Genomic DNA, 115,343 nt, shown 5'->3' with positions numbered 1-115,343 from the left:
TGATGGGGCTTAAATCCAAGTACGAAGAATACCATGGTGTGCGTTATACCCAAGCTGCTATCAGCAGTGCGGCTATTTTGTCGGCGAAACACATCAACGATCGTCATTTACCTGACAAAGCGATTGATGTGATTGATGAAGCCGGTGCTCGTATGGTGATGATGCCGCAAAGCAAACGTAAAAAGACCATTGGCCAAGCTGAAATTGAAGCCATCATTGCTAAGTTAGCCCGTATTCCTGAGAAGTCGGTATCGTCGACTGACAAGGATATGCTGCGCAACCTTGAACGTAACCTTAAGATGGTTGTATTTGGTCAAGACAAAGCGATTGAGAGCCTCAGCGCTGCCATACGCTTATCGCGCAGTGGTTTAGGTTCAGAGAAAAAGCCAGTAGGAAGCTTTATGTTTGCAGGCCCAACAGGGGTAGGTAAAACAGAAGTGACCAATCAATTGGCCAATTGTCTTAACCTTAAACTGATCCGCTTTGATATGTCTGAGTACATGGAACGTCATACCGTGTCACGCTTAATCGGTGCGCCTCCTGGCTACGTTGGTTATGATCAAGGTGGCATGCTCACCGACGCTGTGATTAAAAATCCGCATTGTGTGGTGTTGCTTGATGAGATTGAAAAGGCACACCCTGATGTATTCAATTTACTATTGCAAGTCATGGATCACGGGACATTGACCGACAACAACGGTCGCAAAGCTGATTTTAGAAATGTCACCTTAGTGATGACCACCAATGCTGGCGTACAAGAAACTATTCGTAAATCGATTGGTTTTAGACAGCAAGATCATACCCAAGATGCGTTAGCTGAAATCAATAAGATGTTTTCACCTGAGTTCCGTAACCGTTTAGATTCAATCGTCTGGTTTAACCATTTAGACATGACAGTTATTGCCAAAGTGGTGGATAAGTTCTTAGTGGAATTGCAGGCTCAGCTAGATGATAAACGTGTCACCCTGGATGTCAGTGATGAAGCGCGAACCTTGCTGGCTGAGAAGGGCTATGATAAATCAATGGGTGCGCGCCCAATGTCACGTGTGGTGACAGAATTGATTAAACGTCCGTTAGCCGATGAAATCTTGTTCGGTGTGCTTGAACGAGGTGGTATTGCGCATATTGACGTCAAAGATGGTGAGATCAACATCGATTGCGAGTCATTGGAAAAAGTCTCGTAATAATCAATTTGATTTACAATATGCTATTAAAAAAGATGACCCATGGGTCATCTTTTTTTATGCGTGTTAATTGCGCCTATTACCGTTGCTTCAATAATCAGTCATCAAGGTAAAGCATTTCTTACTGTTCAATTCAATGGGTATTGATAACAAAATGGGTATCCCCTTTTAAATCAATAAACATAGCAGTGGATCGTATAAGGTGCTTCTGCAAAACGGATTACAACCATCGCGATGCTTGGTTGAATGTCTGATAAAAGGGTTACCCATTACGTTGAACATTCGTCTTGTTTGATGCGTGTTGCGTTACGTTGAATACACTGTATTTATGCAGTTTGGTATAACAACAAAAAAACCGACAGGCAGTCGGTTTTTACATTGTTGAGGCTAGCGATTAACGTGCGCGGAAGACGATACGACCTTTAGATAAGTCATAAGGTGTCAACTGTACAGTGACTTTGTCACCCGTTAAAATACGGATGTAGTTTTTGCGCATTTTGCCAGAGATGTGGGCTATCACCACATGTCCATTTTCAAGCTCTACGCGGAACATTGTATTTGGCAAGGTCTCAAGGATAGTGCCCTGCATTTCAATGTTGTCTTCTTTCGCCATTAATTAGTTATCCCATTAGCCTTCAAATATGAAAAAATCGGGCGTATCATGCCCCAAAAACGCCGAACTGTAAAGGCCGTTAACAAGAAAGAGGCGTAAGATTTTCGCCAACTTGCCAACCAAGAGCCGTTAAAATTTGATATGGGCGATATTGGCGTTTGTAACTCATTTTTCTATTTTGATCAATTTGATAGCCCAAATACAAATATCGTTTACCTAATGACTTAGCCAATTGGCATTGAATTAAAATCATCAACGAACCCAGTGATCGTTCTGCGTAGTCTGGGTCGAAATAGCTGTATATGGCCGAGAAACTTTGCGCCATCTCATCGGTCACTGCCACGCCAATTAATTGGTCTTTATCAAACAGTTCAATAAACATTGGCGGTAACCAATCTGATAGTAAAAAATCATCATATTGAGCTTGTGATGCCGGGTACATAGGGCCATCGCTATGGCGTTCATTGATATAGCGTTGGTATAAGTCATAGTGCTCTGGCCGTGATGTATGACTGATCTTCCAATGCAAGTCTCGGTTGTTTTTTAAGGTTCTTTTTTGGCGTTTGGACAACACAAAATCATTCACATTCAGTCGAATAGATTGGCAAGATTGGCAACTCGGGCAGCGTGGTTTATAAATTGCGTTACCGTTGCGACGAAACCCCATCGCAAGAAGTTGTTCAAACAGTGATGGGTCTATTTGTGGTTCTTGGATCACCAATAATTGCTCTTTATTGCCTTCAATATAGTTGCAATCAAAAGGTTGGCTTATGCCGACACTAACCGATTTAGAATTCAATAAACACCTCTTGTTTGATCCATATGGATGCTGACTTTGTTTGATCTCGGCCGCAGTGAAGTATGGATAAAAACTCACTTCTTGGTATCGCCTTAGCCCCAAGACTTAATAAATGTGGATTCATTACTTGCGCGTCAATTAGTTGAAAATCATGTTTCACCAAGTGTTGATTTAGTATAGCAAATGCAGCTTTTGATGCATTAGTTTGCCGATGAAACATCGATTCACCGCAAAAAACATTGCCCACTGGAATACCGTAAAGCCCGCCCACTAAATCGTCGCCATCCCAGACTTCAACAGAATGCGCAAGACCTTGCAGATGAAGTTCATAATAAGCCATTTGGATTTCGGCAGAAATCCACGTGCCATCCTGTGAACTTCGTGGCTGAGCGCAACCGGCTAAGACATCTAAAAAGGCATGATTGATAGTGTATCGCCAGGTGGATTTTTTAAGAAACTTAATCAAGCTTTTGCTGCCAAATGGATGACGAGGTTCAAATACCGCTCGAGGATCTGGTGACCACCATAAAATGGGATCACTGACATTAAACCAAGGGAAAATACCTTGATAATAGGCTTCTGCTAAGCGCTCTGGACGTAAATCTCCCCCAATGGCTAATAAGCCATTGGGATCGATAAGCGCCAGCTCTGGTGGCGGGAAGTCGATGGATTGATTTAAATAAGACAGTGAGTTCAAAATGAGTATATTATTTGCCATACCTTATCGTTAACTTAGCGGATATTGATCATGTTTAAAATCATAACTGTCAATGTGAAGAGTATTTTTGCAGTTTTACTGACTATGTGCTTGTTTTGTGGTCAAAGCCAAGCTGCTTATGAGCGAAATCAAGCCGTACCCGTGGAAAAAGTCATCTATGGTCAGATTGAATCGGTCAAAAACATCACTGAAAAACAGCTCGTTGAAGACAGCCATAGCGGCTGGAAAACTTTTGGTGGCGCCTTAGTCGGTGGAGTTATAGGGCATCAGTTCGGTGGCGGTTCAGGCCAAGATGTTGCTACCGTTTTAGGGGCATTAATTGGTGGCGGCATAGGCAGTCAGCATGGAAACCAACAGTATTATCTTGAAACTAAATTAGTTGAACTCATGATAAAACAAGAAGACGGAAGCCAAGTTATGGTGATCCAAGATGCAGATCCGGGGATGCGTTTTGCTGCCGGTGATGAAGTGAGAGTGGTTTATTTAAGCGGTTATGTCAGGGTTGATTTGGCGATGTGATGACATACGCAATAAAACAAAAAGGAGCCTAGGCTCCTTTTGTGTATTACAAGGGCAAAATCCATTTGCAACAGTACATTGGCTACTTTGCTAAAGGTGATTAAAACCCACGAGGTAATGTTTGCTTACCTGAAGTGTGCTCGAGCTTTTGACGCCATAACTGCTTAGGCGTTAAACCGCCTGAAGTTATTTGAGCTTGGCGATTGGGTGATTTTTTTGCTGCCGCATTGTTGATTGGCTTGGCTGCAGGTTTAGCGATAGGTTTGTGCATCTCTGCCGCAGGCTGTTTATTTGTCGTCGAGGCAGTAAGTTGTGCAAGCATTGTTTCAAGTTCGCTAAAGCGCACAGATTTCTGGCCGTCAATTTTGTACCAACTGCCAGCTTGCTCAATTGATACTGTGTTACCAGATTGTCGTTCTAGTGCCGTTTGTAGTTGGCTGATGACCTCTTCTTTAGTCAATGTTGTCATAGTAAATAACCTATTGGTTGTCATGTTAAATTAAGGTTGTCACTAATTTTAAAGTGTTAATGCATCAAAAGTCCAATTGAGCTATAAATTGGCGGATTTTCCATCTGAAAGTTGATTTTATCAGCGAGTAGAGTGATATTTTCTGCATCATTAGGTTTCGATTTAATCTGGATTTAATATTGATTGAATTTGACAATCGACTGTACTTATTGGCGGCTCAAGCCTAATTTATTTGGTGGTTATTTTTGTTTTTTAAATTAATTTTTAGCTTGGATATTCTTCGCGAGAGCGACAGTATTCGGTTAAACTGATGATATCGCCATGGTGTACAGTATGGATCGCTATCGTCTGAGTGAATATCGGTTAAGTCCGCATGGTTTATACGAATAAGTTTATATCTTTGTTGCTTAAGATTAGTTAATTTCTAGGGGTTTTATGTCCACACATCATCAGACATCAGTTGTTTCTCGCCAAGCATTAGCGTCTTATCTTGATAGTTTTTTAAATGTTTCTGCCTTTAAAGACTATGCACCAAATGGGTTACAGGTCGAAGGCAAATCGGATATTCGCACCATTGTCACCGGTGTCACTGCATGCCAAGCATTAATTGATGCGGCGATAAAGGTCAACGCTGATGCTATTTTGGTTCATCATGGTTTTTTTTGGAAAAATGAGCCCGAAGTTATCACCGGCATGAAATATCGACGGATCAAGGCCTTAATAGAAAATGATATCAGTTTATTTGGTTATCACTTACCGTTAGATGCTCATCATGGTGTTGGTAACAATGCTCAGTTAGCCCAACAGTTAGGCATTATTAGCCCAAGAGTTTATGAGCAGGTAGCTCAAGATTTATTATGGCATGGTCATTTGGAACACCCAATGACGGTTGCAGAGTTTAGCGAGTTACTTAATACAGTATTAAACCGTAAACCTTTGCACATAGGGGATGAAACGAAAATGATTTCGACCTTGGCTTGGTGTACTGGCGGCGCGCAAGACTATATTGATCAAGCTGCACAAATGGGCGTTGATGCGTTTATTAGCGGCGAAGTATCAGAGCGCACATTTCACACCGCAATCGAGCAAGGTTTACATTATTTTGCTGCTGGTCACCATGCGACTGAGTTATTTGGCATTCAAGCGTTAGGCAATCACTTAGCGGAAAAATACAATATAGAGCATCATTTTATTGATATTGTAAATCCGGTATAGCTGGATTAATAACTTGGCGCTTAGCGGTGTTGACTGTGCTCTGCATGGTTTTAAAGACTTTGCTATCGTGTAGATAACAAATGGTTGTAGCGACGCTCTGGCAAGGTTACTGGGTCATTGATGTTGAATGTGGCCGGTATCATTGATGATAGAGCGTGTGCGGGTGATATTGCTTTCTTTGAGATTGAGTAAATGACCGAGTATTTTTTACAAGCCTTTATTTATTTAACCGCTGCCGTTATCGCCGTCCCTTTAGCAAATAAATTGGGATTGGGTTCGGTACTCGGATACCTCATTGCTGGGGTTGTTATTGGACCTATTATTGGTTTAGTGGGCAGTGAAACCAACACTATCCAACATTTTGCTGAATTTGGTGTTGTGATGATGCTATTTTTGGTTGGCTTAGAACTTGAACCAAAAATGTTGTGGGCGATGCGAAATCGTTTACTCGGACTGGGTGGTCTGCAAGTTGTGGGTTCGGTTGTGGCGGTTATGGCCTGTGCTATTTATGCTGGCTATCAATTGAGTATTGCATTAACTATCGGGTTAATTTTTTCTCTGTCTTCTACCGCAATTGTATTACAAACGTTATCTGAAAAACGTCTCAATAAGACTCATGCAGGTAAAAATGCCTTTTCGGTATTGTTGTTTCAAGATATTGCCGTTATTCCCATGTTGGCCTTTATTCCGTTATTGGCTTTACCTGAATTAGTTGAGCAAGCCCAAGCTGCTGTAAGCAGTATGAGTGAACAACACGAGCAGCTAAGTTTAGTGGCATCTCTACCTGGGTGGGCGTATGCGATTGTATTGTTGTTAGCCATTAGTGTCGTGGTGTTGGGCGGCCATTATTTAAGCCGACCTTTATTTAAAATCGTTGCTGAGTCTGGTGCGCGTGAAATATCAACCGCTGCAGCACTTATGTTAGTGATAGGCATTGCCGCATTAATGAGTTTGGTGGGGATCTCGCCTGCATTAGGTACCTTTTTAGCGGGCGTGGTGCTGGCAAACAGTGAGTTTAAGCATGAGCTTGAAGCAAATATAGGTCCGTTTAAAGGCTTGTTGTTAGGCTTGTTTTTTATCACCGTGGGTGCCGGGATAGATTTTTCGGTGTTGTTTGCTGATTTTGCTGAAATCATTGCCATCACCTTAAGTGTGATGTTGATAAAAGCGATGGTGTTGTACGTGCTAGCGTTGATTTTCAGGATTAAAGGCAGCGATCGTTGGTTATTTACCTTATGTCTAGCTCAAGCGGGTGAGTTTGGCTTTGTATTGCTAAATTTTAGTGTGCAACAACATGTTATTCCAACTGACTTAGCTCAGACCTTGTCTATCGTAGTAGCACTATCGATGTTTTTAACCCCTGGACTATTCATTTTATTTGATAAAGTCATTTACCCGCGCTTTCAAGTGAAAACTAATCAACGTGAGCAAGATAATATCGATGATGAGGGCACTGTGATTATTGCGGGTATTGGCCGTTTTGGCCAAGTGGTCAATCGCTTTTTAATATCAAATAATATTAAAACTGTCGTGCTCGATTATCAGGTATCGCAAGTGGACACTATTAGGCGTATTAATACCAAAGCCTATTATGGTGACGCCACTCGACCTGACTTATTAAAAACAGCAGGTATAGAACAAGCATCGCTTTTTGTGGTGGCTATCGATAATCGCGAAAGCAGCGTCGAATTAGTCAAATATTTGCATCAAACTTACCCAAAACTGAAAATTGTCGCCAGAGCCTTCGATCGAGGCCATGGTCATTTGTTAAAAGATGCCGGGGCTGACATCGTCGAATCAGAAACTCATCATTCAGCACTTGAACTGAGCGTGTCCTCGTTACAGTTACTTGGTAACAGTGAAGAATATGTTTTAAGACGAAAGGCAACCTATAAGCGGGTTGAAAAAGAAGCCTCAAAACGTTTGTATGATTTTTGGTTGAAAGAATCAGCAGGTGAACGCTATAGTAATGATTTTATTAAACTTTTTATGTTGTATGAAGAGCGATTGAAACAAGCGATGGATGAAGATAATGCCGCTCATCATGCTGATGTTGATCTTCAGCATGCTATTAAGCTAACTCAAAAATCTGACGGTGATGTTAGCGTTAATGATTAATGGATGATTTTATTATTGTCGATGAACCTGCTAACTAGCTGCAATGGCTTTGATAATTAATAATTGCTTATTGATTTGATGAACGTGCAAACTAAAAAAAAGACCGCCGCAGCGGTCTTTTTTATGAAGTTAAGTGTTATTTAACTCGCATACCTGGCTGCGCACCTTCATGAGGTTCAAGTATAAATAAATCTTTACCACCTGGGCCAGCCGCTAATACCATACCTTCTGAATCACCAAACTTCATCGTGCGCGGGGCAAGGTTTGCCACCATTACGGTGAGTTTACCCACTAAGTCTTCAGGCGCATAAGCCGATTTTATACCCGCAAATACTTGCTTAGTTTCGCCGCCTAAATCTAATTCTAGACGCAGTAGTTTATTGGCTTTCTCGATATGTTCCGCTTTGCTGATACGAGCAATTCGTAAGTCAATTTTTGCAAAATCTTCAAAGCTTATTTCTGGGCTGATAGGATCTTGCTCTAATTGATTAACGGCTTGTGTCGGCGCATCGGTGTTAGGTGCGTCCGTATTAGTGGCTTGCAAGTTTTCTTTAGAGGCATCGATGATAGCCTCAATGCTCTTAGGTTCGATACGTTGCATTAAGGCTTTAAATGGTGCAATTTCATGGCCTGATAAATCTTGGGCCAAATTATCCCATGTTAAGGTTAACTGTAAAAATCCTTCAACATTTTCGGCAAGCTTAGGTAATACAGGCTTAAGATAAGTTACCAAAATTCTGAACAGATTTAATGCATTACTGCAAACCTGATGTGCTTCTTGTTGTTTATCTTCATGCTTAACTAATTGCCAAGGTGCGGCGTCAGCAACATAAGCATTAGCAATATCCGCTAGCGCCATGATTTCACGCATCGCTTTACCAAATTCGCGGGTTTCATATAATTCAGCAATAATTTCGCTTTTGGCTAAAAATATATCGCTTAGGCTGCTGTCAGTAACCTTGGCTAATTTACCGTCAAAACGTTTACTGATAAAACCCGCGGTACGAGAGGCAAGGTTAACTAATTTTCCGACCAAGTCAGAGTTCACGCGTTGGGCAAAATCTTCTAAGTTTAAATCCAAATCATCAATACGGCTGTTTAATTTAGCGGCGTAATAATAACGTAGGTATTCAGGATCCAAATTGTCTAGATAAGTGCGCGCTTTGATAAACGTGCCTTTTGATTTCGACATTTTTGAACCATTAACCGTGACATAGCCGTGAGCATACACGCTAGTTGGTTTACGAATACCAGCGCCTTCAAGCATTGCAGGCCAGAATAAACTGTGGAAATAGACAATGTCTTTACCGATGAAATGATACACCTCTGCGGTTGAGTCTAGGCCCCAAAAATCGTCAAAGTTTAAGTCATCACGCTTATTACATAAGTTTTTAAATGAACCCATATAACCAATAGGTGCATCTAACCAGACATAGAAAAACTTACCTGGAGCGTCAGGAATTTCAAATCCAAAGTAAGGTGCATCACGGGAGATATCCCATTGCTTTAGGCCTTGATCAAACCATTCATTAAGCTTGTTGGCCATTTCTTGTTGCAAGGAACCTGATTGGATCCACTCTTTTAACATGCCTTCAAATGCAGGCAGGTCAAAAAAGAAATGTTCGGTGTCTTTCATTATCGGTGTTGCGCCAGATACGGCTGACTTAGGATTGATTAAATCCGTAGTGCTGTAGGTTGCGCCACAATTATCACAGTTATCGCCGTATTGATCTTCAGACTTACATTTTGGGCAGGTGCCTTTAACAAAACGGTCTGGTAAGAACATTAATTTTTCAGGGTCATATAATTGTGAAATGGTTTTGGTTTTGATGTAACCACCATCACGCAGTTTTAGGTAAATATCACAGGCTAAGGCGCGATTTTCTTCGCTATGAGTGCTGTGGAAATTATCAAACTGGATATTGAAGTCGGCGAAATCTTGCTGATGTTCCTTTTGAACCTGAGCAATCATTTCTTCTGGTGTAATACCCATTTGTTGCGCTTTGAGCATGATCGGTGTGCCGTGAGCATCGTCGGCGCAAATGTAGTGGCATTCATGACCACGTAATTTTTGAAAACGTGACCAGATATCCGTTTGGATGTACTCAAGCATGTGGCCTAGGTGGATCGGGCCATTGGCATAAGGTAGGGCACTTGTGACCAGTATTTTACGCTGTGATTTTGTCATTTTGTCTCGATATCAAATTACACCAAAAATATTGCCTGATACTAACTGATTTGCAGACTTTTTTCACCAAAACATGACTTAAAAAAGCTTAATAGTCGCTATTTTTTTACCAAGTTCTGATACACTTGAGCAAATTTCTACTTCGGAGTTGCCGTTTTGGTCAATACACATACAAATTATCAATTAAGTGATGAATTATTGTCACCAGTGTTAGATATTTTAGAAGCATTTGAAGACCCTTATTTGCGTAAAGGCTTAGTGAGTGCAGGATGTGTAACCGCACTGTCGATAGAAGGAAAACGCCTACAATTAGGCTTAGTTTATCCTTATCCGTGTATGACACAATATCGCGATACTGTGATGGCAGTGACCAATAAATTGGCTGTACTTGACGCGATTGATGAAGTGGAGTGTGAAATTGATTTTCAGCCTCGAGTTTATTCAGCACTGCCTGCTATTGCACCTATTCCAAACGTAAAGCAAGTTATTGCCGTGGCATCAGGTAAAGGTGGTGTGGGTAAATCAACTACCGCAGTGAATCTTGCATTAGCCTTAAAAGCTGAAGGCGCTGAAGTGGGTATTTTGGATGCCGACATTTATGGCCCGTCTATTCCATTGATGTTAGGTATTCCTAATTTTCGTCCACAATCGCCAGATGGCAAGCACATGACGCCAGCGCTAGTTCATGGTATTTCTGCGCAATCAATTGGTTTTATGTTAAGTGGTGATGAAGCCGCGGTATGGCGTGGTCCTATGGCGGCTGGTGCATTAGCGCAGTTACTCAATGAAACCCAATGGCCTGAATTAGACTATTTGATTATCGATATGCCACCTGGAACCGGTGACATTCAATTAACCTTGTCGCAAAAAGTGCCAGTAAGCGGTGCCGTCATTGTTACCACGCCACAAGACATTGCCTTAGCGGATGCTAAAAAAGGCATTACTATGTTTAACAAGGTCAATATCCCGGTACTTGGGATTATCGAGAACATGAGTTTCCATCTTTGTCCTGAATGTGGTCATAAAGAACACCCATTTGGTACTCATGGTGGTAGTGAAATAGCTAAACGCTATAACTTGCCGTTGTTAGGCGCACTGCCACTGCATATCAATATTCGTGAATCAATGGACAATGGTACGCCGAGCGTAATGAGCGAACCAGAAAGTGAAGTGTCAGGGATATATCGCGAAATTGCCCGCAAGCTTGGGGCTGAGTTATCACTTCAACAAGTACAATCAACCGTAAAAATTAGCATATCAGAAGACGAGTAAGGTTAAGAGATGAATTCTCAGCAGTGTGTCATTATTGGGATTGCCGGTGCGTCGGCTTCAGGTAAAAGTTTAATTGCTAAAACAATTTTTGAAGAATTGTGTCGTGATTTAGGAACCAATCAGATTGGTGTGATCAATGAGGATGCCTATTATCGGGATCAAAGTCATTTGACCATGGAAGATCGAGTCAAAACCAATTACGATCATCCAAAAGCATTGGATCATCAATTATTAGCGACTCATTTAACACAGCTAAAACGAGGTGAAGCCGTTAGTATTCCTTGTTATAGCTATACTGAGCATACACGTACCAGTGAAACGCTTAACATGCAGCCTAAAAAAGTCATTATCCTTGAAGGTATTTTGTTATTAACCGACCCTAAGCTTCGTGAGTTAATGGATGCCAGTGTGTTTATGGACACGCCATTAGACATTTGTTTTTTACGTCGGTTAACTCGCGATGTTGCTGAGCGCGGCCGCACAATGGAAACCGTTATTGCGCAATATAAACGAACAGTACGTCCAATGTTTTTACAGTTTATCGAACCGTCAAAGCAATATGCCGATATTATCGTTCCTCGTGGTGGTAAAAACCGCATCGCAACGGATATTTTAAAAACTAGAATTCAGCATTTATTGGCTAGATAGCCTTATTTAAGAGAGTGCCGCATGCGTTTAACCGATATAGAAATTGAGCAATGTTTAGATAATGGTAGCATTATCATCGATCCTCGCCCTGGTATAGAAGCCATTTCTGGTGTCAGTGTCGATGTCCGTTTAGGCAGCCAATTTCGGGTATTTAAAGACCATACGGCACCTTTTATTGATTTAAGTGGCCCCAGTGCAGAAATGCAAATAGCCCTTGATCGAATTATGAGCGATAAAATTGAAATCGCTGACGACCAAGCTTTTTTCCTCCATCCTGGCGAGTTAGCTTTGGCTGTGACCTATGAAAGTGTCACTTTACCTGCCGATGTTGTCGGCTGGTTAGATGGTCGCTCATCGCTTGCACGCTTAGGTTTAATGGTGCATGTGACTGCGCATCGTATTGATCCTGGTTGGCAAGGGAAAATCGTGCTTGAGTTCTTTAATAGTGGCAAGTTGCCATTAGCATTACGCCCAGGCATGACCATCGGCGCGCTTAATTTTGAGCGTTTAAGTTCAGCGGTCGCTCGCCCTTATAACACTCGTAAAAGTTCGAAATATAAAGATCAACAAGAGGCTGTCGCAAGCCGGATCAGCCAGGATAAATAATGGCGCCAGTTTGGGTTAATCATCACGAAAACGGCACGATAAATCCATTTGATCGTGCTGTTGCTTATGGTGATGGTGTGTTTGCAACTATGCGCACCGCATCAGCTGATATGCCGGCAGGGATTTTATTCCTTGATGGTCATATTTGTCGTTTGCAGCAGGGCTGTGAACGCTTGGGTATTGAGTGGCATGCCAGTGATTTATTAATAGAGCAACTGCAGCAACTCGCGAGGCAATACCCACAACATTGTATTAAGCTTTTGCTCACGCGCGGAGTCGGCGGCCGTGGTTATCAAGCACCGTCAAGCTCAAACGTGACTGAAGTCGTGTCAGTTAATGCCATTCCAGATCATTATCTTGATTGGCAGCAAAGTGGCATTTCGTTAGCATCATCATCGATATGTCTAGGCAGACAACCACTTTTAGCGGGCATAAAACATCTTAATCGGTTGGAACAGGTGCTAATTAAGTCTCAACCTCTAGTTGACACTTATCAAGATTGGTTGGTGTTTGATTGTGATGGTTATGTGATTGAGTCATCAATGGCTAATCTTTTTATCGTCAAAAATAATCAAGTACTTACCCCTGCAATAACGCATGCGGGTGTCAGCGGCGTGATGCGCGAAATCATCATTGATACGCTGCTTTGTCATGGTATTGCTGTGATGGCAACACGACTTACGTTAAGCGATGTTCAAGCTGCTGAGCATATATTTATAACCAACAGTTTATTTGGCATGATTGATGTTACCGCCATTGACGATTTTCAATTTAGCCGTTGGACGCAAACACCGCGACTCAGGCAAATTCTAAGTGTGAATTTATAATATGATTAAAAAAATAAAAACATTTATATTAGCTAGTTTAATTCCTTTATTCACCTTGACTTGTATTGGTGGCTATTGGCTAGTATCTGGCCTAATTAGTTATCAAAAACAGCCATTGCAGTTAACTGAAAGCCAGACGCTGACAGTAGAGCCTGGCACATCGGTGATTAAGCTTGCGCAACAGCTTGAGCAACAATCATTGATTACTGATAGTTGGAAAGTTAAATACCTGGTTAAACTTGAACCTAAGTTTGCCAATATTAAGACGGGCTTATACCAGTTGATCCCAGGCGATACATTAGAAGCATTATTAAAACGTTTGTATTTAGGCCAACAAGTGGTTTTTAGTGTGACCCTAATCGAAGGCAAAACCATTGCTGAGTGGCAACAAACTCTGGCAACGACTGAAAATTTAGCAAAAAACGCTGATGATTTTAACCAAGTGTTATTACAACATGGTGATACATCTGGCTTGCCTGAAGGTAAGTTTTATCCGGAAACATTCCATTATCATGCGGATGATAATTTACAGACCATATTAAATCGTAGTTACAACATGATGCAGGAGAGCTTAGCCCAAGCATGGGAAGGACGTGATCCTGATTTAGCTTTATCGTCACCCTATGAGCTATTGATTATTGCTTCTATTATTGAAAAAGAAACTGGCAAACCTGAAGAACGTGATTGGGTTTCAGCAGTGTTTAATAATCGACTCAAAAAAGGCATGCGCTTGCAAACCGACCCGACAGTTATTTATGGTATGGGTGAGCGTTATAAAGGCAATATTACCCGTAAAGATTTACGCCAAGCGACTGCATTTAATACTTATACTATTGATGGTTTACCACCAACGCCAATTGCTGCCCCTAGCCGAGCATCACTCTTTGCAGCGGCCAATCCTGCTAACGTAAATTATTTATATTTTGTGTCACGTAATGATGGTAGCCATGTGTTTTCATCCACGTTAAAAGCACATAACAATGCCGTAAATGAATTTCAGAGAAAAAGAAAATGAGTCAACAGCAAGGCAAGTTTATTGTCATTGAAGGATTAGAAGGTGCCGGTAAATCAAGCGCGATAGCCCTGGTTAATGATATTATTCAGCGCCATATTGGTCAGGCTCCTGTGTGTACCCGTGAACCAGGCGGTACGCCATTAGCAGAAAAAATGCGCGATTTAGTTAAAATTGCTGATGATACTGACCCCTTATGTGACGAAGCAGAGTGTTTGCTTATTTATGCTGCCCGATCACAGTTAATCGCTAATGTTATCAAACCGGCATTAGCTACAGGTAGGTGGGTGCTGGGTGATAGGCATAACTTATCTTCACTGGCTTACCAAGGTGGTGGCCGAGGATTAATGCCCTTAGTCAAAGCGGTCAGTGATGCTTGTTTGAGAGGCTTTAAACCTGATCTCACCTTGTATTTAGATATCGATCCAACACTCGGCTTAAGTCGTGCGGCAAGTCGTGGCAAACTTGATAGAATTGAGCAGCAAGCGATTGATTTTTTCGAACGAGCCAGGCGTACCTACTTACAATTAGCCCATGAGGATGACAGCATAGTGGTTATCGATGCAAGTCAATCTATGGCGCAGGTTCATCATGATATACAGATGCAATTGCAACATCATTTGCCCGTTCTTATGGCAGAGCTGTGATTGTTATAAAAAAGGATAATGTGGCGATATGAGTGATTATCAGATTGACCAATTACCTTGGTTAGCCGAGCCGCATCAGCGCTTTGTTGATCAACATTATCGCGGTAAAACTAGCCATGCCCACTTGTTCAATATTGATAAAGCGCTTGGGGGGGATAAGCTCGCTAAAGCTGCGGCACAAACAATACTTTGCCAACAACTGACTCCAGTTGGTGCTTGTGGTCAATGTAAAAGCTGTTTGCTATTGGCTGCTGGTAATCATCCAGATCTGTATATTATTGAGCCAGATGGCAACCAAATTAAAGTTGATCAAATTCGTCAGCTATGTCAAAAATTAACGCAAACGGCTCAACAAGGTGGGGCGCGCGTGGCGATAATCGTTGATGCTGAGCGCTTAAATTTAGCCGCAGCAAACGCATTACTCAAAACACTTGAAGAACCTGGTGATGATGTTGTGCTCATTTTGCAAACCAATACATCAGCTCAGTTACTCGCGACTATTACTAGCCGTTGCCAAACTCTTAAATTTATTGGACCGACTAAGTTAGATATCCAACACTGGCTAGCTGCGCAGCAGCTGTTACCTGCAGCAAATGCCGAGGGTAAAACTCACGATGTGACTTGGTGTCTTAGTGTTGTTGGTGGTCCTTTGGCGTTAGCAAACAGTTTAAGCAGTCAGCATTATCAACAATTGCTAACATTTCGCCAAGATTGGGCTCACAGTTTAAAAACGGGTCATTTAAGTGCTAGTTTACTCAAGGTGTCTGAACAACAAATTGTTGATGCACTTAATGTTTTGTATTTGTACTTACGTCAATATGTGTTAAAAAGTAGTAAAGTAAAAGCGGATCGTCAGCCATTAAATCCGTTAGTTCAAGCTAAAGTGATTGATCTTGGCGGGCAAGTGATGAAGATGTGTCATAAGCTTGAAACTATGCCCAGCGTGAATACTCAAGCATTGTGTCAACAATATGTTCTCGCATTTAGGAAGCTAACCAATTAACGCTATTTGGTTATACTAACATCTAACCTATTTATGGAATGAAAATAATTACTTATGGTCGATCTTGTTGTTCACTACGATACATTACATAAACTCTATCGTGCTTATATGCCGTTTATTAAGCCTGCTGGTTTATTTATTGCGACTACAGAAAGTCATTTTTTAGGCCAAGAGCTTACGATTGCTTATCGATTACCTGATGCAACCCAGGCCACAGAATTTAAAGGCACTGTGGTATGGATTAATCCATTAGGGGCATCCGGTGGGCGTCCTGCTGGTATTGGGGTTAAAATTAAAACGGATGTTGAAAGCCATAAACACCATATCGAAAAGTTATTATCGAGCGAACTTTCCTCTAGCGATTTGACCTGCACTATGTAGCTAGGTATTCTTGCGCATCTGTTTTATTTTTAATGTAGTTGCGAAAGAATTCCCATGCTAATTGATTCACATTGCCACCTTGACCGTTTAAAAGCGGCCCCAGACTCAGCCAGTTTACAATCCATTATGGACAATGCCAAAACTCAAGGTGTTGACTATTTATTGTGCGTCAATGTCCGCCAACAAGGCTTTGAAGCCATGCGCGACAAGGTGTCAGCCTTTGATAATGTTTTTTTGTCTTCTGGTGTACATCCTCTCGATGTGCAAGAAGGCTTGAATATTGAAGACATTAAACGTTTTGCTGACGATCCTCGCGTAGTGGCTATTGGCGAAACGGGTTTGGATTACTTCTATTCAAATGATACTAAAACCTTGCAACAACAGTGTTTTGAACAACAAATTGCTTTAGCTGTAGAGGTAAATAAACCATTAATTGTTCATACTCGTGATGCCCGAGAAGATACCATTAATATGCTTAAAGCTGGAGGCGCTGACAAAGTCGGCGGCGTATTGCATTGCTTTACTGAAAACTGGGAAATGGCTAAAGCGGCCATCGATTTAGGTTTTTATATTTCTGTTTCAGGTATTGTGACCTTCAAAAACGCGGGTGAGCTTCGCAGTGTTATTCGTCAAGTGCCCAAAGACAGATTACTGGTAGAAACTGATTCTCCTTATTTAGCGCCGGTGCCACATCGTGGTCAAGAGAATCAGCCAGCCTATGTTAGAGATGTTGCTGAGTTTGTTGCAGAATTACGCGGTGAAAAATTTGAAGCGTTAGCGCAGTACACCACCGATAACTTTTTTAATTTATTCAAAGATGCTGCTAAGTTGATCGGTCGCTAACTAGATTCTGGCAATAATAATCCATTTCCCACATTAAATGACTTTTAAATCAATATAATGGGGTAATGGATTGCTGCTTGTTGATTGGAAAATAAGATAAAAAAAGACCCAAAACTATCCAATTGTTCTGGGTCTAGGGAAAGGGCTCGATTAAGAGCCTTGCGCTACTGTCGTGGCTGCTTAAGATTGCTTAAGCAGCCAAATAGTGAATCAAACATTGATTAACTATAGTCAGGCCGATTGGTTTTTGCATGAAATTTAATCAAATAAATCACTATTAATTTGATATTCAATTCATCTTTACATCAAGCCACTGATTATAGGGTTTATAGTCATGATTAAAAATGACTTGGTTACAAGTCGTTATAGGCTTAGATTGACGTTATCGCGGACTAACTCTCGCGGTAAATTGTTTTTCAGTCTATGGCCTAAATGCTTTACTACGCCTAATACTGCGTGATGATAACTGACTAACATTTCGCCTTGTGTCGTGATAGCCAAACGTTGTTGTATGGCATCATCAAAGCTGTTACTGGCAATATCGCGTCCCATCAAAAAGTCTTTAGCTTGTGATGCTGTCAACTCAATGGTTCTTGGGGCATCGTATGTTGATGCTGATAAGGCAATGATGGCTTCATGTTTCGCTTTGTAGCCCTTCTTCATTGCGTCTGCGAGTTTCAGTCCAATACGCTGAAAACGCATTTTACCAATAAAAGGCATAAACTGAGCTGGGAATAACCAGTACTCGTCATCCCGTAACATAATGATGTCGTCGGCGGGGATATTGATAGAAAAGCTTTCTTTAAAATAATGCCTTAACTCTGTTTGTTGTTTATCGTTTGCGACCGTAAAAGGGAAGTTTTTTTGCGACTTAGGCTGTTTTTTTCGTCGTTCAACCGAGGCTGTTTTGCGGATTTTGGCGACAAAGAATCCTTCACTGTCGTAAATTTGCGGCCAAACATGTAGAAAACCTTCTTCGGTACATGCTTTGTCTGCGCCATCAAATAACTGCGCCAATGAGATAAACTCAACTGCATCAGGAAAGGTTTGTTGTAAATGTTGGCAAATATGCTGGTTTTCTAACTGGCTCAGAGTACAGGTTGAATACACTAAGGTCCCGCCGGGTTTTAGCGCTAAAAATGCCGATTCAATCAAATCTTTTTGAGTTTCGCCTATGGCGGTAACATCCTCAATATCCCAATGTTTTAAGGCCAATGGATCTTTACGAACCGTACCTTCACCGCCGCAAGGTGCATCAAGTAAAATGGCGTCAAATGCTTCAAATAAATACTCGCCAAAGACTCTGCCATCAAAATGGGTTAGAGCCGTGTGGCTAGCGCCCATACGCAGCACGTTGGCGTGTAATACCTTTACTCGGCTGGCAGAATATTCATTGGCCACTAACAAGCCACTGTTATTCATTAAGGCTGCGATTTGAGTGGTTTTAGAACCGGGGGCAGAAGCCACATCTAAAACAATTTCAGGGTTGGCTTTACTTGAAAACAATGCCGTCGGTGGCAACATAGAACTGGCTTCTTGAATATAAAACAAGCCTTGGATATGTTCTATGGCATTACCTAGTTGAACATCGTCTTTACCTTCAATCCAAAATCCATCTTCACACCAAGGGATCGGCGATAGCAGCCAACCTGCTTGGCTCATGATATTGAGGAACTGTGCGGTGCTAATTTTTAGTGTATTCACCCGAATAGATTTACGAAGCGGTTTGTCGCAATAGGCGATAAACTCTTCTAAAGATAAGTGAGTTGGTAACTCTTTCTCAATATGATTGATAAAGTTTGTATTTAATTGGGCCATAATAATAAACGATAAATTATTTTTGCAGTCATTGCAGCGATCATATCACGGAATTGTGCGCCCTGATCGGCAATGATTACTGTATATTGACGTTAGTAAAACTGACTAGATGATGGAGATATGCGTGTTAAATAGAGTGTGGTTATTATTTTTTATCATTGCAGCCTTGTCTATCGTAATCCAATTAGTGAATGGCAACGTCAATATATTAAGTGAGTCGGTTACGGCATTGTTTGCCAGTGCTAAATTAGCCGCTGACATTTCAATCGGGTTAATTGGCGTATTAGCCTTGTGGATGGGCTTGATGCAAGTAGGCGAAAAGGCCGGTGTTGTCGGTTTGTTTGCGCGGATATTCGAGCCATTGCTGTCTAAGTTGATGCCAGAGGTGCCTCGTGGTCATGTCGCTTATGGCAGTATTAGCATGAATTTGACTGCCAATATGCTGGGGCTAGATAATGCCGCTACGCCTCTTGGCTTAAAAGCTATGCACGATCTACAAACCCTTAACCCTGTCAAATCAGTTGCAACCAACGCCCAAATTTTATTTTTAGTGTTAAACACCTCGTCAGTCACCTTAGTACCCGTCACCGTATTTCTATATCGTGCCCAACAAGGGGCGGCCAATCCTGCAGATATCTTTCTACCAATCTTATTGGCCACGAGTGTCTCTACTGTAGTGGGGCTATTGGTTGTTGCCTTAGTGCAACGGATTTCGTTATTTAACAGTGTTATTTTAGCGTATGCAGCTGTCATTATGAGTGTATTCATGGCAGCAATAGCTTATTTGGTAACATTGTCGGCAGATGCAATAGGGCAAGTGTCTATGGTGTTAGGCAATGGCATATTGTTGTTACTGATTTTAAGTTTTATTTTGGTTGCAGGCTATCGCAAAATTGCTGTTTATGATGAGTTTGTCGACGGCGCTAAGCAAGGCTTTGGCCAAGCCATTCAGCTGATTCCGTATTTGTTGGCAATGTTATTAGCCATTGGCTTTCTTAGAGCCTCTGGCGCACTAGATTATGCGTTACACTTGTTGGCAAGTGGCGTTAGTGCATTGGGCGCAGATACGCGCTTTATTGATGCAATGCCAACTGCATTGATGAAACCCTTTAGCGGCTCTGGCGCGCGTGCCATGATGTTAGAAACCATGAGTCATCATGGGGTTGATTCGTTTGCGGGTCGTCTAGCGGCTATTTTACAAGGCAGCACTGAAACAACGTTTTATGTCCTTGCTGTGTACTTTGGTTCTGTTGGTATTCGTAATGGTCGCCATGCGCTAGGTTGTGGATTAGCAGCCGACTTTGCCGGTATTACTGCGGCAATTGCTGTGTGTTATTGGTTTTATGGTTAATGATTAACATTACCTCCTGATACTTAAGAGTGTTAAACATCAAAAGGCCGATACATATATCGGCCTTTTGATCTTGCTATATCGCGAGTATTTCGAGATAAGACTACTTAGTTTGTAAAGGTTGCCATTGTATCCATTCATCTTGCATATTTTTATGCAATGGAAAACGGCTCGTTGCATCAATACCATTGCTGTCAGAGGTTGTATCACGCGTTGCAAATGCAATGCCGCCAGCCAGTATGGTTTCTAGTGAGCCCGTTTCTAACTGTGCGCCAGAAAATAAACCGATATCTAACTTGATCCCAGAAGCATCCCAAAATTGGCTGCTTTGGTTTATTAAGTGGCTGTATTCAGCATTGACATGAGCAAACAGGGTAATTTCAATGCCTGATTTATCTAGTTGATAACCATCAATTTGACCAACCTTAATACCGCGGAAAAATAGCGGAGTGCCAACCTTAATAGAGCCTAACTGATCATCAACCAATTGGAATGATAAAGCATCTTTAGGCACCGAAGCCTCAAAGTTGGCGTGAGGTTGAGCAACAAAGTTATCGACCAATTCCAAACTATTACCAGGGATAACCCCAATGTAAGGCCCAGTGAGTAGCGTTTCTGGAGCATTAATACCGGCTAAAGAAATTTGCGCATCAACAATAAAATATTCACTGTCACTGGCACTAAAATGGTTTGCATATTGGCCATAAATATACGCTTGCGCATTAATTGTGGTTAAATCTTGGTTTAGCTTCACATGTGATATTTCACCAATTTTATGACCTTGATAGCGAATAGCGGCTTTCTCAGCAACTTTAGTACTCACAGGCAAGATAAGGTTAATCACCTTAGCCTGCATCAGGGCGAGTGACTTGGTATCATATAAACGCAGATTAGGTTGTGTGATCTGCGGATTCGCGGTCTCATCAATGTGTCCAAGGGCAATACTGCCATTGATTGCACCTTTTAGAGGCGCCACATTAATATCGACACCGGCTAAACTGGCATTGATGGCGACAGCATCATTGCGCCAAAAAACAGTATTGGCTTTGACCAGAGCAACAAATTTATTGTCGATACTAATATCAATATTAAATTTATCTGTCTTAGCAAACCAATTGATTTTATTGACCGAACCTATTTGCATTTTCTTATAATAAATCGGTGACCCTTCAGTTAAATCGGCGCCATCAATACTGGTCAAGGTAAAGTGTGTCATCTGTTGCTGGGCGTAAAGCACCTGTGCCGACTCGATTGATTCATGTAAGGGTAAGGTGCTGTTAGGTGCAATCAAGGTAGCGCTGTTACTTGGAATTAAGCTAATCGCACCTTCAAGCATAGTGGTCACGTCGCGAGTCTTAACCTTAATTCCGGCTAATGAAGCGTCAACGGCTAAGGCGCTTTCTGGAATAAAGAAACTCCCCTTTGTAAGTAAGTTTTTAAATTCCGGGAGAATTTCAATTTGATACTCAACGGTTGAAAAGTCTTTGCTTAAATTAATGCTGGTAATTTGCCCAATAGGGAGTTGCTTATATCTAACTTGCGCGCCATTACTGACTCCCGTATGCGTATTGGCCACTACGGTGAGCTTAAGTTTAGCTTGAGTGAGTAAATCTGGGGCCTCAGAGGCTAACTCAAATTGCATTGCTTTATCAGATGCTTGAGTACCAGGTAACACATTAATTACACTACCAGTGACCAGTCGACTGAGGTTTTTAATGCCTTTTAATGATAAGTCAGCTCCACTTAACCAAAATTGACTATCGCTGGTGATCAGCCCTTGGTATTGATGTTCAACTCGAGCGCTAAACTGCACTCCAGTGTCGGTCAAACTCACTTTTTCTATTTCACCAATAGCAATACCGCGGTAGATGATAGACGTGCCTTCATTTACACCATCGTTGTCTGTCGCGGTTAAACTAAAATGTACCCCACCGATAGCAGAAAGCTCATCCTGGTAAAGAATATAAGCATCACCATTTTGCGCTTTTTCAGTATAGCTTCCGGTATCAAAGCTGATCCCGCCAGCCAAAATAGATGCAATACTCTCAGTACTGACTTTAATACCCGCTAAAGAGGCATCAATCTTCAGCCCAGATACATTCCAAAAGTGTGAGTCTTTGTTAACTAAATGGGCATATTGTTCTTGAACAAAAGCGCTGATAATAATTTGCTTATTACCATCTAAGCGATAGCTGACAACGCTGCCAACGGGTGCTTGACGGAAAAAGACTGGTGAACCTACATCAATAGAACCCAGTTTAGGCGATTTAAGCTCGATCATTATGCCTTCACTGCCGGGGAGAATTGCGGGTGCTTCGCGCTGTGCTTCAAATTCAGTTGCCGAGCGGCCATCTCCGGGCTGGATGGCAATATAATTACCCGAAAATAGCGTATCTAAGCCTTCGACTCCGGTAATACTGGCTTTGGGTTTGACCAACCAAAACAAGGTGTTTTTATTCAAAAATGGGTCGGCGCGATAATCCATTACCACTTTGACATTAACACCTTTAAGGTCATCATCAATACCAATATCGGTGACTTTACCGACCGATAAACCTTGGTATTTTACTAATGTTTTACCAATATCAATGCCTGCGGCGCTGGGAAAGTGGATTAAAATTTCAATGCCCGACTCTTTAATGCTTTTTACCCCTAACCAAGCACCCAATATTAAGGCGACAATAGGCAATAACCATATTGGCGAGAATAATTTTTTCTTAACAATTTTCGGTGATTCAATTTGTGTCATCGGTGTTTTCCAAGCGGTCCCAGAGTAAACGAGTATCTAACACTTTTGCCGCAAGTTGTGTCAGTAAGATCACTAACGCAAATGCAGTTGCAGCAGGTGCAGGTTTAGCATCTAACAGTTGTCCCATATTCACTAAAGCAACGGTTAATGAGATAACGAATAAGTCGAGCATCGACCAACGGCCAATCCATTCAATAATGTGAAAACCAACCATTAATTTTCTTTTTGATACCGGCAAGTTAAAACTGATGGCGGTTAAATAAGTGGCTAAGCCAAAAATCTTAAGCCAAGGTACTAAAATACTGGCAGTAAAAACAATTACCGCTATCGGCAACATGCCTGTTTGCACTAAATGGCTAATACCACTAAAAATAGTATCCTTAGTGACCACCCCGCGGTTTGTCAGGAGGGTGATAGGGTAGATGTTAGCGACGATAAGTAAAATAGTGGCTGTAATCAATAAAGCCCAACTCTGCTGGATACTGGCATAATTACGATTGCTCAATTGGCTAAAACAGCGCTGGCAATGATTTTTGCTGGTTAAATTCAGCTTGCGACAGACAGGGCATAAACATAAGCCTAACTTTTGCCCCTGCAAAGAGGCTTGAGCTTTTTTTGGGGCTTCCTGGTTAATATTTACATGAGGATCTTCACTTGCTGAGGATAGCTCATTAGCGGGATTCATTGGAGTTTCAGGCATCAACATAACTCCACATGTGCTCAAGTTTATATTCACGTTGTAAAAAAAGAATGATGACAAACAGCATGGTAAAACTGAATGTCCCCATACCAAAATACACATCAGAAAAATCAGATAGTTGGAATGCAGATACCAAGAAGCTGATGACATAAATTTCTAGCATGGTCATTTGTGATATCAAACCATGATTTTTTAGCAATGTCGTATAAGTTCTTTGCCAAAATGAGCTGTGCAATTCTAATTTGACAATAACAACTTGCGCCAGTATCGACAATATTAATAATCCAGGGGCGATAACAGCCGCAACCATTACCGCTAAGCCTACGACCCAATATCCTTCGGCCCAAACCGTCATAGCCGCTTGCATTACGGTCGTGGTTCTGACACTGCCAAGAAAGTGAATTTCGAGTACTGGTAACAAATTAGCGGGAATGAATATAATTAACGCGGCAACGCATAGCGCCAACATACCATTGATAGAGCAGTACGGAGAATCATAGAGTACAGTATGACAACGCGGACAAATAGCGCGAGAACTAGAGGGTAACGCTCGTTTTCTCACTGCCAAATCACATGATCGGCATAATATTATAGAATCATGATCATCAAATTCATTCATGAAAAATTAATCTAATCCATAGTGAAAATCATTATCGGGTAGCTAAGAGGTAAACCTCTCAACTTTGCCTCATATTGGCAAATAAATGTGTCATTTGTTAAAAGAAACTCATTAATGTGTATTTGATAATATCAGAATAATCAGAACACTTGCATCATAAGTTAACTATGTGAGATTCTATGCACTGTATATAAAAACAGTGAGGATTACATCATGGCAGTGATAACCCAATTTGTCGTGGTCAGAGAAGGGGTGGAAAAGATGACATTTATATCGAAAAAAGAGGCTGATGCCTACGATAAGATGCTCGACATTTCCGATAACCTAGTGCCTTTTCTTATAAAGGCAGATCTTGGACTCGATGAAAATAAGTGCGAACAGTTGGCATTTTATCTCGCAAACAACAAAGATGAGCTTTCTAACTTGCTAAAAGGCGTAGTACAGGTTAAAAACGCTCCTGCAGTTAAAACCAAAAAGACTACGGCTAAAAATATCGCTGCAGAATAGCCGTATTTCAAACTTTTGAAGTAGATACCAGCTTAAGGAATGGAAATGAAAACCGAATTTTACCAAACATTAAATCGTCAAGCTCAAGCGTTACTTGAAGGCGAAGATGATTTGATTGCGGCAATGGCAAATTTTTCAGCGTTGTTAAATGACAACCTTGAGGATCTCAACTGGGCTGGTTTTTACATCAAGCGTGGTGAACAGCTCGTCCTTGGTCCTTTCCAAGGTAAAGTTGCGTGCACTCGAATTGATATGGGCAAAGGTGTTTGTGGCACCGCTGCTGCAGAAAATATCACCCAACGCATCGCCGACGTGCATCAATTTGATGGTCATATAGCATGCGATTCTGCGAGTAATTCCGAAATAGTCATTCCTGTAAGGCAGGGCAATGAAGTGGTGGCAGTGTTAGATATTGACAGTCCATTACTCAATCGTTTCGATCAAGATGATCAAATTGGCTTAGAAAACATGGTAAAAAGTTTCGAAACTTGCCTATTTGGTTAAATAGCGAACAAAATAGATTAAATCATGGTCGCATTCGCTGTCGCGGGCTTTATAATATGCCGCTAAACGCATTTGTGCTGGATTTACTGATGAGCGATGATTAAGCTGAGAGTAAGTTTGGTTAAATTGTTAAGGTTTGTTTCAATGACTTTAGCAAACTGGCGGATAGTGATATTTTGTACGTTGAGCCTTAACGGTAAGGTTTAACGAAAGATGAACGACTGCATGGCAAATTTCTGCCGCATAATCAGTCCCTTTATTAACGTGGAAGTAAAAATGGAATCAACAGACAAGTTGACCGACACCAACGCAATTTTAGCGTATTTATATGAAACCTTTCCTTTATGCTTTATTGCAGAAGGTGAAACTAAGCCATTAAAAATTGGTCTGTTTCAAGATTTGGCTGAACGGTTAGCTGATGATTCTAAAGTCAGTAAAACACAACTACGTGTAGCGCTTCGTCGTTACACCAGCAGCTGGCGCTATTTGAAAGGCGTTAAAGCGGGCGCTAAACGTATTGATCTTGACGGTAATGAATGTGCTGAATTAGAGCAAGAGCATATTGACCATGCTATTTTGACGCTCAAAGAGAGCCAAGATAAAGCCAAAGCAAAACGTCAAGCTTTAGCACCCAAAAAACCGGCAAAGAAAGTAGCACCTAAACGCGCTCCAGCTGTTAAAAAAGAACGTCCAGCGCCAGTCGTTGCTCCTGTGATTCAACTTGTGCCAGCTAAGCTTGAAGATTTAAAACAAAAACAACGCGTTAATGTTAAGTTAGGTGCTACCCCAGTACCAGGTGTTGTGACTGATATTAATAAAGAAGATGTGCATGTTCAGTTAGATTCTGGCTTGTCCATCAAAGTACGTGCAGAGCACATACTATTATAGAAATTTAAGGAGTACTTGTTGATGCGAAAACTTACCTTGGCCGCGTCAATTGCCAGTTTATTTGTCGGCTTTTCGGCATGGGCAATTTCACCAACGATTCAAATCAGCGAGTTACCTAAACTAGCACAAGAGCCACAACATAAAGTGGCTAGCAAGCGAGTGACAACATTGTTCACTCGCTCGCATTATCATCGCTTTAATCTTGATAATGCATTTTCTGAACAAATATATTCCCGCTTTCTTGAGCAGCTTGATTATCGTCGAAATGTACTAACTGCGGCAGATATTGCGAGCTTTAGTCAGTATAAAGAACAGTTTGATAATATGGTCGAGTCTGGCGATATTAGCCCCGCCTTTGCTATGTATGAAGTTGTGCAACAACGTCGCTACGAACGTTTTGCTTATGCTTTATCTTTGCTCGATAAAGAGTTTGATTTTACCCAAGCAGGCGATGCTTATGAATTTGATCGCAAAGATGCACAATGGCCAAAAGATGAAGTTGAAGTTAATGAGCTTTGGCGTCAGCGGGTTAAGTATGATGCATTAAATCTCAAGTTGACTGGTAAAAAATGGCCTGAAATTGTTGAAGTGCTCGAGAAACGTTACAACAATGCCATTAAACGTTTAAGCCAAACCCAAAGCGAAGACGTATTTCAAACCGTAATGAATGCGTTTGCTCGCAGCGTTGAACCTCACACCAGTTACTTATCCCCACGTAATGCTGAACGTTTCCAAATGGAAATGAACCTAAGCTTAGAGGGCATTGGTGCTGTGTTGCAAATGGATGATGATTACACTGTTATCAAAAGTTTAGTGGCAGGAGGCCCTGCTGCCAACAGTGATAAATTATCGCCAGAAGATAAAATTGTTGGTGTTGGTCAAAAAGACGGTGGCATTGTTGATGTTATTGGCTGGCGTTTAGATGATGTGGTTGATTTGATCAAAGGTCCAAAGGGTAGCGAAGTTGTATTACAAATTTTACCCAAAAAAGGTGGCGCAAATGCTAAACCTTTTGAAGTGGTCATTACCCGTGACAAAATTCGTTTAGAAGATCGCGCAGCTACCTCAAAAGTAATTGAACCTAAAGAAGGTCAGTACGCCAATCGTAAAGTCGGTGTGATTCAAATCCCTGGATTTTACATGAATCTGTCGCAAGACGTGGCTAAAGAAATCGCTAAACTTGAAAAAGACAATGTTGAAGGCATTATTATTGACCTTCGTGGTAATGGTGGTGGGGCGTTAACTGAAGCCACATTATTGACCGGATTGTTTATTGATCAAGGGCCTGTTGTGCAAATTCGTGACGCCAATGGTGGCATCAATCAAAATCGTGATAATGATGGTATTAGTGCATACAGCGGTCCACTGACTGTGATGGTAGATCGTTACAGTGCATCTGCATCAGAGATTTTTGCTGCGGCTTTACAAGACTATGATCGCGCTTTGATTGTGGGTGAATCGACTTATGGGAAAGGCACGGTTCAGCAGCATAAAAGTTTAGGTCGAATTTATGACATGTATGAAAAACCAATTGGTCATGTTCAGTATACCATTGCTAAGTTTTATCGTATCAATGGTGGCAGCACACAACGTAAGGGTGTTACCCCAGATGTGCGCTTGCCTACTGCTTTAGAAGCGGGTGAATATGGTGAATCGGAAGAGAAAAATGCGCTTCCGTGGGATAAAGTTCCTGCTGCTCAATACACTACATTGGGCAATATTACGCCTATGTTGATAAGTTCTCTTGATGTTAAACATCAAGCGCGGATCAGCAATGACGAAGAGTTTAGTTATATTTATCAAGATATAGCTGAATTTAAAAAGCATCACAATGACAAAACCATCTCGCTTGTTGAAAGTGAACGTCTTGCTTCTCGTGAAGATGATGACAAGCGTGCACTCGATCGAGAAAATGCCCGAAGAGAGCACGATGGTTTAGCAATTGTTAAGTCACTAGATGATATAGAAAAGACCGATGACAGTAAGTTACCGGATGCCTTTTTAGATGAAACGGCTTATATCACACTTGATATGGCGGATGCAGAGAAATTGGCAAAAACAAACTCAAAGTGATTTTGTGTGACAGTTAACAAACGCGCTTAGGCGCGTTTTTTCTTAATAATAACAACCTCAGCTCTGGATATAAACGGTTGCAAACAGTCCTTCGCATCTCTAACTGCGTTGTATCGACTTGCAGTAGGTTAACGGCGGTCGATTCGGCTTGTTAGTAAAATGACCTTTTTGAGGTGGAATAGGCAGCATATTGATATTTTATCCCATTTATCCAATCACTTAACCACGGCTGAAGTGAAATAAAAACAATACCAATTCGATAACGTTCCCACACAAGTTTAATCATATTGGCATGAGTACCATTGAAAAGGATCCTGTATGAACCAAGCGCAAGAGAAACACCTCAAAGATTATACTAAGCCTGCATTTACCATTTCTCATGTAGATTTAAACGTTATTCTTGATGGCAAGAATACCAAAGTAACGGCTGTTAGTAAGGTGATCCGTAATGGCCAACATCAGCATGATTTAGTGCTTGATGGTGAACAACTCTCTCTGAGCTCAGTCAAGCTTAATGGTACAACGGCAAACTATCGTCAACACGAAAGCCAATTAACGATCACCACTGAGCTAAATGAGTTTGAATTAGAGGTGGTTACTTTACTTGACCCTGAGGCAAATTCGAGTCTTGAAGGTCTTTACATGTCTGATGGTGCTTATTGCACGCAATGTGAAGCCGAAGGATTTCGTCGCATTACTTACTTTTTAGACAGACCCGATGTTTTGGCTATTTATACCGTACGTATTGAAGCCGATAAACATGCTTTTCCTTTTTTGTTAAGTAACGGTAATTTAATTGATAAAGGCGAGATGCCACGTTCTGGACGTCACTTTGTTAAGTGGCATGATCCATTTCCAAAACCAAGTTACTTATTTGCAGTTGTCGCTGGTGACTTTGATTTGCTTAATGACAGCTATACCACTCAGTCTGGTCGAGAGGTGACGCTGCAAGTTTTTGTTGATAAAGGTAATTTACATAAAGCCGATCACGCGATGGCGTCATTGAAAAAATCGATGAAGTGGGATGAAACCCGTTTTGGTCTTGAGTACGATCTCGACATCTATATGATTGTGGCAGTTGATTTTTTCAATATGGGAGCGATGGAAAACAAAGGTTTGAATGTGTTTAATACTAAATACGTTCTTGCTGATAAAGCCAGTGCTACTGACGAAGATTATCACGGCATTGAGTCAGTTGTTGGTCATGAGTACTTTCACAACTGGACGGGTAACCGAGTAACCTGTCGTGATTGGTTTCAACTGAGTTTAAAAGAAGGCTTAACCGTTTTCCGCGATCAAGAATTTAGCTCTGATGTGGGGTCTCGCGCTGTTAATCGTATCCAAGCCATTCGCGTGATGAAAAATCAACAGTTTGCTGAAGATACCGGTCCTATGTCTCATCCTATTCGTCCTGAAAGTGTGATTGAAATGAACAATTTCTACACAGTGACGGTTTATAACAAGGGTGCTGAAGTGATCCGCATGATGCACACTATTCTAGGTGAGGCCGGTTTTCAAGCGGGTATGAAGTGCTATTTTGAACGTCATGATGGTCAAGCTGTAACTTGCGATGATTTTGTTAATGCCATGCAAGATGCCAGCGGTAAAGACTTAACCTTATTCCGTCGTTGGTACAGCCAAGCGGGTACACCAGTCGTCACGGTCAAAGATCATTTCGATGCAGACAAGGGCGAATATCATTTAACTGTTACTCAGCAGGTGGTATCACAAGGTGTAAAGGGCCAAACACTGCATATACCTTTTAGTGTGGAGTTATTGGACCGAGCGGGACAGTCCATTGTCAATAAAGTACTTGATGTGACACAAGCCAGCCAAACATTTGTGTTTGATGGACTGGACAGTGCGCCTACAGCCTCCTTGCTTCAAGATTTTTCTGCACCGGTGAAACTCGTTTACGATTTTAGCATTGACCAGCTTGTTCATCTTATGCGCCATGCATCGAGTGAAGTTGCACGCTGGGAAGCATCGGTGCAATTAATCAGTCAAACCATCTGGGATAACGTTGCACAGTTACAACAGCAACAAGTGATGATGATTGACACCAGAGTGATAGAAGCCTTTAGAGGTGTTATTTTAGATGCTAATCTTGATCAAGCTTTAGTCGCTGAAATTCTGTCTATCCCGAGTGCTTCAGCAATTATTGAGCAGGTAGATCATGTTGATTTAGATGCATTGGCAAAAGCCAGAGAATTTGTTGTTGAAGAACTCGCCTCTGCTTGCGAAGATGAGCTGTTAGTGTGTTACCGAGCACTGATATTAATCGATAATCCAGCTGCCAGAGCATTTAAAAATATTGCCTTATCATTATTATGCCAAGTCTCTGATACCCATGAATCGTTAGTTGAAAAACAATACTATTCAGCCAGAAATATGACCGACAGTTTAGGTGCTTTGAAAGCGGCCGCGATGGCAAAGTTAGCGTGTTTACCTATGCTATTAAGTGACTTTGAGTCCACATGGAAATCAACCCCATTAGTGATGGATAAATGGCTTACTTTACAAGCTTTAGTTAATAGTGACGATGTGATTGATCAGATTAAGACACTCACTAAACATAGCAGCTTTAGTTTCTCTAATCCTAATCGCATTCGGTCATTGATTGGAGCTTTTGCTGCGGCAAACACTTATCAATTTCATCGTGCTGATGGAGAAGGTTACCGTTATTTAACTAAAATTTTAGTTAAATTGAATAAATCTAATCCACAAGTTGCTTCGCGAATGATTACCCCATTAATTCAGTTTGCTAAATTTGACCAAGAACGTCAGCAATTAATGAAACAGTGTTTGGTCGAGTTAAAATCATTACCAGATTTGTCGAACGATTTATATGAGAAAGTGACTAAATCATTAGCTGAATAAAGTCTTAAATTACTATTTATCCAGTAGGATTAATCAGTCTGTTTAGTGTGTTAAAAAGGAGAGCTTGCTCTCCTTTTTATGGAGTGATTTATGGAGTTATTTTTTTCTCTTAACGTAAGTTATGAAGCTTTTTTGCCATATTACCAAGGGGTTGCAGAAAAAGTGCAAGTAAGGGACCACAAAGGTCGTGTATTGCACATCAATGGTAAGTATTTTAGACCTTATTTAACCCCTAATGGCATCCATGGCGAGTTTAAATTAGTCCTTTGCCCTGACGGGAATTTCAAATCCCTTAATAAATTATAGAGCATTTACTTCAAACGTTTGATTGATTAATCGTGTGTGAAGTAGCAAGCTGTTAACATTTATAAGTACATGAAAATAAACTTTTTTCGTTAGTGGTTAAATGATTGTATTTTTATCGCCTGTGTTAATTCAAATATAGGCAGGTTTTATTTAGCCATTTTTACCCCGACATCGTTAATTTTCTTAAACATTTTCTTTTTTTTGACCTTGCTCAATATAGTTAAATGCTGTAACAATGGTGTTGCCTGTGGGCTAACAAGATGTTGGTTAAATTCCTATAACAACTAATCCAACAGGTTACGGAGATGAACTAAAATGAATATTGTTAAAAAAAGATTTAACAAGTCGGCTCTCGCTTTGGGGGTGGTGTCGGCATTATGTTTGGGAATGAGCACTTCAGCCTCAGCTGCTTCTTTTCAATGGGGCGATGTACGAGGTACGTTTGACTCTACTTGGACCGCAGGTGCCAGTTGGCGTGTGTCAGATAGAGACTGGAGTGGTCAAATTGGTAAGGTGAATCAGCCACAATTTGATTGGTCAGGTTACTCAGCATTTGGTGGCGCATTTGGTTCAACCAAATATACGTCAGCCGAAATTTGGGCTCAGCCTGGCTCATATTCAAGCAACAATGACTTAAGTAACTTATTGTATGCAAAAGGTGATACGACTTCAGAGATCGTTAAAGGTCTTCATGAGTTATCACTTAAGTATGAAAACTACGGTTTGTTTTTACGTGGTATGTATTTTTATGATCGCAAACTCAATGATGGTGACTATGGATTTAATGACCCATTAACCGGTAAAGAGTTCGATCCTTGTGCAGACAGCAAAGCATCAGAAGTGCAATGTAAAGACATTCGCTTATTGGATGCATTTGTCTATGCCAACTGGGATTTAAACGACGGCGCGAATCCATTAAGCGTTCGTGTCGGTAATCAAGTGGTTTCTTGGGGGGAAAGTACCCTAATTTCTCATGGTATTGCTGAAATCAATGCTGTTGACTTAAACATTCTCAATGCGCCAGGTGCTGAACTTAAAGAAGCATTCCGTCCACAAGGGATGGTTTGGGCATCGTTAGGGTTATCTGAAAACTTAAACCTAGAAGCTTTTTATCAATATGATTGGCAGCCTATTTGGGTACCAACGCCCGGTTCAAACTTTGCGACCAATGATTTTGCGGGTTTTGGCGGATACAACCAGAATGCGCAGTTAGGTTTCAACTCTAATCCAGATATGAACCAAGATTTCCTTATTTCTGAATACACACGTCTATACGAAGCTGCCGCAGCCAGTGGATTTAATTCTGCTTATGCCGCTTATATGACAGCGTATTCAACTAAAGCTGCCTTAGTTCAGGATGCTGCAGACCCAAGTAATGATGGCCAATTTGGTGTTAAGTTAGGATATTACTCTCCAGAACTTGGCGAAACTGAGTTTGGTTTTTATTACATGAATTACCATAGTCGTCGCCCACTTATCAGTGGAACAGCGTCTAATTTCACCACAGAGGCCATTGGTCGTGATTATGGTCGTTTAGCACAAAGCGGTGGCGTGATTGACCGTGATTTATTGCTGAGCATGGAAACCTTTACCAAGTCGCAAATTGTTTATCCTGAAGACATTCAGTTATATGGCTTCAGTTTTAACACTTTAGTGGGTGATACATCTGTTGCCGGTGAAATTTCTCACCGTGTAGATGAGCCATTACAAATTGATGATGTTGAATTACTTTTCTTAGCTATGCCTCAACAGCTAGCAAATGCAGGCATTCGTCCTGACTTAGATGGTATTTCACAAATGGATAATGTGGCGCCTGGCGAAACAGTTGATGGGTATATACTTACCGATACGACTCAAGCACAGATGACATTTACTCACCTATTTGGTCCCACACTTGGTTTAGACAACTTAACTATGCTTGCTGAAGTGGGTGGTGTTTGGATCCATGACATGCCTGGTTTTGACGAATTACGCTTAAATGGTCCAGGTACTGCGCGTTCTGGTGGCAATCCAGATATGCCTGGCATTATTGAAGCATTACATAATGGTCCAGAAACCAATCCATTCCCGACTGATTTTGCTTGGGGTTATCGTTTAGTGGCCAAAGCTGACTTTAACAACGTGTTTGCTGGTGTGAACATGTATCCAAGAGTAATTTTCTCTCATGACGTTGATGGCATTACGCCTGATCCAATGTTCCTGTTCACTGAAGGCAGAAAGTCTGTTGCTTTGGGTGTCAATTTTGATTATCAAAGTCGCTGGGGCGCAGATATTTCTTACAACAGCTTCTTTGGTGGTGTAGGAACAACAAATGCGATGACAGACAGAGATTATATTTCTTTCAACGTCAAGTATTCGATCTAAAAGGATAATTATAATGAAGAAACTGACGATATTATCGGCAGCAGTGATGATCGCACTAAGTGCACCTGCTGCGCTGGCGAAAGTATCACAAGCTGATGCAGATAAATTGGGTACAACATTAACCCCTCAAGGTGCAGAAAAAGCGGCAAATGCAGATGGTTCAATTCCTGCTTGGACTGGTGGTATCACTAAGCCTATTGCTGGTTACACCAAGGGTATGCATCATCCAGATCCGTTCCCAGATGACAAAAGCTTATTTACCATAACCAATGCAAATAAAGCCCAATATGCTGAGTTTTTAACTCCGGGTCAAAACAAACTATTTGAAGTCTACCCAGATACTTACAAAATGAATGTTTATCAGACTCGTCGTACAGCGGCTGTGCCTCAATATGTTTATGATGCAACTAAAGTCAATGCTGTTGGTGCTGAGTTAATTTCTGATGGTAATGGTATTAAAGGGGCCACAATTGGCGTTCCGTTTCCTATTCCTGCTAATGGCCTAGAAGTCATTTGGAATCATATCCTGCGTTTTCGCGGTGTAGATGTCGAAACGTATCGTAGCCAAGCTGCACCTATGGCGAATGGTTCTTATACTCTAGTTGAAAACTCTGAGGAAATTCGTTTCGAATATTCGCGTCCTGAAGTGACTTTAGAGAAACTTAAAGAAACCAACACCTTGTTTTACTTTAAGCAAGTTGTGACTCAACCAGCACGATTAGCCGGTACTGCATTGCTGGTTAAAGAAACCATGGACCAAGAGGCGCTTCCACGTCAAGCTTGGACCTATAACACAGGGCAACGTCGCGTTCGTAAAGCACCTAACGTCGCGTTTGATACTCCAGGTACTGTTTCTGATGGTCTAAGAACAACCGATGATTTTGATATGTTTAACGGTTCTCCAATGCATTATAACTGGGAACTCGTAGGCAAAAAAGAAATTTATATTCCGTACAACGACTATCGATTACATTCAGACAAACTAAAGTATGACCAAATTTTAAAACCGGGTCATATCAATCCTGAATTTGTTCGTTATGAAAAACATCGTGTATGGGAAGTGAAGGCAACTTTAAAAGAGGGTATGCGTCATACCTATAAAACTCGCGTGTTTTATATTGATGAAGATTCATGGCAAGTGGCAGTAACGGATATATATGACAACCGCGACGAGCTTTATCGTGTTGGTGTTGCTCATCTTATCAATTACTACGAAGTGCCTACGTTGTGGAGTACCTTAGAAGTATTCCATGACCTTCAATCACGCCGTTATTTAGCGATGGGTTTAGATAACGAAGGTCGTATGTATAATTTTGATGCATCACTTTCTGAAGCTAACTTCACACCAGACGCATTAAGACGTGCCGGTATTCGTTAATAGCCATAATAAAATGGGGCGCCTAGCGCCCCTATAAATTTTAAAGGAAGTTTGTATGACGTTTAGCATGCTTCGCAGTATTGTGGCGATTGGGATTAGTGCATGTTTATATACTGCTTCAGTAGATGCCCAACTCGATCCGCTTTCAGTTCAAATTCAACCCTTAGCTCAATCCTCTTTATTACTTGATATTGCCAATGCGGGCGACAAACTTGTTGCCGTCGGTCAACGTGGCAATGTGTTGATATTAGAAAATAATCAATGGCATCAAGTCGCCACTCCCGTTTTGTCCCAGTTAACCAAAGTGTTTTTTTTCGATGACAAACAAGGTTGGGCTGTCGGTCATGATGCAACGATTATTCACACCCAAGATGGTGGTGAGACCTGGTCAGTGCAGATGCAATCAGCTGAAATTGAGAAGCCATTTTTAGATGTACGCTTCTACACTCCTGAAGATGGTATTGCAGTTGGGGCGTATGGATTATTTTATCGCACCGCTGATGGCGGTAAAACTTGGCAAGATGAGTTTCACCAAGAATTGCTCTTTGAAGATGATGTTGCTTATTTAAATGACCTTAAAGCAGAAGATGAAGCCTTGTATTTATCGGAGCGTGCGTCTTTATTACCTCACTTTAACCGTTTGATTCGTCTTGAAGATAAACGCTTATTATTGGTCGGTGAGCTTGGTATGGTGGCGGTATCTGATGATAATGGCCATACATTTACTAAAACCAATTTTGACTATGATGGCTCGATGTTCAATGCCATTTCGGTTGGTGATGATGTTTATGTAATGGGACTTCGTGGTCATGTATTTAAGTCAGATTTAAGTTTATCTGCATGGGAAGAAGTAGAACTACCGGTCCAATCATCAATCAATGGTGCACTTGTTACATCTAATAATGACCTATACCTAGTCGGTAATGCTGGAATTGTATTATCAGTTGATGATGGTAGAGCAACTATTGTTGCTAGGCGTCAAGGTGAAAATATTGTGGCTATTGCTAAAGACAGTAAAGGCCAATTATGGTTTGCCGGTTCTAAGGGACTGTTTCAGCTTGATTAACCTTTTGGTTAAATTGGACAATTAAAACAACAATAATAAGGCCGAAAAGATGTTAGAAAAACTGGTCAATGGATTTGAATCTCATTTATTTCGTAATCGAAAATGGGTCATAATTTCATTTATTTTTATTACTATTTTTTTAGGTTACCAAGCCAGCCAACTAAAAATGGATGCGGCTTTCAGTAAAAATATTCCTCTTAATCACTCTTATATGCAAACCTATACCAAGCATCAGAAAGACTTTGGTGGTGCCAACAGCATTATGGTTGCAGTTGAAGATACGAGCGGCAATATATTTAATCCGGAATTTTTTGATGCACTGAAAAATGTCCACGATCAATTATTCTTTATTCCTGGGGTAGAGCGTTCACAGGTTAAGTCACTTTTTTCGCCTTCAACGCGTTTTACCGAAGTCGTTGAAGATGGTTTTGCTGGCGGCCCAGTTATCCCTGCCGATTTCAGTAACGATGAGTATGGCCTTAAAGTGGTACGAGACAATATCGAAAAGGCTGGCATTGTAGGTCGTCTTATCGGTAATGATTATACTTCTGCCATGGTATCGGCCCAATTGATGGAGTTTGATCCGCAAACGGGTGAAGCCATTGATACAATTGCATTTGCCAATCAACTTGAGCAAGAGCTTCGCGGTAAGTTTGAAACCGATAAGATTAAAATTCATATCATTGGCTTTGCTAAAATGGCTGGTGATGTAGCAGAAGGCGCCAAAGGCGTACTGTTGTTTTTCTTAATCGCCATAGCCATTACTGCAGTGATGGTGTATTTATTTTCAAAATCGATAGTGCTGACTATTTTACCATTGATGTGTAGTTTGGTTGCGGTATTTTGGCAATTAGGCTTATTGACGGTTATCGGATTTGGCTTAGACCCAATGTCGATTTTGGTGCCATTTTTGGTATTTGCCATTGGTGTCAGTCATGGGGTACAGATGATCAATGCTGTGCGTCGTCGCGTGCTAGATGGCCAGACGACGAAAGCGGCATCTGCATCGGCTTTTCGCAGCTTGTTAGTGCCGGGCGGCGTTGCGTTACTATCTGATACAGTGGGTTTTTTAACCTTACTTTCGATTGATATTGGTATTATTCGAGAGCTGGCAATTTCTGCATCATTAGGTGTTGCAGTGATTATTCTCACTAATCTTATTTTGCTTCCTTTAGTGATTTCATATTTCGAATTGCCGACTAAGCAAGATAACCTACAGAAACGTCAACAAATAGAAAATATTTGGCGTTGGCTGTCTAAGTTTGCCACTCCGAAATATGCTGTAGTGGTATTGATTTCAACAGCAATCCTTTATGCCGTTGGTTTTCAGCAAGCGTCAAAAATGCAAATTGGTGATTTACAGGGTGGGGCGCCAGCGCTGCATCAAGACTCTCGCTATAACCAAGATACTTTCTTCATTACCAAACATTTCTCTATAACAACCGACGTTATGTCTGTGATTGTAGAAGCCACTCCTGAAGCTTGTACATATCATTCTGTGTTATCGCAGATAGATCAGTTTGAGTGGATGATGGCTAATACACCTGGGGTTGAGTCAACCGCGAGTTTGGCATCGATTGCCAAAAAAGTGAATGCCGGCTTTAACGAAGGTAACCCTAAGTGGGAGATTTTACCGCGCACCACAGCCAGTCTAGTTCAAGCCGTGGGTCAAGTTCCAACCACATCGGGTTTGTTAAATAGCAACTGTTCTGTTATGCCGGTTTACTTGTTCTTAAAAGACCATAAAGCAGAAACCATTGAGGTGGTTGTTGATAAAGTTAAAGCTGTTGCTGCTGAGCTTAACTCCGACACGTTACAATTTAAGCTAGCTTCGGGTCCGGTTGGCGTTATGGCTGCAACCAATGAAGCAGTAAGTGAAGCTCAGCTGCCAATGATGTTGTACGTTTACGGTGCAGTGTTTGTCTTATGTTTAATTAGCTTTAAGTCACTCAAGGCAACGATAGCAGTGATTATCCCACTTTATGTGGTATCGACGTTAGCACAAGCCTTAATGACTTTGCTCGATATTGGTCTAGCAGTCAGTACCTTACCTGTTATCGCCTTAGGGGTGGGTATTGGTGTTGATTACGGGATTTATATCTTATCGACCATGTCCAACAAGCTCAGTAATGGCATGCCTGTGCAACAAGCGTATTTCGAAGCATTGGTTGAGCGTGGCAGTGCGGTGATATTTACCGGGCTAACTTTAGCGATTGGAGTGAGTACTTGGTTCTTCTCCGACCTGAAATTCCAAATGGATATGGGAATTTTGCTGACTTTCATGTTTTTAGTGAATATGTTGGGGGCAATTATTATTCTTCCCGCACTTTCAGCTATGTTTTGGAGAAAAAAGTAACTAAAACATGCAATTAAACAAAAAAGGGAGCTTAGCTCCCTTTTTTGTTTTGCATAGTTACTCTATGCAAACGACTTAAATGTCATTTTAAGTACCAATCTATGCTGTCGAGTGGATTTATAGAGGATGTACCACTAAAATTTTCCTCGATATAGCAGCAATTTAGTAATAAACTTTGCATCAGATCTCAATTATGAGTTTCTTTTGTTAAACTAAAAACAGTTATTTACGTGATACACACAAAATGACTCGGACCTACAGAATCAACAAGCCGAAGCATCCATATAATGATAAGAGCGCTGCCATAGACGCTTAAGGAATCTGCAACATGGCCTTGAAAGATGCAATGCCTTCAGTACTACTGGAAAATGTAGTCAATTTAATTCACACAAAAATCCCTCATTCTCAAGCCAAACAAGTTGAGCAATTTGCTAATTGCCTCTACGCCCATATGTCAAAAGACGATCTCAATGCTCGTAATGACAGTGATTTATATGGTGCCGTATTGAGCCTTTGGAATGCGCTGAATAAAACCGCGCAGGACGAAACTCACATCCGAGTGTTTAATCCTAGCCAAGCAAAACATGGCTGGCAGTCAACTCACAGCATTATTGAGATTATTCAACTTGATATGCCTTTTTTGGTTGACTCGCTCTCAATGGCGTTAAATCGAATGGGCATTACCGCTCATGTGATGTTGCATACGCCATTAGCGGTCGTGCGTGCTGCTAACAACAATGTCACTGATGTGTCATTTGTTAATGAAGCTACAGAAGGCAGCAATAACGTTGCGGTTTTCTTAGTCGAAATTGACAAGCAAAATAGTGATGCCGACATCAAGGCGATTGAGAAAGAGATTCAATCTGTCTTAGCGGATGTATCAGCATCGGTCAATGATTGGCAATTAATGTCAGACACATTAACCGATACCATTAAACAATTACCTTCACGGCCATTTCCTGGTGAAAAAGCGGAACTTCAAGAGTCTGTTGATTTCTTAAACTACTTGAACAACCACCATTTCACTTTACTCGGTTATCGCTATTATGATTTAAAACGCGTTGAAGGTGATGTTGAGCTTGTCCCTAATATTGAATCTAGCTTAGGACTAATGAACCGTTCAAAAACCTCACACAGTGAGCGCGGTTTGTTACTTTCAAGTTTATCTGATTCTGCCCGCAAAGAGGCATTAGATGAAAGCTTACTTGTTCTGACCAAAAGCTCTGCCAAAAGCCGTGTGCATCGTCCAGCTTACGTAGATTATATTGGCGTTAAACGCTTCGACAAAAAAGGCAACGTAATTGGTGAAGATCGCTTCATCGGTTTATATGCTTCTAATCTTTATAACCGTAGTCCACGCGAGATCCCATTGCTGGGTGAAAAAGTTCAGCGCATTCTTGATAACTCAGGTCTAGCGCCGCGCTCTCATGACTATAAAGCGTTAATGAACATCCTTGAAAACTTACCTCGTGATGAGCTAATCCAAGCTAAAGATCATGAGCTGTCTAATATCGCTTATGGCATATTGGAAATGCAAGATCGCGATAAGTTAAAGTTGTTTGTTCGTAAAGATGGCTATGGCCGCTTCTTGTCGTGTTTAGTGTATGTGTCTAAAGACCGTTATAACACTAAGTTACGTCAAGATACTCAACGCATTCTAGCGCAACATTTCAAGAGCAATGAAGATGTTGAGTTCACAACGTATTTTTCTGAGTCTACTCTGGCTCGAACTCATTATATTATCAAAGTTGATAATAACAATATGGATGTTGATGTGGCCGCTATTGAAAAAAATCTTATCGAAGCCGCTCGCTCGTGGGATGATAAATTGCACACAGCGTTAAATAATACTGTCGGTGAACAAGCTGGTACAGGGCTGACAAAACGTTATTTAAATGCTTTCCCACCTAGCTATAAAGATGATGTTCTTCCAAGCTCAGCTGTAGTTGATATGCAGCATCTAGAAGCATTGGATGATGAACATAAGTTAGGCATGTTATTTTATCAGCCACAAGAAACAGCATTAAACGACAATAAAGTGCGTTTAAAATTGTTCCATAAAGACGAGCCAATTCACTTGTCTGACGTATTACCAATGCTAGAAAACTTTGGTTTACGTGTGATCAACGAACGCCCATATGAAGTGAAAACTAATGATGGTGCTACGTTCTGGATCTTAGACTTCTTAATGACAGTGCAAGGCGCAGCGACAGAAAACCTTGCTGATAGTCAAGATCGTTTCCAAACAGCCTTATTACAAGTGTGGCAAAAGAAGTTAGAAGACGATGGCTTCAATCGCATGGTACTTTCAACGGGCTTAAGTGGTCGTGAAGTGTCTATTTTACGTGCATATGCTAAGTACATGCGCCAAATTGACGCTACATTCAGTCAGTCTTACATTGAAGAAACTTTTAGCCGCTATCCAAAACTTGCGGATTTATTGGTTAAGATGTTCATTCGTAAGTTCAATCCTAAGCTAAAGACACGCACCTTGAGTAAATTCCTCGAGCAAGTGAATATTCAGCTTGATGACGTTTCAAGTTTAGATGATGACCGAATTATTCGACGTTATTTAGATTTAATTAATGCCACATTGCGTACTAACTTCTATCAAACTGCGATTGGCGGCAAATCAAAGGATTATATCTCATTTAAATTCGCACCGAGCTTAATTCCAGAAATGCCTAAGCCGATGCCTAAGTTTGAGATCTTTGTGTATTCGCCTCGTGTTGAAGGTGTCCATCTACGTGGCGGTAAAGTGGCTCGTGGTGGTTTACGCTGGTCAGATCGTCGTGAAGATTTCCGTACTGAAGTGTTAGGCTTAGTAAAAGCACAACAAGTGAAAAACACCGTGATTGTGCCTGTAGGCGCAAAAGGTGGATTTGTGTGTAAGCAACTGCCAACAGAGGGTGGCCGTGAGGCTTTATTCACCGAAGGGCAAGAGTGTTACCGTATCTTTATTCGCGCATTATTAGACATTTCTGACAACATAATTAACGGTGAAGTTGTTCCGCCTGCAGATGTTGTCCGTCATGATGAAGACGATCCTTATTTAGTGGTTGCAGCCGACAAAGGCACCGCGACTTTCTCAGATATCGCTAACGCGATTGCGATCGAATACAACTTCTGGTTAGGCGATGCGTTTGCCTCTGGTGGTAGTAATGGTTATGACCACAAGAAAATGGGGATTACCGCACGTGGAGCTTGGGAATCGGTTAAACGCCATTTCCGTGAAATTGGTGTAGATTGCCAAACCACTCCATTTAGCTGTGTGGCGATTGGTGATATGGCGGGTGATGTATTTGGTAACGGTATGTTGTTATCTGAGCAAACTCAATTGGTTGCTGCATTTAACCATATGCATATCTTTATCGACCCAACGCCAAAAATTGCCGAAAGCTATGCTGAACGTCAGCGTTTGTTTGTCTTGCCACGCTCAAGCTGGGAAGATTATAACGCGAAACTGATTTCTAAAGGCGGCGGGATCTTCTTACGCTCTGCCAAGTCAATTAAATTGACCCCAGAAATTAAGCAGATGTTAGCGACTGATAAAGACACCATGAACCCAACCGAACTGATGAAAGAACTACTGAAAATGCCAGTAGACTTGATTTGGAATGGTGGTATCGGGACTTATGTTAAGTCGAGCAAAGAATCTCATGCTGAAGTTGGCGATCGTGCTAATGACACTTTACGCGTTAACGGTAAAGAAATTCGCGCCAAAATTATTGGTGAAGGCGGTAACTTAGGTTGTACCCAATTAGGCCGTATTGAATACTGCGCTAATGGTGGCCGTATGAACACCGACTTTGTTGATAACGTTGGTGGTGTTGATTGCTCAGACAACGAAGTTAACATCAAAATTTTCTTGAATACCTTGGTAGCAGAAGGCGAGTTAACGGTTAAACAACGTAATCGTCTACTTGAAGACATGACAGATCAAGTTAGCGAGATTGTCATTCAAGACTGTAAAGATCAGACTCGTACTATCTCTGTGACTCAAGTCGATGGCGTGTCGCAGTTGAAAGAGCAAATTCGTTTTATTCAATATCTTGAAAAAGACGGCAAGCTTGATCGCGCGCTTGAGTTTTTACCTACTGATGACGATTTAGCTGAACGTTTAGCCAATGGACGCGCGTTAACTCGCCCTGAAATATCGGTATTAGTTGCGTACGCTAAAATGGTATTGAAAGAGCAATTAGTGACCCCTGAAATCACTGAAGATGCATTTTTAAGTAAATTGCTAGTGGCTTATTTCCCTAAAAAGCTTCAAGCAAAATATGCTAATAAAATGACCGCTCATCCTCTTCGCGGTGAAATTATTGCTACATCATTGGCCAATGAATTAGTTAATGATATGGGCTTTAATTTTGTACAACGTATGCAAGATGAGACCGGTGCAACAGTTGCTGAAGCCGCCATTTGTTACACTATGGCCCGAGAAATCTTTGGCCTTGATGACTTAACCACTTCAATTACTGATTTAAGTGGCGTCATCCCTGCAGTGGTGCAGGGTGAAATGTTGCATCAATTACGTCGCAGTATGCGTCGCGCGTGTCGTTGGTTTATCCGCCATCGTAATCGTGCTCATGATATTGACCAAACTATTGCGTTCTTTAAGCCAGTATTTGAACAGCTTAAAGCCAATGTTGACCAATATATGATAGATGCTGAAGTGAAAGTAATTTCTGCTGAGATTGCTGCGCTAACCACCGAAAATGTTCCTCAAGCTGTTGCACAAGTTGTGGCTAAAATGAGTACATTATTCTCAGCGTTAGACATTGCACAAATTGCTCAAATCGAGAACAAGTCAGTTGAACTGGTATCTGAAACTTACTTTAAACTCGGTGCAAAAGTTGAGTTACATTGGTTCTTAGAACAAATCAGTGCTCAACCTGTTGCTAACCATTGGCAAGCACTTGCCCGTGCAGCATTCAGAGAAGAACTTGATTGGCAGCAACGTGCATTAAGTTCTGCTGTATTACGTACTTGTACCGAGACTTGTGATGCAGATAGTGTGATTAATCAGTGGATTGAACAAAATAAGCCTTTACTCGAAAGATGGTATCACATGCTAGCGGATTTCAAGGTTTCTCAAACCCATGAATTTGCGAAGTTCTCAGTCGCCTTACGGGAACTGAACTTACTGATTTTACATTGCGTAGGTCAGAAGTAGTTTTTATAATGTGAATAAGCCCTGGCGATTGCCGGGGCTTTTTTTAGGTCTAGGAGAAAACATGTTTTACAAACTTGCACAGAAAGTAATGTTTCAGATGGACCCTGAGTTAGCTCATAATCTAGCGATTGGTAGCTTGAAAATTACCGGAAACAACCCATTAAACTGTTTCTATCGTCAACAGGTTAAATCCGCTCCTGTAACCTGTATGGGCCTGACGTTTCCTAATCCTGTTGGCTTAGCTGCGGGATTAGATAAAGACGGCGAGTCAATTGATGCTTTTCATGCGATGGGGTTTGGCCATGTTGAAGTCGGAACCGTAACACCACGTCCGCAACCGGGTAACGATCAACCAAGATTGTTTCGATTAAAACCTGCTAAAGGGATTATTAATCGGATGGGTTTTAACAATAAAGGTGTGGATAATCTGGTTCGTAATTTAATGGCCAAAAAGTCTGACATTATGGTTGGTGTGAATATAGGTAAAAACAAAGATACTCCAGTAGAGCAGGGTAAGGATGACTACTTGATCTGCATGGATAAAGTGTACCCATACGCCAGTTATATTGCGGTGAATATCTCTTCACCAAACACCCCAGGTTTACGTTCAATGCAATACGGTGAGTTACTTGACGACTTACTCAGTTCAATTAAAGCTAAACAAACAGAATTAACCGCTAAACATGGCAAATATGTCCCGGTTGCGCTCAAGATTGCGCCTGATTTAAGCTCAGACGAGATTAAAGCGATTGCGGATTCGTTACTGAGTAATCAGTTTGATGGTGTGATTGCGACTAATACAACATTAAGCCGAGATACTGTAACTGGTTTAAAACATGCCGAAGAAATGGGCGGTTTGAGCGGTAAGCCTTTGACTGATTTATCGACTCAAGTGATCAAACAATTAGCGATCTGTTTGCAAGGTAAGATCCCGATCATTGGTGTTGGTGGGATCAATAGTGCCGCAGATGCGATAGCTAAGTTTGATGCAGGCTCAACTATGGTGCAGATATACTCAGGTTTTATTTATCGAGGACCTAAATTAGTTGATCAGATCGCAAAGGCATATTGTTCAAAATAGCGCCTAAAACAGCTTTGCATTGATCAAAAATCATGCCGCGATCGAAATTTTGATCGTTCGATCGCGCTAACACTCTGAAATTTATGTTATAATTTATAATTAAATTTTGATATTGAGTGAAAAATCATCTAATATATAAGCGTGTTCAATATTTAGGTGTAAATAGTCATGTTATTAATGCCAAATAAGGACTGGCATTGGGAATACAATGAAAGCTTGAAGCAATTAAGTATTTCGTTGGGTTCTGAGATGGAGTTCTTAACGCCATATAAGACAAAATTGTTAATTCCAGATGCTCTTAAGGCAGCTGAATTTAACCTTGAACACGCCAAATTTTACATTAAAATGCTCGAAACCCTTCCTAAAGTGTTGCATATCTCTGATGCAGGTATTGTACAAACTGCACTGAACGCAACTGCCGCGCATTTTTTATTACAATCACAAATGCCTAAATCTTGGTTTTTTGACGTCAGTGATGAGTGTGTTTATTGTGATGTGGGTAAGTTGTTTCAGCTCAACTGCGGCTACTCTAAAGTATTGGCGTTAGTTATTGCAAATGGCTTACAAGCAGCAACTGTGATGATTTTGTCACAATACTGTCAGCTATCTGAAAATAAATCATTAGCACAATTTGATATCATAAAAGTGATGCATAATCGTTTACATCCACTGCGTAAAGCTAAGCAAGTTGTCGCGGCATAAAAGAGTTGAATAGATAAGACACTCGACTCAATTTGTTCACTAGCTAGCATGTGCGGTTAGCGTATAAAAATAGTGCGAGTCTACTTCTATTGATAAACTTGCTAAAGTTTAATCCGCATGTATTATTCAAATCGCTATTTTATCAGGCGCGTCCGCCTCAATATTAAGCATTCATCGCTTATTTAGCCCTTTATTTGGCCTGTTATTCGAGCCGATTTTTAATCAACAATACTTAATCTAGTGCAATGGAATGACTCTAAGGCATCAATTACTGACTCTTATTAGTCGGTTTAAGTGCCGGTAACAAGACGATTAACCAAATCAAACCGTAAACAGCAAATCCAACCATCATCCACTGCGCCATACTGACAGACAACCATGACCAAGGTGAGTCGCTACACATGCCTGTCGGTGAAAAGACGGAAGGTAACCAAGTGTCTAACGGCATAAAGCTTGGGAACTCAGGATAAAAGGAACACGTTTCAAATGGTGATGGATTAACTTGCATCTGGTTTAGCTCATAGGCTAATTTAAATCCCCAAATAGCTGATACTCCCCAGCTAACGATTCCGACCAAGCGTAAAAACCACACTTTGGGTTGTAGTATACCCACAAGCCCAGTCAATATAAGACCCAATACCGCTACACGAATGTAAATACACATCACACACGGAGCGAGATCCATTCCATATTGAAAAAAGAGTGCCGCCAACTCTAGTCCTATGGCGGAGAATAACAATAAACCCCAAGAAAGACGGCTATGACTAAACTGCTGTAATGGTGACAATGTCGGATTCCTAAGTGTGTGAATAGATAAAAAAACACCCTCAAATGAGGGTGTTTAAACAAACTATAGTGACTTTAAAATAATTTATCAGCTAAGTCCATTAAGCTGATGTAATTAATGTCCCATTGCCGCGCCACTTAAGTCTTTAGCTGAGTGGTGAATAATTAATTGGCTCTCATATAATGTGTTAGTCATGTCGGTTAAGAAACCTGTCTCAATCGCCATTACCCCCACAATCGATAGCACGATAGTATAGGGTAGTGCCATCCACACCATGCGGCCATAAGACAAGCGAATAAGTGGCGCAATAGCAGATGTTAACAAGAATAAGAATGCCGCTTGACCGTTTGGTGTCGCAACCGAAGGTAGGTTAGTACCGGTATTAATTGCTACAGCTAGTAAGTCAAATTGGTCTCGAGTAATTTGGCCACTCATTAACGCAGATTTTACTTCATTAATGTAGACTGTACCCACAAACACGTTATCACTCACCATAGACAGTAAGCCGTTAGCAATGTAGAAAATAACTAGCTGCATATTGCCTTCATAACTCAATGCCCATTGGATCACTGGAGCGAATAAATCTTGATCAATGATGACACCTACGATGGCAAAAAATACAGCAAGTAACGCAGTGAAAGGCAAAGCTTCTTCGAATGCTTTACCTAATGAATGTTCGTCTGTAATGCCATTAAATGCTGTAGCTAAGATGATGACAGATAACCCAATCAAGCCAACAGAAGCTAAATGAAGTGCTAAACCAGCAATTAACCACACACCAATAAGAGCCTGAACGACGAGTTTCATTTTATCTTGGTTGGTTCTGTGTGAGTCTTCATGAGCAGCGTAATCAGATAAGATCCTATGTACCGCATCAGGTAATTGGGCTCCATAACCAAATACTTTGAATTTCTCGACAAGAAAACACGTTAATATACCGGCAATCAATACCGGCATAGTCACAGGTGCCATACGTAAGAAAAACTCACCAAATTGCCAATGGGCCTGCGCCGCAATGATTAAGTTTTGTGGTTCACCCACCATAGTACATACGCCACCCAGTGCAGTACCGATACCAGAGTGCATTAATAAATTACGTAAAAATGCCCGAAACGATTCTAATTCTTCATCATTTAATTGTCCGCTAGACTCAGACGTATGATCGTGACCGTTATTATCACTAAAACTCTTACCCGATGCGACTTTGTGGTAGATAGAGTAAAAACCGACGGCAACAGCAATGATTACCGCAATCACGGTTAAGGCATCTAAGAAGGCTGATAAAAAAGCTGATGCAGTACAAAACATCAAAGACACGATAATTTTTGAGCGTACTTTAGTGATCATTTTGGTAAATACAAACAGCAATAGCTGTTTCATAAAGTAAATACCTGCGACCATAAATACCAACAAGAGCAATACTTCTAAATTAGCTTCTATTTCATGTAGCACTTGTGAGGGCGAAGTCATTCCTATGATGACGGCTTGAATGGCTAAAAGACCACCCGGTTGCAGTGGATAACATTTTAATGCCATAGCTAAAGTGAAAATAAATTCCACCACTAGCACCCATCCAGCGACAAAAGGATTTACATAGAAAAAGAGCAGGGGGTTGATGACTAAAAATGCCAAAATTGCGTATTTGTACCATTTAGGTGAATTACCTAAAAAGTTAACAAACAGCGCCTGACTTTTGGTTGCCTGCATAGCAGCCTCTCCGATATTGTGATTGTTACAGTATTGGTACCATTTTTGATGCTAGCAACACATTATTATTTTCAACAGAACTGGGAGAATAGAAGCAACTTCATATTAAAAACTTGATGGATATCAACTTTTCATTAATTTGCGCCAAATAACCTATCGAGGCAAATTGAACATTACCGTCTATTTATTGTTGTGAAATTATAGTGTCTTGATATAGCAAACAATGTGTTAGCCTACATATTTATGCGGCAAACTCGATATGGCTCTTGTATTTTCGCTGCTAGTGTAGCTCAAACAAAATTGAATTGTAATGTCGTTATTTGCTCCCAAAAATACTACATTACATCAACAAGCTAGCTACATGAGTATATACTAAACTTGTGTTATTTTATCGATAAAATTGCTATAGGTTTATGATTTTAGTAATTTAATGTGAATAGTATCTGATTATTGAAGTTGTAATGGCTCATAGTAGGTTAAAAAATAGTCGTAATGAGCGTCCTGAATAAACAATGGTTTTTATTTTCCACCGCTCTGGTATGATCAGTGCAATAGTTTCGCCATTGTTTAGCAATAGGATATGAAGGCTGATGATCATCAATGCCAAAGGGCCAGCGAGTTTTGCCGAGAAATATATTGTTCGTTCCATTTGGGAAAATAAATTTCCACCCGGATCAATTTTACCTGCGGAACGTGAGCTCTCAGAACTTATCGGTGTCACTCGTACGACGTTAAGAGAAGTTCTGCAGCGTCTTGCACGAGATGGTTGGTTAAAAATTCAGCATGGTAAACCTACCCAAGTGAACAACTTTTGGGAAACCTCTAGTTTAAATATTTTAGAAACCATTGCTGATTTGAACCCTGATGGTTTTCCATTACTCGTCGATCAACTCATGGCTGCTCGTGGTAACGTAAGCAACATTTATTTTCGTGCATCCATTCGCCACAATCCTGAAAAAGTGGTTGAAGTCTTGGCCGACATTCACAGTTTAGAAAATAACGCTGAAGCCTATGCTGCATTTGATTATAAGTTGCATCACACATTAGCATTTGCATCGGGTAACCCATTATATGTATTGATTTTAAATGGCTTTAAAGGCCTTTATAATCGTGTGGGTCGTTATTATTTTTCCAGCCAAGAAGCCCGTGAATTAACCCTAAGCTTTTATCTTAAGCTGGAAAAACTCGCCCAAGCTAAAAATTATATTGATGTACCAGCATTGATGCGAGCCAATGGTATTGAAAGTGGCAAAATGTGGCAAAAGCTGCGTGATGACCTGCCTGCTGAAATGGGCCATGATAATACTTAATTTACAGTGATGAGTTGAGCATTTATCGTTAATAGAGAATACCGATTTATTTACCTCGGATATTGAATCTCAATTTGAAAAGCCAATCAAGTCGATTGGCTTTTTTTATGCTGTCGCTTCAGGACAGCTTGATAATACCCTCACAATACCTACATCGTCTACTTGCTCTAAGCTGACATTGAAACCCCATAGCCGATGTAAATGCTTCAACACCTCTTGATGGTTATCTGCAAGTGGGATGCTGTCATAGGGGATGTAGCGTAAGGTGATAGAACGATCGCCATTCACTTGCACTTGTTGCACCTGAATATTAGGTTCTATATTGGATAAATTATATTGTTGTGACAGAGTGTTGCGGATATCTTGATAACCTTGCTCATCATGAATGGCCGAAATGGAAAGTTGGCTGCGTTTTTCATCATCTAAAATAGCAAATAATTTAAAATCACGAATCACTTTTGGTGATAAATATTGGCTAATAAAACTCTCATCTTTAAAGTGCTTCATCGCAAAGTGAACCGTTTCAAGCCAATCACTGCCGGCAATGTCGGGAAACCACTTTTTATCTTCCTCGGTTGGTGTTTGGCAAATTCGTTTTATATCGACAAACATTGCAAAACCTAAGGCATAAGGGTTTATGCCATTATAGTAAGGGCTATTGTAGGCAGGTTGCGTAACCACAGCAGTATGATTTTGCAAAAACTCCATCATAAAACGGTCAGTGACTTTACCATTATCGTATAAATGATTGAGTATGGTGTAATGCCAAAATGTCGCCCAACCTTCATTCATCACTTGAGTTTGTTTTTGTGGATAAAAATATTGCGCCATTTTACGAACAATTCGGACTAATTCACGTTGCCATGAAGCCAGTAATGGGGCATTTTTTTCAATAAAATATAAAATGTTTTCTTGGGGCTCACTTGGGAAAATAGTACTTGTTTCTGGCGTTTCTTTTTGTGGTGATGTTGGCAGAGTTCGCCACAAGTCATTGACTTGGCTCTGTAAATAATCTTCACGTTGCTGCTGTTTTTCTTGCTCTTGCTTCAGTGACACTTCTGCTGGACGTTTATAGCGGTCAACACCGTAATTCATCAATGCATGACAAGAGTCGAGAATTAACTCAACTTGTTCAACCCCATAACGTAACTCACATTCGCGGATATAATTTTTAGCAAAGACTAAATAATCGATAATCGAGCTGGCATCGGTCCAAGTATCGAATAAATAGTTATTTTTAAAAAAACTATTATGACCATAACAAGCGTGCGCCATGACTAATGCTTGCATGGTAATGGTATTTTCTTCCATTAAATAGGCAATACATGGGTTTGAATTAATCACAATTTCGTATGCCAAGCCCATCTGGCCACGCTTATAGCCTTGCTCTGTTTGGATAAATCGCTTGCCAAATGACCAGTGGGTATAACCAATGGGCATACCAATGCCAGCATAGGCATCCATCATTTGTTCAGCAGTAATAATTTCAATTTGATTTGGGTAAGTTTCAAGTTTAAAAAATGTCGCTGCATTTTCAATTTCATGTTGATATTGTTGCAGTAAGTCAAATGTCCACTCGGGTCCATCATCTAATGGGCTACGTTTTATATTCACCATGATCACCCCCCTACATAGCTTGTTTTTTAAAGAGTTCACGAAATACTGGGTATATGTCTTCTACGTGGGTAATATTCTGTACTGCAATGTTGTCAAATTGCTGTTGCAGTTTCTCATATTGGTGCCATAACGTCTGATGAGCGCGATGGGTTATTTCTATGTAACTAAAATAGCGAACCTTTGGCAAAATATGTTTTGCTAAAATGTCATAGCAGGCTGGCGAGTCATCGGCCCAATTATCACCGTCAGAGGCTTGAGCGGCATAAATATTCCATTCATTTTCTGGGTAGCGTGCTTGCTGTATTTCATGCATTAGCTTTAATGCACTTGATACGATAGTCCCGCCAGTTTCTTGTGAGTAAAAAAACTCATGTTCGTCGACTTCTTTAGCCTGTGTATGATGACGAATATACACCACCTCAAGATTTTGATAACTGCGCGTCAGGAAGAGGTAAAGTAATATATAGAAACGCTTAGCCATATCTTTGGTTTCTTGATCCATTGATCCAGATACATCCATCAGACAAAACATTACCGCTTGGCTAGAAGGGATTTCACGTTTGGCATAGTTGTTAAAGCGCAAATCAAAAGTATCGATAAAAGGTACTTTTGCGATTTGCTGCTTGAGTAATAATATCTGTTCCTTTATGGCTAAAATTCTTTCTGCTTGAGCACCTGGCGTGTCCTCCAGCATGACAAGTTCGGCTTCCAATGCCTGTAGCGCTTTCTTTTTGCCACCGCTCATGGCAATTCGTCTCGCCAAAGATGAACGCAACGATCTGACAATATTAATGTTAGCGGGCACGCCATCATTGGTAAATCCCGCTCGATAGGTTTGATATTCAACTAATTTATTTAGCTGATTTTTTTGTAAATTAGGCAGTTCGAGATCGTCGAACAGTAACTCTAGATATTCGTCTTTTGAGATAGTAAATACAAAATCATCATCACCGTCACCGCTATTTGATGCATCACCTTGCCCAGAACCGCCTTGGCCAGATTTAGGTCGTTGAACTTGGTCACCGCGATTAAATTGATCATTCCCAGGGTGTACTCGATCCCTTCTGCCACCTTGGCCTTGTCTGAAAACAGGTTCACTAAGGTCTCGAGTTGGAATGCTAATCTGTTCACCTTTATCAATATCAGTAACACTGCGACGAGTGACAGCTTCTCCGACAGCTTTTTTGATTTGTTTTTTATAGCGCTCAATAAAACGCTGCCGATTGACGGTGCTTTTTCCTTTTGCATTGAGTCGTCTATCAATAAAATTTGCCATACGCCTCTCCCAAGTCTAATTCATGGCAAAGTCAGCAAGGGCTGACTCTGCCAACCTGGCGTTTTACGATGATTTGCGCACTCGTAAATACCATTCTGACAATAATCTGACTTGTTTTTTGGTGTAGCCTTTTTCCATCATACGATTAACAAAATCGTCATGCTTACGCTGATCGTCATTGGATGTTTTGCCGTTAAATGAAATCACTGGCAGTAAATCCTCAGTGTTAGAAAACATTTTTTTCTCTATCACAACGCGTAATTTTTCATAACTGGTCCACAACGGATTATTGCCTTCATTGTTGGCGCGAGCTCGCAGAACAAAGTTAACAATCTCATTACGGAAGTCTTTTGGATTACTAATTCCAGCAGGTTTTTCTATTTTTTCCAGTTCTGCATTGAGTGCCCCACGATCGAACAGTTGTCCGGTTTCGGGATCTCGATATTCTTGATCTTGAATCCAAAAATCGGCATAAGTAACATAGCGGTCAAAAATATTTTGGCCGTATTCTGAATAGGACTCAAGGTAAGCGGTTTGTATTTCCTTGCCAATAAATTCAACATACTTAGGGATTAAATAACCTTTAAGGAACTCTAAATATTTTTCACTTACTTCATTCGGAAATTGTTCTTGCTCAATTTGTTTTTCGAGTACATAAAATAAGTGCACTGGATTTGCGGCTATTTCTGCACTGTCAAAGTTAAACACTCTGGATAGAATTTTAAAGGCAAAGCGGGTGGATAGTCCTTGCATTCCTTCATCTACGCCAGCGTAGTCACGGTATTCTTGGTAGGACTTTGCTTTTGGGTCGGTATCTTTTAAGCTTTCACCATTATATACACGCATCTTGGAATAAATAGATGAGTTATCCGGTGCTTTTAAGCGAGAGAGCACACTAAATTGTGCCAAGGTTTCTAAGGTGCCTGGGGCACAAGATGCGTTTGATAGTTCTGAATTGGCTAATAGTTTTTGGTAGATCGCCATTTCTTCAGAAACCCTCAAGCAGTAGGGCACTTTGACGATATAGACGCGATCTAAAAATGCTTCATTGTTTTTATTATTTCTAAACGTTGACCATTCTGATTCATTCGAATGGGCTAAAATAATGCCGTTGTACGGTAGTGCTGATAAGCCCTCAGTACTGTTGTAATTACCTTCCTGGGTTGCAGTCAATAATGGATGTAACACCTTAATTGGTGCCTTAAACATTTCGACAAATTCCATTAAGCCTTGGTTTGCTCTGCATAATGCACCTGAGTAGGCATAGGCATCAGCATCATCTTGTGAGAAATGCTCTAATTGACGAATATCGACTTTACCGACTAAAGCTGAAATATCTTGGTTGTTTTCATCACCGGGTTCTGTTTTAGCAATGCCGATTTGGTCTAGCACCGATGGATACACTTTTACTACTTTGAACTTTGAAATATCGCCACCGTATTGGTGTAAACGTTTTACTGCCCATGGAGACATGATTGTTTTGATATAACGACTGGGGATCTGGTATTCATTGTTCAGTAACTGACTGTCTTCTTCGGGATCAAACAAGCAAAAAGGATGGTCGTTAACCGGACTACGAACCCCATCAGCACTTAGTATGTAAATAGGCACATGCTGCATAAGTACCTTGAGTTTTTCGGCAATGGACGATTTACCGCCACCAACAGGACCGAGAAGATACAAAATTTGTTTTGATTCTTCCAAGCCTTGAGCAGAATGTTTTAAATAAGCCACAATCTGTTCAATCGCGTCTTCCATACCATAAAAGTCTTTGAATGCGGGATAGCTTGCAATAACACGATTAGAAAAAATACGGCTTAAGACAGGATTTTTTGCTGTGTCGATAATCTGCGGTTCACCAATGGCCATTAATAAGCGTTCGGCAGCAGATACATAGGCACTTTTGTCTTGTTTACAAATATCAAGAAATTGCTCCAAGGTATATTCTTCGTCGCGTTTTTGTTGATATCGTTGTTGATAATGCTCAAAAATACCCATAATAACCCCCTCAAAACATGCAGTAGTATTACGTAAAACGCCTCTGTGGCTAACGCAATGGTTTAACTATATTACTGGACCAATTAGCGCAATATTAGGCTTTACGAGTAAAGTGTAGGACAGGGAAAATGACTTGGCGAAGTTTTAATGGAAAATAAATTAAATAAAAACAAAGACAAACAGTAGCATTTGCAATAGTTGCAAAAATAGAAGTGTGATGTGAGTCATGCTTTGTGGCAAGAAAAGATTTAAAAAAGGAGCCAAAAGGCTCCTTTAGTTTTTTGCAGCTAATGAAGATTAAGCAGCAAAGTTCTTGTTAACAAATTCCCAGTTAACAAGTTGCCAGAAGTGAGCTAAATACTCTGGACGTGCGTTACGGTAATCAACGTAGTAAGCATGTTCCCATACGTCTACAGTTAATAAAATAGTCACTGATTCATCTGTTAACGGCGTAGCAGCATTGCTAGTGTTAACAATGGCTAATGAACCGTCAGCTTTTTTAACTAACCAAGTCCAAGCACTACCGAAGTTGTTGACTGCAGAATCGGTAAATTTAGCTTTGAATTCTTCAAAAGAACCAAAAGATGCATTGATAGCAGCAGCGATATCGCCAGTTGCTTCGCCGCCAGCGTTAGGCGCTAAGCAGTTCCAGTAAAAAGTGTGGTTCCAAACTTGAGCGGCGTTGTTGAACATACCACCAGTTGAGGTTTTAACAACTTCTTCTAGCGTTTTGTTAGCAAATTCAGTTCCTTCAACTAAACCGTTTAGTTTTACCACGTAAGTGTTGTGATGCTTACCATAATGGAACTCAATGGTTTCTTGAGAAATGTGTGGTTCAAGTGCGTTCTTTGCATAAGGTAAAGCTGGTAGTTCGAAAGCCATTAGTATCTCTCCATGGATTCAGGTTATCGTTTTGTTTACCAATCAGGTAACATTGCTCTACTTCTATTGTACTGATTATTTTTGTGATGTGAATCATTGTTTGGGAATTATCTGGATTGCTGTAGCTATTTAATGGATTTTAGATAAACCCTACAAACTGTGGCATTTTGTTCTTTGTCTAGGTGTCGTACAATAGTCGTTATGTGTTCATTCGTCGTACTTAGGAAATCCAATGGAAACTGTAGAAAAGATTAAACAGCAAATTAGCGAAAACCCAATTATTGTGTACATGAAAGGTTCACCTAAGCTACCAAGCTGTGGATTTTCATCTCAAGTTGCTCAAGTGATGATCAATTGTGGTGAACAATTTGCCTTCGTAGATATTTTACAGCACCCAGATATTCGTGCTGAACTACCAAAATTTGCTAACTGGCCAACATTCCCACAGCTATGGGTTGAAGGCGAGTTGATTGGTGGTTGTGACATTATCACTGAAATGTTCCAAAAAGGTGAACTTCAGCCAATCATTAAAGCGACTGCTGATAAATTCCGCACCGAAAACGCTGCAGAGTAATGAGTATTGATTGAGTGTTTAATGCACTGATAAAAAAGCCCCAATCGCAATTTGCGATTGGGGCTTTTTTATAGCGCCTTACTGATTAAGCAGCTTCTATGTTAAAGAGGTTATGCCTCAGTTGGTGGCTTTTTTATCGCTGGTAAAATCAAGTTCATCAAAATAGCCACAATCCCGCATAAGCTGATACCGGTTAAACTAAATGAGCCAATGCCAAATGCCATGCCACCAATACCGAACACTAACGTTACCCCAACAATACTGAGATTACGGGGTTCAGACAAATCGACTTGATGACGAATTAGGGTGTTTAATCCCACAGCAGCAATTGAGCCAAAGAGTAGGCACATTATGCCACCCATGACGGGAACGGGAATTGTTTGCATCATGGCGCCCAGTTTGCCAACAAAAGCTAAGGTAATTGCGGTAATCGCTGTCCACGTCATAATGCGAGGGTCAAAACTTTTAGTGAGTGTCACCGCGCCAGTTACCTCACTGTATGTGGTGTTAGGTGGACCACCCAATGCTGCTGCTGCAATTGTGGCAATACCGTCACCAGTCAGGGTGCGATGTAAGCCAGGCTTTTTAAAATAATCTTTACCTGTCACATTTGAAATAGCCAAAATATCACCAATGTGTTCAACGGCAGGCGCAATGGCCACTGGGATCATAAATAAAATAGCTTGCCAGTTAAACTCTGGGGCAACAAAGTTTGGCATAGCTAACCAAGCGGCTTCACTTACGGGCGTAAAATCAACAACACCAAAGGCTAAGCTAGTGCCATAGCCGACTAAAATACCGGCCAGAATAGGCATTAAACGAACTAATCCTTTAGCAAAAATCGCCACGATTATTGTAGTCGTTAAGGCTGAAAGAGAAATTATTAGGGCAATATTGGGCTCAACGATGACTAAGCTACCATCACCACTTTTACCTAATGCCATATTGACAGCGACTGGCGCTAAGCCTAAACCGATGATCATAATTACTGGGCCGACAACCACAGGGGGTAACAGGGTATGAATAAATCCTGTGCCGCGCAGTTTTACCGTTAGCCCAAGTAGCATGTAAACTGCGCCAGCTGCCATTAAACCACCCATGGTGGCTGGAATACCCCATGTTTGTACGCCATATAAAATGGGGGCGATAAAGGCAAAGGAAGAAGCGAGAAATACAGGAACTTGGCGTTTAGTGACTAATTGAAACAGAAGGGTACCGAAACCGGCTGTAAATAAGGCGACACTGGTATCTAAACCCGTCAATAACGGCATTAGTACAAGCGCACCAAAAGCGACAAATAACATTTGTGCGCCCTGTAGCGGAATTAACACGCGTTTCATATTGTTCTCCATCAGTATTTAGAAAGTTAGCGTGTGCTCAAACGGCGCGAATTGTCACATAAAAGCTATCATATGCATAACAACTTTGAGGACGCTGTAGCGATTAATGTTATTTGATATGGCTACAATATAGGGTCAATTTGGCAGTAGTAAAAAAGAGTTTTCGTTATCCATTACTCGATAGAATTTTATTATGATATAATTTGTTCACTTATATTTGCTGCGTTTATGTTATCTGATGCTGAAAAAACTAATTAATCTCATTGTGTTACCGATAATTGCATTAACCTCTATTGCGACTGTGTATGCTGCTGAAGTCGGCAAGTTAGATGAAGCCGATATTGCGGTGAGTTCACGTGCAAATGATGTAAAAGATAATGCGCTAAAAGAGGCATTAGCTGCTGTTTTCTTGAAAAATTCTGGTTTACCTAGTGTGGTGCTTCACCCCCTAGTTAAAGCTCAAATTAATGCCCCTGAGGTCATTTTGACTCAATATGGTTATTATGAGTCAAATGGTGAGTTGATGCTCAAAGCCAGTTTTGACCATCAGCGGGTGATTTCAACATTACGCGAAGCCGGTTTACCTGTTTGGGGGAGCCAGCGGCCATTAACCTTGTTGTGGATATCCGTTGATGAAAATAATCAGCAAACTATTTTAGCTGATGATTCGGCCACAGATATACGTACTGATTTAGCCCAAGAGTCTAATAATAAAGGCATTCCATTATTGTTGCCTATTATGGATTTAGATGATGTTATGCAAGTGAGCATTACTGATGTGCGTGGTATGTTTACCGATGTATTAGCCAAAGCATCAACCCGTTACCAAGCTGATTACTTTGCTGTTGCCAATATTGATACCCAAGGCAGCAACCTAAATTACAGCATTAAGTTATTCGATAAAAACAGAACTAATGGTGTGTTGGTGGCTTTAATTTCTCAACAAGGTGATGCCACCGATTATCAACAAGCTACCAAAAGTATGATGAGTATTCTGGCGGATTATTATATTAGTCAATATGCTATTGCTTCTACAGGCGGTGACCTTACAACACAAGTCAGATTTACCGGATTAAATAATATGACTCAAGTGGTGAATGTTGAACGTTACCTTCGTCAGCTTAGTGCCGTTAAGTCGATAACATTAAGCCAGTTTAAGGGCGATTCTGCCACTTATACTATTGACTTGTTTAGTAATTTAGATGATTTGCAGCGGTTGCTTAATATTGATAGCCGCTTATCACAATTAGATACTGTGGGCAGTGTCGATTCATTTTATGAGTCAACTACTGACAAAACTAAACCTAAGTTGATTTATCAATGGTTGGGTCAATAAGTATGATCAATCGGTGCGCTATACTGTTTTATCGTATAGCGTGAAATGCTGTATCTGAGGCATCTTTATGTTGAGGCTTATTGCCTATATTCGCATAATGGACTCACTTAGGTATAATGATGTTAGTTCGTTTATGATTTTGAGACCTATCTGAGTGACACAAAACTCACCAAGACAATTATCTTTACCCGTTTATTTACCTGACGATGAAACTTTTCAGAGTTATTACCCCGCTTCGGGTAATGACGAGTTGATCCAAAAACTTCAAGCCAGTGCTGAGGGATCCTTGGCTTCTTCTTTATATCTTTATGGTCCCGAAAAGTCAGGCCGAACACATTTAATGCATGCTGCTTGCGCTCATGCTAACGACTTAGACCGCCGTACTTTGTATATCCCACTTGGCATTCACGCAAGTATTTCTCCGGCCTTGTTTGAGGGCCTAGAATCGCTTGACTTGATTTGTATTGACGATGTTGAAGCGATAGCGGGCCACCCTGTATGGGAAGAAGCCATTTTTCATTTGTATAATCGTATTGCAGAGCAACAAGATTGTCGTTTGATTGTGAGCGGTAAAGCTTCACCTTCAGAAACGGGTTTTTTACTGCCCGATTTGGTTTCTCGAATGCAGTGGGGACTCATATATCAACTGCAACCTATGGCTGATGATGAAAAACTGCTTGCATTACAACGCCGCGCGGCAATGCGTGGCTTGCAGTTATCTGATGAAGTAGGGCGTTTTTTACTCACTCGTATGGCTCGTGATTTACGCACCTTGTTTGATGTGCTCGATAAACTCGATAAAGCCTCTATGGTACATCAGCGAAAACTGACTATTCCATTTATAAAAGAGATGCTTAGACTATAATTCCTTATAAAAAATTATCGTTGTCAGTCTATCCTATTAGATAATAAAAACGCCAAATGAATTCATTTGGCGTTTTTGTTTAGTGAGTTAATGACTTATTGCTGCAGATGATCATTGCCACTAAATTGTAATGGTCGAGGGTCAACAGCATTTTGTTCAGCTTGTGATGAGACTTTCTGTGATGATTTTGATGGATCAGTTGTTAGCACTAAATTTTGTGCCCAACTCAGACCGTTAACTAACGCCACAGGTGCAGGCAAACCATCCATCACTTGTGTTACCCCTATTGCAGGTAACATTTGGCTCACAACATAGCTGGCACGATCATATAACTCAGGTTGGCCGATACGGCCGCGCTGACCCCATTCAACCACAATGGTTGAACTTGTGGCAACTTCTGGTTTGTCAGTAATCGCGATATCACGCAAAATACCATATCGATGGCTCATCATCACTTCTTCAAATAGCATCGCTGCATCTTCTCGTGTTGATGAATAAGCATAGTCATCGTTGGCAAGATCGTTGGCAAAAAATTGTGCGACGTCACTTGGTGTATAAGCTTTTTGGGTATTATTTGCTGACTCGCCAGAGTAGTTAACGTTTGCAAGACCATACATCTCAGTACTGGTTAATGGGTAGCGGATGTTGAGTTGATCAGAGGTCATCGCATTAGCCTCATAACGACGTTGATATTCTTCTTTTAAGGTTGGACCTTGAATATTTGCATGTATGCTTTGTGGGTAATAATCATTTGCATGAGCAAGTTCGTGATATAAGAGCCTGGCTAGATTAGAAGACATATTCTCCATGGTACGGTTAGTACGATTGCCTATTTCTATATATTGACCAGCATAATCGTTGTTTTTGACATAACGATATGGCGAGAGATAATTAAGCTCTTCACCAAAGTTGCTACGATAATCAGGCGTTTCATTAATCGTATCTCGCTGTGCTGAAGTTAGCCACAGGTATTCAGGGTCTAAATATATTGCTCCTATATAACCAGCATAAAAGGCCGGTCTAATATCGTAACTGATGACGATAGCAGTCACTGATTGCAGCAATTCTACAAAATCATTGTGAGTTTGTGCACGTAAATAGGCTTCAAAGTTTGCTGCCATCCAGTCGTGTGAAACGAGTACTCTGTCCATAATAGTATCAATCGGGTCTGGATTAGTATCTTGGCTAATGAAGGGCAGCACATTAACAATATTGCATGGCTCAACGAATTGATTCGAGTAAACACAAGAGGCCAGTTGGTTAGCATAAGGTGAGTCATGCTTGTAAGCGTGCGTTCGTGCAACGGGATAACTGAAGTAGGCGTCCGCTGGGGCCGCTTTTTCTTTGGTTACGAGTAAATTGACGTCATCACTTATCGTTTGGCCATCAAATGAGGCCGTGGCTTTAAGACTGAAGAGTTGATCGGTATCGACGTTTGGCGCAACAAACAGTGGCCTAGTAATGTCACTTAAATCCACGTTAGTAAAGGCTTTATTATTATCACTAGGATACATGCACCAGCTAATATTTTCAGGTACTTGGCCGTTAATATTCTGTATACGTAAACTCGCATCAGTTCTATTGACCATTTGATGATCGCTGTTAATACGTAGAATATTGTCAGCTGAATCGGCAGTAATGGATACCATTTCTTCTATACTGATGTTATCGCCAGAGACAGTCACCTTAAAAGCGTAATCTTGGTTACTTGTCGGTGTGAATGCTAAAACTTGGCTATTGACTGCTGTTAGTTCAAGGCTTGGTCCTGAAATCTGCTGCCACAAAAATGTTTTACCAATACTGTCTTGTTGATTGAGATTGGCAATAATGCTACCGGGTTTGTCTTTGGCATAATGGTGTTCAACAATAAAAGTCAGTTGAGAGTTTGTGTCGGCAATAGAGTAAGTGATATTTTCACTGCAAATTTCGAAAGCGGATGAGGTAGGCGTACCTTGATCGTTATTGTTTGAATCTCCTCCGCATGCGCTAACTAACATGGCACAGGCTAAAAGGCTGTAGGGCCCTAATTTTTGCGATAACGGCATTAAACCACTCCATGATTATTTTGTTGTTATTAAAAAACATACTATGCAACATCTTGTTAACGGATAAATGTAGCATGCTGTCTTGTTTAAATGCAATCAACAAAAAAGCGCCCGAAAGCGCTTAGATAAACAACAAAAATGAAGGTGGTTTATTGTTGCTCAGACTTTTTCTTTAGCCCTAATCCTAGCTCTCTACCTCGCTTGCGGGCATAAAATGGAAAAGTGATTAATAGAATGCCAATTAGTACTGATTCAATCACCGCAAACACAAACGCATCGGTAGTGATGTAAGCCAGGGTTAAGCCATGCAATAAATACACACACAGAATAAAGCTGGCCCATGCATAAGTATAAGGATTACCAGTTAAAATACCTTTTAGCGGAAATAATAAAGGTACAATCCATATTAAGCTGAACCCTAGCGAATAGGTGCCATTGATGCCTTGTTGAATAAACCAACCGCTAAGCAGTAGGAGTAACGCAAGGTAACCGATTCGGCTTAGTTGAAACAAGGTTTGGGAAGTCATTATGGTACTCGTTACAGAATAGACAAAACATTTTCAGGAGGACGGCCAATAGCAGCTTTATTGTTGGCTAGCACAATTGGGCGTTCAATTAACTTAGGTGTTGCTACCATAGCAGCAATAAGGTGCGCTTCTGATAAGGATGCATCTGCTAAGTATTGGCTTTTATATTCATCTTCTTTGGTTCGCATTAGCTGGCGCGCCGTTAAACCCAGAAGCTGTAATATGGTCTGTATTTCCGTGGCGGATGGCGGCGTCTTTAAATATTCAACGACTGTGATATCGGCGTTATTAGCCTGCAGTAATGCTAAGGTTTCACGGCTTTTTGAGCAGCGCGGGTTATGGTAAATAATTGTTTTTGCAGTTGTCATGTTTAGAGTCCGTCATTAAAAAATGGCAAACAATAAATTCATTTATTGTTTGCCATCATTCTATCAAAGAATGGCTTGTAAGGTTAAATTATTGCGGCTACTTTAACGCCTCCATTTCCCTATCAGCTTGTCTAAATTGTCTTATTCTTGCTTCAATTCTTGCCAGTTGTAAGGTTTTACCATCTGAATAGCGATAAGCATAGTTGAGTTGGTCAATCGCTCCCTTGTAATTAGCTGATAAGGCCATAAATTCAGCATTACTGTAATACTCGAGGGCTTTGTTATCTAACTTGCGGTACGCATCAGCCATAATTTGATAAGGCAGCATATTCTGCTTATCGAAAAATATCAGTTCCTCTAAAAGCGGAATGGCTTTTTGGGGCTGATCAGCCTGCACATAAATATTGGCTAAGTTAGTATTGATCACCTGTGAAGTTGGTTTTATTTTCCGTTGCGCTTCTAATAATGCGATGGCATTTGTATAGTCTTTTTTCTGATCTAATAAATCTGTTTTGGTATCGATATAAAACAAATTATTGTCATCTTGTTTAAGCAAGTCATCAATGATGACCTCAGCTTGATCAAATTTCTGTAAACGGAAAAGTGCCAGCGCTTTGCCGTAGAGAGCAGCCTCTTTAAAAGTATATTCATTCTTTTTGAGTTGTTGTTCAAATAAAGATAATGCCGCATCGTCACTTAAACTTGAAAAACGCACTTGGATACGCGCTTTGGCTAATTGAAAGTTAAGGCTGTTAGGTACATATCGTTTAGCGTATTGAGCCGCACGGTTACGGGCTTCTGTAATTCGAGACTCTGGTAATGGATGCGTCAGTAACATTTGTGGTGGGGTGGTGGTAAAACGATAACGAATAGCCAGCTGACCGAAAAATGTGGCGGCAGCATTGGGATCGAACCCTGCATCAACAAGAGTTTGCATGCCAATACGGTCGGCCTCTTGCTCATTTGAGCGGGTATAGTTAATTTTTGCTTGTGTTGATAGTGCTTGGGTTGTCGCTAGTGCAGCCATACCTGCTTGAGGGGCTGCTATGGTTAATAAAATAGCTCCTAACATACCCACAATCGTAGCCGTAGAACTTTTCTCTTGTGCTTCAAGTGAGCGCGCAAGATGACGTTGAGTTACGTGAGTAATTTCGTGTGCAAGTACTGATGCCAATTCACTTTCGTTGTCAGCATTTAAAAATAAGCCAGTATGAACGCCAACATGACCACCGAAAAATGCAAATGCGTTAATTTCATCATTGCGCAGTAAAAAGAAATAAAACGGTGTTTTGACTCCTGTAGCATTAGCAACCAGCTTATTGCCCAGTTCTGATAAATACTGACTTAGCACCGGATCACTTAATACGGGGGCAGAAGAACGAATAACCCGCATGTATGCGTCACCGTAAACGGTTTCTTTTTCTAAACTAAAGGTATTAACTGCAGCCGTACCCAGATCTGGAAGATCATTATTGGCAAAACTGTGGCCAATACTGGCGGCAAATAGAACGCTAATTGCGCTCGCGGCCAGTGTTTTTGAAAAGGTCGATAATGATAATTTGCTCAAGCGAAACCTTTAATGATGATTGAATTGAAAATTTAAGCTTAACCAACAAGTTTGCTTAAGTTACATTGCTTGTGGTTTATTGTTCAAGCTAGGATAATAGCCCTAGATTGTTTAAAGCAAGTTGATAATGATTTTAATTGATTTAACACCTTATGTTTGTCCCTATCCTTTGGTAAAAGTAAAACTTTTACTGAGGCACATGGATGTAGATGAAAAATTACATGTACTGTTATCAGACCCCGGTTCACGCCGAGATGTTCCCTTGTTGATAAAAAAAATGGGTTTTGATATTGAAATCATTGCTGATCAACCGCACTGTTTATCATTTATCATCACCAAAACAAATTGAAATTGTATATATAAGGTTCTTCAATGCTGGAATTTTTAACTGATTGGTGCAAAACCCGTTTTAGTGACCCGCAAGCCATCACCTTAGTGTTTATTATTGTGGGAATTGGTTTGGCATTATACTTTGGTTCTGGTCTGCTTGCGCCATTGCTCGTTGCTTTGGTACTAGCCTTTTTACTTGAATGGCCAGTAGCACAAATGTCGCGATTGGGAATAAGCAGAACGATGGCGGCATCAATCGTCTTGGTGGTGTTTTTAGGCTTAATGATTATTTTGATGTTTGGTTTAGTGCCCAGTATATGGCGCCAAGGGGTGTCATTGGTAACTGATTTACCTTCTATGATCGATAAGGGTATGTTACTGGTTAGAGAATTTAGTGCCGATTACCCTCAATTTATCAGTGCTCCGCAGCTTGATTCAATGATGGAAGAAATCAAAAAGATGCTCGATACGCAGCATATTATTGATTTAGGTAAACAAATTCTTGGTTATTCAGCGTCATTACTGGTGTTAATGGTGTACGCCATTTTAGTACCATTGTTGGTATTTTTCTTTTTGAAAGATAAAGATTATTTGATAAATGGTAGTAAACGGTTTTTCCCCACTAACCGCGGTTTAGCGCGAAAAGTGTGGTTTGAAATGGATCAGCAAATTTTTAACTATATTCGTGGCAAAGTAATTGAAATTGTTATTGTTGGCGTAGCCAGTTATATTTTCTTTGCGATTATGGGGCTAAGTTATTCTGCGTTACTTGGCGTGTTGACCGGATTATCTGTGTTGATCCCTTATGTCGGGGCAACATTAGTGACCTTACCGATTGCGTTAGTGGCATTTTTCCAATGGGGCTTTAGTGCTGAATTTGGTTATTTAATGTTAGGTTATGGCATTATTCAGGCGTTGGACGGTAATGTTTTGGTACCGTTATTGTTCTCTGATGCCGTTGATTTACATCCGGTAATGATCATTGCGGCTGTATTAGTCTTCGGTGGCTTATGGGGGGTATGGGGCGTGTTCTTTGCAATACCGCTGGCATCATTAGTTAAAGCGGTCATCAATGCTTGGCCCAATAACCAACAGCAACAACGAGTCTCGTTCGACAGTGAATAATCCCTGAAGATCCTCAATTGAGTGATAAAAAAAGCTAACCCGTTATGGTGTTAGCTTTTTTTATGGACTAAATACGCTGTGCTGATGAACGATGAAAATAGCAGTATGTGTTGCAGGAAAACCGCGCTTAGATGACGTTATTGTACTCGCACTATAGGGGCTTATCTTTACTGTCTTTATCGTCTTCGCTAGAAGGTCGTTGATTAAGTTTATCAGTTGCTTGTTGTGAGCTGTCTTTAGGTGCGGTTTTATCGGTGCTGTCTTTTTGTGCTCCAAACTGAGGCATCTTAAATTTGGCTGAATATTTTAATACTGCAATATTACTCGCGATAATCCCGATGACTAAAATAATAATTAGCCATACTTCATAACCTTCTAAACTCATGGAAAACTCCTGTTTAACCTTAGTATTATCGCCTTATTGCTTTAGTACTCAGACTAGGTTAACACATGTTAGTTAGTCGACAGCTAAGCGCAATTCGCATTTGCGAATATCTTCAGGGGTATCAACTTCTGGTGAGTCAAATGCGCTGATAGCAATTTTAATTTTATGGCCGTATTCAAGAGCGCGAAGCTGCTCTAATTTTTCCAGATCTTCAAGTCTACCTAAAGGTAACTTAGCAAAGGCATTCACAAAACGTTTTGTGTAAGCATAAACACCTAAGTGTTTATAGACAGGGTAGTCGTTGGTATCACGGCCAAAAGGAATCCGGGCCCGTGAGAAATACAATGCATTATAGTCATTATCAAAGACCATTTTAACGTGCATTGGGTCATCTAGTTCTCTTTTATCGACAATTTCAAATCCTAACGTCGCCATTTCAAACTCACCAGGATGACGTTCAAATAGGCTAATGATTTGCTCAATTGAGATAGGATCAATCAGTGGCTGATCACCTTGTAAATTAATCACTAAATCGTCATCGCTAAGACCCAGTTGCTCAATAGCATCATTAATACGATCGGTTCCAGAAGCAGCTTCAGGGCTAGTCATAACAACTTTACCGCCAAAAGATTCTACCGCGTGTTTAATGCGGTCATCATCAGTGGCAACATAAATATTATCGACACCTTTGGCTAAAGAAGCACGTTCGTAAACATGTTGGATCATGGGTTTACCATTAATCGGGGCCAGCGGCTTGCCCGGGAAACGGCTTGAACCATAACGTGCCGGGATTAATAGAGTAACGTTCATTAATATGACCTATTTGTGTAGTGATTATGGTGTAGACAATAAATAAAAGGGCTCATAAGAGCCCTTTATGATTGAATCTATCGTGTATTATATACGACGGAACAACTTAGTCAGCATTTCGTCGGTAACTTTTTCTTCCCAGCCTTTACCATACACGTTGTCCCAAAGTGGGCCCATGCTCTTGGTCACAGCAACCATCTTAGCGATAGTCTCATCCGGTAAGTCTTTACAGATGTTTTTAGGTAAAGTGATGTTATGAATTTTCATCATTTTACGGAATTCAGTTACGCCTTCTGGGTAGAATTCTTCTAACACATTAAAAGCTAAACAGTTACCAATGCCGTGATGATAGCCCAGCACATAACCTAAGCCGTAAGACACCGCATGACATGCCCCCACTTGACTATAAGCAATGCTCATACCGCCCATATAAGATGCCATCATTAGCTTGTCATCTTTTTCTGCGTGGTCGTCTAAGAACACCTGACGGCATAAATCCATCGATTTTTCAGCGAATGCTTTAGCGAACTCATTTAAATAAGTCCCCTGTAATGATTCAACACAATGGATAAAGCAATCCATACCAGTATAGAACCATTGATCAGTCGGTACTCCGGCAATAAGTTCAGAGTCCATAATGATTTGATCAAATACAGTGTAGTCAGAGTTTAGTCCGAGTTTACGCACCGGGCCGCACAATACTGCTGTACGAGATGCTTCAGCCCCCGTACCAGAGACTGTTGGAATGCCAATATGGTGTACAGCAGGATTTTTAATTAAATCCCAACCTTGGTATTCTGAAGAACTGCCTGGGTTAGTTAGCATTAACGATACCGCTTTAGCTAAATCCATGGTTGAACCGCCACCTAAACCGACTACGCTTACAGGCAATGTCGTGTTAAAGGCTTTAACTTGAGCCGTTAATCCATCAACTTGTTCGGTGGTGGGCTCTTCATCTACGTTTACGTAAATCAGTAAGTCGTGTGCTTTAGTTGGTACGCGGTCAGCCAGTGGCTTACCTTGGTGAACATCATCAACTAAAAAGACCACAAAATCGTTAGCTTCTTTGCGTTCTTGACCTAGTACAACATCAAGTTGCACGAATGAGCCACGGCCGAAAATCATTTTTGGTACGCATTTAAAATTTTTAAAACTCATTACAACAGTCTCCATTGAGATAAGTACTGTAAAAAGTGCTCTGAGCCCTTACAGGCTCAGAGGTGTTTAGACTAGGCAAAAGCACGTTTGATGTTTTCAATACGCTCAGCAATTTGCTCATCTGTCCAAGATAACTTGATCAGCATAGAAATTGTGCGGCTCATGATAGCGTCAGACTTAGGTGTCAGCACCTTAGTATAATCTGGGCGATCAGCAATTAGCATGATCGGTAACGCCGCCGGTGCTTTGAGTTCTTGGATGTGCTTCCAGTTTTTAAGGTAATGCCAGTTGTTAACATACCAGTAAAAACAGCCATCAACTTTGTTGGCAGCCAGCTTTTGGTTAATTTCTTGGGTACGCGCTTCTGTTGGCATCATAAATGTTAAGAAGCCAGCTGAATCGCCTTCAGGATCAGGAATTTCACGGAAAGTGATTTCGGCAATAGAAGCCATAGCATCTTTGATGGTTTTTTTGTTTTTACGCTGAATGGCAATGATTTTATCAAGCTTACGTAATTGCGCTAAACCCATGGCTGCATTCATTTCAGAAATACGGAAATTCAACCCCATAATAGGATGTGATTCTGCACCACGATCACTGCCGACGTGGTCATGACCATGGTCAGAAAACATGTGTGAATGGTTATAAATATCGCTGTTGTTAGTGACAATTGCGCCACCTTCACCACAGGTGATGGTTTTGACTGAGTCAAAAGAGTAACAACCCACATCACCAATTGTACCTAATGCTTGACCTTTATAACTGCCGCCGATAGCTTGACATGCGTCTTCTAAAATCACTAAGTTGTGCTTCTTACACACGGCTTTGATTTCGTCCATTTTCGCCATAGAGCCGCACATATGAACAAGGTTTATTGCCTTGGTTCGTGGTGTGATAACGGCTTCAATGCCCTCTGGAGATAAACATAATGTTTCGTCAATTTCAGCAAAAATAGGCACAGCACCGGCCATAAACACGGCTTCAACAGAGGCGACAAAGGTAAATGGAGGCACAATAACTTCATCACCAGCACCAACGCCTGCTGCTGCCATTGCAGTTTGTAATGCAGCAGTACCACTTGATACTAAATGAGCGTGTTTTACGTTCATCTTTTCGCAAAGTAGTTGCTCCATGTCGCGGGTTTTCCAGCGATCATTGCGCATATGGTCGAAGTTATAACGGAAGGTAAAACCGTTCTCCATTACATCAGCAACTTCCTGCTTTTCCTCAGGACCAAATAATTCAAAACCAGGCATGGAAATCATCTCCTAAAAATTCTGCGCATAGTAGCGCTAAATAAACGGCTTGATTATAACGTTCTTCAGTAGTGGTTCGCGACTTTTATTGCATATTTTTAATAACAATAAACAAAGGCCTGCTAAATAACAGGCCAATTAAAACAGCAGATGAAGATAGATTAAACAGTTATGCTAGATTTTGCCCATTAACACGGCCATTTGTACGGTCAATGGTCACGTCTAAATCAGTAAGCAATCCGTTATCAATCCCATAAATCCAACCGTGTATTGCGACTTCTTGACCACGATCCCAGGCTTCTTGAACGATATTAGTCGATACCACATTTGACACTTGTTCGATGACATTAAGCTCACACAGACGATCAAAACGTTGTTGCTCAGTCATTGATTCAAGGTCGTCTTGATGAATACGGTATATGTCGCGTAAATGACCAAGCCAATTGTCAATTAAACCTAATCGTTCTTTATTCATTGCAGCCCTAACACCACCGCAGCCGTAATGACCAACAACCATTATGTGCTTTACTTTCAGCACATCAACAGCATATTGCAATACAGATAAGCAATTTAAATCAGTGTGAATAACCATGTTAGCAATGTTACGGTGAACAAATACTTCACCGGGCAGGAGGTCGATAATTTGGTTTGATGGCACACGGCTATCTGAGCATCCAATCCACAAGTACTCTGGGTTTTGTTGCTTTGCCAGTTGAGCAAAAAAGGTAGGATCTTCTCTACTGATCCGTTCTGCCCAACGGCGATTATTATCAAATAATGGTTTAAGAAGTTTCATTGATGCTCGAATTAGGTCGTTTTTAAACCTGTAAGTCATTACAGGCTATATGTCATTTTGTTACGAGTATATCAGCAATGCCTATCGATCTGGTCTATCCATTGATGTGATTAATTAAAATTAACTTTACTCAAAAAATCAATAAGATGCTGATTGAAAATGGCTGGCTTTTCGATGTTAGCAAAATGACCCGCTTGTTCAATGTGCAATAATTGACTGCCATCGATAGAATCATGCATTAAATAACTTTCCAATGCGGTACGCAAATAGCCACTTAAGCCAACTGCGATTAATGTGGGTAAAGTCAGTAACTCAACATATTCTAAGGTATCGCGTTTAAAGATAGCCATGTTAGCCATGTTAAGTAATACCGCAAGTTGTGCGCTTGAATAAGTGGTTAGTTGTGTATTGAATTGCGCCACTACAGTACTAAGGTTAGCATCTTGTTGACTCAATTGCTGGATCTCTTTACTGAAAAATAACCCGCTAATAGTTTGTGCAAGTTCAGCTGAGATCGTTTGTTCATTGGCAATTTTTGCCATGAGTCCTTGGTATTTGATGCAGTTAACTTGTGGCTCGAATCCGACAAAACTGTTCAACATCACTAACCCATGGATACGAGCAGGTGCTTGTAAAATAACTTCTGCAGCAATCGCGCCGCCACTACCATGACCTATGATGGCGGCCGATCCAATATCAAGCATATCCATTAAGGTTAATACCTGCTGGGCCACATCTTGTAGGTTTTGGGTATTGTCAGGGACTGTGGTTGTTTGACCATGGCCCCAAAAGTCGATGGCGATACAACGATATTGTGACGATAGTTTATCAATTTGTCCTTGCCACATGGCACTGGAGGCGAGTAAACCATGGCAAAAAATAACCACAGGCCCATGGCCTTGATCCACGTAATACAGAGGTTGATTATCAATCATTTTATGGGGCATTAAAGTGGACATAACAGACTCATATAAAGGGGCTGTGCGCGCAGACATTACGTCGGAGAAGGCGCAACAAAGAAAACATAATGATCAACTAACTCAGATAGTCGTTCAAGTAGCGGTAATTTTAATGATATTTCTGCAGCAGACAATACTTTTGCTAATTCCAGTGCGCTAAATTCAACTAATAATTCATTTGCCACAGGATAATAACTCATGTGCCAAGGTTCAGGACTGACACCGCTTAAATTGGCTTGATATGGAAAGTAAAATCCAAATTCGCCTGCGTGTAACTTGAGCCAGCGATGCAGCGGGGCGCAAGGGCCGTCGTTTGTGTATTCTGCGGTGACTAATTGTAATGATTGTTGGCTAATACCATTGGCATCATATACATCGAGGTCAGTGCCCCAGTGGTGTCGTGACGCCCCTGGTAATGCAGACCATATCAAAATAGTATCAATCAGTTGTTGTGGTGAAAGACTATTGAATACCACAGGGGTTGAGGTGTTATCTAGCAACGGCCTTTGACCATTGGCTTTGGCATTCCAAATGTTCAATTGACGATCAAACGGCCGATATGCCGAGCATATCTGGACATCAAATCCAGCTATTGATGCCGCGACCTGCAGCTGTTTAAATGCAGTTGCAGTTCGCTGCTCCAGTAAATACTGCCCAATAGAGACCAAATGATGATCGCCTAAACCGTATAGCTTAGCGTGTTCGCTAGGGATATCGATTAAAGGCGATTGGGGCTTTATTTGCACAAGAGTTTTTCCAAAATACGCTCATAGCAATTGGCTAATATCTCTAAGTCAGCCACGTTGACACACTCGTTTACTTTATGAATAGTGGCGTTTACTGGGCCTAGCTCCAACACTTGGGCGCCAGTTGGTGCAATAAAGCGTCCATCTGAAGTACCACCAGAGGTTTGTGGATCGGTTTCATAACCAGTCACTTCTCGAATGGCTTCGCGTGTGGCGTCAAGCAATGGGCCATCTCCGGTTAGAAACGGTAAGCCATTAAAAATCCAATTGATATCATAATCTAAGCCATGGGCATCAAGAATACTCACCACTCGTTGGATCAACTCTTCTGCAGTGACTTCTGTGGAGTAACGAAAGTTAAACATGACTTGTAAATCGCCTGGGATCACATTTGACGCACCCGTACCCCCATTAATGTTAGCAATCTGAAAACTGGTTGGGGGGAAAAATTCATTACCACTGTCCCAATGCATTTGCGCCAGTTCTGTTAGTGCAGGAACCGCCTTATGAATTGGGTTGTCAGCAAGGTGAGGGTAAGCGACATGACCTTGAATACCATTAACGGTTAAATTACCGGTTAAGCTTCCACGGCGGCCATTTTTAACCACATCACCTAATTTATGGGTAGAAGAGGGTTCGCCAACTAACGCCCAAGTCATTTTTTCATTACGAGCTTCAAGGGTATCAATCACGCGGGTGGTACCATTGATAAACGGACCTTCTTCGTCACTGGTAATTAAATACGCGATAGAACCATGATGGTCGGGATGCTTAGCAATAAAGCGTTCAGTTGCGACAATCATTGCAGCTAACGAGCCTTTCATGTCTGCCGCGCCGCGGCCATGTAAATAGTTATCTATGATGGTCGGCTCAAATGGCGGTGTATGCCAGCGGTTCAGGTCGCCAGTGGGGACGACATCGGTATGGCCGGCAAAGCAAAATACAGGATCGCTGTTTCCTCGTCTTGCCCACATGTTAGTGGTGTCTTCAAAGACCATAGGTTCAATATTAAAACCAATGGCAGCAAGACGCTTGGCCATCAGGGTTTGGCAACCTTCATCCAGTGGTGTTACCGAGGGACGTGAAATCAGATCTTTTGCTAATTCAACTACATCGTTATTCATTATGCAAACCACGCTTGGTATTCTGCGACGTTAAAGCCAATCAGTATTTTATCATCATTAACTAACACAGGGCGCTTTACCAACGTTGGATATTGCACCATTAAGGCGATGGCTTTGTCTTGGCAAATATCCGTTTTTTCAGCGTCAGTTAACCCACGAAAACTGGTGCTGCGCTTATTAAATAGCTTTTCCCAACCCGCAATATTAGCCCACTGTGCAACGGTTGTTTCACTCAAGCCATCTTCACGAAAATCGTGAAACGTGTAATCAATCTTTTCGGCTTCAAGCCATTTGCGCGCCTTACGAACTGTATCGCAATTTTTTATGCCATATAAAGTCAAAAGAATACTCCATTAATGTCTATTGGGTTGTGACGTTAAGCTTTAGCTCTCAAAATGAGCTTTGAAGACAGCCTAGTGCAAACTGGATATTAGCAACATTGTGGCATTGTGGGGCGGCTTGAACAAGCCGAAGAAGCTGTTTTGAAAAGATTTCATAATATGCAACCTACGATCGCTTAAGGTGAAGGTTGCATATTATTGTGGCGCGATAATTTACGACAACTATTGAACAGGTTGTTAAATAGAACGAGCCAATTTGATGTTACATTTGTACGGTAAAAATAATATCTTTACCAGCAACTACACTACCTTGGGCTTTATCGAGTTGTTTAACATCTTCCATATTAGCCAGTACCACTGGGGTCAGCAGGCTGTCGACCTTGCCACGTAAATAGGCTAAATCAAAAGATAAGATTGCTTCACCGGCTTTAACTTGCTGGCCTTCTTCGGCCAAACGCTTAAAACCATTGCCCCTGAGCTCAACGGTGCCAACACCAAAATGGACAAACAATTCAAGCCCTTGTGGTGATTCAATACTAAACGCATGATTAGTCTCAAAAATTTTCCCAATAGTGCCATCAATTGGGGCAACAATAAATTCGCCCTTAGGGTCGATAGCAATACCATCGCCGACAATTTTTTCAGCAAATACCACGTCAGGTACTTTTTCGATTGCGACAATATCACCCGATACAGGTGCATAAATGGCAATACCACCCGTTAGCGGTGGTTGGCCTGAAATCAGTCGTCGAATGCGGCTTAAAAATCCCATAAGAACTAGCCCCTTTTATTAATATTTTTATGCGGTTAATTGTAAACGGCTATACTCACTTTACCAACATTATTTGTGTGATTAAACGCAATCTTGTGCAAAAGCGTTAATGGCTTTACGAATATCAGTAATGCGAGTTAACTGTGTGATGTGTTGTGCATGGTGAACAAAATGACTGTAATTACCCTCGATTAATGCCACTTTTACGTCTAATAAATTGGCCGGATTGATACTCAATTCATCAAGACCGAGTCCGACTAATAAAGGTAAGACTTGTGGGTCGCTGCCAAGTTCACCACATAAAGATACCTTAACCTGAGCCTGTTTACAGTGACTTACTGTCATAGAAATCAGCTGGATCACAGCAGGCGATAATGGAGGGTATTGTTTGGCTAAATTTGGATTGGTGCGATCGGCCGCTAAGGTATATTGAGTTAAATCATTTGTACCAATACTGACAAAATCAAGCATTGGCAACATGCTGGGTAAATTAAATACAGCAGCAGGAGTTTCAACCACAATACCATAGCTCAGTGTTCCGAAGCCTTTTTCTTGCTGATTTAATTCTTGTTTAGCACGTTCAATTAATAAGAACGCGGCGTCAAGTTCTTCGACTTGACTGACCATGGGGAACATTAATCGAACTTGGCCATGATTTGCAGCCCTCAGTATCGCTTTTATTTGAGTTATGAAGGTTGCTGGGTGCGCCAAACTATAGCGAATACCCCGAATGCCAAGGGCAGGGTTATCTTCATTGGTTTGCGGCAAACAAGGAATTTCTTTATCGGCGCCAATATCAAAGGTTCGAATGGTCAGTACTTCACCTTGTAAGCTGTGAAGGGCATCACTATAAAGCTTATATTGTTGTTGCTCATCTGGCAGTGCTTTGGCATTCATTAATAAAAATTCGGTGCGAAACAAACCAATACCTTGAGCCCCTACATCGGTGATGTGAGATATTTCGCTTAAGTTACCCACATTTGCAAGTAAAGTGATTTGATGGCCATCACGAGTTTGACTGGGTCTATCTTTGTAAATCATCAAGGCTTGGCGACGGACTACTTCTTGTTGTTGTTTTTGTTTTAATTGCTCAAAAACTTCCGTTGAAGGTGCAACATGTAACTCGCCTGACATGCCATCTAAAACCAGTTGTGCTCCATCTTCAATGACATCTTTGGTTTGCGAAAATTGGTAATTAAGCAATGCAGGAATACCTGCTGCACGCGCTAAAATTGCGGTATGGCTGGTTAGCCCGCCTGATTCGAGGATCAGTCCGGTAATGTGGGTTAATGGTAATATCGCAAATTCAGCAGGGGTTAAATCATCAGCCAGTAATATGGTGTCTTCGGTGAGAGCGGATAAGTCCCACTGTAAATGTCCATGTAACGCACTGGTGAGGCGCTTGGCTAAACAAATAATATCAATGCTACGATTTGCTAAATATGGGTCGTCTAATGCTGACATTTCTACAGCATGTTGATTAAATATACGATCAACCGCCACCGCAGCACATACTCTAAATTGGTGAATATGTTGATGCAGTTGTTGCTGCAGCTCCTCGTCTTCAAGCAGGATAATATCACTATCAATCAGTTGAAAATGATCACACTCAGGACACAGATGATGTTGGCAGTGTTGCAAATGAGCAATAAGCTGATGAATAGCTTGCGTTAATTTTTGCTGCTGATCGTCAATTTGTTCAATAGAAAGCAGTTTAAAATCAAGTGGCGGCAGTTGATTGGTGATAGTCAGTGCTTTACCAAAAGCGATACCAGCAGAAACAACGATTCCATTGATTGACATTAAGTTGTCCTAATTAGCTAAGCGTAACGAGCAGTGAGGCAATTTTATTAACCGCCGCTTGTTCATGCTCACCAGAAGCAAATACCGTGACAGATACACCTTGGTATAGGCCTAATGTTTGTAACTTAAACAAACTTTTGGCACTGGCTTGTTTGCCATTGCACTCTACCATAACGTCACAAGCAAATGTTTTAGCTTCTTTGACTAACAAAGCCGCAGGACGTGTATGAATACCATGAGGAGCAACAATGGTGACCGTTTTTTGATACATAGATAAAATACTCAGTAACGAATGACAACTAAATACTCATTTAACTAAACCATTCAAATAGACTGACTAAAAATACGATTTAGCTTAGGCCATATTTGAGTTGAAGTGTTTAGGCATTTAATCTGATGGCCATAATATACCCTAAAGTGATCAGCGCTAAAAGTGATGCTAGGCGCAAAGTCTTTAGCTGTTTCGATATTACACCATTAAGTTGGACAATTAGATGTGCTCTGAGGCTGCCAGTGATTTACTCGACTGGCTGCAAGAGTGAAAGGGACTAGATTTTGAACTGACCTAAGGTTTGGCTCATGTCGACACTAATAGTCTGTAATGATTGCGCTGCGTGGCTGTGGGTTTCATTTGCCATTAATGACTGTTCGGTGAGTTCTGAGATAGTACTGACGTTGACATTAATGTCTTCGGTGACTAATGCTTGCTCTTCTGTAGCACTGGCCAGTTGTGCTGTCATGCTGCTGATATTATCAATTAACGCTAAAATTTCGCTAATGGCATCACTAGACTGCATCGCTTTTGATTGTAACTGGGCAGACTGCTGTTGTGTGCTGGTAATACTCTGAATAACCGATTGAATACCAGTCTGAATTTCACTAATAATGTGATTAATTTCATTTGTTGAGGATTGCGTTCTATTTGCGAGCGCTCGCACTTCGTCTGCTACTACAGCAAAACCTCGACCATGTTCACCTGCTCGTGCCGCTTCAATGGCAGCATTAAGTGCCAGCAGATTAGTTTGATCGGCAATACTGCCAATCACATCAAGAATACTGCCAATTTCAGCAGATGATTGGCTCAAGGTTAACGATACCGTTTCTGCTTGATGTAATTCATTAACCAAACTTTCTGTTTGTGCAACGGTTTGCTGCATTAATTGTTGGTTTTGTTTGGCTTGATGCTTCACATTTGTTGCACCGTCAGCCGCATCCTGAGTGTTACGAGCCATTTCTTGGCTAGTGGATAACATCTGATTAATTGCCGCAGCAACACTTTGGGTTTCACTGTGCACTTGGTTAGCACTTTGATTGGACATGTTAACCGTGTCTAACAAATGCACCGCTTCATTATTTAAGGTATTTCCAAGCGGTTGTAGCGTTGCAACCATATTGGCAATTTTAATCACAAATTGATTAAACCCATGTGCTAATTTGGCCACTTCATCATTACCTTCAGTTGACAAGCGCTGGGTCAAGTCACCTTCACCTTTAGCAATTTGCTCCATGGCATCAATTGTCACGTTCAGTGGCTGGGTAATAGAGTGATTAAGTAATAAAAAGAACCCAAAAATAGGCACCGAAATAATCATCATAATAATGAAATAATCAATGATAATTCCCGTCATGCTGTTATTAACACTGTTGACGTTAACTTGAGTGATAATGATCCAATTCATTGCCGGATAATACTTTGCTGCGGCTAATACGGTTTGAGATTGATTTTGTTGGTTAATTATCTCAAATTGTGCCTGAGCAGTTTGCTGTTGTTTAGCTGTGCTAATAAGTTGCTGGTAAGATCTTGCACCGTCAATGGCCCCTAAGTTACTGATTGGCTTATTGATTGAGTCAGGGTTTAGTGGGTTAACAATAATATTATTTTGATTATCGATAATGATAAAAGCTTGATCTTCAGATACCTTAATGTCGCTGGCAAACTGAGTGATTGCTTGGACACTGGTATTAGGATCTGCGAGCTTGAATGCATCAAGTGTGCTATTTAACAAGGTCACTTGGCCAGTAACCTGCTTAAATTGCTCCTCGATTAAATGATTGTATTGTTCCTTTATTGAAAAAGAGCCAAAAACGACTGTGCCGACAGCGGCCAAAGCTAGCATTATAAATAAGCGCTTTAAAATGGTTAAGCGTCGCAATAATCCAATCATTGTCTATCCTAGTATCATATATCCATTTAATGTGGCGAAATTATAGTGATTTTATCAAAAAACTTAAGCCTAAATTATTATTTTTGTGAGCAAACAGTGGAATTTAGTTATTGATAAAAATAATGTTTGTTTTTATAAAAATGTATTGATTATCAATTAATTAGTTGGCTTATAAGTTTGATCGATTAATTAACATGCTAATTGATTGTTTTAATTTTGATTTTTTTTCTATTTACCCGCAAGATTAGGGTAATTAACGAAAAGGTATTAATACGATGAATTTATCTTCTACAGTAAAGAATGACGATATTTTACTAAAGCTTTGTCATTCTGTTTCTCATGTTCTTTCTAGTACAAGTGCTAGCCATATTAGCCATGCTGGGATGGTTCAAAGTATTTCTCGTACGCGCTTGAAACCTGATTTGGCATGTTTTTCTATTTTCGATGGCGGCTTTTCAGGTTTAGTTGTGATCAACTTTTCTGCCACCGCGGCGATTGAAATTTATCGTCGTTATATGCTCAACATGGGCATGCCAGAAACTGAATTAGCCTTTTCACATACTTCTGATGATGTCAGTAATGTGATGGGCGAATTAATGAACCAAATTTTGGGCGACTTTATTGGCAAAATTTCAAAAGAATTACAAACGTCAATTAGCCAGAGCCAGCCAAAAATGTTGGTTATTAATAAAGAGTTGACGATTTCAATTGATACTAACCTTGATAACGCTGTCGCAAGACGAGTGACTTTTAAAACCGAAAATAATCATATTTTTTATCTTGAATTTGCTATGGATAAAACAGAATTCATTCGTTCTGCAGATTTTGAAATGGACGAAGAGTTTGATCTTGATTCATTAATTGAAACTCACGGACAAAAACAGCAAGCTCAATCAGAAGCCTCAAAATATGTACTTGATCCTAATGTAAAAGGCATTGTTGTTGATGATGCTGATGATTTACTCAGTGAGCTTGGATTATAAGCACACAGAGTTAATGCAAAAGGCCAGTTAATTCATTTAGCTTGGCTTTTGTTTAGTAATGCGTATCACTTATAAAAGGCTAACCATCAAAAATGGCATCTAAAGCGACTTCTATTGATATAGCTTACCGCGCAGGCGTGTCGCAATCGACCGTATCACGTGCGTTGAGAAACAGTCCATTGGTTAATCTAGAAACGCGTCAGCGTATCCAAGCTATTGCCAAAGAGCTTAATTATAAAGTTGATAAAAATGCCAGCAATTTACGGACACAAAACAGTCATACATTAGCTTTACTGATCTGTGAAGATCCTACTAATGACGACTCAATGATTAACCCTTTTTTTCTATCGATGCTAGGCTCCATTACGCGTGCTACTGCACGACAAGGCTATGATTTACTGGTCTCATTTCAGCAGCTTTCAAGTGATTGGCATGCAGATTACGAGGATAGTAACAAAGCCGATGGCATCATTTTATTAGGCTATGGCGATTATATGGACTACGCCCACAAGCTGGATAAATTGATAGAGAAAGAAACCCATTTCGTTATTTGGGGGGCAGAGCATAACAACAAATCTGTGTTGTCGATTGGCTGTGATAACCATCAGGGCGGGGTCATTGCCACTGAGCATTTACTCGGATTAGGCCGTAAACACATCGCATTTTTAGGTGATTCGTCCAGTCGCAGCCCTGAGTTTCGCGATCGATATTTAGGTCACGTTGATGCCTTAAAAGCGGCTGGAATTTCAATTGATAAACAGCTCCAGCATGATGCGATTAATACAGAAGGTTCTGGTTATGATGCCACCAACCAGTTATTAGACAGCGGTATAGTATTTGATGCTATTTTTACTGCCAGCGATCTTATTGCTATAGGTGCTATTCGGGCGCTGAAAAAGCGCGGAGTTTCCGTTCCAGAGCAAGTTGCTGTAGTCGGATATGACGATATCCCAGTGGCGAGCTTTGCTAATCCGGCGTTGACCACGATTAAGCAAGATACTCAGTTTGCGGGTGAAATTCTTGTTGAAAGTGTATTGAAATTAATCCGGGGTCAAGAGGTCAGTCAGCGGTTAATCAAAACAAATTTAGTGGTGCGTAGTTCTTGCGGTGCCAATGTAGAAGACAACTAGTTTACCTATTACCCAGTAGTTATAAATGTAATCGAATGGGGTTTTAGATGATTGCTATTGATGTTAATTTTTTGCTGTTAGAAGGATAAGTCGATTTATGGCAGGAGCCAGTCTATTAACCCTATTAGATGATATTGCCACCATTTTGGATGATGTGGCGGCAATGAGTAAAGTTGCTGCACGTAAAACCGCGGGGGTTCTAGGGGATGATTTAGCGTTAAATGCGCAGCAAGTATCAGGTGTTGCCTCTGAGCGAGAACTGCCTGTGGTGTTCGCTGTGGCTATGGGCTCTTTGCGTAACAAAGTCATTTTAGTGCCTTTAGCAATGCTGATCAGTGCCTTTATTCCTTGGGCCATTACGCCGTTATTGATGTGTGGCGGTTTATTTTTATGCTACGAAGGCTTTGAAAAGGTTTACCATTCAATGACCCATAAGCAGACTCATTTGGTCGATGACGATACTGTCGTCGCGAAAGCACAAGCAGACATCGATGATTTAGGCGCCTATGAAAAACAAAAAATTAAAGGTGCCATTCGTACCGATTTTGTTTTATCTGCTGAAATTATCGCAATTAGCTTAGGCGTCGCGGCTCATATGGACTTAATGGCGCAATTTTTAACCTTATCGGTTATTGCTATTGTGATGACATTTGGGGTGTACGGCTTAGTGGCTGGTATTGTCAAAATAGACGATCTCGGTTTATATCTTGCTAGGCGTAAGCCAAGTGGAGTGGGGCATAAATTGGGATTAACTCTCGTGTCTGCTGCCCCTTATTTAATGAAAACTCTCACTTTTGTCGGCACTATTGCCATGTTTATGGTCGGTGGCGGTATCTTAACCCATGGTATTCATTTGGTATTTGAATGGATTGAGCATGCACAAGCAGTGGTGACTCAAATCAATGTTGTGGGTGGCTTTCTAGGATTGCTTACACCCAGTATACTCAATGCATTATTTGGCGTGGTTGCTGGTGGCGTTGTACTATTAGCCATCAAAGGTGTGAGTAAGTTAATGCCCGCTAAAAGCTAGTTTAATAGTGATAAAGCCGGCTGCAAATACTAAAAGAGCATAGTCAATGACTATGCTCTTTTTTGATCTGTGATACTAACCTCTGTTAGTGAATAACTTGAGATTAAACGGCTAAGTTGTCACTCTCACTAAGGTTTGGTTCCGCTTTTGGATTCGGGCCATATTCGTTGTCATCTTTACTGTTAAAGCACATCACGACGAGGAGAATTAATGCACCTAACAGCGGGATAAACATTAATAATAACCACCAACCAGAATGGTCAGTATCGTGAAGACGACGGACACTCACTGCGATGCTTGGAATGACGATGGCGAGTGAATAAATAGAACTCAATAATCCAGCACCATAAAGTTCACTGTATAAGCCTACACCCATATCCAATAAGGTCAGTACAATACTAATGATCATGCTGATCAGTGCAAACATCCAGTATTCTTTACGACGTGCTCGGCCGCTAAAATCGAAATACTGTTTTAAAACCTTTAAATACCAATCCATTCGTTATTCCTTAACGTTAATGTTTTTTAATCTAGTGCATTTGTAACAAGATAGCCTTGAATTAACAAGATTTTATTTCAAAATCTATACAAAAAATAAAGCCGTTGTAAACGACAACGGCTTTATTAATCATAAAATGGCGATGGTGTTTATCGAGCTAATTGCTGCTTAACTACTGGGTAAAAGTCCCATACTTGTTCGTCGGTCATTGAGCGAACCAGTTTAATGTACTCAGCATGAGTCCATGCCAGTGGTGTCGCAGAGTTAGTACCTTGACCCATTTTGTAGTCATAACGAGTAGCATTACCAACACCATCCCAAGCTTGTTCTGGCAACATAAGCCCTTGGTTGGCAAAAGTTTCCATGCCTTGAACATACGTATTAATTAGTGCTTGCTTGGTGTCAGCCGATAAAGTGCCATTTGCCTTGGCTAGCGCTAATTCATAATGGCCACGCTCGCCAGTAAAGAATGGCCAAACTCGGCCACGTTGATCTTCGGTATTGCCTTTTTCGGCATAGCTAAGGCCCGTGACAGTATCTTCACCATAACCATCGTTACCATAACGACGATAGCCAGGGATTGTGCTGCCATCTTTAGCACTAAATTCATACTTAACTCGCAGATTGTCTGCAAGACTTTGATCATCAATCAGCATCACGCTGTTTTTAATTACTGGATCTTGTGCATCGACTACGCCATAGCGAACTAATTCTAAAAAACCACCGTCTAAAATCATCCGCTGATCTAGCCCTGGTTTTCCATTGTTATCCAGTAGTTTATCTGTCGTGTTCGGATCACCATTTGGGCTAATACGCACATAGTAAGGGGCAGATGAAGTATCGTTTGTTTGTTTACCAAGCGAGCCTGTCGTCGTCACCATAGTGCTTTCGAGCTGATGTTGTAATTTACGTGCTAAATCGGTATACACAGATGCTTGTTCATCTTTTACCAGCATAGCGATGTCACTGGCGGCAACTAAACCGGCAATGATAGCTGCAGTTGTTGATGGTGAAAATCCTGCTTGTTCTTCCCAACGTTCTTGTTGAGTGCTTGGCGGATTGATTGCAGTGTCATTCCAGCCCAGTTTTACCTTGCCACCGTTTACTAAAAAATCCGCCGCAGGTTTAAGCATGTCTTGATACCACTGGCTGATCTCAGCATCGTTTAGTATGCCAGCTTGCCATAATTTCCAACCAAGCATGATAGGCATGGCGGTTTGATCTAGCTGCACGCCAACCCACTCAATTTCACCATCAACATGGGTTTTTTGTAAAAACCACCCTGGGGTACCAATAAAGCCAGGTGTTTGTTGCTGAACCTGTACCTGTTTTAAATATTCAAATGCCACTTTTGGGGTTTGGGTATCGCCCATGGCTAAAAACGCCATCGCACATTGGTAAAAATCACGTGGCCATACGGCTTTATAACCTGTACTGCCAACCGTTGCTGAAACCGTATCGCCCCAAGGGTTAGACAGCGAGGCAATCAGGGCACCCGCATGGGTTTTATCTTCTTGTGCTTTTAACACTAATGCACTGGCATAAAGAAGTTTGCCGTTATCTGTAGTGTTTGCGCTCATATTATTTAATGGCGCAAGTGACGCTAAATAGTCTTTCCAACCAAGATGGGTTTCGTCACCTAAATAAGCTTGTTTAACTGCATCGTAACCAGAATTTAATGTTGCTTGAGCGGTGGCTAAGCTGCTGGCTTTGTCTTGTCCAAAACCGATGACCAAATTAAAGCTTAGGCTGTCGTTTGCTTTCGTCAGGGTAGGGTATTGCGCAGTTAGTGCGACGTTACCGCCTTGATTAGTATCACTGGTTGTGCGGTAGTGCCAATCCAATGTTCCATTATCTTGTAAATCAACTAGGCCATCAGATGTGCCGACAAAGCCAGCACTGGCAGCAACAAAGTCAACATCGGTTTTAATTGTCATTACGGTTGAATTAGCATCGCTGGTGTGGGCAACGAGTGTTTGCCCTTCAACGCTGGCAATGTCATTCGCGCCGCTGTTATCGATATGTGGATTAACATAAAGATGTGGGGTTATGCCTGCTTCAAATGCGGTAAAAGTGACTTTCATCATTAAGCTATTTCTATCGGGGTCGGTAAAAATATGCTTTTCGATTTGGTATTTACCTTGAATATCTTTATTGATAATTTTATAAGCCAAAGATAAAGGGCGACCCGTTTCATCTGTGTCTAAATATTCAATAGTGCTAATGGTGTGGTCTTTTTCTGTATCAACAAAGCCATTACCGGTAATAATAAATTGCAGTTCTTTAAGCTGAGCGTTATGAATTAGGCCAAACATGGTTTCGGTTAACACACCTTGTGCAATCGAAAACCACACCTTACTGACAGGATTTGTCGCTTGGTCCTGGTATTGACCATTTACATAGGGCTCATAGGATGTACCTATACCGGTTTTACCTGAAAAAGCCCAAGTGGGTTCGACACCTGGTGCACCAGGAGCAAGCTTAACGACTTCAGTGGTTGTTTCGGTTGATGCATCACTTTGATCCTCAGCAGGAGAGCATGCGCTTAACGTTAAACCGAGAAAGCTAGCAGTTATCGCAGCTGCTATGGTGCTGCGATGGGTGAGAAAAGGCTTTATCATGGAATTCCCCAAAATAGTCTTAAGCAAAATTAAACGTGAGTCGCTACCTGTGACAAAGACAGATAATCGTAAAAGAGTTATTTTTCTTGTTTAACGAATAACACTGCAATACCCGAAATCATCATAGATACGCCGCCTAAAATCAGTGCATAAATTGGTTCGCCATCAAAAAACGTCTTGAGTAGTAAACCTAAAATACTGGCTGCAAGTAGCTGTGGGATAACAATGAAAAAGTTAAATATGCCTAAATACACTCCCATTTTTTGAGGAGGAAGTGCGGCTGATAACATGGCGTAAGGAACTGATAGGATAGATGCCCAGGCAAAGCCAACACCAATCATGGGTATCCACAATTGAGTGGGATCTTGAATAAACATAAAGCTAATTAGCCCAAGTCCACCTAAAAACATATTGATGGTATGGGTTAATCTAATGCCAACCGCTTTGGCTAAAAATGGAATAATAATCGCGGCAATGGCGGCAAATCCATTATAAGAAGCAAACAACATACCGACCCAATCCGCACCGTCGTTATAGGCTTGGCTTAGCACATCTGAGGTATGGTAATGATGTGACGTTACGGCAGCAGTGGTATAAATCCACATGGCAAATAAGGCGAACCAGGCGAAAAACTGCACCACAGCAAGCTGGCGCATGGCTTTGGGCATATGAAATAAGTCATCGACCACATTAAATAACATGCCAAAACTTTCACGTTGTTGGGTTGACACGGGAGCGTTTGTTGTCGTTTTCGCTAATTTACGCGCACAAAATAGTTGTAATGGGCCAAAGACAAATATACCTAAACTTAATATGTACAATTGTTTATCAAGGTCTTGGATCATAATGGCTGCAGTAAACAATGCGCCAATGACTATCCAAATAATCGCGCCAGTTTGATATTGACCGCTGGTGCGAGTATTCGCGCGGGTTGCCTCATTGTCTGTGGTGTCATGTTGGTGAAACGCTGCCAGTTGTTCCGGAGAATATTCCTTGGTCGAAATAATGGTCCAGCCAACCGCGATAAATAAAATGGCCCCACCAAAATAAAATGAATAACGCACCGAGTCGGCTATTTCACCAGCAGGGGCAGTATTAGCCACATCAAACACATTGGTTAACATGTATGGCATGGCTGAAGCGACCACTGCGCCAATGCCGATAAAGAAACTTTGCATGGCGTACCCTTGGGTACGTTGGCTTTTAGGCAAATTATCACCAACAAAAGCGCGAAAGGGCTCCATGGCGATATTGATTGAGGCGTCCATGATCCACAGCATGCCCGCAGCAATCCATAATGTCGGCGAGTGCGGCATTATAAACAGTGACAAGGTAGTAAGAACGGCACCAATTAAAAAATACGGGCGACGGCGACCAAGGCTATTCCAAGTGTTGTCGCTTAAGTAGCCAATGATGGGCTGGACAATTAGGCCTGTAAGTGGGGCGGCAATCCACAGAATGGGAATGTCGTCGATAGACGCGCCTAAGGTTTGAAAAATACGACTGACATTGGCATTTTGTAGGGCAAAACCAAATTGGATCCCCAAAAAGCCAAAACACATGTTGAAAATTTGCCAAAAATTTAGCTGCGGTTGTTGGGTGACGTTTTTATGATTATGGCCAGACATGTGACATCCTTTTTGGTAAGTCGTTGTGCTTACTTCTTTTAATTCTAATCTTAATCTTATTTGTTGTTAGTCTTACTGATTTTTGGCTACCTTTTTAGCCCAAGGGGGTTACCGCTAGTTTGTTGCTGAACGCGATGAAGATCCCGTTATTAATAGCTAAAAAAATAGCGAATACGCATCTCCCTAAGACGGGTATTCGCCAAGACCCACGCTTTATTCTTTGTCGACTTCTATTAAATCAGCAATTAATAAAGATAATGAAGGTACTTTAAAGCTGATGCTCTCTATGGACCAAGATACATCAGAAACGACCTAACCCATTTCATCCTGCAATCACAGACGAAATAGCTTGGTTTATAGTATCCCTGAGCGAGAGAATGGTACAACTGAATACATACGTATTCATGCCATTCAAGTAACCTGATACAAACACAGATGCAACATTCGTTTTAACACATCACAGTGCCTTAAAACGAATGGCAGTACCGCCGCTGGCTGCTAATGATAAATCGAGAGTATCTTTTGCAGTGACGGTTTTAGTTTCAATCACATAATCATAAGGGTTGGTTAACCAATCAGCTTTGCTACCGTCACGATATATTTGCGCTTCATAACGTTTACCTGTAGTTAAAAAGTCCAGCTTTAAGCTTAATTTACGGGGTTGTTCATCAGTTAACGCGCCTAAATACCAATCTTCAGCGCCGCGTTGTTTGCGTGCAAAAGCTACGTAATCGCCAACGTCTCCGGCAAGGGCGATACTGTTACTCCAGTCAGTCGGCACATCTTGAATAAATTGAAATGCATCTAAGCGTTGTACATAGTTACGGGGTAAATCTGCCGCCATTTGGATCGGGCTATACAACACAACGTACAAAGCCAATTGTTTTGTTAATGTGGTTTTAACTCGATTAACTGCATCTAAACCCTCAGGGGCTAAATTAAAAATCCCCGGGGTGAAGTCCATCGGACCGGCTAGCATACGAGTATAAGGTAATATTGCCGTATGCTCAGGCGTATTGGGTGGATTACCCCATGCATTAAATTCTTGCCCACGAGCACCTTCGCGGGCGATCCAGTTTGGATAAGTACGGCGCAGGCCAGTATCTTTAATGGGTTCATGGGTGTTGATGCTAATACCACGCTTAGCGGCTTCGGTCACACTGTGCAAATATTCATTAACCATAAATTGGCCGTCGTGCCATTCATGTCGCACAATGCCATTTTCGTCAACCCGCTTAATATCGCCACCATCGGCCACATAACCAGTTTTTACTTGTGTCACGCCATGCTTTTGATACAAATCATAAGCATCACTCATTTGCTTACGGTAATTGGTTACCGAGCCAGAGGTTTCATGATGTCCAATTAAGCGAACATGTTTACTTTGACCGTATTCAGTAATCGCATCCATATCAAAATCTGGGTACGCTTTAGTAAAGCTAAACACGTCGCCATTATCGAACCAACTGCCATCCCAGCCTTCATTCCAACCTTCAACCAATACCCCATCAAAACCATATTGGGCGGCAAAGTCCATATAACGCTTGGTTTCGCTGGTGGTGGCGCCATGCTTAGGGCCGCTTCCCCAAGTGTTTTCATTTAAATGCATTCCCCACCAAATTCCGACGTATTTACCCGGTTGCACCCAAGACACATCGCCGAGCTTGTTAGGCTCGTTAAGGTTTAGAATTAAATCAGAATTTAATAAACCAGGGGCATCTTTAGCAATTTGAATGGTTCGCCAAGGTGTAGAAAATCCCGGTTGGGTTTTAACTCGTATTCCGTCTGACCATGGGGTTAAATCGGCACGTAAAATACCATCTCTACCTTGGTTTAACACCATGGCAGCATAGTCGGTTAGGGCCGCTTCATGAATACTTAAATGCACGCCATCTGCCGTTCGAAACGTCATGGGCGTATGAGCTCTATCGATTTTATCAAGCGAGGTAGTACGGTATAAATATTCGTATCGGTTCCAACCACGTCCAGGGATCCACCAGGCGGTCGTGTGATGCGGGTCAGGTATCGCAAACTCGGTTAATTCATCAGTAATATCCAGCTTTGGCGTGTTAGCAAGCCCTGCTTGTTTTGGTACTAAGTAGCGAAAACCAATCCCGTCATTAAAGGCTTTAAATTCAATATCGAAATCTACCTGGCCATTACTGAGGGTCGCTACGATGCGATTGTAATGATCACGCACGTTTTCACGTTCACCCCAAGGTTGCTGCCAAGTTTGGTCAACGCTGTTGTTGGTTACATTTTTTATGTTGAAATCCAGCCCTAATTCACCTAATTGCTGGAATACCAGACCTAGTTTGCTCGGGTTAACTACGGTTTTACCGTTAAATTGAACTTGGTATTCAGGACGGCCATTGTCATCAGTCAAACTGATGGCAATGTGTTTATCTGGAGAGGTCACATTAACCGTTTTAGCTTGCACCATGCTAGGCATTGCCATTGCTGCCAGTGCCAGAGCACATGAAAAACTAATTATGTTGGGAGTAAAGCTTATATGAGTTGTTGAGGCAGTTGAGTCTGATGAGTTAGCGTACGTCATACGAAGTCCTTGTTTATTATTTTATTTATTCAGCAATCAATATATGACGTTTTTAGATTTTGCAGCAAAGATCTGCATACGTATTCACGATGTCAGCTCGCAAAAGATAACCGTTTATTAGCTAACTCATTTTCGGATAAAAAGCGTTAATGCACTACCACTTGGTCGATGGTGCTGATAACTCAAAGTGATAAAGCCGCGTATGGAATCCTCAAATGATTGCTCTGTTTCAGCTTTGGGCTAGTATTTTAATACAAGGTTAAAGGTTGAGCGGTAATGATCAATACGCTCGGCATTAAATTAAAATAGTGCGCAATAAAGCTGATTTAAAGCAGGAACCGTGGCTTGATATCATGCCAGTAGGGATGTAGTGCTAATTTGATAACTCTTACTAGAGTAACTATAGCGCCAGATAAACTTTAGCCGATACGGGCCTGTATTGAATACAGGCTTACATTGCTGAAAAACGCCTAAAATATGATGTTTAATAACCCTAGATTGACTCCTCGGTTCAATTGAGACTACATCGAAGAAAATACTATTTGGTACGCATGTATTTAAAAGGAGCTAAACCTGTACTTTCACCGACCCCCAATGGATGGGGGCACTGTGTGTTTTAGCTACATATTTTCTACAGTCTGGGCCAGGCAATTGATAACACAAATTTTTAGCGAACTTTTTAAATATAAGAATCTATACAGTAAAAGCTCAAGTGATTTAATATTGATTAAAATGCTTCATCTTCACTATAAACATTCACCGTAATCTCACCATTAACACTTTCAGTAACCAAGAAATTTATCGGTTTACAACATACTTGGCAATCTTCAATATACTGTTGTCCTGCATCTGATGAATCAATAAGGACTTCAATTGTTTCACCACAATAGGGGCAATCTATAAGCTGCTCTGTTAATTGGTTCAAATTTGTAACCTCCTAAATTATATTAATTTATATCGGCTTATAAATGACTGATATTATAAAATCAGCCGCTTAAGTTATTCGCCAAACTGTTTAACCCCCTCTATATCGACGGTTTATAGAGCATCGTTATCAAGCTTGCTGCTATGATTGTAGCAGGAACGCGTCCATCGATTGTCGCAGCTAAGTGAGTTGAGACCACTAAACATTGAACAGTTTAGGGCGCTTTGTCTGTTCAGTTTAGCGAGAAATACAATATTGGTTAAGGTGTTAGAGAATTTTTTAGCTCTGTAGAGTGGTGGTGGCTATTTTTGTGATGATTTGCAAGAAGCGATGAGACGACAAAGATAAAATGAAACTCCATTCTACAAGCATTAGCAGAATGATGGCAAAATTGACTGACCCACAATTCAATTAATCACTGCAGGCCATATCGATTACAATCTCATATCTAATTCATTGTGGATTAACACCACACACTGAGATGCGAACAACATTTTTGGCCCTAAATTGATATGTTGGGTACCAAGACGCTTCAAGCTGTTAAAGCTTTTTTTAGGCATAGGAATATGGTCTGTTAGTAAAAAGCATGGATTAGCAGCAAACTCTACATCACGAACTGGGATGCCTTTTTTCTCCAACATATACAGCTGATAATCTTCAGCTAATTCTTGTATTAACTTTTCAAAACTCACTGTGCGCACCGTAATTCCAGGCTCTACTTCACGTAACTGTTCTTTGGTCATCCCTTTTGATGCGCTTAAGGCTTTAGCAATTTTATTGGTTAGGTTTTGCTCATGAAACCCACCGATATGGCCTAATTCGCTTGAACGAAAACAGATGGTACGTGAAAAATCAAGGGTGCTCTCTAACACCAAATATACAACGACATCGTCGCGATGGGATTGAGCGACAAAAATGGTGTTCATTAAGGTGTGGGCTAAAATTTCAGTATGAGCCGATTCGCCAATACCCGCTAAAAACTGCTGACTATCAACTGGAGCAGCTCTGGCTCTAACTACAAAAGCGCGCATCGGTATATCCTATTTGAAAGTAAATTAAGCATAAAGCGGATAACGTAGTCGAATAATCAATCAGTTACAGCTTTTACTGTCGCTATTATCCCAGTTTTAAGCTTGACTGTAACCTGATTAATCTAATGGTTGAGTTTTAGCTGGCATAGACAAGTACAATTGAGCAATACGTTTGTTAAAACAAGCGCTAAGCGTGATGTGATTGAGCATGCTGAAGTGAGATTTATTCAACTATTGATGCCGCTCATCAGGCCAATAAAAGGCTGTTTAGTCCTAATATTATTGATAGGTAAAAATAATAAGGCCAAAAATAAAAAGTCACAGAGGTGTTAGCTGAGACTTTTTGATTTGACCAATTAAGGTTATTGATAATATAGCTTATTTCATCGGTGACAGTAGTGCAGGATTTGTGACTAAGTTTCTCACACCATGAGCATGATCTTCTTTGAACACGTTACCCTCACACCATTTACCGACAGTGTCAATATTCACTTTCGCGACTTTAGGATGAACACTCCAAGACACTTGAAATGGCGAGCCGACTTGATTGTAGCTTGGGCCTGTTGTTGAGCCGAGATATTGAATCGCTTCGCCAGTATTACTAAGCATATTCAGTGCTTGGTGAAGTCCATTTTTGATATCTAATGCCGTTAATGTTGAAAAATCCAGCGCTTTAGCGTCATTGACTAAGACAAAGACTTGCGTTTCAACTCGTAGCTGTGGATTATTGATTGCCTCGTTTAAGCAAGCGCCTAATGTTGGGCCAGGGCTAACCTGTGCACTTGAATATACATAATGGACTTCTATGGTATCACCAGAGATTAAAGCGCCGTGTTCACTAGAGCAAACAGCATGGTCCACTGGCATCAATTCGGCTTTAGTTAATTTGCCTGAATATTGATAGCCAGATGTCACGCCTTGGCCATTGCCGTTACCGGCATAGGTAGTAAATTCACCTCCTGAATGTTCAGCATTTTTATGGAAATGGATGTTACATAAATTCATTTCTGTATAAGCTGGCGCAGGTGAAAAATTGATTGGATTGGTTCCTACCAGTGAGTTTAAATCTCGGGGTGATTGAGGCCCAAAACCTCTACCTTTAGTACTATTTGCAAGGTTTTCCCTTTGTGTAGCAATAACATTATCAGCTATCGAGATCTGATGTTCGCTGTGGTTTTCCTTCGCAATTGCACTCATAGAAAGCGATAGTGTTGTTATTGTTACGATAAGTGGTTTGATCATTGTTATGTCCTATAACACGATGATGTTCATGTATCGAAGATAACATTAGTTGGCTAATCATTAATACGCCAGTACAGGTCTATGATCAGTACTGTTATGTGTCGCTATTAGCGAATTGATTTAACGCGTATTAGAGAATAATTGTTGTTTGAAACGGATGAGGAATATCTGCGTACAGAGAGGGATGGGTAAATTGCAGGGCCGATAGCTTGAGTACAATCATTATCCTCCCTAAATTGTCAGAGGATAATGATTGTTATGTGTCTGGGCAGCCTAGGAGCGCTGCGCCCGATGTTAGTTTTTTAGTTCAAGGATCACTGATTGCAGTGGTTGCAGGTTAATATCAACACTGGCACCACCTTGGTTATTTAAAATAAGTTGCTGACTTATTGTGTTATTTGTTAATAAGTTCGTCAGCGTTTTATTACCTGTAATATGCCAGTTTTGTATTAACGTCTTTGGTAACACAAGGGTAAATTGTTTGCTTTGTTTTTGGCTGAAATTACTGACAATGATCAATTGCTGGTTGTGGTTAAAACGGCTAAAAGCAAATACTTGGTTATCGTAACCTTGAGTATTCAGCTGGCGCTGTAGGGTGTCTAATTCCATGTAATCACCGCTTAATGCCGATGCTGTATGGCTTAGGTTTAATAGCGTTTGATAATAGGTGCGCAGGGCTTTTTCATCGGCTGTGGATTGGCCGCCATCAAACTTGCCGTTATTCATCCAACGTTGATGGGCTGGCACGCCCACATAGTCAAAAATACTAGTGCGAGTCGGTTGGCCAAAGCCTGCTATTTCAGCGCCTTGTTCGCCCACATCTTGGCCAAAATACAATAAGGTAGGTGAGCGACTTAACGTGGTCGATACCACCATAGCAGGTAAGGCGTTAAATGGATTGCCGGCAAAATCGCTGGTATTAATGCGTTGCTCATCATGGTTTTCTAAAAAGTGCAGCATATGCTGGTCAATGTCACTGACTTTTGCTTGAACTGTCGCAATGGCTGCTGTACTGGCCTTACTTTGAATGATGGCTTTTAAGGTGTCGTATAAATCGACTTTATCGTAAAGATAATCCATCTTGCCTAAATGAATATAATCACGGTACAAGTCGGGGTTATACACTTCTGCAAGGATAAATGCGTTTGGATTAGTGTGCTTGATGTGACTATTGAGATAGCTCCAAAATTCCACAGGCACCATTTCGGCCATGTCATAACGAAAACCATCTACGCCTTTGGCTAACCAATATTGGGCGATATGTTCAAATTTACGCCATGAATCGGGAATATTGTTTGCATCTTGAGCTTGCCAAAAGGCTAAATGCTCTGCAGCAGATTTAGTCGCATAGTCACACGGTAGCGTTGGAAAGTCATGGCGGCCATCGGGTTTAACGCCATAGTTAATTTTAACGGTTTCATACCAATCATTGGCGTCGGGTTTGGCTAAACGCGAACCATTTCCGGTCCATTTAGCGGGCGATTCTTGAAACTTACCATCACTGAGTGGCTGAGCTTCACCGCCTAATGCTTGATAGCCATTTGACGCATCAGGGACTTGAAAATCTTTACCGACCACATAGTAAAAATTGTTGTGCCTGCTGTATACCTGGGTTTTATCGTCATTAGCACCAAAGTCTAGTTCACCTTTGGGCGCTGAAATAGAGTGATAATTTCGTGCAACATGGTTTGGCACTATATCGATGATAACTTGCATGTCATTGGCGTGAGTTCTGGCGATCAGTGCTTCAAACTCTGCCAAGCGGCTAGCCGGATTATTAGCTAAATCCGGATTGACGTTGTAATAATCTTTTACGGCATAAGGTGAGCCCGCACGGCCTTTGACAACATCAGGATCATCATTACTAATGCCATAGGCAGTATAATCATTGATCAGCGCATGATGTGGTACCCCAGTATACCAAACGTGAGTGGTACCTAAGGATTTGATATCTTGTAATGCCACATCCGTGAAGTCGCTAAATTTACCTACACCATTAGCTGCAATTGTGCCCCAAGGTTTATTTGTGGTGTTAGTGTTGCCATACAGACGTGTGAATACTTGATATACCACAGGTTTGCCCGTTGCAGGTATTTGGGTGGTTGGAGTAACTGATAGTTTATCGTTATCGATTTTTATCGATGTATTGGTTTGTTCAACTTTACTAGGTTGGCAAGCACTTAATCCTAAACCCAGCATACAGGCGATAACCAACACTTTTACGCTTGGTGACGGTAGGTGATTGTGAAGTTGGCTTACTAACGGTTTGGTGATGGGGCCCATGAGTCTCTCTTTTATTGTTTTTATTGGCGTGTTTGTATTGAAGACAATAGAAACACGCCATAATTTGCAGTACCTTAATGATTGAATCGTCTACATATCAGCGTTCAAGTTTAAGTATAGTGACACCTTTGTTAGCCAACGAAAGTGGCTTGGATAATGAATACGATTGTTTGCTGATAATATCAACGCCGATAGTATTGTCATTAATAGCAGGTTTAAAGCGCTGTAAATCAAGCTCAACGGCTTGGGTATTTTTATTGTAGATGACCAGTAAGGTTTCATTGCCTTGATGACGGCTTTGGACATAAATACCGTCTTGTGGCACAAAGTGCTGCAATTTACCTTGTTGAATCGCTAACGAGTTTTTACGGTAATTGAGTAATGTACGCACAAAGGTCAGTGCTTCAGTTTGTTGTGGATCCAAGCCTTTTCCTGTAAACACATTGACTCTGTCTTGTGGCCAGCCACCCGGAAAATCACCCCGAACAGCGCCGTCATTACGGCCTTCTGCAGGGCTTTGCATGACTATTTCTGAACCGTAAAATATTTGCGGAATACGGTTGCTGGTGAGCACATAAGCCATGGCCATTTTGTACAGTTCAATGTCATTTTTCATTAAACTATAAATACGGTTAGTGTCGTGATTACCTTCAAATAACACTAACTGACTTGGATTGGCATACACCACGTCGTTAGCCAACATTTGATAAAGGTCGATAAAGCCGGCTCCCCAATCTTCTTTAGTTAAGCTGGCTATGAGCGTGTCGTAAAGCGGGAAATCCATCATGCTGGGTGCAAAAGATTGATAACCATCGGCATTTTTCTTTCCTGCCTGCCAGTAGCTCACCGTCACTGGATTACTGCTCCATTCTTCACCAACGATATTAAAATGAGGGTATTCATCCATAATGGCTTTTGACCAAGCAGTTAAAAACGCTTTATCTGCGTAAGAGTAAGTATCTTCGCGAATACCGCTCAACCCTGCATATTCGACCCACCAGATACTATTTTGGATTAAGTATGTTGCCATGTGTGGATCGCGTTGATTGAGGTCTGGCATGGTGACGTCAAACCATCCGTCGCTAAAATCAGTTTTGTCTGCATTCACAGAGTAAGGATCTTGTACTGTAGTGCGTCTATGGCTTGAGTAACTGACATCGGTTGGATCTTTTAGCCAACGTGATTGGCCATTAATCCAGGTGTTGCTCGGCATACTGCTCATCCACTGATGGCCTGATCCCATATGATTAACCACGACATCCTGAATGATCCCAATACCAAATGATTGCGCTTCTTCTACGAGTGATTGGTATTCTTCATTGCTGCCAAAACGTGGATCTATGCGATAGAAATTGGTGGTGGAATAACCATGATAAGAATACTTTTGTTGGTTATTTTCAAGCAGTGGATTTATCCATAACTGGGTCACACCTAAGTCATGTAAGTAGGGCAGTGCTTTGCGGATCCCCAAAATATCACCGCCATGGCGACCGCCATCAAAACTGCGGTCAGCTTTTTCAAGCATGTCTGGCTGATTATCATTGTCTGGATTACCGTTAACAAAACGATCCGGGGTGATTAAGTAAATCACATCTTTATTACTAAAGCCTTGGCGATCTCGTGAGCCTTTTTTGCGGGTTTGTAGCTCATAATCAAATTGTTCAATTAACTGCTCATCTTTAAATAAGCCTAAGACCAGTTGTTGTGGTTTAGCTTGGCTTAAATCCAAATTAACGAATAGATGATTATTGCTATCAGTTGTATCAACATTAATCAGCGTGACACCTTGAGCCTTAATTAATTTAACTTGGCTTTCACGAATATTTTCCCCCGTAAGCAATAGTTGTAGCTGGGGTTGTTGCATGCCTGCCCACCATGACATTGGCTCGACACTGAGTGTTGCATTGGCCGACATGGCATATGTGCTCAATGCACAACCGAGTAAGAAGCTTGATGCTAACCTGCCCAGGTGTTGTTGGTAGGCTTGTGCTAAATGGGGGTAATGAAATGACATAGTTACTCATCCTGTATTTTTTTGTTTATTGATGACAGTTAATTAGTCGCTTAAGATAATTAAATCAGGTTGTTATATAAACCAGTTACAGCGCTGCAATATAGTCTTTATGGTTCGGCATTTGACTCACAGTGGTGGTAATAACCTTACGGATATTAGTTAAGTAGTCGGTTAAATCATCTTGGCTGACCGCTTGTGTAAGCGGATGATAATCCTCTGGAATAATGCCTTGTCCTAACATCACCTGGATCCAGGCTGCTTCAGTAAACAATTCATCTTGATGCCTGAAAACTGTTGCTGTGGCTTTAAATAAATCGATTTTATGTTGCAAGCTTTCGGGAATGTCCATATCGCGACATTGCTGCCATAAACCGCGTTCATTGTCGGCAGATTGTTTTGCATTAAGATGGTAATGCAAAATAATAAAGTCGCGGATTTGCTCAAACTCAGTTTGAGATTGGCGATTAAATTCATCAATGTGCTGGGGTTGAATACCGTTTCGTGGAAATAATTTAGTTAAACGAATGATTGCTGATTGGACTAAATGTAAGCTGGTGGACTCTAACGGTTCTAAAAACCCACTCGATAAGCCAATAGCCACGCAGTTTTTATGCCATTGCTTGACGCGCCTGCCAGTGGTGAAGTTTATTTTACGCGGCTCGGCTAAGGGTTTTCCATCTAGGTTGGCTAATAAATGCTGTTTTGCTTGTTCGTCGCTCATATGTTGGCTGCTATATACAATGCCATTGCCTGTGCGATGTTGCAGTGGAATACGCCATTGCCAACCAGCATGGTGGGCAGTCGCTTTAGTGTAAGGCGTAAGGGGAGAGGTGCTTTCACAAGGCACTGCATATGCGCTGTCACAAGGTAGCCAATGCTGCCAGTTTTCGTATTCGACGCCTAATGCCTGTTCAATTAATAATGCACTAAAACCCGAACAATCAATAAATAAGTCGCCACTAATACAAGGACCATTTTGTAAGGTGACTCTTTTTATACTGCCATCGACGCTAAGTTCGGTGCTGGTAATAATGCCTTCAACTCGATTGATACCACGTTGAACACTGTATTGGCGTAGCAAGTTGGCATATAAGCCTGCATCAAAGTGATACGCGTGGGTAATACCGCTCATTTGTGCTTGAGCAATGGTTTGAATGGGTTGAAATTTGTTGTGTTTGGCCGCTTGATAGTTAAGCGAGTATTGCCAAAAGTCATTGGCATTATATTGACTGCCATTGGCTTGAGAAGGATTGCTTGGAGAAAGATTGGCCTGAGCACTAAGCCAATAATGATGAAATGAGGTAAAGCCTAGGTCACGGCCAATATTACCAAAGGCGTGCATATAAGCTTCGCCTTGTTGATGCCAATTTTGAAATTCAATACCCAATTTATAAGTGGCTTGGGTGGCTTTGATAAAATCAGTTTCACTAATCCCAAGTACACTGTTAAATATCTGCAGTGGCGGGATAGTGGCTTCACCCACACCGATAGTACCTATGGCGTCGGATTCAATAAGGGTGATGTTGAGTTGTTTGTTAAACAACTTGGCTAACATGGCTGCGGTCATCCAGCCCGACGTTCCGCCGCCTACAATGACAATGTTTTTTATTATCGTTTGATCCATTGTTATCGCCTTTTAACTATTTGGGATTTATTGTTACTGAACCCGATAAAGTAAAAAAGCCCCTGTAATAGGTTACAGAGGCTTTTTTGTCGGTTTAGTACATTCTACAAGCCCATTAGAACTTGTAGTTTGCGCCTAACATAAAGTTACGACCGTAGTTTTGATAATCACGCACTAAACGTTGGTCATCACCAGTGTAAGACGTAAATGGCTCGTTGGTTAAGTTATTCACTTGGAACTGTACTGATAAACCGTATAGCGCATCGATACCGCTTTCAGTAAAGTCATAGCCAATTTGCGCATCAACAACCGTTTCTGCTTTGATGTTAACGTTTTCACGTTGAAGACTGATTTTAGTCACTTCACCTAAGAAGTCACTGCGGTAACGAGAGCTGATACGGGCTTCGAAACCTGAGTTTTCATAGTAAACAGTGGCATTGAAGGTTTTTTCAGAAAGACCAGGCAGAGTCGTTGGATCGCTGTCTGCAGTTTCTTTTACTTCGCTGTCGTTGTACGAACCACTTAAGATAGTACCAAAACCACTTAGAGAATCAGCAAACAAACCAAAGTCGATTGATAACGAGGCCTCAATACCTTGTACATAACCGCCATTACCATTTAAAGGTTGGCTGACATTACCAATTGGGTTGTCACCTGGGTTCTGTGGCAAAATAGTGCTGAAATCAAAGTTAGTTTGTTGATCATAAACGTAGTTTTCTAAGTCTTTGTAGAACACTGCTAATGAGAAATAACCTTGGTCACTAAAATAGTTTTCATAGCTAATGTCGTATTGACGCGCTAACCAAGGACGTAGTTCTGGATTACCAGCGCCACCAGACCAGTTAACACCATCATTAGGGTTTTGAGTGTAGCTAAAGTTAACGTTAGCGTTCATTTTGTCCATACGAGCACGGGTTAACGTACGCGCAGCAGCAAAACGTAACATTTGACCATCGGCAACTTCAAAGCCTAAGTTCATGCTAGGTAACCATTCAAGGTATGAGTCACCCGCAGTGCGAGGCGTTAAAGTCACAACGCCATCTTCAACTGTGGCCACTGTACCGTCTGAGTTTTGGTTTGTGTTTACAGCTTGAATACCGACGTTACCCGTTAAAGGAAAACCGAACAATTCAGATTCTATATTGGCTTTAACATAAGTCGTGGTGACTTCTTCTGATACAGCCCAAGAGTTAGTCGCACGTGATAAATCCACATCTGCTACGTCAGTTTCGGTATAACCACCAGCATTATAAAACGCTAATGAGTCATAACTTAGTACGTCACCCATGCCAAAGAAATCAAGTGAAGTTGGTGATAGTAAATACTGTTCAGGAACGGTCTCTAAGTAATTATCAGATCCGTCATAGCCCGCTAAAGTCAGGTAATAACCTTTATCAAGTTTGCTTTTATCGCGATTAGTGCGGTTAACACCAAACTCGACACTGCGCACAGCACCTTCATCAAACACGTATTCTGCTGTTAAACGGAATGATTTAAGCTCATCGTCAATTTCAGGCTTGTTGATAAAACCGTCTTGAGTATTAGCGCCCAGTGGGCTGCCCCAACCGAGTGGATCACCTAATTTAATGACATTAGGATCTGCATAGTTAAGGCTATGAGTAAAGTCGTAGCCGCCATTTCCATTGTAGTTAAAACCTAAGTCATCCACTGCACCGACGCCGGTTCCACGGCCTGTGCCACTGTAGCTTTCCATACCAATATCGGTACGTTCTGCTTTTGATAGGGCAATATCAGCTTCTACGCGCCAGTTATCATTGATGGTGAACTTGTTGTTCCAACCAATCGCAAGCGATTTAGCATCTCGTTTGTTGACATCGTTACGCACAACAACTTCGGCACCATTAATGGTTCCTTGAGTGACTAAACCGTCTTCAGCAGTGGTCGATGTTACGCCGCCATTAGTGCCCCAAGCAGCAGGAATTTCGATACCACGTAAACGTTGATCATCAGTAAATTTTGTATAGTAAATATCAACAACTGAAGTAAATTTTTCGTTAGGTGCGTATTCAAATACTGCTAATACACCATCACGTTCTAATTCGCTTGAACGCACAAATGGTTTTGCGCCACCTAAAACACTGTCACCAGCATCATTTTCTGGGTAACCCCATGCCTGCCAGCGTTCTTCTTGGTTAGGCGACATCATGCGCGCATAACCTAGGGCAATACCTATGGTGTCATCAGCAAACTGGTCAATATATGAAATACTGCCACGGTAACCGGTATCGCTTGAACCACTATTAAGTGAGCCTAAGTCGTTCATTTCGCCGCGAAGCGACATGGCTATCGTTTGTTCGCCATGAGTTAACGGGCTAATCGTTTGCATATCTACCGTGCCGCCGATGGCTTGCGCCATGACAGAAGCATCTGGTGTTTTGTATACCACCACACGGTTTAATAATTCAGAAGGGTATTGGTCAAACTCAACACCACGGTTATCGTTTACCGAGGCTTGCTCGCGACCATTTAATGTTGCAGTAGTGAAATCTGGACCTAAACCACGGATAGAGATAACGTTAGCTCGGCCATCAAGGCGCTGTGCTGATACGCCAGGTAAACGGGCGAGTGATTCTGCAATACTAACATCGGGTAATTTACCGATGTCTTCGGCTGAAATGGCTTCAACAATTGATGACGAAGACATTTTTAGTGATTGTGATTCTTGTAAGCTGCGACGAATACCTGTGACTTTTACCACTTCAATATTTTCGTCGGCAGTTGCCGTAGTATTTACGTCATCAGCAGCGTAAGCAGTCATGCTTGCACCAGCTGCAACTAACGCCAGCGTGAGTAGGCTCGGTTTAAATAGCAACATCAATATTTCCCCTTTTGTGGATACTTAACAACGTAAAGTACAAGTTGAGTGTTAGTATCCTTTTGATTTTTGGTTACATTCTTTATTGTGTTTTTACCTCAGCATGCTTAATTAACTTTTGTAAGTGACTGCATAAGTGCTGAAGTTATGACCAAATTGTTGCACAACAGTGACGATACTACTCCCAGTTCAGTTTTGCCGACAATATTATGCATACGTATTCAGCGCTAATCATGGCTAATTAGTGACAGTTTTTTACAATTTTGAAACAACTGAGTGGGGCTTTGTATCATACTTAATTCGTTGTATTAATGAGGCTTATAGCGTTTTAGTTGTATGTTGCAAGCTAATTATTTCTTTGCATACGTATGCAGGTGTATTGAACCTGATTTCCTTATTCACGTATCCTCGGGGTAATAAAAAAACACTAGCGAACTGTTACGCAGTCGCAACATCAAGGTAACTCGTCGATTTATTTCAGGGTTAACTTACTTCTAAGGGGATGCAATGGGTCAGGTCAGTTGGTGGCGCGGCGGAGTGATATATCAAGTTTATCCTCGCAGTTTAATGGATACTAATGGTGACGGTGTTGGTGATTTACAGGGCATCATTGCTAAACTTGATTATATTGCCAGCCTGAATGTTGATGCAATTTGGATTTCGCCGTTTTTTAAGTCGCCAATGAAAGACTTTGGCTATGACATCAGCGACTATCTCGAAATTGACCCGCTGTTTGGCACCATGGCTGATTTCGATCAGCTTATCGAAAAAGCCCATCAGTTAAATATCAAGGTCGTGATTGACCAAGTGCTAAGCCATACTTCAGACCAACATGCTTGGTTTGAGCAAAGTCGTCAAAGCCGAGACAATGACAAAGCAGACTGGTATGTGTGGGCTGATCCTAAAGACGATGGCAGTGCGCCTAATAACTGGCTCGCCATTTTTGGTGGTTGTGCATGGGAGTGGGAACCTCGTCGTCAGCAATACTATCTGCATAACTTTCTCAAAAGTCAGCCGGATGTAAACTTCCACTGTCCTCAGGCTCGTCAAGCGGTATTAGACAATGTTGAGTTTTGGCTCAAAAAAGGTGTTGACGGTTTTCGCCTCGATGCGATTACGTTTTGTTACCACGATGAACAATTACGTGACAACCCTGCTAAACCCAAAGATAAGCGCCAAGGCCGTGGCTTCAGTGAAGATAATCCTTATGCTTACCAATATCATTATTACAATAATACTCGGCCGCAAACGGTTGGCTTTATTGAACAGCTGCGGGCGTTAATTAATCGTTATCCTGGCGCCGTCACCTTAGGTGAAGTGTCATCTGAAGACTCGTTAGCCACTATGGCTGAATACACTCAAGGTGATGACCGATTACATATGGCCTACAGTTTTGAGTTGTTAACCGATGACTTTAGCGCGGCTTATATTCGTCAAACCGTTGAGGAACTAGAAGCTAGTATTGGTGATGGCTGGCCATGTTGGGCCATAGGTAATCATGATGTTAAACGGGTTGCGTCTCGTTGGGGTAAAGCCAGCGTGAACCCAACAATGGTGAAAATGCTCAATGCGATGTTATTTTCATTACGTGGCAGTGTGTGCAGTTATCAAGGGGAAGAGCTAGGGTTAACGGAAGCCTCAATTGAATATGACCAGTTACAAGATCCCTTTGGCATTGCCTTTTGGCCGATGTTTAAAGGTCGTGATGGATGCCGTACCCCGATGCCTTGGGTAAAAGGGGCTGCGAATGCAGGCTTTACTGAAGCAACGCCTTGGTTACCTATTGATCCTGCGCATAATAATAGTGCTGTGGATGTGCAAGAAGCTGATCAAGATTCGATTTTGCAAAGTTACCGTCATTTTTTACAGTGGCGCAAAAAGCAACATTTGCTGATTGAGGGGGATATTACCTTTATCGACAGTCATCCTGATGTGTTAGCCTTCATCCGCAGTCAAGATGATCAGCGCATGCTAGTGTTGTTTAATTTGTGTGGTGAGCAACAAACTTTTGCATTAAATGAGTTACGATTGTCTTCAATTATAGACGATCATGGGTTACTCTGTGGCGCGCAAGATATACTGGACCCTGCAACTATTGTGTTGCCAAGCTTCGCTAGTTTTTATGGCCTACTTGGATAGCATGACGAAGCCGAAATACTGCTGTATTTCGGTTTTTTTTGGATTATTTTTTGATTGAACTATTTTCAGTATATTGGCGATAAAGTTTTACACTATCATAGCGGATGTGATGGTGAGTTTAACGATTAAAAACAGTAGTATAACAATAATCATTAAGAAGAGATCTCCCTATGGCTACAGCAATTCACAGTACCCTTGAAACAACAGAAACAGGCAATAGTGGTAATTACCGCTTTGCGCTCGTGTCACTGACATCATTATTTTTCATGTGGGGATTCATTACCTGCTTAAATGATATTTTAATTCCTCATTTAAAAGCTGTATTTTCGTTAAATTACACTGAAGCCATGTTGATTCAATTTTGTTTCTTTGGCGCCTATTTTTTAGTTTCATTACCAGCCGGTAAGTTAGTCAAAAAATTAGGCTATCAAAAAGGTATCGTCACAGGGCTTATTATTGCCTGTATCGGTTGTTTACTGTTTTATCCTGCTGCTGCATTTGCAACTTACGGATTATTTTTAGGTGCATTATTTGTATTAGCATCAGGGATAACTATCTTGCAGGTGGCGGCTAATCCGTATGTGAATGCGTTAGGATCAGTTGAAACAGCCTCAAGTCGTTTAAATTTAACCCAAGCCTTTAATGCGCTTGGCACCACGGTGGCCCCCTTTTTTGGCGCGGTATTAATTTTGTCGGTAGCGTCAGGTGCATTGGATGGGCTGGATCACGCCCAAGCCGAAGCTGAAGTGGTTAAGCTGCCCTATTTAATTCTTGCTGCAATGCTCGGTTTGCTGGCTTTAATTTTTGCCAAGCTTAATTTACCTAAGATTACCGAACACAATGATACTTCTGATACTGGTGTGGTAACTCACAATGGTAAAACTAGCGCATTACAAAGCATTCACTTGGTCCTGGGAGCAATTGGTATTTTTGTTTATGTTGGTGCTGAAGTCTCAATTGGCAGCTTTTTAGTGAGTTTTCTAGGTGAAGAGCAAATTGCAGGTTTGCAAGAAGCTGATGCCGCTAAGTACATTACTTACTACTGGGGCGGCGCCATGGTTGGCCGTTTTGTGGGCTCTGTGATCATGCAGAAAATTCCTGCAGGGACCTTATTAGCGTTTAATGCTTGTGTCGCAGCGACTTTGGTTTTGATTGCTATGAACAGCAGTGGTGCCGTGGCCATGTGGTCAATTTTGGCTGTAGGTCTATTCAATTCAATCATGTTCCCAACCATCTTTAGTTTAGCGCTACGAGATTTAGGTCCACATACCTCTCAAGGAAGTGGTATTTTATGTTTGGCGATTGTCGGTGGGGCGATTTTACCACTTTTACAAGGGGTGTTGGCCGATAATATGGGGCTGCAATTGGCGTTTATTCTGCCGGTTGTATGTTATGCCTTTATTGTCTTTTATGGTGCTAAAGGCTCAAGAATGTAGTGTCGTGTAAACACTCACTTATGTCATGATGAAAAAGCGGCTTCGGGCCGCTTTTTTATTTAAAGCAATATATCATTGGTCTGTGGTTTATCTTGAGGATAACTCGCAAACAGAGTCCGAATGAGTTGAAGCGATAAACTGACGTTAAATGGATTAAAGAAATGACTGATTTAATCACCCAACTGAAGGGACAAAGGCCGATATTGCCTTGCTATCAAGTGTTTTAATCCCTATGATCAGCACGTTTTTAAATTGAACGTAATCTTAGATAGAGAGCCCCCATGTTGACTTATCCGTTGTCAGGCAGTTCATCAGAGTTAGTCTTAAATGTACTTACTATGGTGTTAACCCGAGGAAAACCATTAGATAGAGCTTACTCAGAGCATTTTTCTGGTTTAACGCTTAACCCATCAGAGCAAGCGCGGATCACGCAGGTCACTGGCGATATTTTACGTCGATTAAACTTATATTGTTTTCTGGTGGATATTGAACCGGAAGAATTCGATCGTTTAGGATCGAAGTTACTCAACGGCTGGCACGTCTTTCACGGTTTAGATTTACCCAAAATGCAGTATTCATTGCAGATTGAGCAAGCGAAATTTGATGCTAACCTTGAACAGGCCAAAATGGATCCTGTGCTTTGGGACGGTTGCCCACAATGGCTAGACTTACTTGGACAAGCACAATTAGGTGATAAATGGCCAGCTGAACGTGCAGCACTTGCCGAGCAACCAAAACGTTATTTACGCGTTAATGAGCTTAAATGTGACCGTGAAAAATTGATCAGTCGCTTACAAAAAGAAGGTGTAACAGCTGTGCCTTTGGATGATGTGGCTTCTGCAATTGAGGTAACTTCTGACTCAGCACTGTTTCGAACTGACGCCTTTAAAGACGGCTGGTTTGAACAACAAGATGCCGGATCGCAATTGGTTGCCGATGCCGTTGGCGCAAAACCGGGTATGCGAGTTGTTGATGCTTGTGCTGGTGCGGGTGGTAAAACCTTACACATTGCTGCACAGATGCAGGGTAAAGGCCGTTTGTTAGCCATGGATGTTGAGCAATGGAAACTCGATAATCTTAAAACACGCGCTAAACGTGCAGGTGCTCATAATGTTGAAACGCGGATTATCGCCAGTTCGAAAACCATTAAACGCTTAAAATTAACCGCAGACAGGGTATTGTTAGATGTCCCTTGTTCTGGGCTTGGGGTATTGAAACGAAATCCGGATTCTAAATGGCGTGATACTCCAGAGCGCTTGCCGGTATTGATTGAATTACAAAAGCATATTTTACAAAGTTATAGCCGCATGGTGAAAGTGGGTGGCATGTTAATTTATGCAACTTGCTCAATTATGCCTGAAGAAAATCGTCATCAAGTGGATGCTTTTCTAGCTGAAAATCCGCAGTTTTCGCTGATAGAAGATGAAAATATTTTAGTGTCGGAACGTGGTTTTGATGGCTTCTATCTAGCTAAGATGGAACGGATAGCAGAATAGTTATTCATCATTACTCTTTTTTACAACCACGACATTGATTATTAATCACTTAAAAACAGCGCAAAAAATATTGTGCTGTTTTTTTATGGGGAATATTTAGGGTTTAGGTGTAATTAATTTATTAAAAAAACGTTAATATATTGATAATATTCTCACAAATGCATAATCTTATGTGTATTATAAAAAGTATGTCGAATCATTCGTTGTGATGTTGGAGTGTTATGGATATAGGTCCGCATATCAATAAATTCATAGAAGATACGCCTCAAGCCGATTTTCGTGAATCGAGTATTGAGCGTTACAGTGCAATACTTGATATGGTACTAAAGGGCCTTCCATTAGGCGAAATGCTCCACGCCTTAATATTGTTGATTGAAGCTCAAAAGATAGGCACTCGAGCATCTGTGCTGTTATTGAGTGATGACGGTAAACGTCTACTATTCGGGGCGGCGCCAAATCTGCCTGAAGAATATAATAATGCCATTAACGGTGTTGAGATCGGCGCTGATGTCGGTTCTTGTGGTGCAGCGGCATATACCTGTGAAAGAGTGATTGTTGAAGATATTGAACATCATCCCAATTGGACAAAGTATAAAGAATTACCGCTTAAAGCGGGATTAAAATCGTGTTGGTCAGAACCGATAAAAGACAGCAATCAAAAAGTACTCGGCACGTTTGCCATGTATTATGACACGGTTAAATCGCCTTCAGAGCTAGATTTATACTTAATTCAAGAGGCGGCACGTTTGGCCAGTTTAGCCATTGAACGCAGTCGTGGCATGCATATTCAACGTTTAAGCAGCACAATATTTAACAGTTTGCCTATCTCGCTAGTGATCACCAGTGAAGATAATGTCGTTTTGTCTGCTAACCCTGTTTTTAAGTCGTTAACATCGACCTATTATGCCAATCTTAAGTTATTCGATGTTCATCGCTTTTTAAGCCACTCCAAAGCGGAGGAGGTTGCAGATTTATTTGAACATTTAAAACGCGGGCATGCTTGGAAAGGGGAGTTGAAAGGACTTAAAACTGATAATGATATCATTGACATAGCGCTCAATGTGACGGTTATTAGAGATACTTTTACTCAACAAAATTGTTTTGCATGGCTAATTACTGATATTTCTGCACGTAAAAATGCTGAGAAAATAATAAGTTTCCAAACTAATTATGATCAATTAACCGGATTGTCAAACCGCAAGTACTTGTTTGAAACTCTGCAAGCAATGAAGTGCAAAAATAGTATTGATGCTAAAAGGCAAGAGTTCAGTTTGATGCTGATGGACATTGATCACTTCAAACAAATTAATGATACGTTTGGCCATGATAACGGTGATCTGGTTCTCAAATTAGTCGCGCAACGTTTGTTAAATACAATTCCCGAGAATGTCCTTATTGCCCGTATTGCCGCTGATGAATTTGCCTTGGTCATACCGGGAAAAATGTGTACTGAGTCATTGATAAGTATGTTTAACAACATCACTGATGAGTTAAAAAAGCATTTTATTATTGCCGACCAAGATATGATGTTATCAATGAGTACCGGTCTTGCTCGTTATCCTTATGATGCTGATAATGTTGAACAGATATTAAATTGTGCCACTCAAGCTATGTACAGTGCCAAAGCGCATGGCCGTAATTGTATGCAGTTTTTTAATCAACAAATTCAAAAAGATGCCGAAAGAAATGCGGAACTGCATCTCTACCTCAAAACCGCATTAATCCAAAATGAATTTCAGTTGTATTATCAACCAATTGTTAATCCTTTTACCGCTCAAATTACCAAAGCTGAAGTCTTGTTACGCTGGATACATGATGACCAGTTTATTTCCCCAGATGAGTTCATTCCTATTGCAGAGGAGTCTGGGCTAATTGTCCAAATCGGTGAGTGGGTACGAATGCAAGCGTTAACAAGTATTGTCGCGATGCAAAAAAGTGATTTTACTATCCCGTTATCCATTAACGTGTCCACTATTGAGTTTTGGAATACTGATTTACAACATCGTTTTGCCGCTTACTTTGATGTGTTACAGCAACAATTTGGGCTTGACGTTTTTCCTTACTCTCTGCTTACTCTTGAAATAACAGAATCATTAATGATGACGCAACAAGACAGCATAAATCAGTTACTGACAGATCTAAGGCATCGCGGCATGCAGATTTCGGTAGACGATTTTGGTACCGGATATTCTTCTTTATCGTATTTAGTTAACTTCCCTGTTGATCAAATCAAAATTGATAAATCATTCATTCAACGAATTTCATCAGGTTCACGTCACAAATCCTTAATTGAAGCCATTGTTAGCATGAGTCGTGCATTAGACTTATCGATTGTTGCTGAAGGAGTGGAGACCGAAGCAGAGCTTGATTTTATTAAGCAGCAAAACATAGACGCTGTACAAGGTTACTACTTTCATAAACCGATGCCACAAGAGGCGTTTTTCGATTTGTTAGCTAAACAAGCCGAATCAATAGCAAGATTAAAATAGAACGGCAGAACGTCAATTACCCAGAATGATGAGTAGAGTGGTGCCAGCAAGTTAATATATTCATATCCTGGTTGATAAGTTCATTTTCTTAATCAGAATAGTGAAGTAAAAAAAATGCCACATCAATTAATGCGGCATTTTTATTTAGTAAGGCAAATGTTAGGTCAAAATAAATTAAGCCAACATGCTCTTAGGTTCAGTAAATTCAAGGCTTAATGCTTCAGCCACTTCTTTACAGACTAATTTTCCGTGGATAACATTTAAGCCATTAAGTAAATGCTTGTCATTTAATAATGCTTGTTTGTAACCTTGGTTTGCCAACTTGATAATGTAAGGAAGCGTTGCATTGTTTAATGCAAACGTCGAAGTGCGGGCAACTGCACCTGGCATATTTGCCACACAGTAATGCACAACGTCGTCAACAATATACGTTGGGTCTTGGTGCGTTGTTGCGTGTGATGTTTCAACACAGCCACCTTGGTCAATTGCTACGTCAACAATCGCGCTACCAGGTTTCATACGCTTAACCATATCTTTGGTAATCAATTTTGGTGCCGCTGCACCAGGAACCAATACACCACCAATCACAAGATCGGCTTCTAATACATGGCGTTCAATGGCATCCGCTGTTGAGTAAATCGCTTTTACAGCAGAACCAAACTGAATATTCAAGCGACGTAATGCATCGATACTACGATCTAATACAACAACGTCAGCACCCATACCTACAGCCATTTGTGCAGCATTAGTACCTACCATACCGCCGCCAATTATGACAACTTTAGCAGGCTCAACACCAGGTACACCACCAAGCAACATACCACGTCCGCCTAATGATTTCTCAAGAGCACGAGCACCAGCTTGGATTGACATGCGCCCAGCCACTTCTGACATAGGTGCAAGTAATGGTAATCCACCACGGTCATCTGTTACGGTTTCATAAGCAATACACACAGCACCGCTGGCGATTAGCTCATTTGTTTGTGTTAAATCTGGTGCAAGATGTAAATAAGTAAATAAAATCTGGTCGTGACGTAGCATTGCACGTTCAACGGTTAGCGGCTCTTTTACTTTTACAATCATCTCTGCTTTAGCAAAAACTTCAGCTGCAGTGGCTAAAATCGAGGCACCAGCGTCTATATAATCTTGATCGGTAAACCCAATCCCCACACCCGCTTCTGATTGTACAAAAACATCGTGACCTTTTAAGGTCAATTCACGTACGCTTGAAGGGACCATGCCTACACGGTATTCGTGGTTTTTGATTTCTGTTGGAACACCAATAATCATTTTTGAGCCTCGATTGACATAAAACCCACTTCAAATGGGTATAATTGTTATTAATTGTGACCTGAACGTGCTTATTTCAAGCCACTCTAGTATAGTGCTGCTTTAGCAGATTATGCTGCTGAAATTGCACTTTTTATAGACAAAAATATTGTTTTAAGTACAAAGCAAGGTTAAATATATGGCAAATAGTAAAAGCTTTTCAGTAAAAGATTTAGACCGTATAGATCGCAATATTTTAAATGAGCTTCAATTGGATGGTCGCATTTCGAATGTTGAACTATCAAAACGAGTAGGCTTGAGTCCAACCCCATGCTTAGAAAGAGTGAAAAGGCTAGAGAAACAAGGATTTATAAGTGGCTATACTGCACTGGTTAATCCACATTTTCTTGGTGCTTCTTTATTAGTATTTGTTGAAATCACCCTTAATCGTGATACTCCTGATATTTTTGATCGCTTTAATCGTGCAGTACAATTACTCGATGATATCCAAGAATGCCATTTGGTCTCTGGTGATTTTGACTACCTATTAAAGACTCGAGTATCAGATATGTCTGCTTATAGACGTTTATTAGGTGAAACATTGCTGAAACTGCCCTCAATTTCAGATACTCGTACTTATGTGGTAATGGAAGAGGTCAAACAGACTAATAAGGTCGCGTTATACAACTTAGGCTAATCCTACAGTTTAATCTCCCATCAAGTCTTTAGCCGCTGATTGATGAATATAGATGACCATTGTCCACTTATATTCATCATCTAATCAAATAGAACTAATCTTTGTATATAAAATCATCATCTTGAGAGTAATCGTTAAGGCTTTTTTGTTTCTGGATTAATTCGGTATAACAATCGATTGAGCTTGACTAATTCAGGGTGCATAATCACTGCAAATACAGTGATATTCTGTTATCTTAACCCTTATTTTTCACTTTTTTATGGATTCTTTCGTTTGACTCAGGAAAATAGTCTAAAAACACTCAGTGGCCTTCAACGATTGCTTGAAGGTGGCCTTATTTTATGTTGCATGATCGCGACATACATTCTATTGGCATTATCCAGTTTTAATCCAAGTGATCCAGGCTGGAGTCAATCGCATTTCCAAGGTGAAATTCACAACTGGACTGGTGCTGTTGGCGCTTGGACTGCAGATGTGCTGTTTTACTTCTTTGGTTTCATCGCCTTTTTAATTCCTATCATGATAGCCACCACGGGTTGGTTTATTTTCAATCGTGCACATCGTTTGTTTGAAATAGATTATTTTTCAGTCGGATTAAGAATTATTGGTTTTATTTTGATGTTGTTAGGCTTAGCTGCATTGGTCAGCATGAATGCCGACAATATGTACGTCTTTTCAGCCGGTGGGGTAGCCGGTGATGTGATTGGTCAGGCGATGTTGCCGTACTTTAATAAGCTAGGAACCACATTATTGCTAATGTGTTTTTTTGGCGCAGGCTTCACTTTAGCGACTGGGATTAGTTGGTTAACCATTATTGAATTAACCGGCTTAGGTTCTATCTGGTGTGCCAAGAAAATATGGCATTTACCTAAATTATTTAAACGAGAAACAGAAACCGAAGATACTAAAGGCTTCCTTTCATTAGTGGATAAATTTACCCAACGTCGTAACGAAATGGATGATCAACATGAGCCAACAAGAACTCAATCTAACAAGCCGGTTAAAACGCCAATCCATATTAAACAAGCAGTCGAGAAACCGCCGGTTGTAGAAAAGAAACGTAGCTTCTTTAGTCGCAAGCCTAAACCCGCTGAAGATATTGCGGTTTCAGACATTGATGACCAACAGTTTGATAGTGACGATCGTCAAGAACCGTCAATACAATTTGATCATGAAGACACGCCATTTGCGCCTTGGGTCGCGACAAAAGACGACGTTGACTTCAATCTTGACGACGACAATGATGACCTCGATATTACTCAGAGTATGAATCACTCTGATAGTGATGAACCATTTGAGGAAGCTTTTGCCAAACCTCATTCAAAGGGGGCATTAGTTGCACAACAAAAACCGAAAAAAGAAGCCAGAATTGTTGACGGTGTAGTGGTAATCGATGGTCAAACCACGCAACAAGCTCGCCAGAAAATGGATCCTTTACCAAGCATTACCTTGCTTGATGTGCCTGATCGCAAGAAAAACCCTATTAGTGAAGCCGAACTTCAGCAAGTCGCTCGATTAGTTGAAGCAAAGCTGGCGGATTTTAATATTATCGCCAACGTTGTTGGCGTGTATCCTGGACCGGTGATTACTCGCTTTGAGCTTGAATTAGCCCCTGGGGTTAAAGCCTCTAAAATTACCAATCTTTCGAAAGACTTAGCCCGCTCATTATTATCTGAAAACGTGCGTGTCGTTGAAGTGATTCCTGGTAAAGCTTATGTCGGTTTAGAGTTGCCAAATAAATTCCGTGAAACCGTATTTATGCGTGATGTGCTCGATTCTGCCGCTTTTAAAGACAGCAAATCAACATTATCTATGGTGCTGGGTCAAGACATCGCCGGTGAACCTGTTGTGGTTGATTTAGGTAAAATGCCTCATCTATTGGTTGCCGGTACGACAGGTTCTGGTAAGTCTGTGGGTGTGAACGCGATGATCACCAGCTTACTGTATAAATCAGGCCCGGATGATGTTCGCTTTATTATGATTGACCCTAAAATGCTAGAATTATCTGTGTATGAGGGGATCCCACATTTACTCTGTGAAGTGGTTACCGACATGAAAGAAGCTGCTAATGCATTGCGTTGGTGTGTCGGTGAAATGGAGCGACGTTATAAATTAATGTCGGCATTAGGGGTTCGTAATCTTAAAGGTTACAACATCAAAATTAAAGATGCTGCCGCCAAAGGGGAGTACATTCCCGATCCATTATGGAAGTCATCAGAAAGTATGTTAGATGATGCGCCGCCGCTTGAAAAGCTACCATCTATCGTGGTGGTGGTTGATGAATTTGCTGACATGATTATGATTGTTGGTAAAAAAGTTGAAGAGTTAATTGCCCGTATTGCTCAAAAAGCTCGTGCTGCAGGGATCCACTTAATATTGGCGACTCAGCGGCCATCGGTTGATGTGATCACTGGTTTGATTAAAGCTAACATTCCAACCCGTATTGCGTTTCAAGTGTCATCACGTATTGATTCTCGTACCATTCTTGATCAGCAAGGCGCAGAAACCTTATTAGGTATGGGGGATATGCTGTATCTTCCACCTGGTACCGGTTTACCTAATCGTGTTCATGGAGCGTTTATTGATGATCATGAAGTTCATAAAGTGGTTGCCGATTGGTGTGCTCGAGGCAAACCGCAATACATTGACGATATTCTTAACGGCGCCACCGATGGCGAGCAAGTATTGTTACCCGGTGAAACATCAGACAGTGAAGAAGAGTTAGATGCGTTATATGATGATGCCGTTGCGTTTGTTACCGAAACGCGCCGTGGCTCTATTTCTAGCGTACAGCGTAAATTTAAAATTGGTTATAACCGTGCCGCCCGTATTATTGAAATGATGGAAAGCCAAGGTATTGTGACAGCTCAAGGTCATAATGGTAATCGTGAAGTATTGGCTCCACCGCCACCGAGATCATAATAGGAATGATAATGAATAAACGTTTTGCTGTATTGAGCCTATTATTAACCACCAGCGTAACTTGCTTTGCCGCGATGGCCGATAACGCCACTGAGCTAAGAGCAAAACTGTCTAACATTGATAGTTTGCATGCGACATTTTCCCAGCAAGTTACCGACATTAATAATAAACCAATCCAAACTGGCAGCGGTGTATTTGCCCTGGCATATCCCAATCAATTTTACTGGCATTTAACTCAGCCAGATGAATCTTTGATTGTGGCCGATGGCGCTAATTTATGGATTTATAACCCCTTTGCTGAAGAAGTAACCGTAATGGATGTTGCTCAAGCGGTTGATGCATCGCCGATGGCTTTGTTAGTGCATCGAGATGAAGCCACATGGGCTAAATATTCAGTCACCAAACGGGTTATTAATGCGACATCTAGCTGTTTTGATATTCAGCCTAAGAAACTCAACAGTAACGTTATTGCTGTTAGTGTATGTTTTGACGCCAAGCAGTTAGTCAAATTTAACTTAACCGACGAGCAAGGTAATTTAAGCCAATTTTCGCTCACTGAGCAGCGCAGCGTAAAAGTAGACGAGACCAATATCTTTAATTTTGCTGTACCTGATAACGTCGATATAGACGATCAACGCTTAAAGCAAGCTCACTAAGAAGTTTATGGCTAATTTAGGTTTTGATTTCGCCCCAGACTTTCGCCCCTTGGCTGCGCGTATGCGCCCAAGGGATATTAGTGAATACATAGGTCAGGCACACTTATTGGGTGAGGGCCAGCCACTGCGTAAGGCGCTAGAGGCAAATCGAGCCCACTCAATGTTTCTGTGGGGCCCGCCCGGTACCGGGAAAACCACCTTAGCTGAGCTTATTGCCCATTATGCTAACGCCCATGTTGAGCGTATTTCTGCGGTGACTTCTGGGGTGAAAGAGATCCGTGCGGCGATTGAACAAGCCAAAGCCGTGGCTCAAAGTCGCGGTCAACGTACCTTATTATTTGTCGATGAAGTACACCGTTTTAATAAAAGCCAGCAAGACGCATTTTTACCCTTTATTGAAGATGGCACGGTTATCTTCATTGGTGCTACCACTGAAAACCCCTCATTCGAACTTAATAACGCCTTGTTATCCCGGGCGCGCGTTTACCTTATTAATCGCTTAAGCTCCGATGAAATCAGCTTAATTGTGACTCAAGCGTTAACTGATGTTGAACGTGGTTTAGGCAAACGCCAATTAACATTACCCAGCGCAGTAGCTAAGCAATTAGCCGACATTAGCGAGGGCGATGCACGTAAAGCACTTAATTTAATCGAGTTAATGAGCGATTTAGTTGCAGATGAAAGTGCGTTTACCACCGAGATGCTCACTCAAGTTGCGGGCCATCAAGCTGCGGGTTACGATAAAAATGGCGATCAATTTTACGATTTAATTTCTGCAGTACACAAGTCTGTTCGCGGCTCGGCGCCCGATGCGGCGTTATATTGGTATTGCCGTATTTTAGAAGGTGGTGGCGATGCCTTATATGTTGCTCGTCGTTTATTGGCCATTGCCTCAGAAGACATTGGTAATGCCGATCCTATTGCCATGACAGTTGCACTTAACGCATGGGATTGTTATCACCGTATTGGACCCGCTGAAGGCGAACGCGCAATTGCTCAAGCCGTGTTGTATTTAGCCAGCGCGCCCAAAAGTAACGCCGTTTATAGTGCGTTTAATCAAGCCCGTGAGCTTGCTAAGCAAACTGGACACGAGCCTGTGCCTAATCATCTGCGTAATGCGCCGACAAAATTGATGAAAGAAATCGGTTTTGGTAAAGAATATCGCTATGCTCATAATGAACCAGCGGCCTATGCTGCCGGCGAAAACTACTTCCCTGAATCATTGCAACACAGCCAGTTTTATCAGCCAACGAACAGAGGTTTTGAAAAACGTATTCAAGATAAATTAGTGCAATTGCGTCAGCTTGATCAACAAAGCGAGGACAAACGCTATGACTAATGTGATCTTGGTGGCATTAGGTGGTTCAATTGGTGCAGTTTTACGCTATCTTCTATCAATTTTTATGATCCAGCTATTTGGAAGCAGTTTTCCTTTTGGTACACTGTTAGTCAATCTACTGGGATCGTTTTTAATGGGCGTAGTTTATGCGCTAGGGCAGTTAAGTCATGTTAGCCCTGAAATTAAAGCGCTAGTTGGCATTGGCCTATTGGGAGCATTAACTACATTTTCAACTTTCTCGAATGAAACCTTACTGCTGTTGCAAGAAGGCTTATGGCATAAAGCTATTTTAAATGTGTTGTTGAATGTCACCTTATGTCTATTTATGGTGTATGTAGGTCAACAACTTATATTTTCTCGCGTTTAACTAAAAAGAACTCACAACATGCTAGATCCAAAATTTTTGCGTAATGATCTTGACGTCACCGCCGAGCGTTTAGCCACTCGTGGCTTTATTTTAGAGGTTGATAATTTGACCAAACTTGAAGAAAAGCGTAAATCGCTTCAAGTAGAAACAGAAGACTTACAAGCGTCGCGTAATGCGATCTCCAAGTCGATTGGTCAAGCTAAAGCTCGTGGCGAAGATACCAGTTCCATTATGGCGCAGGTAGGGGATTTAGGTGTGCAGCTTGATGCAAAGAAAGCTGAACTTGCTGAGTTATTGCAACAAATCAATAGCATCGCCATGAGCATACCAAACTTGCCTGATGAATCTGTGCCAATTGGTGCCGATGAAAATGACAATGTAGAGGTGCGTCGTTGGGGTACACCTAGAACATTCGATTTTGAAGTGAAAGATCACTTAGATTTAGGTGAAGCTCTCGGTGGATTAGATTTTAAAAGTGCCGTTAAAATTACTGGTTCACGTTTTATTATCATGCGCGGCCAAATCGCCCGTTTAAATCGTGCTTTAGGTCAGTTCATGCTAGACCTACACACCACTGAACA

The 115,343-nt window shown here is 41.2% G+C and carries 91 protein-coding genes (2 of these 91 running past the window's edge); 46 read left to right on the top strand and 45 right to left on the bottom strand.

From position 1 onward, the window contains the following. A protein-coding gene (clpA, locus tag GW828_RS01260) for an ATP-dependent Clp protease ATP-binding subunit ClpA (protein WP_124015872.1) crosses the window boundary here: on the top strand, positions 1–1,184 show its 3' portion. 1,075 nt of this gene lie to the left of the window's left edge; 1,184 of the gene's 2,259 nt are visible here — the last part of the coding sequence; its start codon lies off the left edge, out of view; its stop codon occupies positions 1,182–1,184. Between the two features lie 394 nt (positions 1,185–1,578). Here the strand turns inward: clpA and infA are convergent, their stop codons facing one another. From infA to aat, 3 genes are all read right to left on the bottom strand, one after another. Continuing rightward, on the bottom strand, positions 1,579–1,797 hold the full coding sequence (gene infA, locus GW828_RS01255; RefSeq protein WP_011496276.1) for a translation initiation factor IF-1: 219 nt from the start codon (positions 1,795–1,797) through the stop codon (positions 1,579–1,581). Positions 1,798–1,876: 79 nt separating this feature from the next. Beyond that, complete coding sequence (locus GW828_RS01250) at positions 1,877–2,596, bottom strand: arginyltransferase (RefSeq protein ID WP_273057127.1); 720 nt, start codon at positions 2,594–2,596, stop codon at positions 1,877–1,879. Next, complete coding sequence (gene aat, locus GW828_RS01245) at positions 2,586–3,293, bottom strand: leucyl/phenylalanyl-tRNA--protein transferase (RefSeq protein WP_124016005.1); 708 nt, start codon at positions 3,291–3,293, stop codon at positions 2,586–2,588. The genes GW828_RS01250 and aat overlap by 11 nt, the downstream gene beginning before the upstream one ends. A gap of 105 nt (positions 3,294–3,398) precedes the next feature. On the opposite strand from aat, the gene GW828_RS01240 reads away from it, so the two are divergent. Next, positions 3,399–3,833, top strand: coding sequence for an outer membrane lipoprotein (locus GW828_RS01240; protein ID WP_124016006.1), 435 nt, complete (start codon positions 3,399–3,401; stop codon positions 3,831–3,833). A 100-nt stretch (positions 3,834–3,933) separates the two neighbouring features. Here GW828_RS01240 and GW828_RS01235 read toward each other — a convergent pair whose 3' ends face one another. Continuing rightward, positions 3,934–4,302 (bottom strand): hypothetical protein, encoded by a 369-nt coding sequence (locus GW828_RS01235; RefSeq protein ID WP_124015874.1) that lies wholly within the window; start codon positions 4,300–4,302, stop codon positions 3,934–3,936. A 435-nt stretch (positions 4,303–4,737) separates the two neighbouring features. Here GW828_RS01235 and GW828_RS01230 point away from each other — a divergent pair, with 435 nt between their 5' ends. After that, complete coding sequence (locus GW828_RS01230) at positions 4,738–5,517, top strand: Nif3-like dinuclear metal center hexameric protein (RefSeq protein WP_182741357.1); 780 nt, start codon at positions 4,738–4,740, stop codon at positions 5,515–5,517. Between the two features lie 192 nt (positions 5,518–5,709). Beyond that, positions 5,710–7,635: a monovalent cation:proton antiporter-2 (CPA2) family protein gene (locus GW828_RS01225; RefSeq protein WP_182697148.1), complete on the top strand. Its 1,926-nt coding sequence runs from the start codon at positions 5,710–5,712 to the stop codon at positions 7,633–7,635. A gap of 136 nt (positions 7,636–7,771) precedes the next feature. Here GW828_RS01225 and metG read toward each other — a convergent pair whose 3' ends face one another. After that, complete coding sequence (gene metG, locus GW828_RS01220) at positions 7,772–9,823, bottom strand: methionine--tRNA ligase (protein ID WP_182697149.1); 2,052 nt, start codon at positions 9,821–9,823, stop codon at positions 7,772–7,774. 156 nt (positions 9,824–9,979) lie between these two features. Between metG and apbC the strand changes: the two genes are divergently transcribed. Genes apbC through GW828_RS01175 form a run of 9 tightly spaced genes read left to right on the top strand, consistent with a single transcriptional unit; the run spans position 9,980 to position 17,062 of the window. After that, positions 9,980–11,095, top strand: a complete 1,116-nt coding sequence (gene apbC, locus GW828_RS01215; RefSeq protein WP_273057133.1) for an iron-sulfur cluster carrier protein ApbC — start codon at positions 9,980–9,982, stop codon at positions 11,093–11,095. 9 nt (positions 11,096–11,104) lie between these two features. After that, positions 11,105–11,743, top strand: coding sequence for a uridine kinase (gene udk, locus GW828_RS01210; RefSeq protein ID WP_124015879.1), 639 nt, complete (start codon positions 11,105–11,107; stop codon positions 11,741–11,743). Positions 11,744–11,764: 21 nt separating this feature from the next. Continuing rightward, a complete protein-coding gene (gene dcd / locus GW828_RS01205) occupies positions 11,765–12,349 on the top strand; it encodes a dCTP deaminase (protein ID WP_124015880.1) in 585 nt (194 codons plus the stop codon). After that, the gene (pabC, locus tag GW828_RS01200) at positions 12,349–13,176 is read left to right on the top strand and encodes an aminodeoxychorismate lyase (protein WP_273057136.1); all 828 of its coding nucleotides are present in this window, start codon (positions 12,349–12,351) and stop codon (positions 13,174–13,176) included. The genes dcd and pabC overlap by 1 nt, the downstream gene beginning before the upstream one ends. A gap of 4 nt (positions 13,177–13,180) precedes the next feature. Beyond that, positions 13,181–14,191 (top strand): endolytic transglycosylase MltG, encoded by a 1,011-nt coding sequence (mltG, locus tag GW828_RS01195; RefSeq protein WP_420542412.1) that lies wholly within the window; start codon positions 13,181–13,183, stop codon positions 14,189–14,191. Beyond that, positions 14,188–14,835, top strand: a complete 648-nt coding sequence (gene tmk / locus GW828_RS01190) for a dTMP kinase (protein ID WP_273057141.1) — start codon at positions 14,188–14,190, stop codon at positions 14,833–14,835. The genes mltG and tmk overlap by 4 nt, the downstream gene beginning before the upstream one ends. Positions 14,836–14,863: 28 nt before the next feature. Next, a complete protein-coding gene (gene holB, locus GW828_RS01185) occupies positions 14,864–15,838 on the top strand; it encodes a DNA polymerase III subunit delta' (RefSeq protein ID WP_273057142.1) in 975 nt (324 codons plus the stop codon). A 54-nt stretch (positions 15,839–15,892) separates the two neighbouring features. Then, on the top strand, positions 15,893–16,219 hold the full coding sequence (locus tag GW828_RS01180; protein ID WP_124015885.1) for a PilZ domain-containing protein: 327 nt from the start codon (positions 15,893–15,895) through the stop codon (positions 16,217–16,219). A gap of 54 nt (positions 16,220–16,273) precedes the next feature. Further along, positions 16,274–17,062 (top strand): TatD family hydrolase, encoded by a 789-nt coding sequence (locus GW828_RS01175; protein ID WP_273057145.1) that lies wholly within the window; start codon positions 16,274–16,276, stop codon positions 17,060–17,062. A 363-nt stretch (positions 17,063–17,425) separates the two neighbouring features. On the opposite strand, the gene rsmF is transcribed toward GW828_RS01175, so the two are convergent. Next, a complete protein-coding gene (rsmF, locus tag GW828_RS01170; RefSeq protein ID WP_273057146.1) occupies positions 17,426–18,880 on the bottom strand; it encodes a 16S rRNA (cytosine(1407)-C(5))-methyltransferase RsmF in 1,455 nt (484 codons plus the stop codon). Positions 18,881–19,004: 124 nt separating this feature from the next. Here rsmF and GW828_RS01165 point away from each other — a divergent pair, with 124 nt between their 5' ends. Next, complete coding sequence (locus GW828_RS01165; protein WP_182697155.1) at positions 19,005–20,231, top strand: nucleoside recognition domain-containing protein; 1,227 nt, start codon at positions 19,005–19,007, stop codon at positions 20,229–20,231. 103 nt (positions 20,232–20,334) lie between these two features. Here the strand turns inward: GW828_RS01165 and GW828_RS01160 are convergent, their stop codons facing one another. The 3 genes from GW828_RS01160 to GW828_RS01150 are packed head-to-tail and all read right to left on the bottom strand — an operon-like array spanning position 20,335 to position 24,299. Beyond that, complete coding sequence (locus tag GW828_RS01160; RefSeq protein ID WP_273057151.1) at positions 20,335–22,980, bottom strand: PqiB family protein; 2,646 nt, start codon at positions 22,978–22,980, stop codon at positions 20,335–20,337. Then, complete coding sequence (locus tag GW828_RS01155; RefSeq protein ID WP_273057153.1) at positions 22,967–23,680, bottom strand: paraquat-inducible protein A; 714 nt, start codon at positions 23,678–23,680, stop codon at positions 22,967–22,969. Before GW828_RS01155 ends, GW828_RS01160 begins: the two co-directional genes overlap by 14 nt. Further along, on the bottom strand, positions 23,673–24,299 hold the full coding sequence (locus GW828_RS01150) for a paraquat-inducible protein A (RefSeq protein ID WP_124015890.1): 627 nt from the start codon (positions 24,297–24,299) through the stop codon (positions 23,673–23,675). The genes GW828_RS01155 and GW828_RS01150 overlap by 8 nt, the downstream gene beginning before the upstream one ends. Positions 24,300–24,512: 213 nt before the next feature. On the opposite strand from GW828_RS01150, the gene GW828_RS01145 reads away from it, so the two are divergent. From GW828_RS01145 to GW828_RS01085, 13 genes are all read left to right on the top strand, one after another. After that, the gene (locus GW828_RS01145; protein ID WP_273057156.1) at positions 24,513–24,806 is read left to right on the top strand and encodes a YebG family protein; all 294 of its coding nucleotides are present in this window, start codon (positions 24,513–24,515) and stop codon (positions 24,804–24,806) included. Positions 24,807–24,851: 45 nt separating this feature from the next. After that, positions 24,852–25,310 carry a GAF domain-containing protein gene (locus GW828_RS01140; protein WP_124015892.1) on the top strand — a complete coding sequence of 153 codons (459 nt, stop codon included), beginning with the start codon at positions 24,852–24,854 and terminating at the stop codon, positions 25,308–25,310. Between the two features lie 276 nt (positions 25,311–25,586). After that, complete coding sequence (gene proQ, locus GW828_RS01135) at positions 25,587–26,198, top strand: RNA chaperone ProQ (protein WP_124015893.1); 612 nt, start codon at positions 25,587–25,589, stop codon at positions 26,196–26,198. A 21-nt stretch (positions 26,199–26,219) separates the two neighbouring features. Beyond that, a complete protein-coding gene (prc, locus tag GW828_RS01130) occupies positions 26,220–28,271 on the top strand; it encodes a carboxy terminal-processing peptidase (protein WP_273057159.1) in 2,052 nt (683 codons plus the stop codon). Positions 28,272–28,589: 318 nt separating this feature from the next. After that, positions 28,590–31,151, top strand: a complete 2,562-nt coding sequence (gene pepN, locus GW828_RS01125; protein ID WP_273057161.1) for an aminopeptidase N — start codon at positions 28,590–28,592, stop codon at positions 31,149–31,151. Between the two features lie 90 nt (positions 31,152–31,241). After that, positions 31,242–31,457, top strand: coding sequence for a DUF2835 domain-containing protein (locus GW828_RS01120; RefSeq protein WP_124015896.1), 216 nt, complete (start codon positions 31,242–31,244; stop codon positions 31,455–31,457). A 315-nt stretch (positions 31,458–31,772) separates the two neighbouring features. Further along, on the top strand, positions 31,773–33,821 hold the full coding sequence (locus tag GW828_RS01115; protein ID WP_124015897.1) for a DUF1302 domain-containing protein: 2,049 nt from the start codon (positions 31,773–31,775) through the stop codon (positions 33,819–33,821). Positions 33,822–33,834: 13 nt separating this feature from the next. After that, complete coding sequence (locus tag GW828_RS01110) at positions 33,835–35,199, top strand: DUF1329 domain-containing protein (protein WP_273057164.1); 1,365 nt, start codon at positions 33,835–33,837, stop codon at positions 35,197–35,199. A gap of 55 nt (positions 35,200–35,254) precedes the next feature. After that, positions 35,255–36,265 (top strand): WD40/YVTN/BNR-like repeat-containing protein, encoded by a 1,011-nt coding sequence (locus GW828_RS01105; RefSeq protein WP_182697158.1) that lies wholly within the window; start codon positions 35,255–35,257, stop codon positions 36,263–36,265. A gap of 49 nt (positions 36,266–36,314) precedes the next feature. Then, entirely contained in the window at positions 36,315–38,621 is a 2,307-nt protein-coding gene (locus GW828_RS01100) for an efflux RND transporter permease subunit (protein WP_273057166.1), read from the top strand. A gap of 328 nt (positions 38,622–38,949) precedes the next feature. Continuing rightward, positions 38,950–43,797 carry an NAD-glutamate dehydrogenase gene (locus GW828_RS01095; RefSeq protein ID WP_124015901.1) on the top strand — a complete coding sequence of 1,616 codons (4,848 nt, stop codon included), beginning with the start codon at positions 38,950–38,952 and terminating at the stop codon, positions 43,795–43,797. 61 nt (positions 43,798–43,858) lie between these two features. Next, positions 43,859–44,878 carry a quinone-dependent dihydroorotate dehydrogenase gene (pyrD, locus tag GW828_RS01090; RefSeq protein WP_273057169.1) on the top strand — a complete coding sequence of 340 codons (1,020 nt, stop codon included), beginning with the start codon at positions 43,859–43,861 and terminating at the stop codon, positions 44,876–44,878. Between the two features lie 168 nt (positions 44,879–45,046). After that, a complete protein-coding gene (locus GW828_RS01085; protein ID WP_124015903.1) occupies positions 45,047–45,580 on the top strand; it encodes a cell division protein ZapC in 534 nt (177 codons plus the stop codon). Between the two features lie 268 nt (positions 45,581–45,848). On the opposite strand, the gene dsbB is transcribed toward GW828_RS01085, so the two are convergent. After that, positions 45,849–46,367: a disulfide bond formation protein DsbB gene (gene dsbB, locus GW828_RS01080; RefSeq protein WP_182697161.1), complete on the bottom strand. Its 519-nt coding sequence runs from the start codon at positions 46,365–46,367 to the stop codon at positions 45,849–45,851. Positions 46,368–46,481: 114 nt separating this feature from the next. Then, a complete protein-coding gene (nhaB, locus tag GW828_RS01075; protein ID WP_273057171.1) occupies positions 46,482–48,074 on the bottom strand; it encodes a sodium/proton antiporter NhaB in 1,593 nt (530 codons plus the stop codon). Between the two features lie 590 nt (positions 48,075–48,664). Between nhaB and fadR the strand changes: the two genes are divergently transcribed. Next, positions 48,665–49,384, top strand: coding sequence for a fatty acid metabolism transcriptional regulator FadR (fadR, locus tag GW828_RS01070; protein ID WP_124015906.1), 720 nt, complete (start codon positions 48,665–48,667; stop codon positions 49,382–49,384). 105 nt (positions 49,385–49,489) lie between these two features. Here the strand turns inward: fadR and GW828_RS01065 are convergent, their stop codons facing one another. The 4 genes from GW828_RS01065 to sodB form a co-directional block, all read right to left on the bottom strand. Beyond that, complete coding sequence (locus GW828_RS01065) at positions 49,490–51,001, bottom strand: SpoVR family protein (RefSeq protein WP_182742652.1); 1,512 nt, start codon at positions 50,999–51,001, stop codon at positions 49,490–49,492. A 10-nt stretch (positions 51,002–51,011) separates the two neighbouring features. Next, positions 51,012–52,277: a YeaH/YhbH family protein gene (locus GW828_RS01060; RefSeq protein ID WP_182697164.1), complete on the bottom strand. Its 1,266-nt coding sequence runs from the start codon at positions 52,275–52,277 to the stop codon at positions 51,012–51,014. A gap of 63 nt (positions 52,278–52,340) precedes the next feature. Beyond that, positions 52,341–54,275 (bottom strand): PrkA family serine protein kinase, encoded by a 1,935-nt coding sequence (locus tag GW828_RS01055; protein ID WP_124015909.1) that lies wholly within the window; start codon positions 54,273–54,275, stop codon positions 52,341–52,343. A gap of 297 nt (positions 54,276–54,572) precedes the next feature. After that, positions 54,573–55,157, bottom strand: a complete 585-nt coding sequence (sodB, locus tag GW828_RS01050; RefSeq protein WP_124015910.1) for a superoxide dismutase [Fe] — start codon at positions 55,155–55,157, stop codon at positions 54,573–54,575. A gap of 232 nt (positions 55,158–55,389) precedes the next feature. Here sodB and grxD point away from each other — a divergent pair, with 232 nt between their 5' ends. Beyond that, entirely contained in the window at positions 55,390–55,731 is a 342-nt protein-coding gene (gene grxD, locus GW828_RS01045; protein WP_182742650.1) for a Grx4 family monothiol glutaredoxin, read from the top strand. Between the two features lie 110 nt (positions 55,732–55,841). On the opposite strand, the gene GW828_RS01040 is transcribed toward grxD, so the two are convergent. Next, positions 55,842–57,071 (bottom strand): uracil-xanthine permease family protein, encoded by a 1,230-nt coding sequence (locus GW828_RS01040; RefSeq protein WP_124015911.1) that lies wholly within the window; start codon positions 57,069–57,071, stop codon positions 55,842–55,844. 238 nt (positions 57,072–57,309) lie between these two features. Here GW828_RS01040 and GW828_RS01035 point away from each other — a divergent pair, with 238 nt between their 5' ends. Then, complete coding sequence (locus GW828_RS01035; RefSeq protein ID WP_182742649.1) at positions 57,310–58,407, top strand: DUF2066 domain-containing protein; 1,098 nt, start codon at positions 57,310–57,312, stop codon at positions 58,405–58,407. Positions 58,408–58,561: 154 nt separating this feature from the next. Next, positions 58,562–59,272, top strand: a complete 711-nt coding sequence (hda, locus tag GW828_RS01030) for a DnaA inactivator Hda (RefSeq protein ID WP_124015913.1) — start codon at positions 58,562–58,564, stop codon at positions 59,270–59,272. Positions 59,273–59,367: 95 nt separating this feature from the next. Here the strand turns inward: hda and GW828_RS01025 are convergent, their stop codons facing one another. The 4 genes from GW828_RS01025 to bepA all read right to left on the bottom strand — a co-directional run bounded on the left by GW828_RS01025 (position 59,368) and on the right by bepA (position 63,743). Then, positions 59,368–61,317, bottom strand: coding sequence for a hypothetical protein (locus tag GW828_RS01025; RefSeq protein WP_182742648.1), 1,950 nt, complete (start codon positions 61,315–61,317; stop codon positions 59,368–59,370). A 149-nt stretch (positions 61,318–61,466) separates the two neighbouring features. Continuing rightward, positions 61,467–61,844, bottom strand: a complete 378-nt coding sequence (locus GW828_RS01020) for a DUF2069 domain-containing protein (RefSeq protein WP_124015915.1) — start codon at positions 61,842–61,844, stop codon at positions 61,467–61,469. Positions 61,845–61,855: 11 nt separating this feature from the next. Continuing rightward, positions 61,856–62,212 (bottom strand): arsenate reductase (glutaredoxin), encoded by a 357-nt coding sequence (gene arsC, locus GW828_RS01015; RefSeq protein ID WP_182742647.1) that lies wholly within the window; start codon positions 62,210–62,212, stop codon positions 61,856–61,858. 97 nt (positions 62,213–62,309) lie between these two features. Further along, entirely contained in the window at positions 62,310–63,743 is a 1,434-nt protein-coding gene (gene bepA / locus GW828_RS01010; RefSeq protein WP_259395590.1) for a beta-barrel assembly-enhancing protease, read from the bottom strand. 163 nt (positions 63,744–63,906) lie between these two features. Here bepA and GW828_RS01005 point away from each other — a divergent pair, with 163 nt between their 5' ends. Continuing rightward, entirely contained in the window at positions 63,907–64,128 is a 222-nt protein-coding gene (locus GW828_RS01005; protein WP_124015918.1) for a sulfurtransferase TusA family protein, read from the top strand. 23 nt (positions 64,129–64,151) lie between these two features. After that, positions 64,152–65,234 carry an AI-2E family transporter gene (locus tag GW828_RS01000; RefSeq protein WP_124015919.1) on the top strand — a complete coding sequence of 361 codons (1,083 nt, stop codon included), beginning with the start codon at positions 64,152–64,154 and terminating at the stop codon, positions 65,232–65,234. A gap of 151 nt (positions 65,235–65,385) precedes the next feature. Here GW828_RS01000 and GW828_RS00995 read toward each other — a convergent pair whose 3' ends face one another. The 13 genes from GW828_RS00995 to GW828_RS00935 all read right to left on the bottom strand — a co-directional run bounded on the left by GW828_RS00995 (position 65,386) and on the right by GW828_RS00935 (position 77,549). Beyond that, complete coding sequence (locus tag GW828_RS00995) at positions 65,386–65,619, bottom strand: DUF2897 family protein (RefSeq protein ID WP_182742708.1); 234 nt, start codon at positions 65,617–65,619, stop codon at positions 65,386–65,388. Between the two features lie 72 nt (positions 65,620–65,691). Further along, positions 65,692–66,429 carry an 8-amino-3,8-dideoxy-manno-octulosonate cytidylyltransferase KdsB gene (kdsB, locus tag GW828_RS00990; protein WP_124015921.1) on the bottom strand — a complete coding sequence of 246 codons (738 nt, stop codon included), beginning with the start codon at positions 66,427–66,429 and terminating at the stop codon, positions 65,692–65,694. Between the two features lie 87 nt (positions 66,430–66,516). Then, positions 66,517–67,587 (bottom strand): 3-deoxy-alpha-D-manno-octulosonate 8-oxidase KdnB, encoded by a 1,071-nt coding sequence (kdnB, locus tag GW828_RS00985; protein ID WP_182722789.1) that lies wholly within the window; start codon positions 67,585–67,587, stop codon positions 66,517–66,519. Positions 67,588–67,658: 71 nt separating this feature from the next. Continuing rightward, a complete protein-coding gene (gene kdnA / locus GW828_RS00980; protein WP_124015923.1) occupies positions 67,659–68,843 on the bottom strand; it encodes an 8-amino-3,8-dideoxy-alpha-D-manno-octulosonate transaminase KdnA in 1,185 nt (394 codons plus the stop codon). Positions 68,844–69,012: 169 nt separating this feature from the next. Continuing rightward, positions 69,013–69,639, bottom strand: a complete 627-nt coding sequence (can, locus tag GW828_RS00975) for a carbonate dehydratase (protein WP_124015924.1) — start codon at positions 69,637–69,639, stop codon at positions 69,013–69,015. Between the two features lie 110 nt (positions 69,640–69,749). Then, positions 69,750–70,598 carry an alpha/beta fold hydrolase gene (locus GW828_RS00970; protein ID WP_182722790.1) on the bottom strand — a complete coding sequence of 283 codons (849 nt, stop codon included), beginning with the start codon at positions 70,596–70,598 and terminating at the stop codon, positions 69,750–69,752. A gap of 35 nt (positions 70,599–70,633) precedes the next feature. Next, complete coding sequence (locus GW828_RS00965) at positions 70,634–71,344, bottom strand: M15 family metallopeptidase (protein ID WP_273057181.1); 711 nt, start codon at positions 71,342–71,344, stop codon at positions 70,634–70,636. Further along, the gene (gene dapE / locus GW828_RS00960; protein WP_124015926.1) at positions 71,335–72,468 is read right to left on the bottom strand and encodes a succinyl-diaminopimelate desuccinylase; all 1,134 of its coding nucleotides are present in this window, start codon (positions 72,466–72,468) and stop codon (positions 71,335–71,337) included. The genes GW828_RS00965 and dapE overlap by 10 nt, the downstream gene beginning before the upstream one ends. Further along, positions 72,468–72,809 (bottom strand): ArsC family reductase, encoded by a 342-nt coding sequence (locus GW828_RS00955; RefSeq protein ID WP_182722791.1) that lies wholly within the window; start codon positions 72,807–72,809, stop codon positions 72,468–72,470. Before GW828_RS00955 ends, dapE begins: the two co-directional genes overlap by 1 nt. A gap of 262 nt (positions 72,810–73,071) precedes the next feature. Then, positions 73,072–73,581 (bottom strand): PTS glucose transporter subunit IIA, encoded by a 510-nt coding sequence (crr, locus tag GW828_RS00950; RefSeq protein ID WP_124015928.1) that lies wholly within the window; start codon positions 73,579–73,581, stop codon positions 73,072–73,074. An 81-nt stretch (positions 73,582–73,662) separates the two neighbouring features. After that, positions 73,663–75,384 (bottom strand): phosphoenolpyruvate--protein phosphotransferase, encoded by a 1,722-nt coding sequence (gene ptsP, locus GW828_RS00945; RefSeq protein ID WP_273057185.1) that lies wholly within the window; start codon positions 75,382–75,384, stop codon positions 73,663–73,665. A gap of 13 nt (positions 75,385–75,397) precedes the next feature. Then, positions 75,398–75,655: an HPr family phosphocarrier protein gene (locus GW828_RS00940; RefSeq protein ID WP_273057186.1), complete on the bottom strand. Its 258-nt coding sequence runs from the start codon at positions 75,653–75,655 to the stop codon at positions 75,398–75,400. Positions 75,656–75,932: 277 nt separating this feature from the next. Continuing rightward, positions 75,933–77,549, bottom strand: a complete 1,617-nt coding sequence (locus GW828_RS00935) for a methyl-accepting chemotaxis protein (protein WP_273057188.1) — start codon at positions 77,547–77,549, stop codon at positions 75,933–75,935. A 275-nt stretch (positions 77,550–77,824) separates the two neighbouring features. Here GW828_RS00935 and GW828_RS00930 point away from each other — a divergent pair, with 275 nt between their 5' ends. From GW828_RS00930 to GW828_RS00920, 3 genes are all read left to right on the top strand, one after another. Next, positions 77,825–78,532, top strand: coding sequence for a DUF3334 family protein (locus GW828_RS00930; protein ID WP_124015932.1), 708 nt, complete (start codon positions 77,825–77,827; stop codon positions 78,530–78,532). Positions 78,533–78,624: 92 nt separating this feature from the next. Beyond that, the gene (locus GW828_RS00925; RefSeq protein WP_182722795.1) at positions 78,625–79,662 is read left to right on the top strand and encodes a LacI family DNA-binding transcriptional regulator; all 1,038 of its coding nucleotides are present in this window, start codon (positions 78,625–78,627) and stop codon (positions 79,660–79,662) included. Positions 79,663–79,759: 97 nt separating this feature from the next. Beyond that, a complete protein-coding gene (locus tag GW828_RS00920; protein WP_124015934.1) occupies positions 79,760–80,692 on the top strand; it encodes a DUF808 domain-containing protein in 933 nt (310 codons plus the stop codon). Positions 80,693–80,795: 103 nt separating this feature from the next. Here GW828_RS00920 and GW828_RS00915 read toward each other — a convergent pair whose 3' ends face one another. The 11 genes from GW828_RS00915 to GW828_RS00865 form a co-directional block, all read right to left on the bottom strand. Then, positions 80,796–81,191 carry a DUF805 domain-containing protein gene (locus GW828_RS00915; protein ID WP_273057190.1) on the bottom strand — a complete coding sequence of 132 codons (396 nt, stop codon included), beginning with the start codon at positions 81,189–81,191 and terminating at the stop codon, positions 80,796–80,798. A gap of 149 nt (positions 81,192–81,340) precedes the next feature. Continuing rightward, on the bottom strand, positions 81,341–83,812 hold the full coding sequence (locus GW828_RS00910) for a glucan 1,4-alpha-glucosidase (protein ID WP_273057192.1): 2,472 nt from the start codon (positions 83,810–83,812) through the stop codon (positions 81,341–81,343). Positions 83,813–83,889: 77 nt separating this feature from the next. Further along, on the bottom strand, positions 83,890–85,440 hold the full coding sequence (locus tag GW828_RS00905) for an MFS transporter (RefSeq protein ID WP_124015937.1): 1,551 nt from the start codon (positions 85,438–85,440) through the stop codon (positions 83,890–83,892). 457 nt (positions 85,441–85,897) lie between these two features. Further along, positions 85,898–87,898, bottom strand: a complete 2,001-nt coding sequence (locus GW828_RS00900; protein ID WP_273057378.1) for a glycoside hydrolase family 97 protein — start codon at positions 87,896–87,898, stop codon at positions 85,898–85,900. A gap of 826 nt (positions 87,899–88,724) precedes the next feature. Next, a complete protein-coding gene (locus GW828_RS00895) occupies positions 88,725–88,922 on the bottom strand; it encodes a CPXCG motif-containing cysteine-rich protein (RefSeq protein WP_124015939.1) in 198 nt (65 codons plus the stop codon). Between the two features lie 434 nt (positions 88,923–89,356). Beyond that, positions 89,357–89,953: a tRNA (pseudouridine(54)-N(1))-methyltransferase TrmY gene (trmY, locus tag GW828_RS00890; protein WP_273057195.1), complete on the bottom strand. Its 597-nt coding sequence runs from the start codon at positions 89,951–89,953 to the stop codon at positions 89,357–89,359. 378 nt (positions 89,954–90,331) lie between these two features. Further along, on the bottom strand, positions 90,332–91,195 hold the full coding sequence (locus tag GW828_RS00885; RefSeq protein ID WP_420542409.1) for a delta-class carbonic anhydrase: 864 nt from the start codon (positions 91,193–91,195) through the stop codon (positions 90,332–90,334). A gap of 294 nt (positions 91,196–91,489) precedes the next feature. Next, positions 91,490–93,478 (bottom strand): alpha-amylase family protein, encoded by a 1,989-nt coding sequence (locus GW828_RS00880; protein WP_273057197.1) that lies wholly within the window; start codon positions 93,476–93,478, stop codon positions 91,490–91,492. 97 nt (positions 93,479–93,575) lie between these two features. Beyond that, entirely contained in the window at positions 93,576–95,492 is a 1,917-nt protein-coding gene (locus GW828_RS00875; protein ID WP_273057199.1) for an alpha-amylase family glycosyl hydrolase, read from the bottom strand. A gap of 85 nt (positions 95,493–95,577) precedes the next feature. Further along, positions 95,578–97,116: a tryptophan halogenase family protein gene (locus GW828_RS00870; RefSeq protein WP_273057201.1), complete on the bottom strand. Its 1,539-nt coding sequence runs from the start codon at positions 97,114–97,116 to the stop codon at positions 95,578–95,580. Between the two features lie 115 nt (positions 97,117–97,231). Beyond that, complete coding sequence (locus tag GW828_RS00865) at positions 97,232–99,952, bottom strand: TonB-dependent receptor (protein ID WP_182697184.1); 2,721 nt, start codon at positions 99,950–99,952, stop codon at positions 97,232–97,234. A gap of 507 nt (positions 99,953–100,459) precedes the next feature. On the opposite strand from GW828_RS00865, the gene GW828_RS00860 reads away from it, so the two are divergent. The 4 genes from GW828_RS00860 (at position 100,460) to GW828_RS00845 (ending at position 107,512) form a co-directional block, all read left to right on the top strand. Next, entirely contained in the window at positions 100,460–102,091 is a 1,632-nt protein-coding gene (locus GW828_RS00860; protein ID WP_182697185.1) for an alpha-glucosidase, read from the top strand. 170 nt (positions 102,092–102,261) lie between these two features. Continuing rightward, the gene (locus GW828_RS00855; RefSeq protein ID WP_124015947.1) at positions 102,262–103,527 is read left to right on the top strand and encodes a sugar MFS transporter; all 1,266 of its coding nucleotides are present in this window, start codon (positions 102,262–102,264) and stop codon (positions 103,525–103,527) included. A 281-nt stretch (positions 103,528–103,808) separates the two neighbouring features. Further along, positions 103,809–105,023, top strand: coding sequence for an RsmB/NOP family class I SAM-dependent RNA methyltransferase (locus GW828_RS00850; RefSeq protein ID WP_124015948.1), 1,215 nt, complete (start codon positions 103,809–103,811; stop codon positions 105,021–105,023). A gap of 221 nt (positions 105,024–105,244) precedes the next feature. Beyond that, positions 105,245–107,512 carry a sensor domain-containing phosphodiesterase gene (locus GW828_RS00845; RefSeq protein WP_273057204.1) on the top strand — a complete coding sequence of 756 codons (2,268 nt, stop codon included), beginning with the start codon at positions 105,245–105,247 and terminating at the stop codon, positions 107,510–107,512. 174 nt (positions 107,513–107,686) lie between these two features. Here GW828_RS00845 and ald read toward each other — a convergent pair whose 3' ends face one another. Beyond that, positions 107,687–108,802, bottom strand: a complete 1,116-nt coding sequence (ald, locus tag GW828_RS00840) for an alanine dehydrogenase (protein ID WP_273057206.1) — start codon at positions 108,800–108,802, stop codon at positions 107,687–107,689. A 178-nt stretch (positions 108,803–108,980) separates the two neighbouring features. Here ald and lrp point away from each other — a divergent pair, with 178 nt between their 5' ends. From lrp to serS, 6 genes are all read left to right on the top strand, one after another. Continuing rightward, the gene (gene lrp, locus GW828_RS00835; RefSeq protein ID WP_124015951.1) at positions 108,981–109,478 is read left to right on the top strand and encodes a leucine-responsive transcriptional regulator Lrp; all 498 of its coding nucleotides are present in this window, start codon (positions 108,981–108,983) and stop codon (positions 109,476–109,478) included. 273 nt (positions 109,479–109,751) lie between these two features. Further along, positions 109,752–112,400, top strand: a complete 2,649-nt coding sequence (locus GW828_RS00830; RefSeq protein ID WP_273057208.1) for a DNA translocase FtsK — start codon at positions 109,752–109,754, stop codon at positions 112,398–112,400. 11 nt (positions 112,401–112,411) lie between these two features. Then, entirely contained in the window at positions 112,412–113,056 is a 645-nt protein-coding gene (gene lolA / locus GW828_RS00825; protein ID WP_182742937.1) for an outer membrane lipoprotein periplasmic chaperone LolA, read from the top strand. A 7-nt stretch (positions 113,057–113,063) separates the two neighbouring features. Then, positions 113,064–114,395: a replication-associated recombination protein A gene (locus tag GW828_RS00820; RefSeq protein ID WP_273057210.1), complete on the top strand. Its 1,332-nt coding sequence runs from the start codon at positions 113,064–113,066 to the stop codon at positions 114,393–114,395. Next, positions 114,388–114,762, top strand: a complete 375-nt coding sequence (gene crcB, locus GW828_RS00815; protein ID WP_124015955.1) for a fluoride efflux transporter CrcB — start codon at positions 114,388–114,390, stop codon at positions 114,760–114,762. Before GW828_RS00820 ends, crcB begins: the two co-directional genes overlap by 8 nt. 18 nt (positions 114,763–114,780) lie before the next feature. Continuing rightward, a protein-coding gene (gene serS / locus GW828_RS00810; RefSeq protein ID WP_124015956.1) for a serine--tRNA ligase crosses the window boundary here: on the top strand, positions 114,781–115,343 show its start. The gene runs 724 nt beyond the window's last position; 563 of the gene's 1,287 nt are visible here — the first part of the coding sequence; it begins with the start codon at positions 114,781–114,783; its stop codon lies beyond the right edge, outside the window.

The organism is Shewanella vesiculosa, assembly GCF_009994065.1.
In the GTDB taxonomy this organism is placed as follows: Bacteria; Pseudomonadota; Gammaproteobacteria; order Enterobacterales; family Shewanellaceae; genus Shewanella; species Shewanella vesiculosa.
The sequence above is the reverse complement of the archived record's forward strand: the minus strand, read 5'-3'. Positions and strand labels throughout refer to the sequence as shown.

Bases quoted from the DNA above. Each gene is read 5' to 3' on its own strand.
- infA (WP_011496276.1), bottom strand. From the start codon at position 1,797: ATGGCGAAAGAAGACAACATTGAAATGCAGGGCACTATCCTTGAGACC.
- GW828_RS01240 (WP_124016006.1), top strand. From the start codon at position 3,399: ATGTGCTTGTTTTGTGGTCAAAGCCAAGCTGCTTATGAGCGAAATCAA.
- GW828_RS01235 (WP_124015874.1), bottom strand. From the start codon at position 4,302: ATGACAACATTGACTAAAGAAGAGGTCATCAGCCAACTACAAACGGCA.
- GW828_RS01230 (WP_182741357.1), top strand. From the start codon at position 4,738: ATGTCCACACATCATCAGACATCAGTTGTTTCTCGCCAAGCATTAGCG.
- GW828_RS01225 (WP_182697148.1), top strand. From the start codon at position 5,710: ATGACCGAGTATTTTTTACAAGCCTTTATTTATTTAACCGCTGCCGTT.
- metG (WP_182697149.1), bottom strand. From the start codon at position 9,823: ATGACAAAATCACAGCGTAAAATACTGGTCACAAGTGCCCTACCTTAT.
- udk (WP_124015879.1), top strand. From the start codon at position 11,105: ATGAATTCTCAGCAGTGTGTCATTATTGGGATTGCCGGTGCGTCGGCT.
- dcd (WP_124015880.1), top strand. From the start codon at position 11,765: ATGCGTTTAACCGATATAGAAATTGAGCAATGTTTAGATAATGGTAGC.
- pabC (WP_273057136.1), top strand. From the start codon at position 12,349: ATGGCGCCAGTTTGGGTTAATCATCACGAAAACGGCACGATAAATCCA.
- tmk (WP_273057141.1), top strand. From the start codon at position 14,188: ATGAGTCAACAGCAAGGCAAGTTTATTGTCATTGAAGGATTAGAAGGT.
- holB (WP_273057142.1), top strand. From the start codon at position 14,864: ATGAGTGATTATCAGATTGACCAATTACCTTGGTTAGCCGAGCCGCAT.
- GW828_RS01180 (WP_124015885.1), top strand. From the start codon at position 15,893: ATGGTCGATCTTGTTGTTCACTACGATACATTACATAAACTCTATCGT.
- GW828_RS01175 (WP_273057145.1), top strand. From the start codon at position 16,274: ATGCTAATTGATTCACATTGCCACCTTGACCGTTTAAAAGCGGCCCCA.
- rsmF (WP_273057146.1), bottom strand. From the start codon at position 18,880: ATGGCCCAATTAAATACAAACTTTATCAATCATATTGAGAAAGAGTTA.
- GW828_RS01160 (WP_273057151.1), bottom strand. From the start codon at position 22,980: ATGACACAAATTGAATCACCGAAAATTGTTAAGAAAAAATTATTCTCG.
- GW828_RS01155 (WP_273057153.1), bottom strand. From the start codon at position 23,680: ATGCCTGAAACTCCAATGAATCCCGCTAATGAGCTATCCTCAGCAAGT.
- GW828_RS01150 (WP_124015890.1), bottom strand. From the start codon at position 24,299: ATGAATGAATTTGATGATCATGATTCTATAATATTATGCCGATCATGT.
- GW828_RS01145 (WP_273057156.1), top strand. From the start codon at position 24,513: ATGGCAGTGATAACCCAATTTGTCGTGGTCAGAGAAGGGGTGGAAAAG.
- GW828_RS01140 (WP_124015892.1), top strand. From the start codon at position 24,852: ATGAAAACCGAATTTTACCAAACATTAAATCGTCAAGCTCAAGCGTTA.
- proQ (WP_124015893.1), top strand. From the start codon at position 25,587: ATGGAATCAACAGACAAGTTGACCGACACCAACGCAATTTTAGCGTAT.
- prc (WP_273057159.1), top strand. From the start codon at position 26,220: ATGCGAAAACTTACCTTGGCCGCGTCAATTGCCAGTTTATTTGTCGGC.
- pepN (WP_273057161.1), top strand. From the start codon at position 28,590: ATGAACCAAGCGCAAGAGAAACACCTCAAAGATTATACTAAGCCTGCA.
- GW828_RS01120 (WP_124015896.1), top strand. From the start codon at position 31,242: ATGGAGTTATTTTTTTCTCTTAACGTAAGTTATGAAGCTTTTTTGCCA.
- GW828_RS01115 (WP_124015897.1), top strand. From the start codon at position 31,773: ATGAATATTGTTAAAAAAAGATTTAACAAGTCGGCTCTCGCTTTGGGG.
- GW828_RS01110 (WP_273057164.1), top strand. From the start codon at position 33,835: ATGAAGAAACTGACGATATTATCGGCAGCAGTGATGATCGCACTAAGT.
- GW828_RS01105 (WP_182697158.1), top strand. From the start codon at position 35,255: ATGACGTTTAGCATGCTTCGCAGTATTGTGGCGATTGGGATTAGTGCA.
- GW828_RS01100 (WP_273057166.1), top strand. From the start codon at position 36,315: ATGTTAGAAAAACTGGTCAATGGATTTGAATCTCATTTATTTCGTAAT.
- GW828_RS01095 (WP_124015901.1), top strand. From the start codon at position 38,950: ATGGCCTTGAAAGATGCAATGCCTTCAGTACTACTGGAAAATGTAGTC.
- pyrD (WP_273057169.1), top strand. From the start codon at position 43,859: ATGTTTTACAAACTTGCACAGAAAGTAATGTTTCAGATGGACCCTGAG.
- GW828_RS01085 (WP_124015903.1), top strand. From the start codon at position 45,047: ATGTTATTAATGCCAAATAAGGACTGGCATTGGGAATACAATGAAAGC.
- nhaB (WP_273057171.1), bottom strand. From the start codon at position 48,074: ATGCAGGCAACCAAAAGTCAGGCGCTGTTTGTTAACTTTTTAGGTAAT.
- fadR (WP_124015906.1), top strand. From the start codon at position 48,665: ATGATCATCAATGCCAAAGGGCCAGCGAGTTTTGCCGAGAAATATATT.
- GW828_RS01065 (WP_182742652.1), bottom strand. From the start codon at position 51,001: ATGGTGAATATAAAACGTAGCCCATTAGATGATGGACCCGAGTGGACA.
- GW828_RS01060 (WP_182697164.1), bottom strand. From the start codon at position 52,277: ATGGCAAATTTTATTGATAGACGACTCAATGCAAAAGGAAAAAGCACC.
- GW828_RS01055 (WP_124015909.1), bottom strand. From the start codon at position 54,275: ATGGGTATTTTTGAGCATTATCAACAACGATATCAACAAAAACGCGAC.
- sodB (WP_124015910.1), bottom strand. From the start codon at position 55,157: ATGGCTTTCGAACTACCAGCTTTACCTTATGCAAAGAACGCACTTGAA.
- grxD (WP_182742650.1), top strand. From the start codon at position 55,390: ATGGAAACTGTAGAAAAGATTAAACAGCAAATTAGCGAAAACCCAATT.
- GW828_RS01040 (WP_124015911.1), bottom strand. From the start codon at position 57,071: ATGAAACGCGTGTTAATTCCGCTACAGGGCGCACAAATGTTATTTGTC.
- GW828_RS01035 (WP_182742649.1), top strand. From the start codon at position 57,310: ATGCTGAAAAAACTAATTAATCTCATTGTGTTACCGATAATTGCATTA.
- GW828_RS01025 (WP_182742648.1), bottom strand. From the start codon at position 61,317: ATGCCGTTATCGCAAAAATTAGGGCCCTACAGCCTTTTAGCCTGTGCC.
- GW828_RS01020 (WP_124015915.1), bottom strand. From the start codon at position 61,844: ATGACTTCCCAAACCTTGTTTCAACTAAGCCGAATCGGTTACCTTGCG.
- arsC (WP_182742647.1), bottom strand. From the start codon at position 62,212: ATGACAACTGCAAAAACAATTATTTACCATAACCCGCGCTGCTCAAAA.
- GW828_RS01005 (WP_124015918.1), top strand. From the start codon at position 63,907: ATGATTTTAATTGATTTAACACCTTATGTTTGTCCCTATCCTTTGGTA.
- GW828_RS01000 (WP_124015919.1), top strand. From the start codon at position 64,152: ATGCTGGAATTTTTAACTGATTGGTGCAAAACCCGTTTTAGTGACCCG.
- GW828_RS00995 (WP_182742708.1), bottom strand. From the start codon at position 65,619: ATGAGTTTAGAAGGTTATGAAGTATGGCTAATTATTATTTTAGTCATC.
- kdsB (WP_124015921.1), bottom strand. From the start codon at position 66,429: ATGAACGTTACTCTATTAATCCCGGCACGTTATGGTTCAAGCCGTTTC.
- kdnB (WP_182722789.1), bottom strand. From the start codon at position 67,587: ATGAGTTTTAAAAATTTTAAATGCGTACCAAAAATGATTTTCGGCCGT.
- kdnA (WP_124015923.1), bottom strand. From the start codon at position 68,843: ATGCCTGGTTTTGAATTATTTGGTCCTGAGGAAAAGCAGGAAGTTGCT.
- can (WP_124015924.1), bottom strand. From the start codon at position 69,639: ATGAAACTTCTTAAACCATTATTTGATAATAATCGCCGTTGGGCAGAA.
- GW828_RS00970 (WP_182722790.1), bottom strand. From the start codon at position 70,598: ATGTCCACTTTAATGCCCCATAAAATGATTGATAATCAACCTCTGTAT.
- dapE (WP_124015926.1), bottom strand. From the start codon at position 72,468: ATGAATAACGATGTAGTTGAATTAGCAAAAGATCTGATTTCACGTCCC.
- crr (WP_124015928.1), bottom strand. From the start codon at position 73,581: ATGGGATTTTTAAGCCGCATTCGACGACTGATTTCAGGCCAACCACCG.
- ptsP (WP_273057185.1), bottom strand. From the start codon at position 75,384: ATGTCAATCAATGGAATCGTTGTTTCTGCTGGTATCGCTTTTGGTAAA.
- GW828_RS00940 (WP_273057186.1), bottom strand. From the start codon at position 75,655: ATGTATCAAAAAACGGTCACCATTGTTGCTCCTCATGGTATTCATACA.
- GW828_RS00935 (WP_273057188.1), bottom strand. From the start codon at position 77,549: ATGATTGGATTATTGCGACGCTTAACCATTTTAAAGCGCTTATTTATA.
- GW828_RS00930 (WP_124015932.1), top strand. From the start codon at position 77,825: ATGAATTTATCTTCTACAGTAAAGAATGACGATATTTTACTAAAGCTT.
- GW828_RS00925 (WP_182722795.1), top strand. From the start codon at position 78,625: ATGGCATCTAAAGCGACTTCTATTGATATAGCTTACCGCGCAGGCGTG.
- GW828_RS00920 (WP_124015934.1), top strand. From the start codon at position 79,760: ATGGCAGGAGCCAGTCTATTAACCCTATTAGATGATATTGCCACCATT.
- GW828_RS00915 (WP_273057190.1), bottom strand. From the start codon at position 81,191: ATGGATTGGTATTTAAAGGTTTTAAAACAGTATTTCGATTTTAGCGGC.
- GW828_RS00910 (WP_273057192.1), bottom strand. From the start codon at position 83,812: ATGATAAAGCCTTTTCTCACCCATCGCAGCACCATAGCAGCTGCGATA.
- GW828_RS00905 (WP_124015937.1), bottom strand. From the start codon at position 85,440: ATGTCTGGCCATAATCATAAAAACGTCACCCAACAACCGCAGCTAAAT.
- GW828_RS00900 (WP_273057378.1), bottom strand. From the start codon at position 87,898: ATGGCAATGCCTAGCATGGTGCAAGCTAAAACGGTTAATGTGACCTCT.
- trmY (WP_273057195.1), bottom strand. From the start codon at position 89,953: ATGCGCGCTTTTGTAGTTAGAGCCAGAGCTGCTCCAGTTGATAGTCAG.
- GW828_RS00885 (WP_420542409.1), bottom strand. From the start codon at position 91,195: ATGATCAAACCACTTATCGTAACAATAACAACACTATCGCTTTCTATG.
- GW828_RS00880 (WP_273057197.1), bottom strand. From the start codon at position 93,478: ATGGGCCCCATCACCAAACCGTTAGTAAGCCAACTTCACAATCACCTA.
- GW828_RS00875 (WP_273057199.1), bottom strand. From the start codon at position 95,492: ATGTCATTTCATTACCCCCATTTAGCACAAGCCTACCAACAACACCTG.
- GW828_RS00870 (WP_273057201.1), bottom strand. From the start codon at position 97,116: ATGGATCAAACGATAATAAAAAACATTGTCATTGTAGGCGGCGGAACG.
- GW828_RS00865 (WP_182697184.1), bottom strand. From the start codon at position 99,952: ATGTTGCTATTTAAACCGAGCCTACTCACGCTGGCGTTAGTTGCAGCT.
- GW828_RS00860 (WP_182697185.1), top strand. From the start codon at position 100,460: ATGGGTCAGGTCAGTTGGTGGCGCGGCGGAGTGATATATCAAGTTTAT.
- GW828_RS00855 (WP_124015947.1), top strand. From the start codon at position 102,262: ATGGCTACAGCAATTCACAGTACCCTTGAAACAACAGAAACAGGCAAT.
- GW828_RS00850 (WP_124015948.1), top strand. From the start codon at position 103,809: ATGTTGACTTATCCGTTGTCAGGCAGTTCATCAGAGTTAGTCTTAAAT.
- GW828_RS00845 (WP_273057204.1), top strand. From the start codon at position 105,245: ATGGATATAGGTCCGCATATCAATAAATTCATAGAAGATACGCCTCAA.
- ald (WP_273057206.1), bottom strand. From the start codon at position 108,802: ATGATTATTGGTGTTCCAACAGAAATCAAAAACCACGAATACCGTGTA.
- lrp (WP_124015951.1), top strand. From the start codon at position 108,981: ATGGCAAATAGTAAAAGCTTTTCAGTAAAAGATTTAGACCGTATAGAT.
- lolA (WP_182742937.1), top strand. From the start codon at position 112,412: ATGAATAAACGTTTTGCTGTATTGAGCCTATTATTAACCACCAGCGTA.
- GW828_RS00820 (WP_273057210.1), top strand. From the start codon at position 113,064: ATGGCTAATTTAGGTTTTGATTTCGCCCCAGACTTTCGCCCCTTGGCT.
- crcB (WP_124015955.1), top strand. From the start codon at position 114,388: ATGACTAATGTGATCTTGGTGGCATTAGGTGGTTCAATTGGTGCAGTT.